The organism is Citrobacter sp. ABFQG (assembly GCF_004322975.1).
Classification (GTDB): domain Bacteria; phylum Pseudomonadota; class Gammaproteobacteria; order Enterobacterales; family Enterobacteriaceae; genus Citrobacter; species Citrobacter freundii.
The window spans coordinates 173,014-284,168 of the sequence record NZ_CP036435.1 but is presented as its reverse complement, the minus strand read 5'-3'; the positions used below and the strand labels follow the sequence as shown (position 1 = coordinate 284,168).

General features: G+C 51.1%; 128 protein-coding genes, 3 tRNA genes and 4 rRNA genes (2 of these 135 only partly in view). 97 read left to right on the top strand and 38 right to left on the bottom strand.

Annotated elements, in window-relative coordinates:
- A protein-coding gene (locus tag WN16_RS01535) for an ABC transporter ATP-binding protein (protein ID WP_044701446.1) crosses the window boundary here: on the bottom strand, window positions 1-1,751 show its 5' portion. It extends 151 nt beyond the left edge of the window; 1,751 of the gene's 1,902 nt are visible here — the first part of the coding sequence; the start codon lies at window positions 1,749-1,751; its stop codon lies beyond the left edge, outside the window.
- 132 nt (window positions 1,752-1,883) lie between these two features.
- Here WN16_RS01535 and kefG point away from each other — a divergent pair, with 132 nt between their 5' ends.
- From kefG to slyD, 4 genes are all read left to right on the top strand, one after another.
- Window positions 1,884-2,435 carry a glutathione-regulated potassium-efflux system ancillary protein KefG gene (gene kefG, locus WN16_RS01530; RefSeq protein ID WP_003023629.1) on the top strand — a complete coding sequence of 184 codons (552 nt, stop codon included), beginning with the start codon at window positions 1,884-1,886 and terminating at the stop codon, window positions 2,433-2,435.
- On the top strand, window positions 2,435-4,240 hold the full coding sequence (gene kefB, locus WN16_RS01525) for a glutathione-regulated potassium-efflux system protein KefB (RefSeq protein ID WP_003023630.1): 1,806 nt from the start codon (window positions 2,435-2,437) through the stop codon (window positions 4,238-4,240). Before kefG ends, kefB begins: the two co-directional genes overlap by 1 nt.
- Window positions 4,241-4,249: 9 nt before the next feature.
- The gene (locus tag WN16_RS01520; RefSeq protein ID WP_003023632.1) at window positions 4,250-4,450 is read left to right on the top strand and encodes a YheV family putative zinc ribbon protein; all 201 of its coding nucleotides are present in this window, start codon (window positions 4,250-4,252) and stop codon (window positions 4,448-4,450) included.
- A gap of 94 nt (window positions 4,451-4,544) precedes the next feature.
- Window positions 4,545-5,156: a peptidylprolyl isomerase gene (slyD, locus tag WN16_RS01515; RefSeq protein ID WP_044701447.1), complete on the top strand. Its 612-nt coding sequence runs from the start codon at window positions 4,545-4,547 to the stop codon at window positions 5,154-5,156.
- Window positions 5,157-5,354: 198 nt separating this feature from the next.
- On the opposite strand, the gene WN16_RS01510 is transcribed toward slyD, so the two are convergent.
- The gene (locus tag WN16_RS01510; RefSeq protein WP_003023639.1) at window positions 5,355-5,573 is read right to left on the bottom strand and encodes a protein SlyX; all 219 of its coding nucleotides are present in this window, start codon (window positions 5,571-5,573) and stop codon (window positions 5,355-5,357) included.
- A gap of 232 nt (window positions 5,574-5,805) precedes the next feature.
- On the opposite strand from WN16_RS01510, the gene fkpA reads away from it, so the two are divergent.
- From fkpA to bfr, 11 genes are all read left to right on the top strand, one after another.
- Window positions 5,806-6,624: an FKBP-type peptidyl-prolyl cis-trans isomerase gene (fkpA, locus tag WN16_RS01505; RefSeq protein ID WP_003023641.1), complete on the top strand. Its 819-nt coding sequence runs from the start codon at window positions 5,806-5,808 to the stop codon at window positions 6,622-6,624.
- A 167-nt stretch (window positions 6,625-6,791) separates the two neighbouring features.
- Complete coding sequence (locus WN16_RS01500) at window positions 6,792-7,514, top strand: transcriptional regulator (RefSeq protein ID WP_003023643.1); 723 nt, start codon at window positions 6,792-6,794, stop codon at window positions 7,512-7,514.
- On the top strand, window positions 7,514-7,900 hold the full coding sequence (tusD, locus tag WN16_RS01495; protein WP_003023646.1) for a sulfurtransferase complex subunit TusD: 387 nt from the start codon (window positions 7,514-7,516) through the stop codon (window positions 7,898-7,900). The genes WN16_RS01500 and tusD overlap by 1 nt, the downstream gene beginning before the upstream one ends.
- Complete coding sequence (gene tusC / locus WN16_RS01490; RefSeq protein ID WP_003837966.1) at window positions 7,900-8,259, top strand: sulfurtransferase complex subunit TusC; 360 nt, start codon at window positions 7,900-7,902, stop codon at window positions 8,257-8,259. Before tusD ends, tusC begins: the two co-directional genes overlap by 1 nt.
- A gap of 7 nt (window positions 8,260-8,266) precedes the next feature.
- Window positions 8,267-8,554 (top strand): sulfurtransferase complex subunit TusB, encoded by a 288-nt coding sequence (gene tusB, locus WN16_RS01485; protein ID WP_003023651.1) that lies wholly within the window; start codon window positions 8,267-8,269, stop codon window positions 8,552-8,554.
- Window positions 8,555-8,679: 125 nt separating this feature from the next.
- Window positions 8,680-9,054, top strand: a complete 375-nt coding sequence (rpsL, locus tag WN16_RS01480; RefSeq protein ID WP_003023654.1) for a 30S ribosomal protein S12 — start codon at window positions 8,680-8,682, stop codon at window positions 9,052-9,054.
- A gap of 95 nt (window positions 9,055-9,149) precedes the next feature.
- A complete protein-coding gene (gene rpsG, locus WN16_RS01475) occupies window positions 9,150-9,620 on the top strand; it encodes a 30S ribosomal protein S7 (protein ID WP_003023657.1) in 471 nt (156 codons plus the stop codon).
- A 96-nt stretch (window positions 9,621-9,716) separates the two neighbouring features.
- A complete protein-coding gene (gene fusA, locus WN16_RS01470; protein ID WP_003023659.1) occupies window positions 9,717-11,831 on the top strand; it encodes an elongation factor G in 2,115 nt (704 codons plus the stop codon).
- Between the two features lie 69 nt (window positions 11,832-11,900).
- Window positions 11,901-13,085 carry an elongation factor Tu gene (gene tuf, locus WN16_RS01465; protein ID WP_003031109.1) on the top strand — a complete coding sequence of 395 codons (1,185 nt, stop codon included), beginning with the start codon at window positions 11,901-11,903 and terminating at the stop codon, window positions 13,083-13,085.
- A 185-nt stretch (window positions 13,086-13,270) separates the two neighbouring features.
- On the top strand, window positions 13,271-13,465 hold the full coding sequence (gene bfd / locus WN16_RS01460; protein WP_003031111.1) for a bacterioferritin-associated ferredoxin: 195 nt from the start codon (window positions 13,271-13,273) through the stop codon (window positions 13,463-13,465).
- A 71-nt stretch (window positions 13,466-13,536) separates the two neighbouring features.
- A complete protein-coding gene (gene bfr, locus WN16_RS01455) occupies window positions 13,537-14,013 on the top strand; it encodes a bacterioferritin (protein ID WP_003031113.1) in 477 nt (158 codons plus the stop codon).
- On the opposite strand, the gene WN16_RS01450 is transcribed toward bfr, so the two are convergent.
- Entirely contained in the window at window positions 14,010-14,477 is a 468-nt protein-coding gene (locus WN16_RS01450; protein WP_003845247.1) for an A24 family peptidase, read from the bottom strand. The genes bfr and WN16_RS01450 overlap by 4 nt on opposite strands.
- Before the next feature lie 379 nt (window positions 14,478-14,856).
- Between WN16_RS01450 and rpsJ the strand changes: the two genes are divergently transcribed.
- From rpsJ to arfA, 31 genes are all read left to right on the top strand, one after another.
- Entirely contained in the window at window positions 14,857-15,168 is a 312-nt protein-coding gene (gene rpsJ / locus WN16_RS01445) for a 30S ribosomal protein S10 (RefSeq protein WP_001181005.1), read from the top strand.
- A gap of 32 nt (window positions 15,169-15,200) precedes the next feature.
- Window positions 15,201-15,830, top strand: a complete 630-nt coding sequence (gene rplC, locus WN16_RS01440; protein WP_003031117.1) for a 50S ribosomal protein L3 — start codon at window positions 15,201-15,203, stop codon at window positions 15,828-15,830.
- Window positions 15,831-15,840: 10 nt separating this feature from the next.
- Complete coding sequence (rplD, locus tag WN16_RS01435) at window positions 15,841-16,446, top strand: 50S ribosomal protein L4 (protein WP_003031119.1); 606 nt, start codon at window positions 15,841-15,843, stop codon at window positions 16,444-16,446.
- Complete coding sequence (rplW, locus tag WN16_RS01430) at window positions 16,443-16,745, top strand: 50S ribosomal protein L23 (protein ID WP_000617546.1); 303 nt, start codon at window positions 16,443-16,445, stop codon at window positions 16,743-16,745. The genes rplD and rplW overlap by 4 nt, the downstream gene beginning before the upstream one ends.
- A 17-nt stretch (window positions 16,746-16,762) precedes the next feature.
- Window positions 16,763-17,584 carry a 50S ribosomal protein L2 gene (gene rplB, locus WN16_RS01425; RefSeq protein WP_000301869.1) on the top strand — a complete coding sequence of 274 codons (822 nt, stop codon included), beginning with the start codon at window positions 16,763-16,765 and terminating at the stop codon, window positions 17,582-17,584.
- A 16-nt stretch (window positions 17,585-17,600) separates the two neighbouring features.
- Window positions 17,601-17,879, top strand: coding sequence for a 30S ribosomal protein S19 (gene rpsS / locus WN16_RS01420; protein ID WP_001138115.1), 279 nt, complete (start codon window positions 17,601-17,603; stop codon window positions 17,877-17,879).
- 14 nt (window positions 17,880-17,893) lie between these two features.
- Complete coding sequence (gene rplV / locus WN16_RS01415) at window positions 17,894-18,226, top strand: 50S ribosomal protein L22 (protein WP_000448832.1); 333 nt, start codon at window positions 17,894-17,896, stop codon at window positions 18,224-18,226.
- Between the two features lie 17 nt (window positions 18,227-18,243).
- Window positions 18,244-18,945 carry a 30S ribosomal protein S3 gene (rpsC, locus tag WN16_RS01410; protein ID WP_000529945.1) on the top strand — a complete coding sequence of 234 codons (702 nt, stop codon included), beginning with the start codon at window positions 18,244-18,246 and terminating at the stop codon, window positions 18,943-18,945.
- A 12-nt stretch (window positions 18,946-18,957) separates the two neighbouring features.
- Entirely contained in the window at window positions 18,958-19,368 is a 411-nt protein-coding gene (gene rplP, locus WN16_RS01405; RefSeq protein ID WP_000941208.1) for a 50S ribosomal protein L16, read from the top strand.
- The gene (rpmC, locus tag WN16_RS01400; protein ID WP_000644742.1) at window positions 19,368-19,559 is read left to right on the top strand and encodes a 50S ribosomal protein L29; all 192 of its coding nucleotides are present in this window, start codon (window positions 19,368-19,370) and stop codon (window positions 19,557-19,559) included. Before rplP ends, rpmC begins: the two co-directional genes overlap by 1 nt.
- Window positions 19,559-19,813: a 30S ribosomal protein S17 gene (gene rpsQ, locus WN16_RS01395; RefSeq protein WP_003031120.1), complete on the top strand. Its 255-nt coding sequence runs from the start codon at window positions 19,559-19,561 to the stop codon at window positions 19,811-19,813. Before rpmC ends, rpsQ begins: the two co-directional genes overlap by 1 nt.
- 163 nt (window positions 19,814-19,976) lie before the next feature.
- Entirely contained in the window at window positions 19,977-20,348 is a 372-nt protein-coding gene (gene rplN / locus WN16_RS01390) for a 50S ribosomal protein L14 (RefSeq protein WP_000613954.1), read from the top strand.
- Between the two features lie 10 nt (window positions 20,349-20,358).
- Complete coding sequence (gene rplX / locus WN16_RS01385) at window positions 20,359-20,673, top strand: 50S ribosomal protein L24 (RefSeq protein ID WP_003031122.1); 315 nt, start codon at window positions 20,359-20,361, stop codon at window positions 20,671-20,673.
- A gap of 14 nt (window positions 20,674-20,687) precedes the next feature.
- On the top strand, window positions 20,688-21,227 hold the full coding sequence (gene rplE / locus WN16_RS01380; RefSeq protein WP_003031123.1) for a 50S ribosomal protein L5: 540 nt from the start codon (window positions 20,688-20,690) through the stop codon (window positions 21,225-21,227).
- 14 nt (window positions 21,228-21,241) lie between these two features.
- A complete protein-coding gene (rpsN, locus tag WN16_RS01375) occupies window positions 21,242-21,547 on the top strand; it encodes a 30S ribosomal protein S14 (RefSeq protein WP_003031125.1) in 306 nt (101 codons plus the stop codon).
- Window positions 21,548-21,577: 30 nt separating this feature from the next.
- A complete protein-coding gene (rpsH, locus tag WN16_RS01370) occupies window positions 21,578-21,970 on the top strand; it encodes a 30S ribosomal protein S8 (RefSeq protein WP_003031127.1) in 393 nt (130 codons plus the stop codon).
- Window positions 21,971-21,982: 12 nt separating this feature from the next.
- Window positions 21,983-22,516, top strand: a complete 534-nt coding sequence (rplF, locus tag WN16_RS01365) for a 50S ribosomal protein L6 (RefSeq protein WP_003031129.1) — start codon at window positions 21,983-21,985, stop codon at window positions 22,514-22,516.
- Between the two features lie 9 nt (window positions 22,517-22,525).
- Complete coding sequence (gene rplR, locus WN16_RS01360; protein ID WP_000358960.1) at window positions 22,526-22,879, top strand: 50S ribosomal protein L18; 354 nt, start codon at window positions 22,526-22,528, stop codon at window positions 22,877-22,879.
- 14 nt (window positions 22,880-22,893) lie between these two features.
- A complete protein-coding gene (gene rpsE / locus WN16_RS01355) occupies window positions 22,894-23,397 on the top strand; it encodes a 30S ribosomal protein S5 (protein ID WP_003031131.1) in 504 nt (167 codons plus the stop codon).
- 3 nt (window positions 23,398-23,400) lie between these two features.
- Entirely contained in the window at window positions 23,401-23,580 is a 180-nt protein-coding gene (gene rpmD, locus WN16_RS01350) for a 50S ribosomal protein L30 (RefSeq protein WP_001140434.1), read from the top strand.
- A 3-nt stretch (window positions 23,581-23,583) separates the two neighbouring features.
- Entirely contained in the window at window positions 23,584-24,018 is a 435-nt protein-coding gene (rplO, locus tag WN16_RS01345) for a 50S ribosomal protein L15 (protein WP_003031132.1), read from the top strand.
- 7 nt (window positions 24,019-24,025) lie between these two features.
- Window positions 24,026-25,357: a preprotein translocase subunit SecY gene (gene secY / locus WN16_RS01340; protein ID WP_001118864.1), complete on the top strand. Its 1,332-nt coding sequence runs from the start codon at window positions 24,026-24,028 to the stop codon at window positions 25,355-25,357.
- A 30-nt stretch (window positions 25,358-25,387) separates the two neighbouring features.
- Window positions 25,388-25,504, top strand: a complete 117-nt coding sequence (rpmJ, locus tag WN16_RS01335) for a 50S ribosomal protein L36 (RefSeq protein WP_000868187.1) — start codon at window positions 25,388-25,390, stop codon at window positions 25,502-25,504.
- Between the two features lie 146 nt (window positions 25,505-25,650).
- Complete coding sequence (gene rpsM / locus WN16_RS01330; RefSeq protein WP_003031135.1) at window positions 25,651-26,007, top strand: 30S ribosomal protein S13; 357 nt, start codon at window positions 25,651-25,653, stop codon at window positions 26,005-26,007.
- Window positions 26,008-26,023: 16 nt separating this feature from the next.
- The gene (rpsK, locus tag WN16_RS01325; RefSeq protein ID WP_003031137.1) at window positions 26,024-26,413 is read left to right on the top strand and encodes a 30S ribosomal protein S11; all 390 of its coding nucleotides are present in this window, start codon (window positions 26,024-26,026) and stop codon (window positions 26,411-26,413) included.
- A 33-nt stretch (window positions 26,414-26,446) separates the two neighbouring features.
- A complete protein-coding gene (gene rpsD / locus WN16_RS01320; protein ID WP_003031138.1) occupies window positions 26,447-27,067 on the top strand; it encodes a 30S ribosomal protein S4 in 621 nt (206 codons plus the stop codon).
- Window positions 27,068-27,092: 25 nt separating this feature from the next.
- Window positions 27,093-28,082 (top strand): DNA-directed RNA polymerase subunit alpha, encoded by a 990-nt coding sequence (gene rpoA / locus WN16_RS01315; protein WP_003031139.1) that lies wholly within the window; start codon window positions 27,093-27,095, stop codon window positions 28,080-28,082.
- A gap of 40 nt (window positions 28,083-28,122) precedes the next feature.
- Complete coding sequence (rplQ, locus tag WN16_RS01310) at window positions 28,123-28,506, top strand: 50S ribosomal protein L17 (protein ID WP_001216370.1); 384 nt, start codon at window positions 28,123-28,125, stop codon at window positions 28,504-28,506.
- Between the two features lie 107 nt (window positions 28,507-28,613).
- Window positions 28,614-28,982, top strand: a complete 369-nt coding sequence (locus WN16_RS01305) for a DUF1992 domain-containing protein (RefSeq protein WP_003845236.1) — start codon at window positions 28,614-28,616, stop codon at window positions 28,980-28,982.
- 10 nt (window positions 28,983-28,992) lie between these two features.
- Entirely contained in the window at window positions 28,993-29,418 is a 426-nt protein-coding gene (gene zntR, locus WN16_RS01300; protein ID WP_003031145.1) for a Zn(2+)-responsive transcriptional regulator, read from the top strand.
- Window positions 29,419-29,475: 57 nt separating this feature from the next.
- On the top strand, window positions 29,476-29,694 hold the full coding sequence (gene arfA / locus WN16_RS01295) for an alternative ribosome-rescue factor ArfA (protein WP_003031148.1): 219 nt from the start codon (window positions 29,476-29,478) through the stop codon (window positions 29,692-29,694).
- Here arfA and mscL read toward each other — a convergent pair.
- The 5 genes from mscL to def all read right to left on the bottom strand — a co-directional run bounded on the left by mscL (window position 29,691) and on the right by def (window position 34,456).
- A complete protein-coding gene (gene mscL / locus WN16_RS01290; protein ID WP_003031152.1) occupies window positions 29,691-30,104 on the bottom strand; it encodes a large-conductance mechanosensitive channel protein MscL in 414 nt (137 codons plus the stop codon). The two genes, arfA and mscL, sit on opposite strands and share 4 nt — an antisense overlap.
- A 141-nt stretch (window positions 30,105-30,245) precedes the next feature.
- Entirely contained in the window at window positions 30,246-31,622 is a 1,377-nt protein-coding gene (gene trkA, locus WN16_RS01285; protein ID WP_003031153.1) for a Trk system potassium transporter TrkA, read from the bottom strand.
- Window positions 31,623-31,643: 21 nt separating this feature from the next.
- Window positions 31,644-32,933: a 16S rRNA (cytosine(967)-C(5))-methyltransferase RsmB gene (rsmB, locus tag WN16_RS01280; RefSeq protein WP_044702716.1), complete on the bottom strand. Its 1,290-nt coding sequence runs from the start codon at window positions 32,931-32,933 to the stop codon at window positions 31,644-31,646.
- 51 nt (window positions 32,934-32,984) lie between these two features.
- The gene (gene fmt / locus WN16_RS01275; RefSeq protein ID WP_003845229.1) at window positions 32,985-33,932 is read right to left on the bottom strand and encodes a methionyl-tRNA formyltransferase; all 948 of its coding nucleotides are present in this window, start codon (window positions 33,930-33,932) and stop codon (window positions 32,985-32,987) included.
- A gap of 14 nt (window positions 33,933-33,946) precedes the next feature.
- Complete coding sequence (gene def, locus WN16_RS01270) at window positions 33,947-34,456, bottom strand: peptide deformylase (RefSeq protein WP_003031159.1); 510 nt, start codon at window positions 34,454-34,456, stop codon at window positions 33,947-33,949.
- A gap of 129 nt (window positions 34,457-34,585) precedes the next feature.
- Between def and dprA the strand changes: the two genes are divergently transcribed.
- From dprA to WN16_RS01240, 6 genes are read left to right on the top strand one after another with little or no spacing between them, the layout of a single operon-like run.
- Window positions 34,586-35,710 carry a DNA-protecting protein DprA gene (gene dprA / locus WN16_RS01265; protein WP_003842154.1) on the top strand — a complete coding sequence of 375 codons (1,125 nt, stop codon included), beginning with the start codon at window positions 34,586-34,588 and terminating at the stop codon, window positions 35,708-35,710.
- Window positions 35,682-36,155, top strand: a complete 474-nt coding sequence (gene smg / locus WN16_RS01260; RefSeq protein WP_003031162.1) for a DUF494 family protein Smg — start codon at window positions 35,682-35,684, stop codon at window positions 36,153-36,155. Before dprA ends, smg begins: the two co-directional genes overlap by 29 nt.
- Before the next feature lie 26 nt (window positions 36,156-36,181).
- A complete protein-coding gene (locus WN16_RS01255) occupies window positions 36,182-36,724 on the top strand; it encodes a type I DNA topoisomerase (RefSeq protein WP_003842156.1) in 543 nt (180 codons plus the stop codon).
- Between the two features lie 4 nt (window positions 36,725-36,728).
- Window positions 36,729-37,301, top strand: a complete 573-nt coding sequence (gene tsaC, locus WN16_RS01250) for an L-threonylcarbamoyladenylate synthase type 1 TsaC (RefSeq protein WP_003031166.1) — start codon at window positions 36,729-36,731, stop codon at window positions 37,299-37,301.
- A 1-nt stretch (window position 37,302) separates the two neighbouring features.
- Window positions 37,303-38,124, top strand: coding sequence for a shikimate dehydrogenase (gene aroE / locus WN16_RS01245; RefSeq protein WP_003842160.1), 822 nt, complete (start codon window positions 37,303-37,305; stop codon window positions 38,122-38,124).
- Window positions 38,121-38,378, top strand: a complete 258-nt coding sequence (locus tag WN16_RS01240) for a DUF1488 domain-containing protein (RefSeq protein ID WP_044702712.1) — start codon at window positions 38,121-38,123, stop codon at window positions 38,376-38,378. The genes aroE and WN16_RS01240 overlap by 4 nt, the downstream gene beginning before the upstream one ends.
- Here WN16_RS01240 and WN16_RS01235 read toward each other — a convergent pair.
- The gene (locus tag WN16_RS01235) at window positions 38,354-38,908 is read right to left on the bottom strand and encodes a gamma carbonic anhydrase family protein (protein WP_003031171.1); all 555 of its coding nucleotides are present in this window, start codon (window positions 38,906-38,908) and stop codon (window positions 38,354-38,356) included. The genes WN16_RS01240 and WN16_RS01235 overlap by 25 nt on opposite strands.
- A 471-nt stretch (window positions 38,909-39,379) precedes the next feature.
- Here WN16_RS01235 and WN16_RS01225 point away from each other — a divergent pair.
- The 7 genes from WN16_RS01225 (at window position 39,380) to rrf (WN16_RS01195) (ending at window position 44,819) form a co-directional block, all read left to right on the top strand.
- Window positions 39,380-40,921, top strand: a 16S ribosomal RNA gene (locus WN16_RS01225).
- Between the two features lie 71 nt (window positions 40,922-40,992).
- Window positions 40,993-41,069 (top strand) — tRNA-Ile (locus WN16_RS01220).
- A 108-nt stretch (window positions 41,070-41,177) separates the two neighbouring features.
- Window positions 41,178-41,253: transfer RNA gene (locus WN16_RS01215), tRNA-Ala, on the top strand.
- A gap of 208 nt (window positions 41,254-41,461) precedes the next feature.
- Window positions 41,462-44,369: ribosomal RNA gene (locus tag WN16_RS01210) — 23S ribosomal RNA — on the top strand.
- Window positions 44,370-44,459: 90 nt separating this feature from the next.
- Window positions 44,460-44,575: ribosomal RNA gene (gene rrf, locus WN16_RS01205) — 5S ribosomal RNA — on the top strand.
- 14 nt (window positions 44,576-44,589) lie between these two features.
- A tRNA-Thr gene (locus WN16_RS01200) sits at window positions 44,590-44,665 on the top strand.
- 38 nt (window positions 44,666-44,703) lie between these two features.
- Window positions 44,704-44,819 (top strand): 5S ribosomal RNA (gene rrf / locus WN16_RS01195).
- The 16S, 23S and 5S rRNA genes sit together here with 3 tRNA genes alongside, the layout of an rRNA operon.
- Before the next feature lie 88 nt (window positions 44,820-44,907).
- Here rrf (WN16_RS01195) and WN16_RS01190 read toward each other — a convergent pair.
- From WN16_RS01190 to WN16_RS01160, 7 genes are all read right to left on the bottom strand, one after another.
- Complete coding sequence (locus WN16_RS01190) at window positions 44,908-45,666, bottom strand: amino acid ABC transporter ATP-binding protein (RefSeq protein WP_003025300.1); 759 nt, start codon at window positions 45,664-45,666, stop codon at window positions 44,908-44,910.
- A gap of 7 nt (window positions 45,667-45,673) precedes the next feature.
- Window positions 45,674-46,777 carry an amino acid ABC transporter permease gene (locus WN16_RS01185; protein ID WP_044701358.1) on the bottom strand — a complete coding sequence of 368 codons (1,104 nt, stop codon included), beginning with the start codon at window positions 46,775-46,777 and terminating at the stop codon, window positions 45,674-45,676.
- Between the two features lie 9 nt (window positions 46,778-46,786).
- Window positions 46,787-47,968, bottom strand: coding sequence for an amino acid ABC transporter permease (locus tag WN16_RS01180; protein ID WP_044701356.1), 1,182 nt, complete (start codon window positions 47,966-47,968; stop codon window positions 46,787-46,789).
- A gap of 69 nt (window positions 47,969-48,037) precedes the next feature.
- On the bottom strand, window positions 48,038-49,063 hold the full coding sequence (locus WN16_RS01175) for an amino acid ABC transporter substrate-binding protein (RefSeq protein ID WP_044701355.1): 1,026 nt from the start codon (window positions 49,061-49,063) through the stop codon (window positions 48,038-48,040).
- A 460-nt stretch (window positions 49,064-49,523) separates the two neighbouring features.
- Window positions 49,524-49,745 carry a lipoprotein gene (locus WN16_RS01170; RefSeq protein ID WP_003025292.1) on the bottom strand — a complete coding sequence of 74 codons (222 nt, stop codon included), beginning with the start codon at window positions 49,743-49,745 and terminating at the stop codon, window positions 49,524-49,526.
- A gap of 270 nt (window positions 49,746-50,015) precedes the next feature.
- The gene (locus WN16_RS01165) at window positions 50,016-53,129 is read right to left on the bottom strand and encodes an efflux RND transporter permease subunit (protein ID WP_044701353.1); all 3,114 of its coding nucleotides are present in this window, start codon (window positions 53,127-53,129) and stop codon (window positions 50,016-50,018) included.
- An 11-nt stretch (window positions 53,130-53,140) separates the two neighbouring features.
- Entirely contained in the window at window positions 53,141-54,301 is a 1,161-nt protein-coding gene (locus WN16_RS01160) for an efflux RND transporter periplasmic adaptor subunit (RefSeq protein WP_044701352.1), read from the bottom strand.
- 419 nt (window positions 54,302-54,720) lie between these two features.
- Between WN16_RS01160 and envR the strand changes: the two genes are divergently transcribed.
- The gene (envR, locus tag WN16_RS01155) at window positions 54,721-55,377 is read left to right on the top strand and encodes an acrEF/envCD operon transcriptional regulator (protein WP_003025283.1); all 657 of its coding nucleotides are present in this window, start codon (window positions 54,721-54,723) and stop codon (window positions 55,375-55,377) included.
- Window positions 55,378-55,422: 45 nt separating this feature from the next.
- On the opposite strand, the gene WN16_RS01150 is transcribed toward envR, so the two are convergent.
- Window positions 55,423-55,587: a DUF2556 family protein gene (locus WN16_RS01150; protein WP_003025279.1), complete on the bottom strand. Its 165-nt coding sequence runs from the start codon at window positions 55,585-55,587 to the stop codon at window positions 55,423-55,425.
- An 82-nt stretch (window positions 55,588-55,669) separates the two neighbouring features.
- Window positions 55,670-56,554, bottom strand: coding sequence for an adenine-specific DNA-methyltransferase (gene yhdJ, locus WN16_RS01145; RefSeq protein WP_016151075.1), 885 nt, complete (start codon window positions 56,552-56,554; stop codon window positions 55,670-55,672).
- A gap of 273 nt (window positions 56,555-56,827) precedes the next feature.
- Here yhdJ and WN16_RS01140 point away from each other — a divergent pair, with 273 nt between their 5' ends.
- From WN16_RS01140 to WN16_RS24465, 4 genes are all read left to right on the top strand, one after another.
- Window positions 56,828-58,048 carry a site-specific integrase gene (locus WN16_RS01140; RefSeq protein WP_045325326.1) on the top strand — a complete coding sequence of 407 codons (1,221 nt, stop codon included), beginning with the start codon at window positions 56,828-56,830 and terminating at the stop codon, window positions 58,046-58,048.
- Window positions 58,048-58,698 (top strand): hypothetical protein, encoded by a 651-nt coding sequence (locus tag WN16_RS01135; RefSeq protein ID WP_019077825.1) that lies wholly within the window; start codon window positions 58,048-58,050, stop codon window positions 58,696-58,698. The genes WN16_RS01140 and WN16_RS01135 overlap by 1 nt, the downstream gene beginning before the upstream one ends.
- Before the next feature lie 620 nt (window positions 58,699-59,318).
- Window positions 59,319-59,603 carry an AlpA family phage regulatory protein gene (locus WN16_RS01130; protein ID WP_019077824.1) on the top strand — a complete coding sequence of 95 codons (285 nt, stop codon included), beginning with the start codon at window positions 59,319-59,321 and terminating at the stop codon, window positions 59,601-59,603.
- 20 nt (window positions 59,604-59,623) lie between these two features.
- Window positions 59,624-60,316 (top strand): hypothetical protein, encoded by a 693-nt coding sequence (locus WN16_RS24465; protein WP_019077823.1) that lies wholly within the window; start codon window positions 59,624-59,626, stop codon window positions 60,314-60,316.
- 826 nt (window positions 60,317-61,142) lie between these two features.
- Here WN16_RS24465 and WN16_RS01110 read toward each other — a convergent pair.
- A complete protein-coding gene (locus WN16_RS01110) occupies window positions 61,143-61,346 on the bottom strand; it encodes a hypothetical protein (RefSeq protein ID WP_019077822.1) in 204 nt (67 codons plus the stop codon).
- Window positions 61,347-61,488: 142 nt separating this feature from the next.
- On the opposite strand from WN16_RS01110, the gene WN16_RS01105 reads away from it, so the two are divergent.
- The 15 genes from WN16_RS01105 to WN16_RS01035 all read left to right on the top strand — a co-directional run bounded on the left by WN16_RS01105 (window position 61,489) and on the right by WN16_RS01035 (window position 72,710).
- Entirely contained in the window at window positions 61,489-61,680 is a 192-nt protein-coding gene (locus WN16_RS01105) for a host cell division inhibitor Icd-like protein (RefSeq protein ID WP_019077821.1), read from the top strand.
- On the top strand, window positions 61,673-61,867 hold the full coding sequence (locus WN16_RS01100; RefSeq protein WP_019077820.1) for a hypothetical protein: 195 nt from the start codon (window positions 61,673-61,675) through the stop codon (window positions 61,865-61,867). Before WN16_RS01105 ends, WN16_RS01100 begins: the two co-directional genes overlap by 8 nt.
- On the top strand, window positions 61,864-62,070 hold the full coding sequence (locus WN16_RS01095) for a hypothetical protein (RefSeq protein WP_019077819.1): 207 nt from the start codon (window positions 61,864-61,866) through the stop codon (window positions 62,068-62,070). The genes WN16_RS01100 and WN16_RS01095 overlap by 4 nt, the downstream gene beginning before the upstream one ends.
- A gap of 240 nt (window positions 62,071-62,310) precedes the next feature.
- Window positions 62,311-65,001: a TOPRIM and DUF927 domain-containing protein gene (locus WN16_RS01090; RefSeq protein WP_045325322.1), complete on the top strand. Its 2,691-nt coding sequence runs from the start codon at window positions 62,311-62,313 to the stop codon at window positions 64,999-65,001.
- Between the two features lie 354 nt (window positions 65,002-65,355).
- Window positions 65,356-65,658: a hypothetical protein gene (locus tag WN16_RS01085; protein WP_045325320.1), complete on the top strand. Its 303-nt coding sequence runs from the start codon at window positions 65,356-65,358 to the stop codon at window positions 65,656-65,658.
- Between the two features lie 232 nt (window positions 65,659-65,890).
- Window positions 65,891-67,057 carry a phage major capsid protein gene (locus WN16_RS01080; protein ID WP_045338307.1) on the top strand — a complete coding sequence of 389 codons (1,167 nt, stop codon included), beginning with the start codon at window positions 65,891-65,893 and terminating at the stop codon, window positions 67,055-67,057.
- Between the two features lie 51 nt (window positions 67,058-67,108).
- Window positions 67,109-67,669, top strand: a complete 561-nt coding sequence (locus tag WN16_RS01075; protein ID WP_045338306.1) for an HK97 family phage prohead protease — start codon at window positions 67,109-67,111, stop codon at window positions 67,667-67,669.
- A 1-nt stretch (window position 67,670) separates the two neighbouring features.
- Window positions 67,671-68,906, top strand: a complete 1,236-nt coding sequence (locus WN16_RS01070) for a phage portal protein (RefSeq protein ID WP_045338305.1) — start codon at window positions 67,671-67,673, stop codon at window positions 68,904-68,906.
- Complete coding sequence (locus tag WN16_RS01065; RefSeq protein ID WP_001201224.1) at window positions 68,903-69,241, top strand: phage head closure protein; 339 nt, start codon at window positions 68,903-68,905, stop codon at window positions 69,239-69,241. The genes WN16_RS01070 and WN16_RS01065 overlap by 4 nt, the downstream gene beginning before the upstream one ends.
- Window positions 69,238-69,531, top strand: a complete 294-nt coding sequence (locus tag WN16_RS01060; RefSeq protein WP_045325314.1) for a head-tail connector protein — start codon at window positions 69,238-69,240, stop codon at window positions 69,529-69,531. Before WN16_RS01065 ends, WN16_RS01060 begins: the two co-directional genes overlap by 4 nt.
- Window positions 69,531-69,974, top strand: a complete 444-nt coding sequence (locus WN16_RS01055; protein WP_001145894.1) for an HNH endonuclease — start codon at window positions 69,531-69,533, stop codon at window positions 69,972-69,974. Before WN16_RS01060 ends, WN16_RS01055 begins: the two co-directional genes overlap by 1 nt.
- Window positions 69,967-70,119 carry a hypothetical protein gene (locus WN16_RS24460; RefSeq protein ID WP_061351399.1) on the top strand — a complete coding sequence of 51 codons (153 nt, stop codon included), beginning with the start codon at window positions 69,967-69,969 and terminating at the stop codon, window positions 70,117-70,119. Before WN16_RS01055 ends, WN16_RS24460 begins: the two co-directional genes overlap by 8 nt.
- A 130-nt stretch (window positions 70,120-70,249) precedes the next feature.
- Complete coding sequence (locus tag WN16_RS01045) at window positions 70,250-70,606, top strand: phage terminase small subunit P27 family (RefSeq protein ID WP_000113647.1); 357 nt, start codon at window positions 70,250-70,252, stop codon at window positions 70,604-70,606.
- A complete protein-coding gene (locus WN16_RS01040) occupies window positions 70,590-72,251 on the top strand; it encodes a terminase large subunit (RefSeq protein ID WP_045325290.1) in 1,662 nt (553 codons plus the stop codon). Before WN16_RS01045 ends, WN16_RS01040 begins: the two co-directional genes overlap by 17 nt.
- Window positions 72,252-72,401: 150 nt before the next feature.
- A complete protein-coding gene (locus WN16_RS01035) occupies window positions 72,402-72,710 on the top strand; it encodes a DUF3892 domain-containing protein (protein WP_001547818.1) in 309 nt (102 codons plus the stop codon).
- Window positions 72,711-72,867: 157 nt separating this feature from the next.
- Here WN16_RS01035 and fis read toward each other — a convergent pair whose 3' ends face one another.
- From fis to WN16_RS00980, 11 genes are all read right to left on the bottom strand, one after another.
- Window positions 72,868-73,164 (bottom strand): DNA-binding transcriptional regulator Fis, encoded by a 297-nt coding sequence (gene fis, locus WN16_RS01030; RefSeq protein WP_000462905.1) that lies wholly within the window; start codon window positions 73,162-73,164, stop codon window positions 72,868-72,870.
- Window positions 73,165-73,189: 25 nt separating this feature from the next.
- Window positions 73,190-74,155, bottom strand: coding sequence for a tRNA dihydrouridine synthase DusB (dusB, locus tag WN16_RS01025; protein ID WP_003025224.1), 966 nt, complete (start codon window positions 74,153-74,155; stop codon window positions 73,190-73,192).
- 298 nt (window positions 74,156-74,453) lie between these two features.
- The gene (locus WN16_RS01020) at window positions 74,454-75,230 is read right to left on the bottom strand and encodes a carbonic anhydrase family protein (protein WP_016151074.1); all 777 of its coding nucleotides are present in this window, start codon (window positions 75,228-75,230) and stop codon (window positions 74,454-74,456) included.
- Window positions 75,231-75,357: 127 nt separating this feature from the next.
- Complete coding sequence (prmA, locus tag WN16_RS01015; protein WP_016151073.1) at window positions 75,358-76,239, bottom strand: 50S ribosomal protein L11 methyltransferase; 882 nt, start codon at window positions 76,237-76,239, stop codon at window positions 75,358-75,360.
- Between the two features lie 11 nt (window positions 76,240-76,250).
- Complete coding sequence (panF, locus tag WN16_RS01010) at window positions 76,251-77,702, bottom strand: sodium/pantothenate symporter (protein WP_016151072.1); 1,452 nt, start codon at window positions 77,700-77,702, stop codon at window positions 76,251-76,253.
- Window positions 77,692-77,934, bottom strand: a complete 243-nt coding sequence (locus tag WN16_RS01005; RefSeq protein WP_003025216.1) for a YhdT family protein — start codon at window positions 77,932-77,934, stop codon at window positions 77,692-77,694. Before WN16_RS01005 ends, panF begins: the two co-directional genes overlap by 11 nt.
- A 107-nt stretch (window positions 77,935-78,041) precedes the next feature.
- The gene (gene accC, locus WN16_RS01000; protein WP_003025213.1) at window positions 78,042-79,391 is read right to left on the bottom strand and encodes an acetyl-CoA carboxylase biotin carboxylase subunit; all 1,350 of its coding nucleotides are present in this window, start codon (window positions 79,389-79,391) and stop codon (window positions 78,042-78,044) included.
- A 10-nt stretch (window positions 79,392-79,401) separates the two neighbouring features.
- Window positions 79,402-79,872: an acetyl-CoA carboxylase biotin carboxyl carrier protein gene (gene accB, locus WN16_RS00995; protein WP_003025210.1), complete on the bottom strand. Its 471-nt coding sequence runs from the start codon at window positions 79,870-79,872 to the stop codon at window positions 79,402-79,404.
- A gap of 392 nt (window positions 79,873-80,264) precedes the next feature.
- Complete coding sequence (msrQ, locus tag WN16_RS00990; protein WP_003839882.1) at window positions 80,265-80,864, bottom strand: protein-methionine-sulfoxide reductase heme-binding subunit MsrQ; 600 nt, start codon at window positions 80,862-80,864, stop codon at window positions 80,265-80,267.
- Window positions 80,865-81,869, bottom strand: a complete 1,005-nt coding sequence (gene msrP / locus WN16_RS00985; RefSeq protein WP_044701347.1) for a protein-methionine-sulfoxide reductase catalytic subunit MsrP — start codon at window positions 81,867-81,869, stop codon at window positions 80,865-80,867. It lies immediately after the preceding gene.
- A 119-nt stretch (window positions 81,870-81,988) separates the two neighbouring features.
- Window positions 81,989-82,963: an MDR family oxidoreductase gene (locus WN16_RS00980; protein ID WP_016151069.1), complete on the bottom strand. Its 975-nt coding sequence runs from the start codon at window positions 82,961-82,963 to the stop codon at window positions 81,989-81,991.
- A 225-nt stretch (window positions 82,964-83,188) separates the two neighbouring features.
- On the opposite strand from WN16_RS00980, the gene csrD reads away from it, so the two are divergent.
- Entirely contained in the window at window positions 83,189-85,129 is a 1,941-nt protein-coding gene (gene csrD, locus WN16_RS00975; protein ID WP_044701343.1) for an RNase E specificity factor CsrD, read from the top strand.
- Between the two features lie 8 nt (window positions 85,130-85,137).
- On the opposite strand, the gene WN16_RS24410 is transcribed toward csrD, so the two are convergent.
- Window positions 85,138-85,458, bottom strand: a complete 321-nt coding sequence (locus WN16_RS24410; protein ID WP_153752135.1) for a hypothetical protein — start codon at window positions 85,456-85,458, stop codon at window positions 85,138-85,140.
- Between WN16_RS24410 and mreB the strand changes: the two genes are divergently transcribed.
- The 7 genes from mreB (at window position 85,436) to tldD (ending at window position 95,651) form a co-directional block, all read left to right on the top strand.
- A complete protein-coding gene (gene mreB, locus WN16_RS00965) occupies window positions 85,436-86,479 on the top strand; it encodes a rod shape-determining protein MreB (protein ID WP_000913396.1) in 1,044 nt (347 codons plus the stop codon). The genes WN16_RS24410 and mreB overlap by 23 nt on opposite strands.
- 66 nt (window positions 86,480-86,545) lie before the next feature.
- A complete protein-coding gene (gene mreC / locus WN16_RS00960) occupies window positions 86,546-87,568 on the top strand; it encodes a rod shape-determining protein MreC (RefSeq protein ID WP_003844819.1) in 1,023 nt (340 codons plus the stop codon).
- A complete protein-coding gene (gene mreD / locus WN16_RS00955) occupies window positions 87,569-88,057 on the top strand; it encodes a rod shape-determining protein MreD (protein WP_003025196.1) in 489 nt (162 codons plus the stop codon).
- 7 nt (window positions 88,058-88,064) lie between these two features.
- Window positions 88,065-88,658 (top strand): Maf family protein, encoded by a 594-nt coding sequence (locus tag WN16_RS00950; protein ID WP_003839891.1) that lies wholly within the window; start codon window positions 88,065-88,067, stop codon window positions 88,656-88,658.
- Window positions 88,648-90,117 (top strand): ribonuclease G, encoded by a 1,470-nt coding sequence (gene rng, locus WN16_RS00945; protein WP_003025190.1) that lies wholly within the window; start codon window positions 88,648-88,650, stop codon window positions 90,115-90,117. Before WN16_RS00950 ends, rng begins: the two co-directional genes overlap by 11 nt.
- A 111-nt stretch (window positions 90,118-90,228) precedes the next feature.
- Window positions 90,229-94,044 carry an AsmA2 domain-containing protein YhdP gene (gene yhdP / locus WN16_RS00940; RefSeq protein ID WP_044701342.1) on the top strand — a complete coding sequence of 1,272 codons (3,816 nt, stop codon included), beginning with the start codon at window positions 90,229-90,231 and terminating at the stop codon, window positions 94,042-94,044.
- A gap of 161 nt (window positions 94,045-94,205) precedes the next feature.
- Window positions 94,206-95,651: a metalloprotease TldD gene (gene tldD / locus WN16_RS00935; protein WP_044701339.1), complete on the top strand. Its 1,446-nt coding sequence runs from the start codon at window positions 94,206-94,208 to the stop codon at window positions 95,649-95,651.
- An 86-nt stretch (window positions 95,652-95,737) separates the two neighbouring features.
- On the opposite strand, the gene aaeR is transcribed toward tldD, so the two are convergent.
- Window positions 95,738-96,667, bottom strand: a complete 930-nt coding sequence (aaeR, locus tag WN16_RS00930; RefSeq protein ID WP_003839896.1) for an HTH-type transcriptional activator AaeR — start codon at window positions 96,665-96,667, stop codon at window positions 95,738-95,740.
- A 184-nt stretch (window positions 96,668-96,851) separates the two neighbouring features.
- Here aaeR and aaeX point away from each other — a divergent pair, with 184 nt between their 5' ends.
- The 4 genes from aaeX to WN16_RS00910 all read left to right on the top strand — a co-directional run bounded on the left by aaeX (window position 96,852) and on the right by WN16_RS00910 (window position 100,366).
- The gene (gene aaeX, locus WN16_RS00925; protein WP_003025177.1) at window positions 96,852-97,055 is read left to right on the top strand and encodes a p-hydroxybenzoic acid efflux pump operon protein AaeX; all 204 of its coding nucleotides are present in this window, start codon (window positions 96,852-96,854) and stop codon (window positions 97,053-97,055) included.
- A 7-nt stretch (window positions 97,056-97,062) separates the two neighbouring features.
- Complete coding sequence (gene aaeA / locus WN16_RS00920) at window positions 97,063-97,995, top strand: p-hydroxybenzoic acid efflux pump subunit AaeA (RefSeq protein WP_003025174.1); 933 nt, start codon at window positions 97,063-97,065, stop codon at window positions 97,993-97,995.
- Between the two features lie 5 nt (window positions 97,996-98,000).
- Window positions 98,001-99,968 carry a p-hydroxybenzoic acid efflux pump subunit AaeB gene (gene aaeB, locus WN16_RS00915; protein ID WP_003025171.1) on the top strand — a complete coding sequence of 656 codons (1,968 nt, stop codon included), beginning with the start codon at window positions 98,001-98,003 and terminating at the stop codon, window positions 99,966-99,968.
- A 119-nt stretch (window positions 99,969-100,087) separates the two neighbouring features.
- Window positions 100,088-100,366, top strand: a complete 279-nt coding sequence (locus tag WN16_RS00910) for a hypothetical protein (protein ID WP_003025168.1) — start codon at window positions 100,088-100,090, stop codon at window positions 100,364-100,366.
- A 57-nt stretch (window positions 100,367-100,423) separates the two neighbouring features.
- Here WN16_RS00910 and yhcN read toward each other — a convergent pair whose 3' ends face one another.
- On the bottom strand, window positions 100,424-100,690 hold the full coding sequence (gene yhcN / locus WN16_RS00905; protein ID WP_003025165.1) for a peroxide/acid stress response protein YhcN: 267 nt from the start codon (window positions 100,688-100,690) through the stop codon (window positions 100,424-100,426).
- Window positions 100,691-101,066: 376 nt separating this feature from the next.
- A complete protein-coding gene (argR, locus tag WN16_RS00900) occupies window positions 101,067-101,537 on the bottom strand; it encodes a transcriptional regulator ArgR (RefSeq protein WP_003025162.1) in 471 nt (156 codons plus the stop codon).
- 436 nt (window positions 101,538-101,973) lie between these two features.
- Between argR and mdh the strand changes: the two genes are divergently transcribed.
- Window positions 101,974-102,909: a malate dehydrogenase gene (gene mdh, locus WN16_RS00890; protein WP_003025158.1), complete on the top strand. Its 936-nt coding sequence runs from the start codon at window positions 101,974-101,976 to the stop codon at window positions 102,907-102,909.
- A gap of 56 nt (window positions 102,910-102,965) precedes the next feature.
- Here the strand turns inward: mdh and degS are convergent, their stop codons facing one another.
- The 3 genes from degS to zapG form a co-directional block, all read right to left on the bottom strand.
- Window positions 102,966-104,033 carry an outer membrane-stress sensor serine endopeptidase DegS gene (gene degS, locus WN16_RS00885; protein WP_003025154.1) on the bottom strand — a complete coding sequence of 356 codons (1,068 nt, stop codon included), beginning with the start codon at window positions 104,031-104,033 and terminating at the stop codon, window positions 102,966-102,968.
- Window positions 104,034-104,122: 89 nt separating this feature from the next.
- Window positions 104,123-105,490, bottom strand: coding sequence for a serine endoprotease DegQ (degQ, locus tag WN16_RS00880; protein WP_088169137.1), 1,368 nt, complete (start codon window positions 105,488-105,490; stop codon window positions 104,123-104,125).
- 168 nt (window positions 105,491-105,658) lie between these two features.
- Window positions 105,659-106,057: a Z-ring associated protein ZapG gene (gene zapG, locus WN16_RS00875; protein WP_003025147.1), complete on the bottom strand. Its 399-nt coding sequence runs from the start codon at window positions 106,055-106,057 to the stop codon at window positions 105,659-105,661.
- A gap of 192 nt (window positions 106,058-106,249) precedes the next feature.
- Here zapG and zapE point away from each other — a divergent pair, with 192 nt between their 5' ends.
- From zapE to sspB, 5 genes are all read left to right on the top strand, one after another.
- Window positions 106,250-107,377: a cell division protein ZapE gene (gene zapE / locus WN16_RS00870; RefSeq protein WP_044701335.1), complete on the top strand. Its 1,128-nt coding sequence runs from the start codon at window positions 106,250-106,252 to the stop codon at window positions 107,375-107,377.
- A 218-nt stretch (window positions 107,378-107,595) separates the two neighbouring features.
- On the top strand, window positions 107,596-108,024 hold the full coding sequence (gene rplM, locus WN16_RS00865; RefSeq protein ID WP_003025141.1) for a 50S ribosomal protein L13: 429 nt from the start codon (window positions 107,596-107,598) through the stop codon (window positions 108,022-108,024).
- 15 nt (window positions 108,025-108,039) lie between these two features.
- Window positions 108,040-108,432 carry a 30S ribosomal protein S9 gene (gene rpsI / locus WN16_RS00860; protein WP_003025138.1) on the top strand — a complete coding sequence of 131 codons (393 nt, stop codon included), beginning with the start codon at window positions 108,040-108,042 and terminating at the stop codon, window positions 108,430-108,432.
- A gap of 316 nt (window positions 108,433-108,748) precedes the next feature.
- Window positions 108,749-109,387, top strand: coding sequence for a stringent starvation protein SspA (sspA, locus tag WN16_RS00850; RefSeq protein WP_003025132.1), 639 nt, complete (start codon window positions 108,749-108,751; stop codon window positions 109,385-109,387).
- A 5-nt stretch (window positions 109,388-109,392) separates the two neighbouring features.
- Window positions 109,393-109,896 carry a ClpXP protease specificity-enhancing factor gene (gene sspB / locus WN16_RS00845; RefSeq protein WP_003025130.1) on the top strand — a complete coding sequence of 168 codons (504 nt, stop codon included), beginning with the start codon at window positions 109,393-109,395 and terminating at the stop codon, window positions 109,894-109,896.
- A 56-nt stretch (window positions 109,897-109,952) separates the two neighbouring features.
- Here sspB and dcuC read toward each other — a convergent pair whose 3' ends face one another.
- Window positions 109,953-111,155 carry the 3' portion of an anaerobic C4-dicarboxylate transporter DcuC gene (gene dcuC / locus WN16_RS00840; protein WP_003839905.1) on the bottom strand. Its footprint extends 165 nt past the window's final position, so 1,203 of the gene's 1,368 nt are visible here — the last part of the coding sequence; the start codon falls outside the window, past its right edge — the gene reads right to left on this strand; it ends in the stop codon at window positions 109,953-109,955.

Genomic DNA, 111,155 nt, shown 5'->3' with positions numbered 1-111,155 from the left:
TTCTCTTCCGCCTGAGCTAACTGCGCGTGCAGTTTCTCCATCTCTTTTTCCAGACGGATGATCTCTTTGCGCAGCGGTTGCGTCAGAGTGCGCAGTTCCGCTTCACGACGCTTCTGGTCTTTACGTGCCTGGGCGCTGTTAACGCTCTCTTTCGCTGGTTCGTCGCTCTGATTTTCCTGTTTCTGGACATCGCTCAGCCACTGCTGATAATCCTCCAGATCGCCATCAAACGGCTCGACTTTCTTGTCGTGTACCAGATAGAGGTCGTCGGTGGTGGAGCGGATCAGGTGACGGTCGTGCGAGACGACAACCAGCGCGCCTTCAAAATCGATCAGCGCTTCGGTCAGCGCCTGACGCATATCTAAGTCCAGGTGGTTGGTCGGTTCATCGAGCAGCAGCAGGTTCGGGCGCTGCCAGACGATCAATGCAAGCACCAGACGCGCTTTTTCGCCACCGGAGAAGCGGCGAGTCTCTTCGCTGACTTTATCGCCCTGGAAGCCGAATCCACCCAGGTAGTCTCGCAGTTTCTGCTCCAGCTCCTGCGGCGCCATGCGCGCCAGATGTTGAATTGGTGATTCATCAGCGCGTAAAAACTCCAGCTGGTGCTGCGCGAAGTAGCCCAGCTTGATGCCTTTCGCCAGGCCAATCTCGCCGCTGATGGGGGCCAGTTCGCCGGCCAGCAGCTTAATCAGCGTCGATTTACCCGCGCCGTTGCGACCGAGCAGACCGATGCGGGAACCCGGCACCAGGTTCAGTTTGATCGAATCGAGAATGACGCGATCGCCGTAGCCAGCGCTGACCTTTTCCATCTTCAGCAGCGGGTTTGGCAGGCTTTCCGGTTCACGGAAGCTGAAGTGGAACGGGTTGTCCACGTGCGCTGGGGCAATCAGCTCCATGCGTTCCAGCATTTTGATACGACTCTGCGCCTGTTTTGCTTTCGTTGCTTTAGCGCGGAAACGATCGATATAGCTTTGCAGATGTGCCACGCGCTCCTGCTGGCTTTCGTACATGGCCTGTTGCTGCGCGAGGCGGGTCGCACGCTGGATTTCAAACGCGCTGTAGTTGCCGGTGTACTCGAACATGGTTTGCTGTTCGATATGAATAATTTTATCCACCACCGGATCGAGGAAGTCGCGGTCGTGGGAGATCAAGATCAGCGTGCCCTGATAGCTTTTCAGCCATCTTTCCAGCCAGATCACCGCGTCGAGATCGAGGTGGTTGGTAGGTTCATCGAGCAGTAGTAGGTCTGAACGGCAAATCAGCGCCTGGGCCAGGTTGAGGCGCATACGCCAGCCACCGGAGAAGTCGCTGACCGGCCGTTCAAGCTGTTCGTTGGAGAAACCGAGGCCATGCAGCAGGCTGGCGGCGCGTGAACGCACGGTCCAGGCATCGATGGCATCCAGCTTGCCATGGACAGTGGCAATGGCATGTCCATCGTTACGTTCGTTGGCGTCGTTCAACTGCGCTTCCAGTTGACGATATTCGCGGTCGCCGTCAATGACGTACTCCAGCGCGGGCTGTGGCAACGCAGGCGTTTCCTGATTCACCCACGCGAGCTGCCAGTTTCCCGGATAGGTAAATCCTCCAGCGTCGGCGCTGAGTTCATTTTTCAGCAATGCCAGCAGGGTAGATTTACCACAGCCATTTTTACCCACCAGGCCAACCTTCTGCCCTGGATTAATGGTGGCCGTGGCATTGTCCAGCAAGACGCGCACGCCGCGACGAATTTGTAACGATGAGAAAACAATCATAAGGCGCCGTATGTTCAGACTATGTTAATTTATCATTATGATAATGTAATGTGCGGGCCGTTTGCCGCACCGAGGCGCAATGGTAGCCCAAAACGTCGAAAATAGACAAAAGACAAAACCGGGAGGGGGATGATGTTCCAGCCAGCGAAAGTCTTGCTGCTGTATGCCCATCCGGAATCTCAGGACTCGGTCGCGAACCGTGTTCTGCTTAAACCGGCCATGCAGCTCAGCAATGTTACCGTGCACGACCTTTACGCGCACTATCCTGATTTTTTTATCGATATTCCGCATGAGCAGGCGCTGCTGCGTGAGCATGATGTGATTGTTTTTCAGCACCCACTCTATACCTATAGCTGTCCGGCGCTGTTAAAGGAGTGGCTTGACCGCGTACTGAGCCGTGGATTTGCCAGCGGTCCCGGGGGGAATCAACTGGCGGGAAAGTACTGGCGTAGCGTTATCACTACCGGAGAACCGGAAAGTGCCTACCGCTATGACGCGCTAAACCGTTATCCAATGAGCGATGTGCTGCGCCCTTTCGAGCTGACGGCCGGTATGTGCCGCATGCACTGGATGAGCCCTATTATCGTTTACTGGGCCAGAAGGCAAACGAAGCAGGAGCTGGACAGCCATGCGAAAGCGTATGGTGACTGGCTGGCGAATCCGATCCCTGTGGGAGGCCGCTGATGGAAGGTTCAGATTTGTTGACAGCCGGAGTGTTGTTCCTCTTCGCAGCGGTGGCGGCGGTACCGTTGGCATCGCGGTTGGGTATCGGCCCGGTGTTGGGATACTTGCTGGCGGGTATTGCCATCGGCCCGTGGGGATTAGGGTTCATCAGCGATGTGGATGAAATCCTGCACTTTTCCGAGCTGGGCGTGGTTTTTCTGATGTTCATCATTGGGTTGGAACTTAATCCGGCCAAGCTGTGGCAACTGCGGCGTTCAATTTTTGGCGTCGGCGCCGCGCAGGTGATGCTGAGCGCGGTGGTGTTGGCCGGATTATTGATGCTCACTGCGTTCTCCTGGCAGGCGGCAGTGGTTGGCGGCATTGGTCTGGCGATGTCATCGACTGCGATGGCGCTGCAGTTGATGCGTGAGAAAGGCATGAACCGCAGTGAATCCGGGCAGTTGGGTTTTTCGGTGCTGCTGTTTCAGGATCTGGCGGTGATCCCTGCGCTGGCGCTGGTTCCGCTGCTGGCGGGGTCTGCTGACGAACATTTTGACTGGATTAAAGTGGGAATGAAGGTGCTGGCCTTTGCCGGCATGCTGATTGGCGGGCGCTATTTGCTGCGTCCGGTTTTCCGCTTTATTGCGGATTCTGGCGTGCGGGAAGTGTTCACCGCTGCCACGCTGCTGTTGGTGCTGGGTTCTGCTTTATTTATGGATGCGCTGGGGCTGTCAATGGCGCTGGGAACGTTTATCGCGGGTGTGCTGCTGGCGGAAAGTGAATACCGACATGAGCTGGAAACGGCAATCGATCCTTTTAAAGGACTGTTGCTCGGGCTGTTTTTTATCTCCGTTGGCATGTCGCTCAATCTCGGCGTGCTCTACACCCATATTCTGTGGGTGGCAGCGAGTGTGATCGTGCTGGTAGTCGTAAAAATGCTGGTGCTGTATGTACTGGCGCGTCTTAACGGCATGAGAAGCTCTGAACGGATGCAATTTGCCGGGGTTTTAAGTCAGGGCGGTGAATTCGCTTTCGTGCTGTTTTCAACGGCATCCTCGCAACGGCTGTTTCAGGGCGACCAAATGGCGTTGCTGCTGGTGACCGTCACGCTGTCGATGATGACCACGCCGCTGGTGATGAAGTTGATTGATAAATGGCTCTCCCGCCAGTTTAACGGCACGGATGAGGAAGACGAAAAACCCTGGGTGGAAGATGATAAACCGCAGGTGATTGTAGTGGGGTTTGGGCGTTTTGGTCAGGTTATTGGTCGCCTGTTGATGGCCAATAAAATGCGTATTACCGTCCTGGAGCGAGATATCAGCGCAGTGAATCTGATGCGCAAATATGGCTATAAGGTCTACTACGGTGACGCCACTCAGGTGGAACTGTTGCGCTCCGCAGGGGCAGAGGCGGCACAGTCTATTGTTATTACCTGTAATGAGCCTGAAGACACAATGAAACTGGTGGAACTGTGCCAACAGTATTTTCCGCATTTGCATATTCTTGCGCGAGCGCGCGGACGTGTAGAGGCGCATGAGTTATTACAGGCCGGTGTGACGCAGTTTTCGCGCGAAACGTTCTCCAGTGCGCTGGAGTTGGGGCGTAAAACGCTGGTTACACTGGGGATGCATCCGCACCAGGCCCAGCGTGCTCAGCTGCATTTTCGTCGGCTGGATATGCGCATGCTGCGGGAACTGATCCCCATGCATACAGATACGGTACAAATCTCTCGAGCCAGGGAAGCACGGCGCGAGCTGGAGGAAATTTTCCAACGAGAGATGCAGCAAGAGCGACGTCAGCTGGATGGCTGGGATGAATTTGAGTAGAGGATAATCATGGCAATTCGTAAACGTTTTATCGCAGGCGCAAAATGTCCGTCCTGCCAGTCGCAGGATACGCTGGCGATGTGGCGTGAAAATAATATCGATATTGTTGAGTGTGTTAAGTGCGGTCATCAGATGCGGGAAGCCGATAAAGAGGCGCGCGAGCACGTTCGCAAAGAAGAGCAAGTGATCGGGATTTTTCATCCGGACTAGCGATATGGCGCAGCTTTTTTTAAGCTAGAGGGTACACGGGTGCAGAATTCCGCTACAATCTGCGCCACTATTCTTTCCATGCTCAGGAGATATCATGAAAGTAGCAAAGGACCTGGTGGTCAGCCTGGCCTATCAGGTACGTACAGAAGACGGTGTGTTGGTTGATGAGTCTCCGGTGAGTGCACCGCTGGACTACCTGCATGGTCACGGTTCCCTGATTTCTGGCCTGGAAACAGCGCTGGACGGTCATGAAGTTGGCGACAAATTCGATGTTGCTGTTGGCGCAAACGACGCATACGGTCAGTACGACGAAAACCTGGTGCAGCGCGTTCCTAAAGACGTCTTCATGGGCGTTGACGAACTGCAGGTTGGCATGCGTTTCCTGGCTGAAACTGACCAGGGTCCAGTACCGGTAGAAATTACCGAAGTGGAAGACGACCACGTTGTGGTTGACGGTAACCACATGCTGGCTGGCCAGAATCTGAAATTCAACGTAGAAGTTGTTGCTATCCGCGAAGCGACCGAAGAAGAACTGGCTCACGGCCACGTTCACGGTGCGCACGGTCACGACCACGATCATGACCACGGTCATGACGGTTGCTGCGGTGGTCACGGCCACGACCATGGTCACGAGCACGGCGGCGAAGGCTGCTGCGGCGGTGGCGGTAAAGGTAACGGTAACGGCGGCGGCTGCGGTTGCCACTAATACCCTTCGTCTTTCAACCCACAGCGGTGTTGGCTGCGCTTTCGAATCCTGGTCACATAGTTATCTATGCTCCCAGGACTTCCTCAAGCTTGCCGCCTTGCTGTGATTTGAAATCCTTTGGGTATATGTGAGTAGATCCGATAAGCGTTAGCGCTTTCGGACACAAAAAAAGCGGGGATATCCCCGCTTTTTTACGTCTCAATAATGTGGCGGAGGGGTCTCTTCAGACTGCGACGCGATGTGGGACGGTTGCGTTGCTTTGAGCTTTTCCGTCAGCAGACGCAGATGGTCGCGCAGTTTGGCCATTTCCAGTTCATGCGCGGTCACCGTCACGTTGAGCTCTTCAATGGTTATCTCCTGAAATGCCAGGCGACTTTCCAGTTCAGCCAGGCGAGTTTCCATTGTTGTATCCTGCATGATTCACCTCTTTCTTTTTTCTCCGGCAGATCGCGGACTGCGGCGAATTCTACTTAACTTTGCCTGTTTGCACAGCACTCAATCTTCGGTAACGAAACTAATTTAAACAAAAAGAGTCTGAAAAGTGGTGATAATAGGGCGTGCCTGTATGTTGATTTGTTCTGCAACGCTTTATAGTACATTTTTATGTTAGTTAACCCTGGGGTGAGATGCCCCGGCCCTGGAGATATGGATGAAATCACTGTTTAAAGTAACGCTGCTGGCGACCACAATGGCTGTTGCTCTGCATGCCCCGATCACCTTCGCTGCTGATGCTGCGAAACCAGCCGCTACTGCTGACAGCAAAGCAGCATTCAAGAATGACGACCAAAAAGCCGCTTACGCGCTGGGCGCGTCCCTGGGTCGTTATATGGAAAACTCTCTGAAAGAGCAGGAAAAGCTGGGCATCAAACTGGATAAAGATCAGCTGATCGCTGGTGTTCAGGATGCGTTTGCAGACAAGAGCAAACTGTCTGACCAGGAAATCGAACAAACTCTGCAGGCGTTTGAAGCGCGCGTGAAGAGCTCCGCCCAGGCAAAAATGGAAAAAGACGCGGCTGACAACGAAGCCAAAGGTAAAGTTTACCGCGAGAAATTTGCTAAAGAGAAAGGCGTTAAAACCTCGGCTACTGGCCTGGTCTACAAAGTAGAAAAAGAAGGTACCGGCGCTGCACCGAAAGACAGCGATACCGTGGTTGTTAACTACAAAGGTACGCTGATCGATGGTAAAGAGTTTGATAACTCTTATACCCGTGGTGAGCCGCTCTCTTTCCGTCTTGACGGCGTGATCCCGGGCTGGACTGAAGGCCTGAAAAACATCAAGAAAGGCGGCAAAATCCAGCTGGTTATCCCACCGGATCTGGCTTACGGCAAAACGGGCGTTCCGGGCATTCCGGCCAACTCTACGCTGGTCTTTGATGTTGAACTGTTAGACATCAAACCGGCACCGAAAGCTGACGCGCAGCCAGATGCTGCACCGGCAGATAAAGCTGCAGACAGCAGCAAAAAATAAGCTAACAGAAACCGCCGCCCACAGGGCGGCGGTTTTTTATTATCGACAGGATATAATTAATACTGGAAAGCGCCTTGTGCGCTGTATTACTTTAGATGCCCCTATAATAGTGATGAGCCTGCCCTGACAACATAACGACAGGCTCCTGAAAAGGAGTGCTTTTTTTCATGTCCAGGTCGCTTTTAACCAACGAAACCAGTGAGCTAGATTTGCTGGATCAACGTCCTTTCGATCAAACCGACTTCGATATCCTCAAATCCTACGAAGCGGTAGTGGACGGGTTGGCGATGCTCATTGGTTCCCATTGTGAAATCGTATTGCACTCTTTGCAGGATTTGAAATGCTCGGCCATCCGCATTGCTAACGGTGAACATACGGGCCGTAAAATTGGCTCACCGATTACTGACCTTGCGTTGCGTATGCTGCATGATATGACGGGTGCGGATAGCAGCGTGTCGAAGTGTTACTTCACACGTGCGAAAAGCGGTGTCTTGATGAAGTCGGTGACGATTGCCATTCGCAACCGTGAGCATCGCGTGATTGGTCTGCTGTGCATCAACATGAACCTTGATGTCCCTTTCTCGCAGATAATGAATACCTTTATCCCACCGGAAACCCCGGAAGTGGGCTCTGCCGTCAACTTCGCTTCTTCGGTGGAAGATCTGGTTACCCAGACGCTGGAATTCACAATCGAAGAAGTGAATGCCGATCGCAATGTTTCCAACAACGCGAAGAACCGCCAGATCGTCCTGAATTTGTATGAGAAAGGCATCTTCGATATTAAAGATGCCATCAACCAGGTCGCCGATCGGCTGAACATCTCCAAACATACGGTCTACCTCTATATTCGTCAGTTCAAAAGTGGCGATTTCCAGGGGCAAGATAAGTAATGCGTTTTGCCATCATGGTGACGGGGCCAGCGTACGGCACGCAGCAGGCGAGCAGCGCGTTGCAATTTGCTCATGCGCTACTCAAAGAAGGGCATGAGCTAAGCAGCGTTTTTTTCTATCGTGAAGGTGTGTATAACGCCAACCTACTCACTTCGCCTGCCAGTGATGAATACGATCTGGTACGGGCCTGGCAACAGCTGAACCAACAGCATGGTGTAACACTGAATATTTGCGTGGCTGCGGCGTTGCGACGCGGCGTGGTTGATGAGACTGAGGCAAAGCGGCTGGGGCTGGCAGGAGCTAATTTACAATCAGGTTTTAACCTCAGCGGGCTTGGATCGCTGGCTGAGGCTTCCCTGACCTGCGATCGCGTGGTGCAATTCTGATGAAACGTGTTGCTTTTGTCTTTTCTACCGTGCCGCACGGCAGCGCATCTGGCCGTGAAGGGTTAGATGCATTGCTGGCGACCTCTGCATTAACGGAAGACCTCGGCGTGTTTTTTATCGGTGATGGCGTCTTTCAAATCCTTCAGGGACAGCAACCGGATGCCGTGCTGGCGCGAGACTATATCGCGACCTTCAAACTGTTAGGGTTGTACGATATCGATCAATGTTGGCTCTGCGCTGCCTCATTACGCGAGCGGGGCCTTCAGCAGGGGAGTAATTTTGTGATCGATGCGACAGCGCTTGAACCGGAAGATTTACGCCGTGAGTTAGGCAACTATGACGTCATTTTAAGGTTTTGAGACTCTCATGCTGCACACACTACATCGCTCCGCGTGGCTTACCGATTTCTCCTCTCTTCTTCGTCTGATTGATAAAGACGATGAACTTTTATTGCTCCAGGATGGCGTGACGGCAGCAATCGAAGGAAGCCGTTTCCTTGAAAGTCTGCAAAATGCCTCCATTAAGGTCTATGTACTGGAAGAAGACATTAAGGCTCGCGGGTTGAGCGGTCAAATTTCAGACAGTGTCGTCAGGGTTAGCTATACTGACTTCGTCAGACTTACGGTGAAGCATCCCAGCCAGATGTCCTGGTAATTGTGGGATCGTTGTATATTTCTTGACACCTTTTCGACACCGACCTAAAATTCTGCGTCCTCATATTGTATGAGGTCGTTTTATTACGTGTTTACGAAGCAAAAGCTAAAACCAGGAGCTATTTAATGGCAACAGTTAACCAGCTGGTACGCAAACCACGTGCACGCAAAGTTGCAAAAAGCAACGTGCCTGCGCTGGAAGCATGCCCGCAGAAACGTGGCGTATGTACTCGTGTATATACTACCACTCCTAAAAAACCGAACTCCGCACTGCGTAAAGTTTGCCGTGTTCGTCTGACTAACGGTTTTGAAGTGACTTCCTACATCGGTGGTGAAGGTCACAACCTGCAGGAGCACTCCGTGATCCTGATCCGTGGCGGTCGTGTAAAAGACCTCCCGGGTGTTCGTTACCACACCGTTCGTGGTGCGCTTGACTGCTCCGGCGTTAAAGACCGTAAGCAATCACGCTCCAAGTATGGCGTGAAACGTCCTAAGGCTTAATGGTTCTCCGTTAAGTAAGGCCAAACGTTTTATATTAATGTCAAACTAAACTCTTAGAGTTTTGGACAATCCTGAATTAACAACGGAGTATTTCCATGCCACGTCGTCGCGTCATTGGTCAGCGTAAAATTCTGCCGGATCCGAAGTTCGGATCAGAACTGCTGGCTAAATTTGTAAATATCCTGATGGTAGATGGTAAAAAATCTACTGCCGAAACTATCGTATACAGCGCGCTGGAGACCCTGGCTCAGCGTTCTGGTAAAAACGAACTGGAAGCTTTCGAAGTAGCTCTCGAAAACGTGCGCCCGACTGTCGAAGTTAAGTCTCGCCGCGTTGGTGGTTCTACTTATCAGGTACCAGTTGAAGTCCGTCCGGTCCGTCGTAATGCTCTGGCAATGCGTTGGATCGTTGAAGCTGCTCGTAAACGCGGTGATAAATCCATGGCTCTGCGCCTGGCGAACGAACTTTCTGATGCTGCAGAAAACAAAGGTACTGCAGTTAAGAAACGTGAAGACGTTCACCGTATGGCAGAAGCCAACAAGGCGTTCGCACACTACCGTTGGTAATCCCTTCGGAGTTTTAGTCACCAGGCGGGCGCTTCTAGTAAGCAGCCCGCTTTGGGCTACTTAAATTGAACGCCTAAAAGATAAACGAGGAATCAAATGGCTCGTACAACACCCATCGCGCGCTACCGTAACATCGGTATCAGTGCGCACATCGACGCCGGTAAAACCACTACTACCGAACGTATTCTGTTCTACACCGGTGTAAACCATAAAATCGGTGAAGTTCATGACGGCGCAGCCACCATGGACTGGATGGAGCAGGAGCAGGAACGTGGTATTACTATCACCTCCGCAGCGACTACTGCATTCTGGTCTGGTATGGCTAAGCAGTATGAACCGCATCGCGTAAACATCATCGACACCCCGGGGCACGTTGACTTCACTATCGAAGTAGAACGTTCCATGCGTGTGCTTGATGGTGCAGTAATGGTTTACTGCGCAGTTGGTGGTGTTCAGCCTCAGTCTGAAACCGTATGGCGTCAGGCAAACAAATATAAAGTTCCGCGCATTGCGTTCGTTAACAAAATGGACCGTATGGGTGCGAACTTCCTGAAAGTTGTTGGTCAGATCAAAACCCGTCTGGGCGCGAACCCTGTTCCGCTGCAGCTGGCAATTGGCGCTGAAGAAGCGTTCACCGGTGTTGTTGACCTGGTGAAAATGAAAGCCATCAACTGGAACGAAGAAGATGCAGGCGTAACCTTCACTTATGAAGATATCCCGGCTGACATGCAGGAACTGGCTGAAGAATGGCACCAGAACCTGATCGAGTCCGCTGCAGAAGCTTCAGAAGAGCTGATGGAGAAATACCTGGGTGGTGAAGAACTGACTGAAGAAGAGATCAAAAAAGCTCTGCGTCAGCGTGTTCTGAACAACGAAATCATCCTGGTAACCTGTGGTTCTGCGTTCAAGAACAAAGGTGTTCAGGCGATGCTGGATGCGGTAATTGATTACCTGCCATCCCCAGTAGACGTACCTGCGATCAACGGTATTCTGGACGACGGTAAAGATACTCCTGCTGAGCGTCATGCTAGCGATGACGAGCCGTTTGCTGCTCTGGCATTCAAAATCGCTACCGACCCGTTCGTGGGTAACCTGACCTTCTTCCGCGTGTACTCTGGTGTGGTTAACTCCGGTGACACCATCCTGAACTCCGTGAAAACTGCACGTGAACGTTTCGGCCGTATCGTACAGATGCACGCTAACAAACGTGAAGAGATCAAAGAAGTTCGCGCGGGCGATATCGCTGCTGCTATCGGTCTGAAAGACGTGACCACTGGTGACACTCTGTGTGACCCGGATCACCCGATCATTCTGGAACGTATGGAATTCCCTGAGCCGGTAATTTCCATCGCGGTAGAACCGAAAACCAAAGCTGACCAGGAAAAAATGGGTCTGGCTCTGGGCCGTCTGGCTAAAGAAGACCCGTCATTCCGCGTATGGACTGACGAAGAATCTAACCAGACCATTATCGCTGGTATGGGTGAGCTGCACCTCGACATCATCGTTGACCGTATGAAGCGTGAATTCAACGTTGAAGCGAACGTCGGTAAACCTCAGGTTGCTTACCGTGAAGCGATTCGCGCGAAAGTTACCGATATCGAAGGTAAACACGCTAAGCAGTCTGGTGGTCGCGGTCAGTACGGTCATGTTGTTATCGACATGTACCCGCTGGAGCCGGGTTCAAACCCGAAAGGCTACGAGTTCATCAACGACATCAAAGGTGGTGTAATTCCTGGCGAATACATCCCGGCCGTTGATAAAGGCATCCAGGAACAGCTGAAATCTGGCCCGCTGGCTGGTTACCCGGTTGTTGATCTGGGCGTGCGTCTGCACTTCGGTTCTTACCATGACGTTGACTCCTCTGAGCTGGCGTTTAAACTGGCCGCTTCTATCGCCTTCAAAGATGGCTTTAAGAAAGCGAAACCAGTTCTGCTTGAGCCTATCATGAAGGTTGAAGTAGAGACTCCGGAAGAGAACACCGGTGACGTAATCGGTGACTTGAGCCGCCGTCGTGGTATGCTTCGTGGTCAGGAATCCAACGTCACTGGCGTTGTTATCCATGCTGAAGTTCCGCTGTCTGAAATGTTCGGATATGCAACCCAGCTGCGTTCTCTGACCAAAGGCCGTGCTTCTTACTCCATGGAGTTCCTGAAGTACGACGATGCGCCGAACAACGTTGCTCAGGCCGTTATTGAAGCCCGTGGTAAATAATCCACAGGATTAAAACCTAAGTCCCGTGCTCTCTCCATAGGGGAGAGCACTATAGTAAGGAATATAGCCGTGTCTAAAGAAAAATTTGAACGTACAAAACCGCACGTTAACGTCGGCACCATCGGCCACGTTGACCACGGTAAAACTACCCTGACCGCTGCAATCACTACCGTACTGGCTAAAACCTACGGCGGTGCTGCTCGTGCATTCGACCAGATCGATAACGCGCCGGAAGAAAAAGCTCGTGGTATCACCATCAACACTTCTCACGTTGAATATGACACCCCGACTCGCCACTACGCACACGTAGACTGCCCGGGCCACGCCGACTATGTTAAAAACATGATCACCGGTGCTGCGCAGATGGACGGCGCGATCCTGGTTGTTGCTGCGACTGACGGCCCGATGCCGCAGACTCGTGAGCACATCCTGCTGGGTCGTCAGGTAGGCGTTCCGTACATCATAGTGTTCCTGAACAAATGCGACATGGTTGATGACGAAGAGCTGCTGGAACTGGTAGAAATGGAAGTTCGTGAACTTCTGTCTCAGTACGATTTCCCGGGCGACGACACTCCGATCGTTCGTGGTTCTGCTCTGAAAGCGCTGGAAGGCGAAGCAGAGTGGGAAGCGAAAATCATCGAACTGGCTGGCTTCCTGGATTCTTACATCCCAGAACCAGAGCGTGCGATTGACAAGCCGTTCCTGCTGCCTATCGAAGACGTATTCTCCATCTCCGGTCGTGGTACCGTTGTTACCGGTCGTGTAGAGCGCGGTATCATCAAAGTTGGTGAAGAAGTTGAAATCGTTGGTATCAAAGAGACTGCTAAGTCTACCTGTACTGGCGTTGAAATGTTCCGCAAACTGCTGGACGAAGGCCGTGCTGGTGAGAACGTTGGTGTTCTGCTGCGTGGTATCAAACGTGAAGAAATCGAACGTGGCCAGGTACTGGCTAAGCCGGGCTCTATCAAGCCGCACACCAAGTTCGAATCTGAAGTGTACATTCTGTCCAAAGACGAAGGCGGCCGTCATACTCCGTTCTTCAAAGGCTACCGTCCGCAGTTCTACTTCCGTACTACTGACGTGACTGGTACCATCGAACTGCCGGAAGGCGTAGAGATGGTAATGCCGGGCGACAACATCAAAATGGTTGTTACCCTGATCCACCCGATCGCGATGGACGACGGTCTGCGTTTCGCAATCCGTGAAGGCGGCCGTACTGTTGGTGCGGGCGTTGTTGCTAAAGTAATGAGCTAATTATTGATTAATTAGCTTTGAGCTTAAAAAGGGCGCTTCGGCGCCCTTTTTGCTGCCTGCAATTTAGTAGCTGTCATATTTATTCGCATTTTTTATTCATTCTCCCGCCGCGTAAATAGCGTTGTGCTATTGTAATCATAACTATTCTCATTTACACTTTGCGCAGAAATTGAACGGGAGCGATCATGTACGTTTGTTTGTGTAATGCGATAAGTGATAAAAAAATACGTCAGGCTGTTCGCCAGTTTCACCCTCAGTCCTTTCAGCAATTACGTAAATTTATTCCTGTAGGAAATCAATGCGGTAAGTGCATTCGTGCTGCCCGTGAAGTCATGCAGGATGAATTAACGCAAATGCCAGAATTTAAAGAGATCGCCTAAGTCACACTCTTTTTTTTGACATCCCTGTAGCCCCATCTACGCTCTAAGAGTGGAAGCGGAGGGACTATAAAATGAAAGGTGATGTTAAAATCATAAATTATCTCAATAAACTATTGGGAAATGAGCTTGTCGCGATCAACCAGTATTTTCTCCATGCTCGTATGTTTAAAAACTGGGGACTGACTCGCCTCAATGATGTTGAGTACCATGAATCTATCGATGAGATGAAACACGCTGATAAATATATCGAGCGTATTTTATTCTTAGAAGGGCTCCCGAACTTGCAGGATCTTGGCAAGTTGGGTATTGGCGAAGACGTTGAAGAGATGCTGCAATCCGATCTTCGACTCGAGTTGGATGGGGCGAAAGATCTGCGTGAAGCCATTGCCTATGCCGATAGCGTTCATGATTATGTCAGCCGGGACATGATGATCGAGATCCTGACTGAAGAAGAAGGGCATATTGACTGGCTCGAAACTGAGCTGGACCTGATTGCAAAACTTGGCTTGCAAAATTATCTGCAATCGCAAATTAAAGTCAGTGACTAACCGCCCTGTATCAGATTTACCCAGCCAATAACGAAACCCGCAGCCGCCAGATATGGCCCAAAAGGCAGCGGGTTTTTTAGCATCTGTCTCCCGTAACGGACGCAAGAAATCCCGGTGAGACAACATGCCATGCCCGCGGCAAGTAAAACCAACAGTGGCAATGATTCCCAGCGATGCCATGCGCCCAGTGCGGCAAGAAATTTGACATCACCAAAGCCTAATCCTTCCTGTCGGCATATCAAACGATACCCCCAGTAGAACAAAGCAAATACCCCATAGCCCGCTATGGCACCCCAAAGTGCGTCGGATAACTGTGCAGGTCTGCAGCACTGATGATAAATAAGACCGCCCCACAAAAGAGGGCAGGTAAATTTGTCGGGCAGCAACCCGGTACGCAGGTCATGGACTAAGAGCAACCCTGATAGCGAAACATAAATCAGCAGAAAGGGGAGGTCGATGTACATGGGCAAATCTCATTTGGTAAAGAGTTTACCTTCGGGTAAGCACGCCGGCCCTACAAGTCCGGGATGTGAGTTATGGATGCTCTCTTCCACGGAAAACGCTTTGCATCACAGGACATACAATCAGAGTGGAAGGAGGCCCGCATTTATGAACGAGTGATTAATTTCTACGCGGCACTTGCTTAAGACTGAGATTTACGTATAATGCGCGGGCTTGTCTAATATTGACAGCGGTTCGATATGAGCCACCGGTACTGCGAAAGCAATACCAGACAATGTTCCCAATCGGGGAACTCTGTAAGAACGGTTACACTCTCCCATCAATCGTAATGGGTTTGAGGAGTAGCTATTTCGTCTATAAAATAATTGGAGCTCTGGTCTCATGCAGAACCAAAGAATCCGTATCCGTTTGAAAGCGTTTGATCATCGTCTGATCGATCAATCAACCGCGGAAATCGTCGAGACTGCCAAGCGCACTGGTGCGCAGGTTCGTGGTCCGATCCCGCTGCCGACCCGCAAAGAGCGTTTCACCGTTCTGATCTCCCCGCACGTCAACAAAGACGCGCGTGATCAGTACGAGATCCGTACTCACAAGCGTCTGGTTGACATCGTTGAGCCAACTGAAAAAACCGTTGATGCTCTGATGCGTCTGGACCTGGCTGCCGGTGTAGACGTGCAGATCAGCCTGGGTTAATCAGGTCATCGAGCGATTGAGAGGTTGATACAATGATTGGTTTAGTCGGTAAAAAAGTGGGTATGACCCGCATCTTCACTGAAGATGGCGTATCTATCCCAGTAACCGTTATCGAAGTTGAAGCAAACCGCGTTACTCAGGTTAAAGATCTGGCTAACGATGGCTATCGCGCTGTTCAGGTTACCACCGGTGCTAAAAAAGCTAACCGCGTAACTAAGCCGGAAGCTGGCCACTTTGCTAAAGCTGGCGTAGAAGCTGGCCGCGGCCTGTGGGAGTTCCGTCTGGCAGATGGTGAAGAATACACCGTTGGTCAGAACATTAGCGTTGAACTGTTTGCTGACGTTAAAAAAGTTGACGTAACCGGTACCTCTAAAGGTAAAGGTTTCGCTGGTACCGTTAAGCGCTGGAACTTCCGTACCCAGGACGCTACTCACGGTAACTCCTTGTCTCACCGCGTTCCGGGTTCTATCGGTCAGAACCAGACTCCGGGCAAAGTGTTCAAAGGCAAGAAAATGGCAGGTCAGCTGGGCAACGAACGTGTAACCGTTCAGAGCCTGGACGTAGTACGTGTTGACGCTGAGCGCAACCTGCTGCTGGTTAAAGGTGGTGTTCCGGGTGCGACCGGTTGCGACCTGATCGTTAAACCAGCTGTGAAGGCGTAAGGGGATAGCAATGGAATTAGTATTGAAAGACGCGCAGAGCGCGCTGACTGTTTCCGAAACTACCTTCGGTCGTGATTTCAACGAAGCGCTGGTTCACCAGGTTGTTGTTGCTTATGCAGCTGGTGCTCGTCAGGGTACTCGTGCTCAGAAGACTCGTGCTGAAGTAACTGGTTCAGGCAAAAAGCCGTGGCGCCAGAAAGGTACCGGCCGTGCGCGTTCAGGTTCTATCAAGAGCCCGATCTGGCGTTCAGGTGGTGTGACCTTCGCTGCTCGTCCACAGGACCACAGTCAAAAAGTTAACAAAAAGATGTACCGCGGCGCGCTGAAAAGCATTCTGTCCGAACTGGTACGTCAGGATCGTCTGATCGTTGTCGAATCATTCTCTGTAGAAGCGCCTAAAACTAAGCTGCTGGCACAGAAATTGAAAGACATGGCTCTGGAAGATGTGCTGATCATCACCGGTGAGCTGGACGAAAACCTGTTCCTGGCTGCGCGCAACCTGCACAAGGTTGACGTACGCGATGCAACTGGTATCGACCCGGTTAGCCTGATCGCCTTCGACAAAGTCGTAATGACTGCTGATGCTGTTAAGCAAGTTGAGGAGATGCTGGCATGATTCGTGAAGAACGTCTGCTGAAAGTGCTGCGCGCACCGCACGTTTCTGAAAAAGCGTCTACTGCGATGGAAAAAACTAACACCATCGTTCTCAAAGTTGCTAAAGACGCGACCAAAGCAGAAATCAAAGCTGCTGTGCAGAAACTGTTTGAAGTCGAAGTCGAAGTCGTTAACACCCTGGTAGTTAAAGGGAAAGTTAAACGTCACGGACAGCGTATCGGTCGTCGTAGCGACTGGAAAAAAGCTTACGTCACCCTGAAGGAAGGCCAGAATCTGGACTTCGTCGGCGGCGCTGAGTAAGTCGGAGGAGTAATACAATGGCAGTTGTTAAATGTAAACCGACATCTCCGGGTCGTCGCCACGTTGTTAAAGTGGTCAACCCAGAGCTGCACAAGGGCAAACCTTTTGCTCCGCTGGTTGAAAAAAACAGCAAATCCGGTGGTCGTAACAACAATGGCCGTATCACCACTCGTCACATCGGTGGTGGTCACAAGCAGGCTTATCGTATTGTTGACTTCAAACGCAACAAAGACGGTATCCCGGCAGTTGTTGAACGTCTTGAGTACGATCCGAACCGCTCCGCGAACATCGCGCTGGTTCTGTACAAAGACGGTGAACGCCGTTACATCCTGGCCCCTAAAGGCCTGAAAGCTGGCGACCAGATTCAGTCTGGCGTTGATGCTGCAATCAAAGCAGGTAACACCCTGCCGATGCGCAATATCCCGGTTGGTTCTACCGTTCATAACGTAGAAATGAAACCAGGTAAAGGCGGTCAGCTGGCACGTTCCGCTGGTACTTACGTTCAGATCGTTGCTCGTGATGGTGCTTATGTCACCCTGCGTCTGCGTTCTGGTGAAATGCGTAAAGTCGAAGCAGACTGCCGTGCAACTCTGGGCGAAGTTGGCAATGCTGAGCATATGCTGCGCGTTCTGGGTAAAGCAGGTGCTGCACGCTGGCGTGGTGTTCGTCCTACCGTTCGCGGTACTGCGATGAACCCAGTCGACCACCCACATGGTGGTGGTGAAGGTCGTAACTTTGGTAAGCACCCGGTAACTCCGTGGGGCGTTCAGACCAAAGGTAAGAAGACCCGCAGCAACAAGCGTACTGATAAATTCATCGTACGTCGCCGTAGCAAATAATTTTAGAGGATAAGCCATGCCACGTTCTCTCAAGAAAGGTCCTTTTATTGACCTGCACTTGCTGAAGAAGGTAGAGAAAGCGGTGGAAAGCGGAGACAAGAAGCCCCTGCGCACTTGGTCCCGTCGTTCAACGATCTTTCCTAACATGATCGGTTTGACCATCGCTGTCCATAATGGTCGTCAGCACGTTCCGGTATTTGTTTCCGACGAAATGGTCGGTCACAAACTGGGTGAATTCGCACCGACTCGTACTTATCGCGGCCATGCTGCTGATAAAAAAGCGAAGAAGAAATAAGGTAGGAGGAAGAGATGGAAACTTTAGCTCAACATCGCCATGCTCGTTCTTCTGCTCAGAAGGTTCGCCTTGTTGCAGACCTGATTCGCGGTAAGAAAGTGTCGCAGGCTCTGGATATTCTGACCTACACCAATAAGAAAGCGGCTGTACTGGTTAAGAAAGTCCTGGAATCTGCCATTGCTAACGCTGAACACAACGATGGCGCTGACATTGACGATCTGAAAGTTACGAAAATTTTCGTAGACGAAGGCCCGAGCATGAAGCGCATTATGCCGCGTGCAAAAGGTCGTGCAGATCGCATCCTGAAGCGCACCAGCCACATTACTGTGGTTGTGTCCGATCGCTGAGACTCTGGAGACTAGCAATGGGTCAGAAAGTACATCCTAATGGTATTCGCCTGGGTATTGTAAAACCATGGAACTCAACCTGGTTTGCGAACACCAAAGAATTCGCTGACAACCTGGACAGCGATTTTAAAGTACGTCAGTACCTGACTAAGGAACTGGCTAAAGCGTCTGTATCTCGTATCGTAATCGAGCGTCCGGCTAAGAGCATCCGTGTGACCATTCACACCGCTCGCCCGGGTATCGTTATCGGTAAGAAAGGCGAAGACGTAGAAAAACTGCGCAAAGTCGTAGCGGATATTGCTGGCGTTCCTGCTCAGATCAATATCGCCGAAGTGCGTAAGCCTGAACTGGACGCAAAATTGGTTGCTGACAGCATCACTTCTCAGCTGGAACGTCGTGTTATGTTCCGTCGTGCTATGAAGCGTGCTGTACAGAACGCAATGCGTCTGGGCGCTAAAGGTATCAAAGTTGAAGTTAGCGGCCGTCTGGGCGGCGCGGAAATCGCACGTACCGAATGGTACCGTGAAGGTCGCGTACCTCTGCACACTCTGCGTGCTGACATCGACTACAACACCTCTGAAGCGCACACCACTTACGGTGTAATCGGCGTTAAAGTGTGGATCTTCAAAGGCGAGATCCTGGGTGGTATGGCTGCTGTTGAACAACCGGAAAAACCGGCTGCTCAACCTAAAAAGCAGCAGCGTAAAGGCCGTAAATAAGGAGCGTCGCTGATGTTACAACCAAAGCGTACAAAATTCCGTAAAATGCACAAAGGCCGTAACCGCGGTCTGGCTGCTGGCGCGGATGTTAGCTTCGGCAGCTTCGGTCTGAAAGCTGTTGGCCGTGGTCGTCTGACTGCCCGTCAGATCGAAGCAGCACGTCGTGCTATGACCCGTGCAGTTAAGCGTCAAGGTAAGATCTGGATCCGTGTATTCCCGGACAAACCGATCACTGAAAAGCCGCTGGCAGTGCGTATGGGTAAAGGTAAAGGTAACGTGGAGTATTGGGTTGCCTTGATTCAGCCGGGTAAAGTCCTGTATGAAATGGACGGCGTACCGGAAGAGCTGGCCCGTGAAGCATTCAAGCTGGCAGCAGCGAAACTGCCGATTAAAACCACCTTTGTAACTAAGACGGTGATGTAATGAAAGCAAAAGAGCTGCGTGAGAAGAGTGTTGAAGAGCTGAACACCGAGCTGCTGAATCTGCTGCGTGAGCAGTTCAACCTGCGTATGCAGGCTGCAAGTGGCCAGCTGCAACAGTCTCACCTGTTGAAGCAAGTGCGTCGTGACGTCGCACGCGTTAAGACTTTACTGACTGAGAAGGCGGGTGCGTAATGACCGATAAAATCCGTACTCTGCAAGGTCGCGTTGTTAGCGATAAAATGGAGAAATCCATCGTTGTTGCTATCGAACGTTTTGTGAAACACCCGATCTACGGTAAATTCATTAAGCGTACGACCAAACTGCACGTACATGACGAGAACAACGAATGCGGTACTGGTGACGTGGTTGAAATCCGCGAATGCCGTCCGCTGTCCAAGACTAAGTCCTGGACGCTGGTTCGCGTTGTAGAGAAAGCTGTTCTGTAATACAGTAGGCATTCTCAACGAATAAACGGCTCAGCGATGAGCCGTTTATTTTTTCTACCCATATCGTTGAAGCGGTGTTATAATGCCGCGCCCCCGATATGGGGCTTTTTTAACGACCTGATTTTCGGGTCTCAGTAGTAGTTGACATTAGCGGAGCACTAAAATGATCCAAGAACAGACTATGCTGAACGTCGCCGACAACTCCGGTGCACGTCGCGTAATGTGTATCAAGGTTCTGGGTGGCTCGCACCGTCGCTACGCAGGCGTCGGCGATATCATCAAGATCACCATCAAGGAAGCAATTCCGCGTGGTAAGGTCAAAAAAGGTGATGTGCTGAAGGCGGTAGTGGTGCGCACCAAGAAGGGTGTTCGTCGCCCGGACGGTTCTGTCATTCGCTTCGATGGTAATGCATGCGTTATTTTAAACAATAACAGCGAGCAACCTATCGGTACGCGTATTTTTGGGCCGGTAACTCGTGAACTTCGTAACGAGAAGTTCATGAAAATTATCTCTCTGGCACCAGAAGTACTCTAAGGAGCGAATCATGGCAGCGAAGATCCGTCGTGATGACGAAGTTATCGTGTTAACCGGTAAAGATAAAGGTAAACGCGGTAAAGTTAAGAATGTCCTGTCTTCCGGCAAGGTCATTGTTGAAGGTATCAACCTGGTTAAAAAACATCAGAAGCCGGTTCCGGCCCTGAACCAACCAGGCGGCATCGTAGAGAAAGAAGCAGCTATTCAGATCTCTAACCTTGCTATCTTCAACGCGGCAACCGGCAAGGCTGACCGTGTAGGCTTTAGATTCGAAGACGGCAAAAAAGTCCGTTTCTTCAAATCTAACAGCGAAACTATCAAGTAATTTGGAGTAGTACGATGGCGAAACTGCATGATTACTACAAAGACGAAGTAGTCGCTAAACTCATGACTGAGTTTAACTACAATTCTGTCATGCAAGTCCCTCGGGTCGAGAAGATCACCCTGAACATGGGTGTTGGTGAAGCGATCGCTGACAAGAAACTGCTGGATAACGCAGCAGCTGACCTGACAGCAATCTCCGGTCAAAAACCGCTGATCACCAAAGCACGCAAATCAGTTGCAGGCTTCAAAATCCGTCAGGGCTATCCGATCGGCTGTAAAGTAACTCTGCGTGGCGAACGCATGTGGGAGTTCTTTGAGCGCCTGATCACTATTGCTGTTCCACGTATCCGTGACTTCCGTGGCTTGTCCGCTAAGTCTTTCGACGGTCGTGGTAACTACAGCATGGGTGTCCGTGAGCAGATCATCTTCCCAGAAATCGACTACGATAAAGTCGACCGCGTGCGTGGTTTGGATATTACCATTACCACTACTGCGAAATCTGACGAAGAAGGCCGTGCTCTGCTGGCTGCCTTTGACTTCCCGTTCCGCAAGTAAGGTAGGGTTACTGAATGGCTAAGCAATCAATGAAAGCACGCGAAGTAAAGCGCGTAGCTTTAGCTGATAAGTACTTCGCAAAACGCGCTGAACTGAAAGCTATTATCTCTGATGTGAACGCGACCGACGAAGATCGTTGGAACGCAGTTCTCAAGCTGCAGTCTCTGCCGCGTGATTCCAGCCCGTCCCGTCAGCGTAACCGCTGCCGTCAAACAGGTCGTCCGCATGGCTATGTGGGCAAGTTCGGGTTGAGCCGTATCAAACTGCGTGAAGCCGCCATGCGCGGTGAAGTACCAGGCTTGAAAAAGGCTAGCTGGTAATTACCAATTGAATCACGGGAGTAAAGACAGATGAGCATGCAAGATCCGATCGCGGATATGCTGACCCGTATCCGTAACGGTCAGGCCGCGAATAAAGCTGCGGTCACCATGCCTTCCTCCAAGCTGAAAGTGGCAATTGCCAACGTGCTGAAGGAAGAAGGTTTTATTGAAGATTTTAAAGTTGAAGGCGACACCAAGCCGGAACTGGAACTTACTCTCAAGTATTTCCAGGGTAAAGCTGTTGTAGAAAGCATTCAGCGTGTCAGTCGCCCAGGTCTGCGCATTTATAAGCGTAAAGACGAGCTGCCGAAAGTTATGGCTGGCATGGGTATCGCAGTTGTTTCTACCTCTAAAGGTGTTATGACTGATCGTGCAGCGCGCCAGGCTGGTCTTGGTGGCGAAATTATCTGCTACGTAGCCTAATCGGAGGAAAAAATGTCTCGTGTTGCTAAAGCACCGGTCGTTATTCCTGCCGGCGTTGATGTAAAAATCAACGGTCAGGTTATTACGATCAAAGGTAAAAACGGCGAGCTGACTCGTACTCTCAACGATGCTGTTGCAGTAAATCATGCAGATAATGCACTGACCTTCGGTCCGCGTGATGGTTACGCAGATGGATGGGCTCAGGCTGGTACCGCGCGTGCCCTGCTGAATGCAATGGTTGTCGGTGTTACCGAAGGCTTCACTAAGAAGCTTCAGCTGGTTGGTGTAGGTTATCGTGCAGCGGTTAAAGGGAATGTAGTAAACCTGGCTTTAGGTTTCTCTCACCCAGTTGACCATCAGCTGCCTGCGGGAATCACTGCAGAATGTCCGTCTCAGACTGAAATCGTGCTGAAAGGCGCTGATAAACAGCTGATCGGTCAGGTTGCAGCAGATCTGCGCGCCTACCGTCGTCCTGAGCCTTATAAAGGCAAGGGTGTTCGTTACGCCGACGAAGTCGTGCGTACCAAAGAGGCTAAGAAGAAGTAAGGTAACACTATGGATAAGAAATCTGCTCGTATCCGTCGTGCGACCCGCGCACGCCGCAAGCTCCAGGAGCTGGGTGCAACTCGCCTGGTGGTACATCGTACCCCGCGTCATATTTACGCACAGGTAATTGCACCGAACGGTTCTGAAGTTCTGGTAGCTGCTTCTACTGTAGAAAAAGCTATCGCTGAACAATTGAAGTACACCGGTAACAAAGACGCTGCTGCAGCTGTAGGTAAAGCTGTTGCTGAACGCGCTCTGGAAAAAGGCATCAAAGATGTTTCTTTTGACCGTTCCGGGTTCCAATATCATGGTCGTGTCCAGGCACTGGCAGATGCTGCCCGTGAAGCTGGCCTTCAGTTCTAAGGTAGAGGTGTAAGATGGCTCACATCGAAAAACAAGCTGGCGAACTGCAGGAAAAGCTGATCGCGGTTAACCGCGTATCTAAAACCGTTAAAGGTGGTCGTATTTTCTCCTTCACAGCTCTGACTGTAGTTGGTGATGGTAACGGTCGCGTTGGTTTTGGTTACGGTAAAGCGCGTGAAGTTCCAGCAGCGATCCAGAAAGCGATGGAAAAAGCCCGTCGCAATATGATTAACGTCGCGCTGAACCACGGCACCCTGCAGCACCCGGTTAAGGGTACTCACACGGGTTCTCGTGTATTCATGCAGCCGGCTTCCGAAGGTACCGGTATCATCGCCGGTGGTGCAATGCGCGCCGTTCTGGAAGTCGCTGGAGTTCGTAACGTTCTGGCTAAAGCGTATGGTTCTACTAACCCGATTAACGTGGTTCGTGCAACTATCGATGGCCTGGAAAATATGAAATCTCCGGAAATGGTCGCTGCCAAGCGTGGTAAATCCGTTGAAGAAATTCTGGGGAAATAAACCATGGCAAAGACTATTAAAATTACTCAAACCCGCAGTGCAATCGGTCGTCTGCCGAAACACAAGGCAACGCTGCTTGGCCTGGGTCTGCGTCGTATTGGTCACACCGTAGAGCGCGAGGATACTCCTGCTGTTCGTGGTATGGTCAACGCGGTTTCCTTCATGGTTAAAGTTGAGGAGTAAGAGATGCGTTTAAATACTCTGTCTCCGGCCGAAGGCTCTAAAAAAGCGGCTCGCCGCCTGGGTCGTGGTATCGGTTCTGGCCTCGGTAAAACCGGTGGTCGTGGTCACAAAGGTCAGAAGTCTCGTTCTGGCGGTGGCGTACGTCGCGGTTTCGAGGGTGGTCAGATGCCTCTGTACCGTCGTCTGCCGAAATTCGGCTTCACTTCACGTAAAGCAGCGATTACAGCCGAAGTTCGTCTGTCTGACCTGGCTAAAGTTGAAGGCGGTGTTGTAGACCTGAACACGCTGAAAGCAGCTAACATTATCGGTATCCAGATCGAGTTCGCGAAAGTGATCCTGGCTGGTGAAGTCACTACTCCGGTAACTGTTCGTGGCCTGCGTGTTACTAAAGGCGCTCGTGCTGCTATCGAAGCTGCTGGCGGTAAAATCGAGGAATAAGTAGCAGATGGCTAAACAACCGGGATTAGATTTTCAAAGTGCCAAAGGTGGCTTAGGCGAGCTGAAACGCAGACTGCTGTTTGTAATCGGCGCGCTGATTGTGTTCCGTATTGGCTCTTTCATTCCGATCCCTGGTATTGATGCCGCTGTACTTGCCAAACTGCTTGAGCAACAGCGAGGCACCATCATTGAAATGTTTAACATGTTCTCTGGTGGTGCTCTCAGCCGTGCTTCTATCTTTGCTCTGGGGATCATGCCGTATATTTCGGCGTCGATCATTATCCAGCTGCTGACGGTGGTTCATCCAACGCTGGCAGAAATTAAGAAAGAAGGGGAGTCTGGTCGTCGTAAGATCAGCCAGTACACCCGCTACGGTACTCTGGTGCTGGCAATATTCCAGTCGATCGGTATTGCTACCGGTCTGCCGAATATGCCTGGTATGCAGGGCCTGGTGATGAACCCAGGCTTTGCATTCTATTTCACCGCTGTTGTAAGTCTGGTTACAGGGACGATGTTCCTGATGTGGTTGGGTGAACAGATTACTGAACGTGGTATCGGCAACGGTATCTCAATCATTATCTTCGCCGGTATTGTAGCGGGACTCCCGCCAGCCATTGCCCATACTATCGAGCAAGCGCGTCAAGGCGACCTGCACTTCCTCGTGTTGCTGTTGGTTGCAGTATTAGTATTCGCAGTGACGTTCTTTGTTGTATTTGTTGAGCGTGGTCAACGCCGCATTGTGGTAAACTACGCTAAACGTCAGCAAGGTCGTCGTGTCTATGCTGCACAGAGCACACATTTACCGCTGAAAGTGAATATGGCGGGGGTAATCCCGGCAATCTTCGCTTCCAGTATTATTCTGTTCCCGGCGACCATCGCGTCATGGTTCGGGGGCGGGACTGGTTGGAACTGGCTGACAACAATTTCGCTGTATTTGCAGCCTGGGCAACCGCTTTATGTGTTACTCTATGCGTCTGCAATCATATTCTTCTGTTTCTTCTACACGGCGTTGGTTTTCAACCCGCGTGAAACAGCAGATAACCTGAAGAAGTCCGGTGCATTTGTACCAGGAATTCGTCCGGGAGAGCAAACGGCGAAGTATATCGATAAAGTAATGACCCGCCTGACTTTGGTTGGTGCGCTCTACATTACCTTTATCTGCCTGATCCCGGAGTTCATGCGTGATGCAATGAAAGTACCGTTCTACTTCGGTGGGACCTCACTGCTTATCGTTGTTGTCGTGATTATGGACTTTATGGCTCAAGTGCAAACTCTGATGATGTCAAGTCAGTACGAGTCTGCATTGAAGAAGGCGAATCTGAAAGGCTACGGCCGTTAACAGTCGCCCGAGAAGTTACGGAGAGTAAAAATGAAAGTTCGTGCTTCCGTCAAGAAATTATGCCGTAACTGCAAAATCGTTAAGCGTGATGGTGTCATCCGTGTGATTTGCAGTGCCGAGCCGAAGCATAAACAGCGCCAAGGCTGATTTATTCGCATATTTTTCTTGCAAAGTTGGGTTGAGCTGGCTAGATTAGCCAGCCAATCTTTTGTATGTCTGTGCGTTTCCATTTGAGTATCCTGAAAACGGGCTTTTCAGCATGGTGCGTACATATTAAATAGTAGGAGTGCATAGTGGCCCGTATAGCAGGCATTAACATTCCTGATCAGAAACATGCTGTGATCGCATTAACTTCGATCTACGGCGTCGGCAAGACCCGTTCTAAAGCCATTCTGGCTGCCGCGGGTATCGCTGAAGATGTTAAGATCAGTGAGCTGTCTGAAGAACAAATCGACACGCTGCGTGACGAAGTTGCCAAATTTGTCGTTGAAGGTGATCTGCGCCGTGAAGTTAGCATGAGCATCAAGCGCCTTATGGACCTTGGTTGCTATCGCGGTTTGCGTCATCGTCGTGGTCTCCCGGTTCGCGGTCAGCGTACCAAGACCAACGCACGTACCCGTAAGGGTCCGCGCAAACCGATCAAGAAATAATCGGGGTGATTGAATAATGGCAAAGGCACCAATTCGTGCACGTAAACGTGTAAGAAAACAAGTCTCTGACGGCGTGGCTCATATCCATGCTTCTTTTAACAACACCATCGTTACCATTACTGATCGTCAGGGTAACGCACTGGGTTGGGCAACAGCCGGTGGTTCCGGTTTCCGTGGTTCTCGCAAATCCACTCCGTTTGCAGCTCAGGTTGCAGCAGAGCGTTGCGCTGAAGCCGTAAAAGAATACGGTATCAAGAATCTGGAAGTTATGGTCAAAGGACCGGGTCCAGGTCGCGAATCTACTGTTCGTGCTCTGAACGCCGCTGGTTTCCGCATCACTAATATTACTGATGTGACTCCGATCCCTCATAACGGTTGTCGTCCGCCGAAAAAACGTCGCGTATAACGCTGTCGTTTCTAGGATTGTTGGAGAAAGAAAATGGCAAGATATTTGGGTCCTAAGCTCAAGCTGAGCCGTCGTGAGGGCACTGACTTATTCCTTAAGTCTGGCGTTCGCGCGATCGATACCAAGTGTAAAATTGAACAAGCTCCTGGCCAGCACGGTGCGCGTAAACCGCGTCTGTCTGACTATGGTGTGCAGTTGCGTGAAAAGCAAAAAGTTCGCCGTATCTACGGTGTGCTGGAGCGTCAGTTCCGTAACTACTACAAAGAAGCAGCACGTCTGAAAGGCAACACCGGTGAAAACCTGTTGGGTCTGCTGGAAGGTCGTCTGGACAACGTTGTATACCGTATGGGCTTCGGTGCCACTCGTGCAGAAGCACGTCAGCTGGTCAGCCATAAAGCAATTATGGTAAACGGTCGTGTTGTTAACATCGCTTCTTATCAGGTTAGTCCGAATGACGTTGTTAGCATTCGTGAGAAAGCGAAGAAGCAGTCTCGCGTGAAAGCCGCTCTGGAGCTGGCTGAGCAGCGTGAAAAGCCAACCTGGCTGGAAGTTGATGCTGGCAAGATGGAAGGTACGTTCAAGCGTAAGCCGGAGCGTTCTGATCTGTCTGCGGACATTAACGAACACCTGATCGTCGAGCTTTACTCCAAGTAAAGCTTAGTACCAAAGAGAGGACACAATGCAGGGTTCTGTGACAGAGTTTCTAAAACCGCGCCTGGTAGATATCGAGCAAGTGAGTTCGACGCACGCCAAGGTGACCCTTGAGCCTTTAGAGCGTGGCTTTGGCCATACTTTGGGTAACGCACTGCGCCGTATTCTGCTCTCATCGATGCCGGGTTGCGCGGTGACCGAGGTTGAGATTGATGGTGTACTACATGAGTACAGCACCAAAGAAGGCGTTCAGGAAGATATCCTGGAAATCCTGCTCAACCTGAAAGGGCTGGCGGTGAGAGTTCAGGGTAAAGATGATGTTATTCTTACCTTGAATAAATCTGGCATTGGCCCTGTGACTGCAGCCGACATTACCCATGATGGTGATGTCGAAATCGTCAAGCCACAGCACGTGATCTGCCACCTGACCGATGAGAATGCATCTATTAGCATGCGTATCAAAGTTCAGCGCGGTCGTGGTTATGTGCCGGCTTCTACCCGAATTCATTCGGAAGAAGATGAGCGCCCAATCGGCCGTCTGCTGGTCGACGCATGCTACAGCCCTGTAGAGCGTATTGCCTACAATGTTGAAGCAGCGCGTGTAGAACAGCGTACCGACCTGGACAAGCTGGTCATCGAAATGGAAACCAACGGCACAATCGATCCTGAAGAGGCGATTCGTCGTGCGGCTACCATTCTGGCTGAACAACTGGAAGCTTTCGTTGATTTACGTGATGTACGTCAGCCGGAAGTTAAAGAAGAGAAACCAGAATTCGATCCGATCCTGCTGCGCCCTGTTGACGATCTGGAATTGACTGTCCGCTCTGCTAACTGCCTCAAAGCAGAAGCTATCCACTATATCGGTGATCTGGTACAGCGTACTGAGGTTGAGCTTCTTAAGACGCCTAACCTTGGTAAAAAATCTCTTACCGAGATTAAAGACGTGCTGGCTTCCCGTGGACTGTCTCTGGGCATGCGCCTGGAAAACTGGCCACCGGCAAGCATCGCTGACGAGTAACCGGATCACAGGTTAAGGTTTTACTGAGAAGGATAAGGTCATGCGCCATCGTAAGAGTGGTCGTCAACTGAACCGCAACAGCAGCCATCGCCAGGCTATGTTCCGCAATATGGCAGGTTCACTGGTTCGTCATGAAATCATCAAGACGACTCTGCCGAAAGCGAAAGAGCTGCGTCGCGTAGTTGAGCCGCTGATTACTCTTGCCAAGACTGATAGCGTAGCTAATCGTCGTCTGGCATTCGCCCGTACTCGTGATAACGAGATCGTGGCAAAACTGTTTAACGAACTGGGCCCGCGTTTCGCGAGCCGCGCCGGTGGTTACACTCGCATTCTGAAGTGTGGTTTCCGTGCAGGCGACAACGCGCCGATGGCATACATCGAGCTGGTTGATCGTTCAGAGAAAACAGAAGCTGCTGCAGAGTAATCTGTAGTAACGTAAAAAAACCCGCCTCGGCGGGTTTTTTTATATCCGTCATATCCCCACTTATCTACAATATCTGTACTCTTTTTGTTCATCCCCTGGAGTGTTGTATGTGGTTACTGGACCAGTGGGCAGAGCGCCATATTATTGATGCACAATCTAAAGGTGAGTTTGATGATTTACCGGGAACGGGCGAACCGCTGACTCTTGACGATGACTCCCATGTCCCGCCTGAACTCCGAGCCGGATACCGTTTATTAAAAAATGCAGGTTGCCTTCCTCCTGAGCTCGAGCAACGCAGAGAAGCAATACAACTGCTTGAAATACTCGCGGGGATTCGCAAAGATGATCCAAGTTATCCGGAGGTGAGCCGAAGACTGTCGCTGCTGGAACTTAAACTTCGGCAGGCTGGACTCAGTACCGAGTTTTTGCGCGGTGACTACGCAGATAAGCTGCTAAAAAAGATCAACGATGAATAGCGGAGAGAGCATGTACCGAATTGGTGAAATAGCGAAACTGGCTGACGTGACGCCAGATACTATCCGCTACTATGAAAAGCAGCAGATGATGGAGCATGAAGTGCGTACTGAAGGCGGATTTCGCCTCTATACAGAAAGCGATCTTCAGCGCCTGAAGTTTATTCGTTATGCCCGCCAGCTTGGTTTCACTCTGGAGTCGATCCGCGAATTGCTTTCGATCCGTGTTGATCCCGAACACCATACCTGTCAGGAATCAAAAGGGATCGTCCAGGAAAGACTGCAAGAAGTCGAAGCACGTATTGCCGAACTTCAGACGATGCAGCGGTCTCTGCAGCGATTGAATGATGCATGCTGCGGCAAGGCACACAGCAGCGTGTACTGCTCTATTCTTGAAGCTCTTGAGCAAGGCGCCAGTGGAACAACATCAGGCTGTTGATTTCTTGAACTGCCAGGTCTACACTCGCGGCGTAAATTACTACAAACTGGAGATATTATGAGTCGTTATCAGCACACCAAAGGGCAGATAAAGGACAACGCAATTGAGGCGCTCCTGCATGACCCACTGTTCAGACAGCGCGTTGAGAAAAATAAGAAAGGGAAAGGAAGTTATCTACGTAAAGGCAAACATGGCAATCGGGGTAACTGGGAGGCCAGTGGCAAGAAAGTAATTAACTTTTTTACCACTGGCCTTCTTGTTTCAGTGAGTGTTTAAGAGCGGTTATTCTGTTCTTTCAGCAGGTCACGAATTTCACTCAGTAATACTTCTTCTTTCGATGGAGCTGGCGGTGCTGCCGGCTCCTCCGCTTTTTTACGGTTCAGTTTGTTGATCAGTTTGATTGCCATAAAGATAGCAAACGCAACAATAATGAAATCGAAGACATTCTGAATAAATACACCGTAATGCATGACAACGGCAGGGATGTCTCCCTGTGCATCACGTAGCGTTAAAGCAAACTGTTTAAAATCAATCCCACCAATTAACAACCCCAGTGGCGGCATGATGATATCGGCAACCAGTGATGAAACAATCTTACCGAATGCCGCACCAATAATGACACCCACTGCCAAATCGACAACATTCCCGCGCATCGCGAATTCGCGAAACTCTTTAATAATGCTCATTTTATTCTCCCTATGCAGCTGACGTTTATAAGTTTAACAAATGTTTAGGCAATTTCCATTTATGTATTGCCGAAAGGAAAATTTATTAGACCATGAAATATAAAGGGAAATAAAAAGGGCGCTGTATTAGCACCCTTTTTATTACAGGAAGAAAGGACTTGGCTGGAATAGTCGCTCGACGTCGGTAATAAACTTTTTATCTGTCAGGAACATAATTACGTGATCGCCCTGCTCAATGCGCAGGTTATCGTTGGCAATCATCACATCGTTACCACGCACAACGGCGCCAATAATGGTTCCAGGGGGAAGTTTAATTTCATCAATTGAGCGTCCCACCACCCGAGATGTTGTTTCATCCCCGTGTGCGACGGCTTCAATGGCTTCCGCGACGCCACGGCGTAGTGAAGAAACGCCGACAATGTCAGCTTTACGTACGTGACTGAGCAGCGCGGAGATGGTCGCCTGCTGCGGTGAAATAGCAATATCGATCACGCTACCTTGCACCAGATCGACGTATGCTCTGCGTTGGATTAACACCATCACTTTCTTGGCACCCATCCGTTTGGCAAGCATCGCCGACATGATATTCGCTTCATCATCGTTGGTCACTGCGATGAACAGATCTACCTGATCGATATGTTCTTCGGCCAGCAACTCTTGATCCGAAGCATCACCAAAAAAGACGATCGTATTTTGCAGTTTCTCTGCAAGTTCGGATGCTCGCTGTTGATTACGTTCGATCAGTTTGACGCTGTAATCTTTTTCCAGACGACGAGCAAGACCCGCTCCGATATTACCGCCGCCTACTAACATAATGCGTTTGTACGGTTTTTCCAGACGTTGCAGTTCACTCATTACGGCGCGAATATGCTGCGATGCCGCAATAAAGAAGACTTCATCACCCGCTTCAACGATCGTAGAACCTTGTGGACGGATTGGTCGATCATGACGGAAAATCGCCGCAACACGGGTATCGATGTGCGGCATATGTTCACGCATTGTTGACAGCGCATTACCGATAAGCGGCCCGCCGTAATAGGCTTTTACTACTGCCAGACTGACTTTACCTTCGGCAAAATTCACCACCTGCAATGCACCCGGATATTCAATCAGTCGATAAATGCTATCGATAACCAGTTGCTCCGGCGCAATCAGGTGATCGATAGGTACCGCATCGGATTGGAATAGCTTGTCCGCATCACGAACATAATCCGGTGAACGAATACGGGCGATGCGATTAGGCGTATTAAACAGTGAATAAGCTACCTGGCAGGCAACCATATTTGTTTCATCTGAGCTGGTTACGGCAACCAGCATATCGGCATCGTCGGCCCCAGCTTCACGCAGTACGCGAGGATGTGAACCGTGCCCTTGCACGACGCGGAGATCAAACTTGTCCTGCAGGCTGCGCAGACGTTCACCATTGGTATCGACTACCGTGATATCGTTGTTCTCTCCGACCAGGTTTTCAGCCAGCGTACCGCCAACTTGCCCTGCGCCCAGAATGATAATTTTCATCAGTCGCGACCCGTTATCTCATCACTTTTTGATTAGCTTAGCGTAAAAGAAGCCATCGCCATCTTCCGCACCCGGTAAATTCTGACGTCCGGGTTTTTCCGGCGTACCGGTTTCGCTTAATACCGCATCCGGCGTGCGTGCCAGGAAGGCGGTAATTTGCTGCTGGTTTTCTTCTGGCAGGATAGAGCACGTTGCATAAACCAGCGTGCCGCCAGGTTTAAGATGTAACCAGGTTGCATTCAGGATCTCGGCCTGCAGCTGCGCAAGTTCGGCAATATCCCGGTCGCGGCGCAGCCATTTGATGTCTGGATGGCGACGAATAACGCCGGTGGCAGAACACGGAGCATCCAGCAAAATACGGTCAAACTGTTGTTCGCCACACCATTGTTGTGGATATCGACCATCACCCTGTTTTACGGTTGCCTTCATGCCCAGACGTTTCAGATTGTCGTAAACGCGCGATAAGCGTTTTTCATCCACATCGACGGCCATGACGTTAGCTTGCGGAGCAACTTCCAGAATGTGCGTCGTTTTACCGCCCGGCGCGCAGCATAGGTCGAGAATCTGCTCGCCATCTTTCGGCAGTAGATATTTAACGCACCCCTGAGCAGAAGCATCCTGAACGGTGACCCAACCTTCGTCAAAACCAGGGAGGGCGTGAACTGGAGCCGGTGTTTCCAGACGCACTGCATCCGGGTAGTCTGGATGCGGGAAACCGGTTAATCCCGCTGCGGTAAGCAGGTCTATCCAGGCGTCGCGAGTATGGTGATTACGATTGACGCGTAGCCACATCGGCGGTCGCTGGTTATTGGCTTCAAGAATAGCTTCCCACTGCTGCGGATACGCACTTTTAATACGTTTCACCAGCCAGGAGGGGTGTAAGAAGCGCAAATCGCTTTGCGCAAACTCGGCCAGCAGTTCATCCTGACGGCGTTGAAACTGGCGCAACACGCCGTTGATCAGCCCTTTCAGTTGCGGACGCTTAATGACAACCGCGCCTTCTACTGTCTCAGCCAGCGCGGCGTGTGCTGGAATACGAGTATGCAGAAGTTGGTAGAAGCCCACCATGATCAGGTAGTGAACGGTGCGCTGTTTGCCCGTCATTGGACGTTCCATGAGTTGCTGGATCATCCATTCCAGTTGAGAGAGTGTACGCAATACGCCGAAGCAAAGTTCCTGCAACAGCGCTTTGTCTTTATCTGCAACTTTTTGCTGCATGGCGGGCAGCACGTTGCTTAATGACTGTCCTTTTTCGACAACCTGTTCGACGGCTTGGGCCGCCATACTGCGTAAATTAAGATGTTTTTTCATAAGCGCAAAAATAAAAATGCCCGGAAACACCGGGCTTAAAGAGATGAACCGTCAGACCAGACGGTTACCGGGTACAAACCATTCCCGGCGTGAATTAAGCAGATCCTGCGCGCTCATGGCTTTTTTACCGGCAGGCTGCAAAGAGACGAGATTCAGGATGCCGTCACCCGTGGCGACCTGAATACCCTGCTTTGTTGCCTCCAGAATGGTGCCTGGCGCAGCCTGGGTGTTTTCCGCAATAACCGAAGCTTGCCAGACTTTCACTGGTTGACCGTCGATTTCAAGCCAGCTCATTGGCCATGGGTTAAAGGCGCGGATGCAGCGTTCCAATTGAACAGCTGAAAGCGACCAGTCGATACGGGCCTCTTCTTTGCTGAGTTTTTCTGCATGCGTAACCAGTGATTCATCTTGTACCACCGGGTTTATTGTGCCGGCAGCCAGCTGTTTTAGCGTTTCAATCAGCCCCTGCGGCCCCAAATCTGCCAGCTTATCGTATAACGAACCGCTGGTATCTTCTGCCGTAATCGGGCAAGACAGCTTAAGCAGCATATCTCCGGTGTCGAGGCCAACATCCATCTGCATGATGGTTACACCTGTTTCGGTGTCACCTGCCCACAGTGAGCGCTGGATCGGTGCTGCACCACGCCAGCGTGGAAGCAGGGAGCCGTGAACGTTGATACAACCCAGACGCGGCATTTCCAGTACGGCTTTTGGCAGAATCAGGCCATATGCCACCACCACCATCACGTCTGCGCGTAAATCAGCAACCAGCTGCTGGTTTTCCTGAGGGCGAAGAGAGACAGGTTGGAAAACCGGAATCCCTTTTTCTTCCGCCAGCACTTTGACCGGGCTGGGCATCAGCTTTTTACCGCGTCCCGCCGGGCGGTCCGGTTGGGTAAACACGCCAACGACGTTGTGTCCAGAAGACAACAGCGCGTCGAGATGACGCGCTGCAAAGTCAGGTGTACCCGCAAAAATAATACGTAGTGAGTCTGACACGTTGATTCTTGTCCTTAAGCTCGGGCGTTCAGGCGGTCGAGTTTTTCAACTTTCTGACGAATACGTTGTTGCTTCAACGGAGACAGATAATCGATAAACAGTTTACCGACCAGGTGATCCATTTCATGTTGAATGCAGATAGCCAGTAGGCCATCGGCTTCCAGTTCAAAAGATTTGCCGTTGCGATCGAGCGCACGAATTTTTACTTTCTCTGCGCGTGGTACTAACGCACGCTGTTCAGGAATCGACAGACAGCCTTCTTCAATGCCGGTTTCGCCGTCTTTTTCCAGCAGCTCTGGGTTAATGAGTACCAACTGCTCGTCGCGGTTTTCAGAGACATCAATAACGATGATGCGCTGATGAATATCGACCTGTGTTGCTGCCAGGCCGATACCTTCTTCGGCATACATCGTTTCGAACATATCATCAACGATGCGCTGAATTTCTGCATTCACTTCTTCGACCGGTTTTGCGACTTTGCGAAGGCGCTCGTCCGGAATATGTAACACTTGCAAAACTGACATAGTTATCCAGAGTTGTGTTCAGGAGTTGAAAAGATTATTACCTCTATTCTAGACAAAACCCCCTCTGATTGACAGCATCAGTGACCAATCGCAAAGATTGCCAGGACTGCTTGTGGCAGGGGGACAAGGATGACCCAAATCGAAATTTGGCTACGTTTAGCGCAAGTGAATGAACTGTATGGTGATGAGATGGTGCGCATTGCCCACTGGCTCAATACTCAACCGTCGATTAGCAACGCGGTACTCCTGCAGGCAGGATTCTCTCCCCGCCAGGCAAGGCGCTTTTTAACCTTTTCGGATCTGACGCTGGAAAAAACGTTGCGTTGGCTTGAACAGCCTAACCACCATTTTGTGGTTGCCGACAGCGAGCATTACCCGCCACAGCTCCGTGCGATTGAGGATTATCCTGGGGTGCTTTTTGTCGCAGGAAATCCCGCATGTCTTCGCTCGTTCCAGGTGGCCGTTGTCGGCAGCAGACAGCACTCCTGGTATGGCGAACGCTGGGGGCGATTGTTTTGTGAAAAGCTTGCAGCATGTGGTGTGACGATCACCAGCGGTCTGGCCCGAGGAATTGATGGCGTGGCACACAGTGCTGCGATAAACCGACAAGGCACAAGTATTGCGGTGCTGGGAAATGGACTTGAGACCATTCACCCACGACAGCATATCCGTCTTGCTCAGCGACTGATTGAGGCAGGTGGTGCACTGGTGTCTGAGTTCCCATTAGATACGCTCCCTTTGCCACGCAATTTTCCCCGACGAAATCGCATTATCAGTGGTCTAAGTAAAGGTGTACTGGTCGTCGAAGCTGCACAGCGTAGCGGGTCACTGGTTACTGCTCGCTGTGCACTGGAACAAGGGCGGGAGGTGTTTGCTTTACCAGGGCCGATTGGGAGCCCGGGAAGTGAAGGCCCGCATTGGCTAATTCAGCAGGGAGCTATGCTTGTGACGACACCAGAGGAAATTCTTGAAAATTTGCAATATGGGCTGCAATGGTTGCCAGATGAACCTGAAAAATCAATTTATTCGCCAGATCACGAAGAGGTGGCATTGCCATTTCCGGAGCTCCTGGCTAACGTAGGAGATGAGGTAACACCTGTTGACGTCGTCGCTGAACGTGCCGGCCAACCTGTGCCAGAGGTAGTGGCTCAACTGCTCGAACTGGAGTTAGCAGGGTGGATCGCAGCTGTACCCGGCGGCTATGTCCGATTGAGGAGGGCATGCCATGTTCGACGTACTAATGTATTTGTTTGAGACATATATCCATAACGAAGCTGAGCTGCGTGTGGATCAGGACAAACTGGAACGGGATCTTACCGACGCTGGTTTTGATCGTGAAGACATTTACAACGCGTTACTTTGGCTGGAAAAGCTTGCTGACTATCAGGATGGCCTTGCTGAACCTATGCAACTGGCATCTGACCCTCTTTCTATACGTATTTATACTGCGGAAGAGTGCGATCGACTGGATGCAAGCTGTAGAGGATTCCTGCTATTCCTGGAGCAGATTCAGGTGCTAAACCTCGAAACGCGAGAAATGGTCATTGAGCGTGTACTCGCGCTGGATACGGCAGAGTTCGATCTGGAAGACCTGAAGTGGGTAATCCTGATGGTGCTATTCAACATTCCAGGTTGTGAAAATGCCTATCAGCAAATGGAAGAATTACTCTTTGAAGTGAATGAAGGTATGCTGCATTAATCAATCTTCATTCAGTATGAGTTGTTATGGCTAAATCAGCACTGTTCACGGTGCGTAAAAATGAGCCCTGCCCACAATGCGGGGCTGAATTGGTTATTCGTTCCGGGAAACACGGTCCGTTTCTCGGTTGTTCACACTATCCAGAATGCGATTACATCCGTCCGCTGAAATCTTCCGCGGACGGACATATTGTCAAAGTTCTGGAGGGTAAGCTTTGTCCTGCATGTGGCGCTGAGCTGGTGCTGAGACAGGGACGATTCGGTATGTTCATTGGATGCAGTGACTATCCTGCGTGCGATCACACCGAGCTCATCGACAAGCCTGATGAAACAGCAATAGTCTGTCCTCAATGCCAGACTGGTCATCTTGTCCAGCGGCGTTCCCGTTATGGCAAAACCTTCTACTCCTGCGATCGCTATCCGGAGTGCCAGTTTGTCATTAACTTCAAACCGTTATCCGGAGAATGTCCTGAGTGTCATTATCCGCTTCTCATCGAAAAGAAAACCGCACAGGGTGTGAAGCATTTCTGTGCCAGTAAACAATGTGGAAAGCCGATTTCGGCGGAATAAAAAAGTGAATAATAACCTGCCCACAGACGCTATCGCTGCGGCGATAGCGGTTCTGAAACAAGAAAAAGTCATCGCCTATCCAACTGAAGCTGTTTTCGGTGTCGGTTGCGATCCCGACAGCGAAACGGCTGTTACCCGTCTGTTAGAGTTAAAACAACGCCCAGTCGATAAAGGTTTAATTTTGATTGCGGCAAGCTTTGACCAGCTTAAACCCTATATCGACGATAGCATGCTCACCGAGGCCCAACGTGAGGCTGTGTTCGCCCGTTGGCCTGGGCCTGTTACTTTCGTTTTCCCGGCGCCCGCGACTACGCCTCGTTGGTTGACCGGTCGTTTTGACTCGCTGGCCGTGCGTGTCACCGATCATCCGCTGGTGGTTGCATTGTGCCAGGCTTATGGCAAACCATTAGTCTCTACCAGTGCTAATCTGAGTGGCTTACCGCCTTGCAGAACGGTTGAGGAAGTCCGTGCGCAGTTTGGTACAGACTTTCCTGTGGTTGAGGGGGAGACCGGAGGCCGTTTGAATCCTTCGGAGATCCGTGATGCTCTGACGGGTGAACAGTTTCGACAGGGGTAATATGAAAGAAGCCTATGCTGTTTTTGGTAATCCGATAGCGCACAGTAAATCGCCCTTTATTCATCAGCAATTTGCAGAGCAGTTGAAGATTGATCATTCCTATGGGCGTGTACTGGCGCCCATCAATGATTTTGTGAATACACTGAACGCTTTTTTTGCTGAGGGCGGGAAGGGGGCAAATGTCACTGTGCCTTTTAAAGAAGAGGCGTTTGCACGTGCTGATGAACTAACGGAGCGGGCATCGCTTGCTGGAGCGGTCAACACCCTTAAACGGCTGGAGGATGGGCGTTTACTGGGAGACAACACGGATGGTATCGGCTTATTAAGCGATCTTGAGCGTTTATCTTTCATTCATCCCGGATCGCGAGTTCTGCTGATTGGTGCGGGTGGTGCATCCCGTGGAGTTTTATTACCTCTTCTTTCTATGGATTGTGCGGTGACTATTGTTAACCGTACCGCTTCGCGTGCTGAAGAACTGGCACAAATCTTCTCCCACACCGGCAGCGTGCAGGCGGTGGGAATGGACGATCTTGAAAATTGCAGTTTTGATTTGATCATCAATGCCACATCCAGCGGAATGAGCGGTGAGATACCAGCTATTCCAGCATCTCTTATCCACCCTTCGGTCTATTGTTATGACATGTTTTATCAGAAAGGGAACACACCGTTTCTTTCCTGGTGTGTTTCGCATGGGGCGAAACATTATGCCGATGGCCTGGGGATGCTGGTGGGGCAGGCTGCGCATGCAGTTTTACTTTGGCATGGCGTTTTGCCACAGGTGGAGCCTGTCATAAAAAGCATGCAACAGGAATTGTCGGCATGAATCAGGCGATCCAGTTTCCCGATCGGGAAGAATGGTGCACGGATGTTAACGCCGTTGTGTTTCCAGCGATGGTTCATGGTATGCAGTTAACATGTGCCATATCTGGAGAGATTATGGCGTCCCGCTTTGGCGGCGACACGCCTGAGCAGTGGTTGGAAATATTTCAACAGCATCGCTGGGATCTGGAAGAAGAAGCTGAAGCATTGATCCAGGCCCAGCAGGAAGATGCTCAAGGTTGGGTGTGGTTACTCTGACTTAAATACTCGTCTTTCCACTTAACATAGTTGTTAGCTGAATATTGTAAGCCTGCTTTCTCTTCATCGCTTAATGGACGGATTTGCTTAACCGGGCTTCCCAGGTACAGATATCCGCTTTCCAGGCGTTTGTTTTGTGGAACCAGGCTACCAGCCCCAATCATAACGTCGTCTTCTACGACTACGCCATCCAGCAGAATCGATCCCATGCCGACTAATACACGGTTGCCAATGATACAGCCGTGTAGCATGACTTTATGACCAACCGTAACGTCCTCACCCACGATCAGTGGATTACCCTGCGGATTAGACGTGGATTTATGCGTGACATGGAGAACGCTGCCGTCCTGGATGTTTGTACGGGCACCAATTTGTACATAGTTAACGTCGCCACGAATGGCAACCAGTGGCCAGATTCCGACATCATCAGCTAAACGAGCATCACCAATGACGACACTACTGGTGTCGATCATCACGCGATTTCCGATCTGTGGGAAAAGATCCTTATAAGGACGCAGTACATCAGACATGTTTACCTCAACGAAAATAGAGCAGTAATGAAGACTTTGGTTGGATTATTGAGACTGTGCAAGTGGTTTAGCTATCAAAAATCAGTCAAATTGCGCAGGAATGTAGCGAAAGGGGTGAAAAACAAGCATTCAGCAAAAAAGATCCAAAAAACACTTGTGCTAAAAAATGGGATCCCTATAATGCGCCTCCATCGACACGGCGGATGTGAATCACTTCACGCAAACAGCTGGTTCGGTTGAAGAGAAAAACCTGAAAATGAGGGTTGACTCTGAAAGAGGAAAGCGTAATATACGCCACCTCGCGACAGAGCGCTAAAGCGCGTCGCAACTGCTCTTTAACAATTTATCAGACAATCTGTGTGGGCACTCGAAGATACGGATTCTTAACGTCGCAAGACGAAAAATGAATACCAAGTCTCTGAGTGAACATACGTAATTCATTACGAAGTTTAATTCACGAGCATCAAACTTAAATTGAAGAGTTTGATCATGGCTCAGATTGAACGCTGGCGGCAGGCCTAACACATGCAAGTCGAACGGTAGCACAGAGGAGCTTGCTCCTTGGGTGACGAGTGGCGGACGGGTGAGTAATGTCTGGGAAACTGCCCGATGGAGGGGGATAACTACTGGAAACGGTAGCTAATACCGCATAACGTCGCAAGACCAAAGAGGGGGACCTTCGGGCCTCTTGCCATCGGATGTGCCCAGATGGGATTAGCTAGTAGGTGGGGTAACGGCTCACCTAGGCGACGATCCCTAGCTGGTCTGAGAGGATGACCAGCCACACTGGAACTGAGACACGGTCCAGACTCCTACGGGAGGCAGCAGTGGGGAATATTGCACAATGGGCGCAAGCCTGATGCAGCCATGCCGCGTGTATGAAGAAGGCCTTCGGGTTGTAAAGTACTTTCAGCGAGGAGGAAGGCATTAAGGTTAATAACCTTAGTGATTGACGTTACTCGCAGAAGAAGCACCGGCTAACTCCGTGCCAGCAGCCGCGGTAATACGGAGGGTGCAAGCGTTAATCGGAATTACTGGGCGTAAAGCGCACGCAGGCGGTCTGTCAAGTCGGATGTGAAATCCCCGGGCTCAACCTGGGAACTGCATCCGAAACTGGCAGGCTAGAGTCTTGTAGAGGGGGGTAGAATTCCAGGTGTAGCGGTGAAATGCGTAGAGATCTGGAGGAATACCGGTGGCGAAGGCGGCCCCCTGGACAAAGACTGACGCTCAGGTGCGAAAGCGTGGGGAGCAAACAGGATTAGATACCCTGGTAGTCCACGCCGTAAACGATGTCGACTTGGAGGTTGTGCCCTTGAGGCGTGGCTTCCGGAGCTAACGCGTTAAGTCGACCGCCTGGGGAGTACGGCCGCAAGGTTAAAACTCAAATGAATTGACGGGGGCCCGCACAAGCGGTGGAGCATGTGGTTTAATTCGATGCAACGCGAAGAACCTTACCTACTCTTGACATCCAGAGAACTTAGCAGAGATGCTTTGGTGCCTTCGGGAACTCTGAGACAGGTGCTGCATGGCTGTCGTCAGCTCGTGTTGTGAAATGTTGGGTTAAGTCCCGCAACGAGCGCAACCCTTATCCTTTGTTGCCAGCGGTCCGGCCGGGAACTCAAAGGAGACTGCCAGTGATAAACTGGAGGAAGGTGGGGATGACGTCAAGTCATCATGGCCCTTACGAGTAGGGCTACACACGTGCTACAATGGCATATACAAAGAGAAGCGACCTCGCGAGAGCAAGCGGACCTCATAAAGTATGTCGTAGTCCGGATTGGAGTCTGCAACTCGACTCCATGAAGTCGGAATCGCTAGTAATCGTGGATCAGAATGCCACGGTGAATACGTTCCCGGGCCTTGTACACACCGCCCGTCACACCATGGGAGTGGGTTGCAAAAGAAGTAGGTAGCTTAACCTTCGGGAGGGCGCTTACCACTTTGTGATTCATGACTGGGGTGAAGTCGTAACAAGGTAACCGTAGGGGAACCTGCGGTTGGATCACCTCCTTACCTTAAAGAACCTGCCTTTGTAGTGCTCACACAGATTGTCTGATGAAAATTAGCAGTAAGAAAATCTCTGCAGGCTTGTAGCTCAGGTGGTTAGAGCGCACCCCTGATAAGGGTGAGGTCGGTGGTTCAAGTCCACTCAGGCCTACCAAATTCGCTTCCGTGCTGTGTTACGGCGATGCTCGCATACTTTAGTATGCTTCGCACCACCGCGCCTTGCCCGGAAACGAATTAGGGTACAGAGATTAGCATTTACGATGGGGTTATAGCTCAGCTGGGAGAGCGCCTGCCTTGCACGCAGGAGGTCTGCGGTTCGATCCCGCATAGCTCCACCATCTTTACTGCAAAAACACAAGAAAACTTCAGAGTGTACCTGAAAAGGTTCACTGCGAAGTTTTGCTCTTTAAAAATCTGGATCAAGCTGAAAATTGAAACGACACACTGTTTCATTTCTCCGTAATAAGAAATGAAAAATGGTGTGTTCGAGTCTCTCAAATTTTCGCAACACGATGATGAATCGAAAGAAACATCTTCGGGTTGTGAGGTTAAGCGACTAAGCGTACACGGTGGATGCCCTGGCAGTCAGAGGCGATGAAGGACGTGCTAATCTGCGATAAGCGTCGGTAAGGTGATATGAACCGTTATAACCGGCGATTTCCGAATGGGGAAACCCAGTGTGATTCGTCACACTATCATTACGTGAATACATAGCGTAATGAAGCGAACCGGGGGAACTGAAACATCTAAGTACCCCGAGGAAAAGAAATCAACCGAGATTCCCCCAGTAGCGGCGAGCGAACGGGGAGCAGCCCAGAGTCTGAATCAGCTTGTGTGTTAGTGGAACGGTCTGGAAAGTCCGACGGTACAGGGTGATAGTCCCGTACACCAAAATGCACAGGTTGTGAACTCGAAGAGTAGGGCGGGACACGTGGTATCCTGTCTGAATATGGGGGGACCATCCTCCAAGGCTAAATACTCCTGACTGACCGATAGTGAACCAGTACCGTGAGGGAAAGGCGAAAAGAACCCCGGCGAGGGGAGTGAAAAAGAACCTGAAACCGTGTACGTACAAGCAGTGGGAGCATCCTTTTGGGTGTGACTGCGTACCTTTTGTATAATGGGTCAGCGACTTATATTCTGTAGCAAGGTTAACCGTATAGGGGAGCCGAAGGGAAACCGAGTCTTAACTGGGCGTTAAGTTGCAGGGTATAGACCCGAAACCCGGTGATCTAGCCATGGGCAGGTTGAAGGTTGGGTAACACTAACTGGAGGACCGAACCGACTAATGTTGAAAAATTAGCGGATGACTTGTGGCTGGGGGTGAAAGGCCAATCAAACCGGGAGATAGCTGGTTCTCCCCGAAAGCTATTTAGGTAGCGCCTCGTGAATTCATCTTCGGGGGTAGAGCACTGTTTCGGCTAGGGGGTCATCCCGACTTACCAACCCGATGCAAACTGCGAATACCGAAGAATGTTATCACGGGAGACACACGGCGGGTGCTAACGTCCGTCGTGAAGAGGGAAACAACCCAGACCGCCAGCTAAGGTCCCAAAGTCATGGTTAAGTGGGAAACGATGTGGGAAGGCACAGACAGCCAGGATGTTGGCTTAGAAGCAGCCATCATTTAAAGAAAGCGTAATAGCTCACTGGTCGAGTCGGCCTGCGCGGAAGATGTAACGGGGCTAAACCATGCACCGAAGCTGCGGCAGCGACACTATGTGTTGTTGGGTAGGGGAGCGTTCTGTAAGCCGTTGAAGGTGTGCTGTGAGGCATGCTGGAGGTATCAGAAGTGCGAATGCTGACATAAGTAACGATAATGCGGGTGAAAAACCCGCACGCCGGAAGACCAAGGGTTCCTGTCCAACGTTAATCGGGGCAGGGTGAGTCGACCCCTAAGGCGAGGCCGAAAGGCGTAGTCGATGGGAAACAGGTTAATATTCCTGTACTTGGTGTTACTGCGAAGGGGGGACGGAGAAGGCTATGTTAGCCGGGCGACGGTTGTCCCGGTTTAAGCATGTAGGCGGAGGTTCCAGGTAAATCCGGTACCTTTTTAACGCTGAGGTGTGATGACGAGGCACTACGGTGCTGAAGTAACAAATGCCCTGCTTCCAGGAAAAGCCTCTAAGCATCAGGTAACACGAAATCGTACCCCAAACCGACACAGGTGGTCAGGTAGAGAATACCAAGGCGCTTGAGAGAACTCGGGTGAAGGAACTAGGCAAAATGGTGCCGTAACTTCGGGAGAAGGCACGCTGATATGTAGGTGAAGTGATTTACTCATGGAGCTGAAATCAGTCGAAGATACCAGCTGGCTGCAACTGTTTATTAAAAACACAGCACTGTGCAAACACGAAAGTGGACGTATACGGTGTGACGCCTGCCCGGTGCCGGAAGGTTAATTGATGGGGTTATCCGTAAGGAGAAGCTCTTGATCGAAGCCCCGGTAAACGGCGGCCGTAACTATAACGGTCCTAAGGTAGCGAAATTCCTTGTCGGGTAAGTTCCGACCTGCACGAATGGCGTAATGATGGCCAGGCTGTCTCCACCCGAGACTCAGTGAAATTGAACTCGCTGTGAAGATGCAGTGTACCCGCGGCAAGACGGAAAGACCCCGTGAACCTTTACTATAGCTTGACACTGAACACTGGTCCTTGATGTGTAGGATAGGTGGGAGGCTTTGAAGTGTGGACGCCAGTCTGCATGGAGCCATCCTTGAAATACCACCCTTTAATGGCTGGTGTTCTAACGTGGACCCGTAATCCGGGTTGCGGACAGTGTCTGGTGGGTAGTTTGACTGGGGCGGTCTCCTCCTAAAGAGTAACGGAGGAGCACGAAGGTTAGCTAATCCTGGTCGGACATCAGGAGGTTAGTGCAAAGGCATAAGCTAGCTTGACTGCGAGAGTGACGGCTCGAGCAGGTGCGAAAGCAGGTCTTAGTGATCCGGTGGTTCTGAATGGAAGGGCCATCGCTCAACGGATAAAAGGTACTCCGGGGATAACAGGCTGATACCGCCCAAGAGTTCATATCGACGGCGGTGTTTGGCACCTCGATGTCGGCTCATCACATCCTGGGGCTGAAGTAGGTCCCAAGGGTATGGCTGTTCGCCATTTAAAGTGGTACGCGAGCTGGGTTTAGAACGTCGTGAGACAGTTCGGTCCCTATCTGCCGTGGGCGCTGGAGAATTGAGGGGGGCTGCTCCTAGTACGAGAGGACCGGAGTGGACGCATCACTGGTGTTCGGGTTGTCATGCCAATGGCATTGCCCGGTAGCTAAATGCGGAAGAGATAAGTGCTGAAAGCATCTAAGCACGAAACTTGCCCCGAGATGAGTTCTCCCTGAGACTTTAAGTCTCCTGAAGGAACGTTGAAGACGACGACGTTGATAGGTCGGGTGTGTAAGCGTAGCGATACGTTGAGCTAACCGATACTAATGAACCGTGAGGCTTAACCTTACAACGCCGAAGATGTTTTGGCGAAGAGACGACATTCAGCTTGATACAGATTACATTAACCGGCGAAAAGCGGGTTAATAACAGAATTTGCCTGGCGGCTGTAGCGCGGTGGTCCCACCTGACCCCATGCCGAACTCAGAAGTGAAACGCCGTAGCGCCGATGGTAGTGTGGGGTCTCCCCATGCGAGAGTAGGGAACTGCCAGGCATCAAATTTAGTGTGCTGATATGGCTCAGTTGGTAGAGCGCACCCTTGGTAAGGGTGAGGTCCCCAGTTCGACTCTGGGTATCAGCACCAGTTTTTCGGTTAAAGTTCGGCACTTAGAAAAGAATTTGTCTGGCGGCTGTAGCGCGGTGGTCCCACCTGACCCCATGCCGAACTCAGAAGTGAAACGCCGTAGCGCCGATGGTAGTGTGGGGTCTCCCCATGCGAGAGTAGGGAACTGCCAGACATCAAATAAAAGCGAAAGGCCATCCGAAAGGATGGCCTTTTTGCGTTTATACGCGGAAATAAGCCGGAACTGTATCCGGCATATGGCTTTAATGAATAACCTGCGATAAAAACGCACGAGTGCGTTCAGATTTGGGGTGAGCAAAAAACTCATCCGGTGGTGCCTGTTCCACAATCTCGCCAAGATCCATAAAGATCACCCGGTCAGCTACTGTGCGGGCAAAGCCCATTTCATGGGTTACACATAGCATGGTCATGCCCGATTGTGCCAGACCTATCATGGTATCCAGCACTTCTTTTACCATTTCAGGATCCAACGCTGATGTGGGTTCATCAAATAACATGATTTTGGGTTTCATACACAGCGAGCGTGCAATGGCCACGCGCTGTTGTTGTCCACCAGAGATTTGCCCGGGATATTTATGCGCATGTTCGGCAATGCGGACCCGCTCGAGGTAGTGCATTGCCAGTACTTCAGCCTCTTTTTTCGGCATCTTTTGCACCCAGATAGGCGCCAGTGTGCAGTTTTGTAGGACAGTTAAATGAGGAAAGAGATTAAAGTGCTGAAAGACCATGCCAACTTCTTGTCGGACGCGCTCAATATTGCGTATGTCTTCATTGAGTTCAATCCCATCCACCACAATGCGTCCTTGTTGATGCTCTTCCAGATGGTTAATACAGCGGATAGTTGTCGATTTACCCGAACCGGAAGGCCCGCATAATACGATGCGCTCTCCCTGTTTTACCTTCAGGTTGATGTTTTTCAGGACGTGAAACTGTCCGTACCATTTGTTGACGTTTTCCAGCGTAATCATCGCGTCGGTAGACGGCATTAATAATTGGCTCATAAATTCCTCAGTGCGGTGTACGCCCGGTGTTAAAACGTTTTTCCAGATGTTGGCTGTAACGCGACATACTGAAACAGAAGATCCAGTAAATCAGTGCAGCGAAAACATATCCTTCTGTCGACATACCCAGCCACGCAGGGTCCACAGTTGCTTGCTGCACGCTACTGAAGAGATCAAACAGACCGATGATAATGACCAGACTGGTATCCTTGAACAGGGCGATAATCGTGTTAACCAGGCCAGGGATAACCAGCTTGAGGGCTTGCGGAAGAATGACCAGCCCCTGAGTTTTCCAGTATCCTAACGCAAGTGATTCAGCGGCTTCATACTGACCTTTTGGTAGGGCTTGTAACCCTCCGCGAACCACTTCTGCGACATAGGCCGACTGGAAAAGAATAACGCCGACCAGGGCCCGGATAAGCTTGTCGATACTGGTTCCTTCGGACATAAACAGAGGAAGCATGACCGAGGACATAAACAGAACGGTAATCAACGGCACACCGCGCCAGAACTCAATGAAAATGACGGATAAAACCCGCACGACTGGCATATGGGAACGACGTCCCAGCGCCAGTAAAATGCCCCATGGAAGCGCGCCTGCAATCCCCACGGATGCGATAATTAGCGTCAGTGTTAATCCACCCCACTGCCGGGTTTCTACGCGCTCCAGCCCGAAAAAAACCCCGTACATCAGCCACCAAACCACCACTGGATAAACGACGGCCCAGACGGCGATATAGCGGCCACGATGCGGGATTGTTTTCAAGAACATGGGAACGATAGACAGCAAACCAATTATCAGGGCCAGATTTACACGCCAGCGCTGATCGTGGGGATAAAGTCCATACATGAATTGCCCGAAGCGTTCATGAATGAACACCCAGCAGGCTCCGGCTTTGGTGCAGTCTGCTCGGGTTGAACCTACCCAGTTGGCTTGAAAGAATACCCAGTTCAACAGTGGCGGAAGAAATGACCAAATCAGCCATATGCATAGTAGGGTGAGCAGGCTATTTGACCAACTGGAGAACAGGTTTTTACGTACCCAGAGTAGGCTGCGGCTTGCCGGATTACTGCGCTGGCGTGAGGGGTGAGACAGCAGGGTTTTTGTCATCATGGCTCCTTAGCGCTCAATCAGTGCAATACGGCGGTTATAAATATTCATCAGCAAAGAAATACTCAGACTAATGATCAGGTATACCGACATAGTGATGGCGATCGTTTCAATGGCTTGCCCTGTTTGATTGAGTACCGTGCCGGCAAACAGTGAAACCATGTCCGGATAGCCAATGGCGGCCGCAAGAGAAGAGTTCTTGACGATATTCAGGTACTGGCTGGTCAGAGGGGGAATGATGACGCGTAGCGCCTGTGGGATGATTACCTGGCGTAGTGTCACCGGATTTGGCAGACCCAGCGAGCGTGCCGCTTCATGTTGGCCATAAGGAACGGCCTGAATTCCCGCCCGAATAATTTCTGCAATAAATGCCGAGGTGTACACCGAAAGCGCCAGAGTCAGTGCCGCCAGTTCGGGAATAAGCACCATACCGCCACGGAAGTTAAAACCACGAAGCGCGGGAATGTCCCAGTGAAGCGCAGCGCCAAACATCCACTGTGAAATCACCGGTAAAAGTACGATCAACGCCAGAGCCATGGGCCAGGTCCGACGTAGTTGGCCGGTTTTGGTTTGATGCATTCTGTTGAAGCGAAATAATCCGATGGTGACGACAATAGCGATAACGACAGTGGTGCAAAAGGCAAAAAAACCTTCTCCCATTTGCGGGGCTGGTATATAGAGCCCCCGGTTACTCAGGAACATCAAATCCAGTGCGTTAACAGCCTGGCGTGGGCCGGGCAGGTTACGTAATACAGCGAAATACCAGAAGAAGATCTGCAGCAACGGCGGTATATTGCGGAACGTTTCGATGTAGATCGTCGAGAGTTTTCGCAATAACCAGTTATCTGACAGGCGTGCCAGTCCGAGAAAGAAACCGAGAATTGATGCGAAAACAATACACAATGCAGAAACTAATAGTGTATTGAGCAGGCCGACCACAAAGACACGACCATACGTATCGCCTTGCTCGTAATCAATCAGATGCTGGACAATACCAAATCCGGCACTGCGATCGAGAAAAGAAAACCCCGAGGTAATACCGCTATTGTTCAGGTTATTTATCGTGTTATGAATGAGATAGACCGCAATGCTGATAACCGCAATGACGGCGAGTATTTGAAATAACCAGGCGCGGACCGCAGGGTTAGAAAAGGATAACGATCCTTTTACGGTTGAGCGGCGATGGAACATAAGAAAACCTCAGTAACTATGACTCTGGGCTGAGCGCCGCAGTTGCGGCGCCCGTTACATCACTACGCATTAGCGCACCGGTGGCGCATATTGGATGCCACCGTTATTCCAGAGGTTGTTCTGTCCACGTTTGATCTTCAGCGGACTTTCCGATCCAACGTTACGTTCAAAGATCTCCGAATAGTTACCAACCTGCTTGATAATGTTGTAGGCCCATTTGTTATCAAGCTTCAGATCCTTGCCATAATCCCCTTCTTTACCCAACAGGTGAGCCATATCCGGAGTTGCCGGATTAGCCGCTTTTTCATCGACGTTTTTCGAGTTAACACCCATTTCTTCCGCATTCAGCATGGCGAACAGCGTCCAGCGAACAATGGAGAACCACTCATCGTCCCCACGACGTACGACAGGTCCCAGCGGTTCTTTAGAAATAACTTCTGGCAGGACGATCCACTCCGCAGGATTGCTCAGCTTGATGCGTAGGGCATACAGCTGAGACTGGTCGGAAGCCAGCGAATCGCAACGTCCAGATTCCAGAGCTTTGGCTGATTCATCCGAGCGGTCAAAGGTGACGGGGGTGTACTTCATATTGTTGGCTTTAAAGTAGTCGGCCACGTTCAGTTCGGTATCGGTTCCCGCCTGAATACAGACCGTTGCGCCATCCAGCTCTTTAGCGCTCTTCAGACCTGCTTTATTGTGGGTAAGAAAACCAATGCCGTCATAATACGTTACGCCAGTGAAGGACATACCCATACCGGCATCACGAGAGGAGGTCCACGTGGTATTACGAGAGAGCATGTCGACTTCACCAGACTGTAATGCAGTAAAGCGTTCCTTGGCGGTGAGCGGGGTATATTTTACTTTGCTATCATCGCCAAATACGGCGGAGGCAATGCCACGACATATATCAACATCAATACCCGAGAACTTGCCGCTTGCATCGGCATAAGAAAAGCCAGGCAAGCCGTCGCTGATCCCACATTGCACAAACCCTTTTTTCTTTACGGCATCAAGTGTTGCGCCGGCATGCGCCTGATTTGCAACAGCAAGCAGCACGCCGGCCGCAGCCAGGCTGGCGATTATCATCTTTTTCATAGAGCATCCTGTGTGGAGGAATTATTGTTATGGAAACGTTCTGAAAACGTCTTTTACCTGTCTGTGGCTTTGGCCATACTCTTTTAAGCAAAGGTAGTGCCAGTTTTTTGCGCCTGATTATTTGACGCAATATGCAGAGTGTAGACAGGAAAAAATAAATGCAGCGCCCTGAAGTGGTGCAAAATTGAAACGTAAGCCACATTTCGGCGCAAAAAATTTAAAAATCAGACAGGACGCGTGATAACGATTTCTGGCGTTAATATTAATGGCGTGAGAATAATGAAAAGAAACTGTGGTGTAACGAAAAACAGAAAAAATGCTAATTTTAAATCGTGGATGTGTGAGGGAAATCTATAATAATTTTATTATATGTCAGTCGCTATTAAGCAACATTTTGTCTTATATGTAGATTTTATGCTTAGTGCTCAAAGCGCGGTAATAACCGCGCTTTTGAGATGATTTATTTGGTCAGGGCGACAATCCCAAGTGTTAGTCCGGCAACGGCTGCAGCACCACCGGCGATGGCTCCGGCTGTTTCCCAGTTATCCTGGGTAGTGCCTTTCATACAGGTATTGGTATGAACCAGGCGCCCCTGATCGTCGTATACAGGTACGCAAGGAGAATCGTGTGCACAGCCAGCCAGGAATGCGGTAAGCAATGCAACGGATATTAATCTTTTCATGGTGTTACCTCAAAATAAGCGTTTCGCTAATTAAGCAAAGACAAACGCTAAGCCATCTGCGAACTCGGTGATTATTTTACCACTTCTTAAAAAAGGACTGACATGAGGAATAATCTCAATTCATGTGGATTGTAAAAATAATGGATAAAAAGAAAGGTCGTAGGCGAGTTTAGAGGGATAGTTTAAATGAAATACATGGCTATCTTACTAATAAATAAAGAGGAGCATCGTAGGTAAAAAAGGCGTCCGTAGACGCCTTTATTTTACAAATTAATCGTTGTGCCGACTAAAACGCCGTCTCACGACAACAAAGAAGACGGGGACGAAGAAGATAGCCAACAATGTTGCGGTCAGCATTCCTCCCATAACACCTGTACCGACCGCATTCTGTGCACCACTACCTGCTCCGTGACTGATAACCAGAGGCATAACCCCCAGAATAAAGGCCAGGGATGTCATCAGGATAGGACGAAGACGCATACGCGATGCCTCCAGCGTCGCTTCAATCAACCCCTTGCCTTCTTTATCCATCAGGTCTTTGGCAAACTCGACGATCAGGATGGCGTTCTTAGCCGAGAGGCCGATAGTGGTTAGTAAGCCAACCTGGAAATACACATCGTTATTCATCCCGCGCAGTGATGCGGCTAACAATGCGCCTACAACACCGAGCGGTACAACCAGCATCACCGAGAAAGGAATAGACCAGCTTTCATACAATGCGGCAAGGCAAAGGAATACTACGATTAACGAGATGGCATACAGCGCAGGCGCCTGGTTACCCGACAGCCTTTCCTGATAAGACATACCCGTCCAGTCATGACCAATACCATTCGGCAGTTTTTCCGCCAGACTTTCCATCAGCGCCATTGCTTCACCAGTGCTTCGCCCTGGTGCCGCTTCGCCCAGTATTTCCATGGATGGCATACCGTTGTAACGTTCCAGTCGCGGTGAACCATAAATCCAATGTGATGCACTGAACGCAGAGAACGGAACCATTTCGCCATTGGAGCTGCGGATATACAGATTATTGATGTCCGCTGGCAGCATGCGGTATTTTGCATCCCCCTGAACGTACACTTTTTTCACACGACCGCGGTCAATAAAGTCATTGACGTAATAGCCGCCCAGTGATGCGGAGATAGTTTCGTTGATATCCGACAGCGATACCCCCAGTGCCTGTGCTTTCTCCTGATCAACATCCAGCTTAAACTGCGGAGTATCTTCCAGTCCGTTAGGACGAACGCGAACCAACAGATCGGGGTGTTTAGCCACCATTCCCAGTAGTTGGTTACGCGCTTGCGTCAACGCAGTATGCCCCAGACCGCCCTGATCGATCAGCTCAAAATCGAAGCCGGTTGCGGTACCCAGTTCAACAATAGCGGGCATATTGAAGGGGAAGACTAACCCATCGCGGATCTGGCTGAACGCGCGTGTGGCGCGTGCAATGACCGCTTCAACACTATTTTCCTCGCCGCTACGTTCATCCCAGGGCTTGAGGCTAACGAATGCCAGACCTGAGTTTTGCCCCTGACCGCTGAAGCTAAAACCGTTAACCGTGAAGACGCTTTCGACGTTAGCTTTCTCATTGGTCAGGTAGTACTGAGTAACTTGATCCAGTACTTTCTGGGTGCGCTCTTGCGTAGCTCCTGCCGGAAGTTGAATCATTGTCATAAACACACCCTGATCCTCCTCTGGCAGGAAAGAGGTCGGCAGGCGCATAAACAGAACCGCCATTCCGATCACGATGATCAGATAGACGACAAGGTAACGCCCTGTTTTACGCACAATACCGCTGACGCTATTGGTATAGTGATTGACGCTGTGATCGAATTTGGCATTAAACCAGCCAAAGAAACCGCTTTTTTTCTCGTGATGCTCAGCCGATACCGACTTCAACAATGTTGCACAAAGCGCAGGAGTCAGGATCAGCGCTACCAGTACAGAAAGCGCCATGGCGGAAACGATGGTAATGGAGAACTGCCGATAGATAGCCCCAGTTGAACCGCCAAAGAAGGCCATCGGGATAAATACCGCAGACAGCACCATGGCAATACCAACCAGTGCTCCCTGTATTTGTGACATGGACTTTTCCGTCGCCTCTTTAGGCGGCAGATTATCTTCCATCATCACGCGTTCCACGTTTTCCACCACCACTATCGCATCATCGACCAATAGACCGATGGCGAGCACCATGCCGAACATCGTCAGGGTGTTTATCGAGTAGCCAAACGCGGCAAGTACGGCGAATGTGCCCAACAATACGACGGGGACAGCGATGGTTGGAATGAGCGTTGCCCGGATGTTTTGCAGGAACAAATACATGACCAGGAACACCAGCACGATCGCTTCAAACAGCGTTTTTACCACTTCATGAATGGAGATGGTCACAAACGGCGTCGTGTCGTATGGGTAGACCACCTTCATTCCCTGCGGGAAGAATGGTTGCAGTTCAACCAGCTTGGCTTTGATAGCGTTCGCGGTATCCAGCGCGTTTGCCCCGGTTGCCAGCTTGATCCCAAGGCCGGATGCAGGCTTACCGTTAATACGCGCCACGACGTTGTAGTTTTCCCCACCCAACTCGATACGCGCGACGTCTTTCAGGTGAACAACCGAACCATCGCTGTTCACGCGTAAAGTCACTTTCCCGAACTCTTCAGGGTCTTTCAGTCGCGTTTGCGCAATGATAGAGGCGTTCAACTGCTGGTTAGGTAATGCAGGCGTCCCCCCTAACTGACCTGCGGCAATCTGATCGTTCTGTACCTTCAACTGATTGATCACATCAACCGGCGTGAGCTGATATTTGTTCAATAAGTTTGCATCCAGCCAGATGCGCATGGCGTACTGTGCACCAAACAGCTGCACGTCACCCACGCCATTCAGACGGCTGATTGAGTCTTTAACGTTCGAAGCGACGTAGTCGGAAATGTCATCCTGTGTGGTTTGGGGGTTGTCAGAAACAAAACCCGCGACCATCAAAAAGCTGCTACTCGATTTCTCGACGCTGATCCCTTGCTGCTGAACTTCTTGCGGCAGTAACGGAGTGGCGAGCTGCAGTTTATTTTGCACCTGTACTTGCGCGATATCGGGATCGGTACCGGACTGGAAAGTCAGCGTAATAGTCACACTCCCGGCCGAGTCGCTGGTGGAGGACATATACATCAGGTTATCGATACCATTCATATTCTGTTCGATAACCTGCGTGACTGTATCCTGAACCGTCTGCGCATCTGCACCAGGATAGGTGGCAGAAATGGCGACCGCAGGAGGCGCAATGGTCGGGTACTGTGCCACGGGCAGTTGTATGATTGCCAGAGCACCCGCCATCATCAGAATGATAGCCAGTACCCAGGCAAAGATAGGACGCCTGATAAAAAAGTTAGCCATGTCCGGTTACCTTATTGGGCTTTCGCGGCAGGAGTTTCGGTATCGGCGGTTGCTTTAACCTGAACGCCTGGACGTGCTTTCTGTAAGCCGCTCACGATAACTTTGTCACCCGGTTGCAGGCCTTCGCTGATAAGCCATTTGTCGCCAATGGCTTGTGCAGCAACGACTGCGCGAGACTCAACCTGACTCTTGTCATTGACGACCATTACGGTGGCATCGCCGCGAGGCGTACGTGTTACCCCCTGCTGCGGAACGAGAATGGCATTTGGCTGAACACCTTCATCAATGCGTGCGCGCACAAACATGCCCGGCAACAGCGTATGCTGTGGGTTAGGGAACACGGCTCTGAGGGTGATTGATCCGGTGCTTTCATCAACCGTCACATCAGAAAACTGCAAAGAGCCTTTTAGCGGGTATGACTGACCATTTTCCATCACCAGTTCGACCGTACTGCTGGTGCTGTCTTTATGCAGACTCCCTTGTTCAACAGACTGTTTGAGGCGCATAAAGTCGTTACTGGACTGTGTTACGTCGACGTAAATGGGATCGAGTTGTTGAACGGTAGCAAGCTCTGTAGCCTGGCCATTCGTGACTAATGCGCCTTCGGTGACGTTAGATTTACCGATGCGTCCGCTAATCGGCGATGTCACTTTTGTGTAGGCCAGATTGATACGCGCGCCTTCGACCGCCGCTTTTGCCGCGATCACGGAGGCATCGGCCTGGCGAGCATCAGCAATTGCCTGATCGTACTCTTGCTGACTGATGTACTTGGTGCCAACCAATGGCACATAGCGTTTTACCGTTAAATGCGCGATTGCAGCCGCCGCTTCACTCTTCGCCAGTTCACCTTTGGCGCTGTCATAGTCGGCCTGGTAAGTCGCGGGATCGATCTGATAAAGCGACTGTCCGGCTTCAATATCGCTTCCCTCAGTGAAATTCCGTTTAAGCACTATCCCGCTGACCTGGGGACGGACTTCTGCAATTCGGAATGCCGTTGTGCGCCCGGGTAATTCGGTCGTTACGGCTAAAGGAGCCTTTTCGACGACATGGACAGTCACCTGCGGTTCTGCGGGATGAGCTTGTGCTTCTCCCTGATCGTTACAACCGGCGAGTAATGCAGCGGAGACGATGATGAATGAGGGCAGGAGTGAAAACCTGGCATTTTTCGTCATTTCAATTCCTTAAAAAACCGAACGCTCGTTATTAACCGGGTAACGCAGGGGCAATAACGTGCACAAGAGAAAATAATAGTTGGCTATCCTACAAATTATTAGCTAGCGATGTAAGTAATACTTATTTATGGGTGCGATTCACGGCACGTAAAAGCAAAAAGAGATTAATCGACTGTTGTTTCATTGAGGTGTTAATAGCAATACTATGATGCGTATAAACACAAATTGAAATAAGCATTTGGTTTATGAATGTATTTATTGTTGGTATTTGTTTTGTTTATTTGTGTGCAAAGTCAGTAATAATATTTTTTAGGGCTCGTTTAAATAAATGCTAAGTGATACATTTATTGCGTTTAGCAAATATTAGATAAGAAAGTTAATCATTCTCTACCTTACCCTTACCTCAAACAGCTGAAACCATGGCCAGAAAAACGAAAGCTGATGCCCTCAAAACGCGGCAGCACCTGATAGAAACAGCGATTGTACAGTTTGCCGCACGTGGCGTAAGCAATACGACGCTAAACGACATTGCAGATGCCGCCAGCGTGACGCGGGGGGCGCTGTATTGGCATTTTGAAAACAAGACGCAATTGTTTAATGAACTATGGTTACAACAACCGCCATTGCGCGATCTTATTCAGGACCAGCTTATTGGCCGTTGGGGAGATAATCCTTTACAGCGACTGCGTGAAAAGTTAGTTGTGGGGTTGCAATATATTGCGCAGAATCCTCGCCAGCAGGCATTAATGCAAATTTTATATCATAAATGTGAATTCCATAACGATATGATATCGGAACAGGCTATTCGTGAAAAAATTGGTATCAATCATCTGGGTATGCGCATTGCCTTGCAAAAATGTATGGACGACGGACTTATCGCAACCAGCCTTGATTTAGACGTTATAATAATTATTCTTCATGGGAGTTTTAGTGGCATTGTTAAAAACTGGCTCATTAATCCAATGAGTTATGATCTTTATAAACAAGCGCCAGTATTAGTTGATAATGTATTAAAAATGTTAAGCCCAGATGGTAGCGTAAGGCAATTAGCGCAGAGTGAGAGTCAGGTGGGGTAGTTTTAGCCGCCAGGCCTGACGGCTGCTGAAGTGGGGTTGGTGGCGCTATTCGAGGTCGACGCAGTTGACCAGCTTAAGGGGATTCACTGAGTTCATATTCCGGCACTTATCGTGCTCTGTTGTCATCAGCTCTATCCATTGGATGAGCAGCGCATCAAAAAGAAAAACGAATACTGCAAAAACAACCAGCCACCAATACTTGCGAATCATTACCAAACCCTGTGTATTCATGCCCAAGCGTGCAGGGAATATACACGAAATCTGTAACCTGAAAAGCAGACTTACAATGCCTTTACTTTGTTGAAAGATCGCCGCTCTTTGCCGTCAATCGACTCTTTTTAGACAGGTTTTTTGTCTTACGTTTTTTCACCTTGGCAAGCTCAATTTCTGAAAAATGAGAACCGATACTCAGTCTTCTGAGCCCCATTTTTACGTATTCAACATTGATCTCAATCCCGACAAACTTGCGACCCAATTCCACGGCGGTGGCACCGGTGGTGAAGCTGCCGGCAAACGGATCCAGTACCCTGTCATCTGGGTTCGAGGATGCCAGAATTATACGCTCCAGGAGGGCTTTGGGTTTCTGGGTGGGGTGGTTTTCGTATTCGTCCATCAGATAGCGAACGCGTGGGAACTCCCAGACATTTCCCGGCACTTTTTTCTGATTGTATGGCTGCGGTGGGTTTTTTCTGTAGTCTATTAGCGCGCGTTGAGCCCCGGTTTTGGCTTCAACCAGAATATCGTCACGATTAAATGTGTAGTTTTTCTGATCTTTTACCATCATCAGGATCGGTTCATACATCGAACCAAAGTAATTTTTGGCCTGTACCCCTGAGCTATCGTATGACCACACGATACGGCTCTTGATAGTAAAGAGCTGGCGGCATTTGAGGTCAATATACGGCATGTTCTCCGTACTGTTCATGATGTACATGGTGCCGTGCGGTTTGAGAATGCGATGGCACTCGTCAATGCACTCAAACAGCCACGCCAGAAAAGCCTCTTCATCCCAGGACTCCACCATCCCGTCAAAATCTTTACCGATGTTATAAGGTGGATCGGCAAAAATGAGATCGATGCTTTCAGAAGACAGCTTTTTCAGTTCGGTCAGTGCATCACCCAGGATTATCTTTTTAGATTCATCGCCAAAATAGACAGGTTCACATCTTGCGTTCATCGCCAAAGCCTCCCGTGTGAAGTTAATAAAAAAGGCGCTTCCCCATGCCGAGTAGCGCCTTTTAAAACAAACATTTAACTGATTAGTATCAGTTCATGCCGTACTGTCATATTAGCTGTTTTCATGCTTTTAGATGATTTTAATATTCATATAATAATCAATGTGTTGTATAAATTCATGCCTGTATATTGTTCCAGTGTTTTTCTTTGTTTATGCTATTATGCAAGCAATTCTGTATAAACATTTGTATAAACACTTTGGGCTGGGTGGTCTATGGCTGGCGAACTTAACAAACTGAGCGACAGGAAGTTAAAGGGATTACATGGTATCCCGGCCAGTAAGATTGAGTTCTATGCTGATGGTGCCGGGCTGAGCGCCAAGGTAACGAAAGCTGGTGGTATTAGCTGGGTGTTTACTTACCGACTCGACGGGCAGAAGCTGCATCGTCTTACTCTGGGACGATACCCGGATATGAGCCTCAAAGAAGCCCGTTCTTCGCGTGATAAATGCCGCCAATGGCTGGCCTCAGGTAAAGATCCAAAGCACCAGTTGGCGCTGGCCACTCAGGAAACGCTTAAACCGGTCACTGTTAAGGAAGCTATAGAATACTGGATACGCGAATATGCAGAAGAGAACCGCGCGAATGTTGAACGGCACAAAGCGGAGCTGCGAAAACACATTTATCCTTATATAGGGAAAATGGCGCTCGCTGACTGTGAAACACGATACTGGCTTGACTGCTTTGACAGGATGAAAAAGAAAACTCCAGTCGCCGCAGGTTATGTGTTCCAGATGTGCAAACAAGCCCTGAAATTCTGCCGGGTTCGTCGCTATGCTGTGAGTACCGCGCTTGAAGATTTAACAATTCCAGATGTCGGTAAAAAACAGGCAAAAAAAGACCGGGTATTAAACGATAAAGAGGCTGGCGATTTATGGGCTGCCATTTCCTCTGGCACTTGCTTCATGCCTTACTACACCAGGCTACTGACAATCCTAATGGTGTTTGGGTGCCGAACGCAGGAGGCCAGGCTATCAGAGTGGAGTGAATGGGATATGGATGCCTGGGTCTGGACAGTTCCCAAAGAGCACAGCAAGGGCGGCGAGAAGATTGTAAGACCTGTGCCGGATGCCATGCGCAAATTCATTGAAATACTGCATGATGAAACGAAACGATCCGGCCTTTTGCTTGGGTCGGTTAAAGGCAGTGAAGCGGTAAGTCAGTGGGGCCGCGGCGTTTATAAAAAGCTGGGGCATTCTGAACCATGGACACTGCACGATCTAAGACGAACTTTAGCAACGCATATGAATAATATGGGTATAGCACCACACGTTGTCGAACAGTTGTTGGGGCACTCAATGCCGGGAGTCATGGCGATTTATAACCGTAGTCTGTATTTGCCTGAGAAACTGGATGCGCTGAATAAATGGTATGACAGACTTGATATTTTATCAGGTGGATTCACTAACATTGTTTTGTTGAATAAGGCTGAATAATGACTAGTTTTCTAAAATTGGGTATTTTCGAGCGAGAAGCCAAAGCCCCGGAGCTAAATATTAAACAACTTGCACTACTTATGTGTGGGGTAGATCCGACAGTTAAAACTGCTGATATCCCTGAAGCGAAAGTTGAAGCTTACAATATATACTATCGACAACTGAGTAGATGGTTATCAGCATCTAAATTATTTCGAGGTGGAAACTCAACAGCCTATCCCGCAGACTATATGTTTGCTCTGGCATATCCTCTTATTGATGAAGATATTACACCACAACCCATAAAGGACAGATGCCTTGCGGCGGTGGCTATAATTGCTAATCAAAACAAAGGAAAAGAGCATCTTTATGCTATGGGAGGGGATGAGCTTTTACAGGTCGGAATTGCATTGAAAAGCAGCAAACGCGGCTTGCATCGTAAAGAAGATGAAAAGGAATATAATGATAAATTAATGGGGATGCTGGTCAAGCTTATAGCACATAAGATAGGCCATTCGTTTGGCACCTCTAAAAAACCAAGCATCTCGGCTATTTTAAACGAACTATATAAATTAGCTGATGAGGAAGGTATATCTAAAACTGGATTATCTAAATCAGCAATATATGAGAAAATTCGAAAGGCATTAAATTCGATTTATTATACGGAATGAATATTGTTTTGCAGTGTTAGTAGGTATTATTTATATTTCATGTGAAAATACTAATTAATTATATTTGTTGGAGCTTTTGGCGATTCTATGATCGCCAAGGAGATTCAATTGTTATATTTGATGTGTATTACCGTTACATTCAACAGCATTCAACAGCATTCAACAGCATTCAACAGCATTCAACAGCATTCAACAGCATTCAACGACACGTAATGACACGTTATGACACGTAACGGCACCCGACAGCACCTAACAATACCTAGCTCCATCCACGGTCCCTACTAGGTCATTACTTGCTAACTTTTTCCATCTTTGTTCATGGTTATTCATCACTGTTCATCAGCGTTCATCATTGTTCATCTTTGTTATGAACAATCCAAGGTGAATCAAATCGTTAAAGAACGGTGATCTTCGGCGAGTTATTGAAATTCATGATTTTTTCTCTCGAGACAGCCGTTGAAATTACTGTGGAAACTGTTTTAAACAGGGGAGCGTTATCTTGATGGAATTTCTATCTTTCAATGGAATTGCGTGTTCTTTTAAAGGATTCCAGAATCAATGGAAATGCTGGTCGTTTATCCACTAATCTCTTCGCATAACATTGAAACAGTGGAGGCAGCATGCAAAATATAACCTTTACCCCGCCAAATCCTGAACAGCGCCGCACCCTTTTAGAAGAGTACGGCTTTAAGTTTGATCGCCGAATCCGTGAAGATGAATGCAGCGAGATCACCAGTCTTTCCCGTTCCAGCCGCTGGAAGATGGAGCAGCAGGGGCGCTTCCCTCCGCGCTGTCACTTTGGCCGCAATAGCTGTGCTTGGCTTCTTTCGGATGTGCTCTGGTGGGTTCGTAATCCGCCAGCAGTAGAGAACGTCAATAACCCATACAGCCGTAAATCTGCTTAATTAACCACAGGTAATCTGAGATGAAAAAGATTAATGCCCTCCACGGGCAGGGATTCGCTCACCCTGTAGCCAGCCAGCACGATATTTCAGCGAACCGTAAACAGGTTATTTCCGGTGACTGGTCGCCCATTAATCGCGGTGAATTTACGCTTGCCGATCTGGGGTTGCGCCACAACGGTAACGGGCTGGTGTGGCTGCGTTCCGGCGTGTCCGTGCATGAGGCAGACCATGATGTAGGGATAAGCGGCAAGGACAAGACCAAAGGAAGGGTTAATGGTCTTCCTTTTGAATTTGTCGGCCAGTGGCAGGAATACCCGACTAAACGCAGCTTTGCCGTTTCAGTATCTACGGAACTACGCCGCCAGTATTACCCGGACGATGCCACTTTTGGTAAGGCGATGCGTGAGGCGGGTTATATCCCCGTGCGCACCCGTAAATTGACCGGGAAGCTGGCAAGTTACTGGCTGTATAGAGTAACGGGTAACGATAAGGGGGTATGCACAGCAGAACCCGCGCCCTGCAAGGCTTCCGCGCCAGTTGTCCAGATCATATCTAAGCCTCATCCGTGGTTTAAACGTGTGGCACTCGATGGTAAATGGCAGTACGTCTACGCAGATCACATCCGCTTTCTGACGAAAAAGCGTCATCGCGTCGATGGTGTTCGGGTTCAGGGGTATACCGCTGGCGGGCTGAAAGTGGAGGCTATTGTATGACCGGCAAAACAAAGGCGGCCATGCCGGGCCGCCAGTGCAATACCGCTTTACTGAAACATCGCCAGATTACCAGGCTTGCCGCTGGTGGTCAAACTTTGCACTCGCCCGTTTTGGCGAGGTCAAATTATCACCAGGGATTCAAAATCCGAGCTGGAGTTCAAAATCTGCGCTCCCCCGTTTGGGGGTGCTCAAATCATGATGAGGCAGCCGCAAGCGATTTGCATAACTCAATCAGGGTTGCGCAGAATTTGAGCCGACGAAATTCGCACGCGCAAACCAAACTCGGTGATATGCCGAGTTTAAACAACCGCGTACGTTTAACGTACGGACATTGCAACCCATTGAAGGAACTTGATTATAACGAATCGTTAGAATCGGCTGGCAACAAACACGAAAAGTATTCGGGTTCGCCTGAACATCAACACTGCTTAGGTTCGGCAATCATCTTTAGAGGATGTATCAAGGAAAATCAACAATATGCAGTTGAGGTTTCGACGAATTTCTTCGGTAGCTGCAATGGCAGCGCATTTTTGCTCTACGAGGTAAATCAACAACGTACAGTTTTGCACCGTAATCCAGATTTGGCTTACGAGAGGGTAGTAACTCAAAATTACGAGGTTAACCAGCTGTCTCTGAGCGAGTCGGATAACAAACCCTCTTTAAGAGGGGAGGCTCTGATTTCGGCAGTGCCTCACAGCGCTAACGAAATTAGCCCTGTTCAGGAAAAGAGAAAGGGTGGGATTTCAAATCCTACCCTTTGGCTGGTGGTCTACCGACAAACTACCGAGAACCCGGCAGTAAACAGCATTACGGGGAGTAATCCTGTTCAGCCTTTTGGCTCGATGCCTCTTGTGATGAGCTCACGGCGGGCAAGTTCTTTCAACCAATTAGCAAGGCTGGTGCCATCTCGATCCGCTTCTGCTTCAAGCTGCGCTTTTAGTTCAGGGCTAATGCGCATATGGAAAGGTGGAGATTTACCCGCACCGCGAGGCTGGCTATCACGGACAATAATCTCTTTTTCTGTTGACATGTGTACACCTATAGATCTATCGTTAATCTCGTTAGGTGTACACACTAACATGTGCATCTCTAAAAATACAACGCCCCCGAACGGTATTACCAGTACCGAACGAGGGCTAACCACCACCGTTAGCTTAGATAACGAGGCAGCTATGAAAGATCATATCACACACCCGCAAGGGCGGAAGTCCTACATCTGGCGTTTTCTCGCACTGAGCGCTATCGGTCGCAACGTCATTCACATCACAGCTACCACCGAACGCGAAGCCCGTGAGCAATCACCGGCTGGCTGCGTGATGGTATTCGCTGGCCGTCTACCAGTTCAGGAGGTTCGCTATGCGTGAGCCAATCTGTCTGGAGCAGGCCGAATATAAATCAGCGCTGGCTTCATCACTTTACGAAACCATTCTGGAGAAGGCCTCTGCTGAATGTTCAGAAACGCTGCTGAATCTGATTTCTATTGCGTGTGATTTTAACCAGGAAATTCACCGGGCATTAATCGCCGAGCTGCGCATGGGAGAGACAAAATGAGACAGGTTCCTTTTGAAGTCCTGATGCACGCCGAAGACGCACTGGCATACAGCAATCAGGCTCTGGCTATGCTGGAAATCTGGATGGACTCCCTCGGCGAAGGTGATGAACACGAATCTAACTGTGTGGCCGCCATTTTCAGCCTGGTGCATGAGTCCAAAGATCGTCTACAGAAAGCGCGGGAGGCTTCCAGTGCAAAATGACTTTGTAAGCGATGCGCGGCACGGGAAGCGCGGAGAGTTCAAATTGCCGCTGTTTTGTGAACTGACTGCAGAAGGGCAGAGTCACATCACCTTTGCCCTAAAGTTTGCCCCCGAGTCTGTGGCTGTGTTCCATCCCGATTCGGGAGAAATATCTCACTGGCTCAGCCGCGGAAACGAGATTATCGACATTTACGGTTGCTATACCGTCTTTCCTCGCAATGGCATTAGGGAGGAACAGCAATGAGCCGCGCAATTGAGATTATCCGTGAAGTTAAGCGCCAAGCTGCCGGAAGCTGGGAAAGCCTACTTCCTCAGTGCGGGGTGACTGTTCCGCCGAAAGGCCGTCACGGCCCATGCGCCATCTGTGGTGGATCTGACCGATTTCACTACATTGACGACCACGGCGGCGGCGAGTGGCATTGTCGCCAGTGTGACGAGCCAAATCACGGCGACGGTCTGGATCTCATTGCCAGATCTCAGGGCATTACCATAACCGCTGCGGCGCAGAAAGTATCCTCTGTGCTGGGTGGTGATACCCGGACACCGGAACCGAAGCCAGCCAGAGAGAAGCCTCAGACGGATATCGCCGGGAAAGTTGCGGCGCTGACCGCTAAAGCCTCTCCGGGGCAGTCTGCTTACCTTACATCAAAGGGGCTTCAATGCCCCTTCCCGATGCTGTCCGATGGGTCGCTGCTGCTGGTGCTGAAAAACGGTGCTGGCGCGACGACAGGCGCACAGGTGATTAAGCCAGATGGCAGTAAGCGGCTGGTGGCCGGAACGGTAAAGAAAGGCTCTTTTTGCGTGGTTAATTCCGGTGAAACGCCGGAGACGGTGATTATCGCCGAAGGACTGGCAACGGCGCTTTCGGTTCAGCAGTTTCGCCCAGATGCGACAATTATCACAGCGATTGACGCCGGGAATTTGCTGTCAGTTGCGCAGGTGATGCGACAGCGTTACCCGGATGCGCAGATCATCATCGCCGCAGATAACGATATTAAGCCTGGCGAACCAAACACGGGTAAATCAGCCGCAGAAAAAACCGCTAAAGCTGTCTCTGGCTGGGTAGCTTTACCTCAGTCTGAGGAAAAGGCCGACTGGAATGATTTTCACCAGCAACACGGGCTGGAAGCAGCCGCAGCAGCATTTAATGATTCGATGTACCAGCCGGAGGGCGAAAAGGTGGTGGTAAAACTTAAGTCTATTGACGGCGGTAAAAAAGAGCAAAAATCAGCTCTGCAAGGTGACGAACTGAAACCACGCGTGGAGAGCCGTAACGATGGCTTGTACTGGATTACGCCAAAGGTGGACAAGGACAGCGGAGAAATCATCAATAACGAAGCGTGGCTTTGTTCGCCTCTTGAGGTAGTTGGTTCAGGTAGTGACGGGGCAGAACGCTATCTTGTTTTGCGCTGGCGTTCGCCGCGTGGCCACGAAGATATTACCAGGGCGATCCCTTGCGCTGATGTTGGAGAGCGTGAGGGATGGCGCTCACTTAAAGCTGGAGGGGTTAACGTGACCACTAAAAACACCTTTCGTGCCATTCTGGCCGATTGGCTGCAGCAGTGTGGATCTGGTCAGGAATGGATTATCACTCATACCACTGGCTGGCATAATGGGGCATATATCATGCCTGATGGCGAAGTTATTGGTGATCCAGAGACACCCATTCTCTTTAATGGTCGCAGCGCTGCATCTTCCGGTTATGCCGTTTCTGGTACGGCTGAGGGCTGGCGGGATTCAGTGGCTTATCTGGCCGGTGGCAACCCATCAATGATGCTGGGAGTGGCGGCGGCATTATCCGCGCCGCTTATTGGGCTGGTGGGTGCTGATGGTTTCGGTGTCCACTTGTTCGAGCAGTCGAGCGCCGGTAAGACCACTACAGCTAATATTGCGAGCAGTCTGTGGGGAGAGCCGGATGCTCTGCGCCTAACGTGGTACGGTACTGCGCTTGGTATCGCTAACGAAGCGGAGGCGCATAACGACAGTCTGTTACCGCTGGATGAAGTGGGGCAGGGGAGCAGCGCCAAAGACGTTGCCACTTCGGCATACACCTTGTTTAACGGTGCTGGAAAGCTGCAGGGAGCCAAAGAGGGCGGCAATCGGGAGTTGAAACGTTGGCGCACTGTAGCAATCAGTACCGGGGAAATGGATATCGAGACGTTTCTTTCTGCTGGTGGGCTAAAAGTTAAGGCAGGCCAGTTGGTTCGCCTGCTGAATATCCCTATGGAGAAATCGACGGCCTTTCATGGCCTGCAGAACGGCAAGGCTCATGCTGATGCACTGAAGCAGGCATGGATTGAAAATCACGGTGCAGCGGGCCGAGAGTGGGTTAAATGGTTGGCGGCTCACCAGAAGGAAGCTAAACAGGCCGTACATGACGCCCAGACGCGCTGGCGCGGACTCATTCCGGCTGATTATGGCGAGCAGGTGCACCGCGTGGCAGAACGCTTTGCAATCCTTGAAGCTGCGCTGGTGACTGGTGCATCAATCACCGGATGGGATGAACAGGCCAGCCGTGATGCTATCCAGCATAGCTTTAATGCCTGGGTGAAAGAGTTCGGAACGGGAAATAAAGAGCACCAGCAGATCATCGAGCAGTGCGAGGCGTTTCTTAATGCTTATGGTCTGAGCCGGTTCGCCCCTTTGCCTTATGATCCTGCAAGCCTGCCAATCAGTAATCTTGCCGGGTATCGTAAGCGTAAGAGCAACCATGATGATGCGCCCATGGTGTTCTATACATTCCCTGCAACGTTTGAGAAGGAGATAGCGCAGGGATTTAATGCTAGGCAGTTTGCCCGTGCGCTTGCCGCTGCCGGTTTGCTCTCTGAGCCATCAAGTGGGAGAGGATATCAACAGAAATCACCGCGAATTGATGGGCGCCAAATCAACGTTTATGTACTTCAACAAGTTGCAGAAGAAGGGGCGGAATAAAATACACATGTGAGGATTGTTATTGTTGGTTCAGTTGGTTCAATGATTGTTAATTACATTCATGTTACTGTTTTACATAGGGTTTATGTCTAATAATTGAACCAACACTGAACCAACAAACGGCTATTTTGAACCAACATGTTCCGCTATTGAACCAACCCCCTTTTCTGGCTGGCCTGTAAATATTTGCCACTGAACCAACATAAAAATAGCATTTGTTGGTTCAAAAAGGGGCTTTGTTAGTTCACTTAATGAAAATAATGCCTTTAAAAACAATAATCTTTACAAATTGAACCAACTGAACTGACTGAACCAACATAGTTTTGCATCTATACACAAAAAATAGAGGATGTTATGGACAAAAAAAACAGTGATGACCTGGTATATTCGAAGGTGCTGATCCAGAAAGTGGTTGAGCACAAAGATATGTTTGGGGTTCCAGACAGCAAAACGGATTTGCAGCTTATGCCGCTTAGCGAATACCGGGAACTGGTGAAGCGAGAAGCTTTCTTTTTTGTGGATCACAATGGTTTCCTGCGCCATCAATTTTCTGGTGATGTTATGGCTGCCAGCAAAGAACAACTGGATATCCTTATCGGCGAATTGAAAGCGAAGCGTGAGCTGCTTGATGATGCTCTGGATTGCGCTAAGGAATAATTTTGTAAATTATTTGTACTCATGTTTACCCGTGATTACCCCTGTCTCTGATGGGGGTTTTCTTTATATTTTTCATGTATATCTTGAAGAGTGGCACTCAGACGTGAGCCGCCACTGGCCGTTAAGTCAAGCTGTAGCGAGTACAGCCTGCGAGAGGCAGAAAAAGATTTAACGGCCTCCCCTCCAAGCGCTGGTTTCACGTCTCTACGTTAATTGATACGGAAACCACTCCATGAAGAAACTACTCGAATTACGCCAGCAGAAAGCCGCACTCAAAACACAGATGCGTTCCATGCTGGACAAAGCCGACACCGAAAAGCGCAGCCTGAACGAAGAAGAGGGCAAAAAGTTCGACGAACTCCGCGCCCAGGCTGATGCGCTTGAAGTTGAAATCACCCGCCTTGAAGCCGTCGCCGACGATCAGCGCAATCTGCCTGGTACTTCCGTCGAAGGTGAGCCAGTAAGCAACGACGAGCTGCGCCACTACATCATGACAGGTGATACCCGTTCTCTCTCCACGCTGGTGCAGGCTGACGGCGGTTATACCGTTATCCCTGAGCTGGACAAAGAGATTATGCGCCAGTTGCAGGATGATAGCGTGATGCGTTCCATCGCAACGGTGAAGACCACCAAAACCAACGAATACCAGAAGCTGGTATCTGTGGGCGGCACTACTGTTAATCGTGGTACCGAAGGTGAGGCACGTACCGAAACCAGTACGCCGAAGATGGAGCGCGTTGATATCAAACTCAACCCGATCTACGCCTACCCGAAAACCACTCAGGAGATTCTCGACTTCTCTGAGGTGGACATTCTGGGCTGGCTGTCTTCTGAAATCGCCGACACCTTCACCGCTACCGAAGAGAGCGACTTTGTGAACGGCGACGGTGATAAAAAATCCAAAGGGTTCCTGTCTTACCCTCGCGCTGTCACTGCCGACAAAACCCGTCCGTTCGGTACGCTGGAGAAGATGGAGGCGGCTGACGTTTCCTCTGATGGCCTGATCGACCTGCTGTATAAGCTGAAAGCCAAATACCGCAAAAACGCCGTATGGGTGATGAACTCCAACACCGCCGCCAAACTGCAAAAGCTGAAAAACGGCAACGGAGATTACATCTGGCGCGATCGTCTGGTTGCCGGTTCTCCCGATACGCTGCTGGGCCGTCCTGTTCAGTATCTGGAAACCATGCCGGATGCGGATGCAGGTAAAGCGTTCCTCGCGGTAGGCGACTTCAAGCGCGGCTATTTCATCGTGGATCACACCACTGGCGTGCGTACCCGTCCTGACAACATCACCGAACCGGGTTTCTACAAGGTGCATACCGATAAGTACCTGGGCGGCGGTGTGGTGGACTCCAACGCCATCAAGGTGCTTGAGCTTTCAGGCTCCGGTTCCTGATTTGACGTTTAAGGGGCTGCGGCCCCTTTTTGCCCTCTGTGGAGTCCAGTAATGAAAACAATTGATTTTGAAATCCGTACTTCCGAAGTGAGCGCCAGCAACAAAAAGCTGGTGGGCTATGCCGTGCGCTGGAACAGCCTGTCAGAAGTTATCTGGGATGAGTTCCGCGAACAGTTTGCGCCGGGAGCGTTTAAAGACAGCCTGGCATCCGGTAGCGATGTGCGTGCGCTGTATGAGCATAACTATACCCAGCTGCTGGGCCGCACTAAATCCGGCACGCTGGTGCTGTCCGAAGACGATACCGGGCTGCGCTTCGAGCTGACTCCGCCGAATACCCAGCTTGGCAACGATGTGCTGGAGCTGGTGGAGCGCGGGGATATCTCCGGCATGAGCTTTGGTTTCCGGGCGCTGAAAGAGGCGTGGGATATTGCTCAGTCTCCATATCTGCGCACTGTTACCGCTGCCGAACTGCGGGAGATTACCGTTACCTCTATGCCTGCTTATCCTGAGTCTGGCGTGGAAATCGCGCACCGTTCGCTTTTCTCCCAACATCCTGAACTGCGCCGCGCTGGCGATAACCGTCGCCGCTGGGCTGATTTAGCGGGGCTCTGATATGTGGAATATCTGGCCGTTTGGCCGTAAGTCTGAACCCTCAGAGCAGCGCAGCATGACCATTGATGAATTTCTGGCGATGGCAGGGATTCCAAATACCGGATCAGGCGAGTATGTGTCTGCGGGTACTGCGGAATCTCTGCCGGCGGTCATGAACGCCGTATCAGTTATCAGTGAGGCGGTGGCAACAATGCCCTGCTATCTCTACCGCGTCCGTAATGATAATGGTCGTGAGGCGCGAGAATGGCTGAGTAATCACCCGGTGGATTTTCTCCTGAACGAGCAGCCGAACGACTGCCAGACGCCTTATCAGTTTAAACGCACGATGATGCGCCATTGTCTGCTGAATGGTAACGCCTATGCGGTGATCCAGTGGGGCCGCGACGGCCAGCCGCAATCCCTGCACCCGTATGCGCCGGGGGCGGTTGTTCCTGAGCGTATCGGCCAGCATAAGTACAAATACACCGTTACAGAGCCGTTTACCGGGGCTGTGCGCACCTATCTACAGGAAGAGATTCTGCACCTGCGTTACTCCACCGATGATGGCTTTCTGGGGCGTTCGCCTATTACTACGTGCCGTGAGGCGCTGGGGTTAGGTCTGGCCCAACAGCGCCACGGTGCCAGCATTATGAAAGATGGCATGATGGCGGCGGGCGTCGTCACTACTGCTGAATGGCTCGACAGCGTGAAGGGTAAGCAGGCTCTGGACGCACTGGAGCGCTACAAAGGTGCCAGAAATGCCGGGAAAACGCCGATCCTTGAAGGTGGCATGGACTACAAGCAGCTTGGCATGAGCAATCAGGATGCCGAATGGCTGGCGTCGCGCCGGTTCTCCATTGAAGACATTGCCCGCATGTTCAACGTGTCGCCCATCTTCCTGCAGGAATACAGCAACAGCACCTACAGCAATTTCAGCGAAGCGAGCCGCGCCTTTCTCACCATGACCATGCGCCCGTGGCTGGCGAACTTCGAGCAACAAATCAAATCTGCTTTGCTGGTGGCCTCTCCGGTTCCGGGAACCCGTTATCAGGTGGAGTTTGACTCTGCTGACCTTCTCCGTGCCACACCTACCGAGCGTTACGCCACTTATGAGCGAGGCATTAAGAACGGGATCATGAACCCGAACGAAGCCCGTGAGCGCGAGGGGATGCCGCCGCGTGAAGGTGGTGACGAATTCAGCCAGGCATGGAAGCAGGAAGTGAAGATCAGCAAAGACGGCAAGGAAGGTGACGCATGAGAGCCGGGGGGCTGAGAAGCCGCGTCACTATTCGGGTATTCACTACCCACAGGGAGCCGTCCGGTCAGGTTGTTCAGGTCTGGGAAGACGGGGAAACCATATGGGCTGAGGTTAAGGGGATCAGTGGCCGAGAGTTAATGGCGTCAGGTGCCGAGGTTGCCGAAGCGACGATCCGCGTTTGGGTGCGTTTCCGCCGTGATATTACCGCAGCCAACCGTCTGAAAGTGCTTACTGGCCCGTTTGCTGGCAGCACTCTCAATATTATCGGGCCTCCTATTCCTGATTCGGAAGGTACCCGGCTGGAAATTCTCTGCAAGACAGGAACGGAAAAATGACAGCAGAAATCACCCTGGAAGAAGCAAAGCTGCATTGCCGTATTGATGATGATTATGAAGACACGCTGATACAGGCGTACATCGATGCGGCGCTGGAGGTTTGCCAGAAGCATATCGGCAAGCGGTTTGATAACGGGCTGGAGTTTACGCCAGCTATCAAGATTGGCTGTCTGATGTACGTATCTCAGCTGTACGAGTACCGCACGATGATTGGTGATACCGACGCCAAAGAGATACCGATGGCTGTCTCTGCGTTGTGGTCTGTCTATCGTGATGTGGGGGTGTACTGATGCCGTGGCAACCACTACGCCGGTGCAATGAGCCGGGATGTAATAAACGGGTGAAGTCTGGCAAGTGTGACGAGCATAAGCGGGATGCCCGCCGACAAAGCGACAGCCGAAGAGGTACGCGAACAGAGCGTGGTTACTCCAACCGCTGGGGCGAATACCGTCGTCATTTTCTAAAAGCTAATCCGCTGTGTGTCCATTGTCTCAAGGCTGGCGTCTATGCATCGGCAACTATCGTCGATCACATCATCCCTATCGAGGGTGAAGCTGATGTGCTGTTCTGGCCCGCCAGTAATCACCAGTCGTTATGCGCTGCCTGTCATGGACGGAAGACAACCACAACAGACCCGGTGACGAAGCAGCAGCGTAAAGCCGGTAAGTTCCGCGAGCAGGAAGAAGCAGCACGTCATCGCACCGACTGGATCTATGAGGCAAACAATGACTGAGCAGGAACAGCAGCGGCTGATTAGTGGGCTGATAAAGCAGCGCGAGGCATGGCAACCAGCCAGACAGAGAGCGCATAAGAAGCCCGTAGCAAAGCGCATGAGCCAGCGTGACCGGGAGCTTATGGAATGCTTTCGCAACCGCTGACAGGCCGAATGGACGGGGTGGGGGAGGTTTTCAGGACAAACCCCTCTCAGCGAGGAACCACCCGCCCCCTCAAATTTTTACGCACGGTGATTTTTTTGAAAATAAAACGCGATGGAAACGAGAAATTTTTATGGCAAGACCACCAAAACCGCCAGCTTACCTTGATGAGTTAGCCGCGCAGCAGTGGAAAGCGAAAGCGAAGCAACTGGCCGAGCGTGGCGATCTGACACCCGCCGACTGGAACAACCTTGAGCTTTTTTGCGTCAACTATTCGATGTACCGCAAAGCAGTGGAAGACCTTGCCAGCCGTGGGTTCAGCATTGTTAACAGCCAGGGGGGCGAGAGCCGAAATCCTGCACTGAGTGCAAAGGCTGATGCTGAAAAAATCATGATTAAAATGTCGTCGCTGCTGGGCTTTGATCCGGTAAGCCGCCGCCGTAACCCGGTAGAAACGGAAGAGGAGGACGAGCTTGACCGTCTGGAATGAGTACGCAAATGCGATAAAAACGGGCGAAATTCCGGCCTGTAAGCGCGTAAAACAGGCCGTGGAAAGGTACTTTTCAGACCTGAATGACCCCCGATATGAGTTCGATACGGCGACCGTAGAGCGGTTTATTGCGTTCTCGCGGCTCTGTCCTCACGTCAAAGGCCCGCTTCGGGGCCAGCCAATCGATCTGGAACCGTGGCAGCAGTTCGCCTTTGCTAACCTGCTGGGCTTTAAAGTTAGAGAGACAGGCCGCCGTAAGTACAGCAGCGCCTTTATTGAGGTGCCGCGCAAGAATGCCAAATCAACCGTGGCCGCCATGCTGGCTAACTGGTTTCTGGTAATGGAGAAGGGCCAGCAGGATATCTACACGGCGGCGGTAAGCCGGGATCAGGCCCGAATCGTGTTCGACGATGCCCGCCAGATGTGCCTGCTGTCAAAACCGCTGAAAAAGCGCGTCAATATCCAGGCGCATAAGGTCATTTTTCCGAAGAGCAACAGCCTGTTAAAGCCGCTGGCGGCGAAAGCGGCCACCATTGAAGGGACTAACCCCAGCCTGGCGATTGTCGATGAATACCACCTTCACCCGGATAACGGCGTTTATTCCGCCCTCGAGCTGGGTATGGGCGCACGTCCGGAGGCGATTTTGTTCGCTATCACTACCGCCGGGAGTAACGTTGTCTCTGCCTGTAAGCAGCATTATGACTACTGCTGTCAGATTCTGGCCGGGGAGGAGGGCAACGATTCGCTGTTTGTACTGATCTACGAGCTGGACGACGAAAGCGAGGTTGAGCAGCCTGAAATGTGGATCAAGGCTAACCCTAACCTGCATGTGTCCGTTGACGCAGCGAAACTAGAATCCACTATCCAGAAAGCCCGGGGTATACCGTCGCAGTGGGTGGAAATGCTGACCAAGCGTTTCAATATCTGGTGTCAGGGCTCCACTCCGTGGATGGGAGCCGGCGCATGGGATGCCTGTGCGCTCGAATATACCGAAGAAGATCTGTCCGGGATGGAGTGTTACGCCGGATTTGACCTGTCCTCAACCAGCGATATTACCAGTGTGAGTTACGCTTTCCCGTTTGAACGCGAGATCAGGCTTCTTACCCGGCACTATCTGCCCGAAGCACAACTACTTAACGTTGCTAACAAAAACCGCGCCATCTATCGGCAGTGGGTAAAAGCGGGCTGGATACGCACCACCCCCGGCGACTGTATTGACTATGATCGCATCCGTGACGATATCCTGCGCGACGCTGAAATATTCAATATCCGGCTGGTGGGCTTTGATACGTGGAACGCGACACACTTGCGAACCCAGTTACAGGGGGCTGGCCTCGATGTGGAGCCGTTCCCGCAAACCTATCTGAAATTCAGTCCGGTAGCGAAATCTTTTGAGGTTTTTGTTAACCGCAAGGTGGTGCGCCATCGTGGCGATCCGGTTCTGGCCTGGGCGATTGGTAACGTGGTGATGGAGTCCGATGCCAACGCCAATATCAAACCTAACAAAAAGAAATCCTCCAACAAGATAGACCCGGCGGTTTCTGCACTCATGGCGTTCGGCACATTCCAGGCAGAACACGAAGATTTTGCTTTCGATATGAGCGACAGTCACAAAGAGCGACTGGCTTTATTTAATGGGATTTGAGCATAAAGCGTAAAGGCAGAATTATCTTGAGGTTATCAGGAATATAAAATTGCTCTAGATCACTACATTGCTGTCGTGGAATAGGAAGAGTCTGTTTTGTTGTTTATAAATGTATTGCAGGGCTTTTCCTGTTCAAACTTCTGGTGAAATATGACTGATAAATGGGCTGATTACCTTATTTCTAAAGTCCGATATAACGATAAACACACTCACATTACCCATGTGTATGTGCATGTCGATAATGGCGATACTGTTGGAGAAGGGACATCAGAAACACGGCAGTGGGTAGTGAATAAAATCGATAGCGGCTATACCTTTTACACCATTTTCAAAGGTGATGACGGTAAGTGGAAGAAAGGTCAAAAAGTGGTTAAGGACCGTGTCAACGGTACTGATTACATTACTACTAGACCTAATGGTACATCCAAGGATAACTTAGAAAACCTTCCTGAGTACTAAACACTTTGGTTACTAAAGGCATAAAGCATCAGAATTGTTCTGGTGCTTTTTTGTTTGTTCAGCCAAAGCTGTATAAACATCTGTATAAACAATAATAAAAAAGGCGCATCCCCATGCCGAGTAGCGCCTTTTTATTCAATAACATAGCTGAAATGTATCAGTTCATGCCGTATTTTTTCAGTTTTTTACGCAGCGTACCACGGTTGATGCCCATCATCAGGGCAGCACGGGTCTGGTTACCGCGGGTGTATTGCATCACCATGTCCAACAGGGGCTGTTCTACTTCAGCCAGTACCAGCTCATAGAGATCGTTAACATCCTGACCATTCAATTGAGCAAAATAGTTCTTCAGTGCCTGTTTAACCGAGTCACGCAGGGGCTTTTGAGTTACCTGGTCCTGAGAGTTAACGGTAGAAACGGTCAGTACGTCAGAATTTACGCGTTGTTCGAACATAGTTCTGTCAGCTCTTTATTTCTGTTTACGCAAAATTTTCGAAGTATGCCTCCAACGCCGCCAGCTGTTCGCTGGAATCTTCAATGGCGTTGAATGTGCGCCGAAACTGGTCATCCGGAGCGTGTTCCTGGAGATACCAGGATACGTGTTTACGCGCAATTCGGTACCCTTTTGCCTGACCATAAAAGTCGTGCAGTTCCCGAACGTGCGCACAAAGCAAGCGCTTCACCTCTGCCAGAGGCAGCGGGGGCAGCAGCTCCCCAGTGTCCAGATAATGCTGGATTTCCCGAAAGATCCAGGGTCTTCCCTGAGCTGCACGTCCTATCATCAGGGCATCTGCCCCCGTATAGTCGAGTACAGCTCTGGCTTTATGCGGGTCAGTAATGTCGCCATTCGCGATAATCGGAATGGAAACTTTCTGCTTAACTGCCCGAATACTGTCGTACTCAGCATCTCCATTGAACAAACAGGCGCGGGTGCGTCCATGAATGGTCAGAGCCTGAATGCCACAATCTTCAGCCAGTTGGGCAATCTCTACGCAGTTACGGTGTTCCGGAGCCCAGCCGGTGCGAATCTTGAGTGTGACAGGAACGTCCACTGCATTGACGACCTCGGTTAGTATCGACTTCACTAAATCCGGGTACTGCAAGAGGGCTGAACCTGCGAGCTTACGATTCACTTTTTTAGCCGGACACCCCATATTGATATCAATAATCTGGGCGCCGCTTTCCACGTTAATACGTGCGGCATCGGCCATCTCAACAGGGTCGCTACCGGCAATTTGCACCGTGCGAATTCCTGGCTCATCAACGTGCACCATCCGTAAACGAGACTTGTCACTTTCCCAAACCTGAGGGTTAGAAGACATCATCTCGGATACCGTCAATCCTGCTCCCATCTCATAGCACAGCGTCCTGAATGGTCTGTCAGTGATGCCAGCCATAGGTGCTGCGATCAGGCGATTTCTGAGCTGGTATTGTCCGATGCGCATGAGTTAAGAAATGACCATACTGTGACTGCAAGGCGGCGTATATTACGCATTTTTCGCACGAGATGAAAGGCCAAACTTTGACCAATCCACTGAGGTGGATCAATGAATTGCCGTAAATGTGAACGCATGAAAATATTTAATCATATAAATCATTGTATTATAAAAATGTGTCGATTTTATATACACATATAATTTTGCGTAACTTCTCATTTTTTCTTCAGCAGCAGAAGGTACTGACAAGATATTCTGCTGAATTAATCAGCAAATCACCTCGCCATTGTGTGATCGCTACCTCATTTTAGTACAGGATCTCGGTATCCCCAGAATAGCTGTCCGTAATCTTGCGTTCATTCAACGGCTGCAGCGGGCGATTGTTTGCAGGCCCAACAATGTAGTGAAATTTATCCAACTGTTCGGCTGAAAGAGCAACAGGCGTTTTCAGGACAGCCCAGGTGACGCCTTCGGTGCAGGGAGGTGTAGTTAGCGAACCGCTATAGCGCCAGTATGTTTTATCGTCGGGTAAAAGCTGGTTGATATTGACTGGCGAAAAAATGGGCATGCTATTGTCCGTCATGGTTGGAAAGGACTCCCACAGATTTTGAATCGCCTGGTTAGGTTCGTCGATATCAAACATGACCGCTACGATGGCGATGTCTCCGTGTTGGTTTTTGTGGACTAACTGCAGCTCCAGAGGATAGGTTCTACCGTTGAGGGTATGTTCGCTCGGCGCGTGAAAATCTAATTGTTTCAGGTAATAAATCTTGTCATCAATATTAATATAGTTTGCGGTATAGCGACTCATTGTTGCCTGCAGCGTATGGTTGATGCTACGAAATCTTGTTGGGCCGTCGACGTATTGTATGCTGAGCGCAGGAAGGCCGAGTTTATTGGTGGTGGCGGTCTGGATATCAATGGGTGATTGATTTATTCCGGTCTGGCACGTTGCATACGCTTTGCTGATTTCTCCCCACTGCGCAGGGCCGTTCTCTCCGGTATATCCCCATGATGTGGCCAGCGTTGTCAGAGGCATCAAGCATGCTGTTAGTAAAGTTGTTGTAAAACGATAGAAATGCATACGTACACTCAACGAAAACAATATAAAAATTAACAAAATCAATTAAATATTGTATCCCGAGGAGAGGTATCGCTGTGCTGGTCTATTGTCTGAAAATGGCGTGGTCAGATAACCACGCCGGAAGGGATTATTTTTTATGACCGGTAATGCGGCACCATTCTTCTTTCTCGATAACCGGATCGAGCGTAAAGAGATCGGCATAGGCTTCACAGACACTTTCCGCCTGGCTGGCAAGAATACCAGAAAGCCCCAGCAAACCGCCTTCTACGGGCAGTACGCTGATTAACGGAGCCAGTTCACGTAATGGGCCAGCAAGGATGTTGGCGACCACCACGTCGGCTTTCATCGCCTCTGGCTGGTCTTTCGGCAGATAAAGCTCCAGACGCTCAGAAACACCATTACGCTGGGCGTTATCACGGCTGGCCTGAATCGCTTGCGGATCGATATCCACGCCAATGGCTTTCGCCGCACCCAGTTTCAGTGCCGCAATGGCAAGAATGCCGGAGCCGCAGCCAAAGTCGATAACCGTTTTACCGTTAAGATCAAGACCGTCCAGCCATTGCAGGCACAGAGAGGTGGTGGGGTGCGTGCCTGTACCAAACGCCAGACCCGGGTCCAGCATCACGTTGACAGCATTCTCATCCGGGACATCGCGCCAGCTCGGGCAAATCCACAGACGTTCGCCAAAGCGCATTGGGTGGAAGTTATCCATCCATTCGCGTTCCCAGTCTTTGTCTTCGAGCTGTTCGATTTTATGCACGAAGCCTTCACCCAGCAGCGGATGCTGTTCCAGGATGGCAACAACTTCTTTCATGTCGGTTTCTGCATCGAACAAGCCGATAACGTCGGTATCACCCCACAGGCGAGTCTCGCCCGGCAGAGGTTCAAATACCGGCGTATCATGCGTATCCTGGAAAGTAATGGAAACGGAGCCCGCTTCCATCAGCGCATCGCTCAACTCTTCAGCGTTGGCACCGGTCGTGTTCAGTTTCAGTTGGATCCATGGCATGGCAAAACTCTTTATTTATCAGTAGTCAATATGGCGACTTGCGGGACGGCGGAACCGAAACGGTTGCCGATCAGGAAAGCCAGCAAGCTTATCAGTAACGAGGGCACGATCGGATGGAAGCCCTGGAACTGAACGTTAAAGGTGGCGAGTAAAGCATAAAGCACGCCGCCGACAATCATCGCGCTCAATGCGCCAGCCGCGTTTGCTCGCTCCCAGTACAGGCCCAGCACCAGCGGCCACAGGAAGACGGCTTCCAGCCCGCCAAACGCCAGCAGATTCAGCCAGATAATCATCTCTGGTGGTTTCCAGGCGGCCAGCAACAGTAACGCGCCCAGCAATAGGGTAATCACTGCTGACATGCGCTTCAGCCGGGTTTCATTTTTAAGCTGTTCCGGACGAAGGTTCAGGTACAGATCCTTAATGATCGTAGCGGAACTTTGCAGCAATTGGGCATTGATCGTCGACATGATCGCGGCCATGGGAGCCGCAAGGAAGATCCCGGCAGCGATCGGCGGCAAGACTTTGACCATCAGCGTAGGGATAACCAGGTCTGGTACCGTCAGGTCAGGGATTACCGCCCGTCCCAGAGCACCCGCCAGATGCATACCAAACATCAGGATCGCCACCACTATGGTGCCGATGATAATGCCGCGGTGTACCGCTTTACTGTCTTTATAAGAGATGCAGCGTACCGCCGTATGCGGCAGGCCAATTACGCCAAAACACACCAATACCCAAAATGAGGTCATAAACGTGGGTGACAAAATGTCATCAGCGCCCTGCGGCGAGACCAGTTTAGGATCGATAGTCTGCAGGGTTACCACCGCATTGCTAAGGCCACCGGCAGCATGGACGACGCCGACCAGCAAAACGATAGTTCCAATAAGCATCACCATACCCTGCATGGTATCGTTCAGTACACTGGCGCGAAATCCGCCGAACGCCGTATACAATGCGATACTGACGCCAAAAATCAGCAATCCAGTTTCGTAAGGAATGCCCGCTGCGGTTTCAAGCAGACGTGCGCCGCCAATAAACTGTACGGTCATTGCTCCGACAAACGCGACCAGCAGGCTGAGACTCGCCAGCCACACCAGCAGGCGGCTCTGGTAGCGCGCAAACAGCATATCGTTGAGGGTAACAGCATTATAACGACGCGCCAGAATCGCGAATTTCTTACCAAGAATCCCCAATGAGAGCCAGACGGCAGGCAACTGGATCATCGCCAGCAGCACCCATCCCAGTCCGTATTTGTAAGCAGCGCCAGGACCGCCAATAAACGAGCTGGCGCTAATGTAGGTTGCCGTTAGCGTCATCGCTAACACGACCCCGCCCATGGAACGGCTGCCAAGGAAATATTCATTCAGGAAGGTACCGGTCACTCTCTTACGCATGGCGTAAACAGAAAGACCGAAGACCACCAGAAGATAGGCGACCAGCGGTAAAATAACTTCAAGCTGCATCGTCATCCTCCAACGAAATGTCGCGATAGATAAACTTCACCATCGCCCAGCACAGCACGATGAAAACCAGCGGCGTTAGCAGGCAGGCCATTTCGAACCAGTGCGGTAAGCCGGTAAAACCCAGCGTTGAATCAGGTAAGTAAGCGGTCACTAACCATGTAACCAGATATAAAAGGGTTAGCCACAGCGCCCAGCGCGCCTCTTTATGGGCCTGAACAAAACGAGCGTCCATTTTTTGTCCCTTGTGGATAAAGAAAGCGGGGATTGTACCTTATGGCACGTGCGGGAGGGGAGAAAAACAAAAGGCCGGAATTTCCGGCCTTTTTGGTTAACGCACGCTTACTTTTCCTGAAGTCCGAGTTTTTTCTCCAGATAGTGGATATTGGTTCCACCGTGCTGGAAGTGCTCGTCATTCATGATACGGATCTGCAGGTCAACGTTGGTTTTGATACCGTCGATGATCAGTTCCTGCAAGGCGTTTTTCATACGGGCGATAGCGACGTCGCGGTTTTCGCCATAGCAGATCAGCTTACCGATCATTGAGTCATAGTACGGAGGTACGGTGTAGCCTGCGTAAATATGAGACTCCCAACGCACACCAAAACCACCCGGCGCGTGGAAACGCGTGATTTTACCCGGGCTTGGCAGGAAGGTGTTCGGGTCTTCGGCATTGATACGGCATTCTACCGCATGGCCTTTAACCACAACTTCGTCCTGCTTGATGGACAGCGGTTGACCCGCTGCGATGCGCAGTTGCTCTTTGATCAGGTCAACGCCGGTGATCATTTCGGTTACCGGGTGTTCAACCTGAATACGGGTGTTCATCTCAATGAAGTAGAACTCGCCGTTTTCGAACAGGAACTCGAAAGTACCCGCCCCGCGATAGCCGATATCAACACAGGCTTTGGCGCAACGCTCGCCGATGTAGCGACGCAGTTCCGGAGTAATGCCCGGTGCTGGTGCTTCTTCGACAACTTTCTGGTGACGACGCTGCATGGAGCAGTCACGCTCTGCCAGATAAATTGCGTTACCCTGACCGTCTGCCAGCACCTGAATCTCAATGTGGCGTGGGTTTTCCAGGTACTTCTCCATGTAAACCATGTCGTTGTTGAAAGCCGCTTTCGCTTCCGCTTTGGTCATGGAGATGGATTGTGCCAGTTCGGCATCGCTGCGCACGACGCGCATACCGCGACCGCCGCCGCCGCCGGAGGCTTTGATGATAACCGGATAACCGATGCGTTTAGCATGAGCGCGGTTAGCGTCCATGTCATCACCCAGCGGGCCGTCAGAGCCTGGGACTGTTGGCACACCTGCTTTCTTCATCGCGGTGATTGCGGACACTTTGTCACCCATCAGGCGGATGGTGTCGGCTTTCGGGCCGATGAAGATAAAGCCGGAACGTTCTACCTGTTCAGCAAAGTTGGCGTTCTCAGAGAGGAAGCCATAACCCGGGTGAATTGCCACCGCGCCGGTGATTTCAGCAGCGCTAATGATAGCCGGGATGTTCAGATAGCTTTTTACGGATGCTGCCGGGCCAATACAGACCGTCTCATCCGCCAGCAATACGTGTTTTAAATCGCGATCCGCGCTTGAATGCACCGCGACAGTCTTGATGCCCAGTTCTTTACAGGCACGAAGAATACGCAAGGCAATCTCGCCGCGGTTGGCGATAACAATTTTATCCAACATGTTCGCCTCGTTATTCGATGACGACCAGCGGCTCGTCAAATTCTACCGGTTGACCGCTTTCTACCAGAATCGCTTTAACTACGCCGGATTTGTCGGCTTCGATCTGGTTCATCATTTTCATGGCTTCAACGATGCACAGGGTATCGCCCGCATTCACTTTCTGGCCGATTTCGATGAACGCTTTCGCATCCGGGCTCGGGGTGCGGTAGAACGTACCAACCATTGGGGAGCGTACGATGTGACCACTGATTTCCGCTGCTGCCGGAGCTTCCATACTTGGAGAGGCAGTTTGTGCGACAGCGTTAGACAGAGCTGGCTGCTGCATCACTGGTGCAGCATAAGCCTGTTGCATCATCGGAAAACTTGCAGCTGGCGCTGCACGGCTGATGCGTACAGATTCTTCGCCTTCAGAAATTTCCAGTTCGGAGATGCCTGATTCTTCAACCAGCTCGATCAGTTTTTTAATCTTACGAATATCCATGAGTGGGTTCCGTACTCTTTGTTTAGTGAGATTGTGACAAGCGTTTTACCGCCGTCTGTATAGCATTTTTATAACAGTGAGTGACAAGATGCCACGCATCTCAGGCGCTGCACTGGGTGCTGCTGCCATTAAATGAGATTGCCAGACTTGTTAGTCATTGTGCGGCTATCTTCTGCCATTTTCGGGTAAAAGACAAAATATACCTTCAATATGCGATTGTCACCCTTTCAGCGCTTTAAAAACGCTACCGGGGATAGCAAAGTCGCACATTATAACTATTTCGTAGCAATTGGCAGCTAAATACTGGTCTTATCAGGGAAGATAATCAACCGTTAACATGTAAAGAAAATCGGATCGTCCGTGTTTTGCAACGCACTGCACATAACGTGAAACTACCGCCACCACTGGCGAAACTTCTTGTAACGGCACGCTAACAGCACCGCCGCGAGCGCTGCATAAATAATCGGTTGAGGGGAGATAATTTTTACCGACCACAAATAATGTATGGGTGCCAGGATCGCCACAAGATAGACGAAGTTGTGCAGATACTGCCATTTTTTACCCAGCATTCTCTGTGCAGCTTGCGTAGACGTTAAGGTGAGGGCGAATAATATGACCCAGCTAGCAACGCCCAATGTTAAATAAGGTCGCGTAAGTAATTCGCGCCCTAATAACGCCAGATTATTAATGCCCAGCTCCAGTAGTGCGTAGCTGGTTAAATGCAGCGTTGCCCAGGCGAAACACCATAGCCCTAACAGACGACGTGTGCGTATCAATAATGGCTGTTTAGCGTAGCGCGTGAGTGGAGAGACCAGCAAGGTCGCCAGCAAGAATTTCAGAGCTGTCCTACCGGTAAAGTGCTGGATATCTTTGACCGGATCGGCGCTCAGGCCGCCGTGATTTACCGCCCAAAATAGCCAGACAAACGGCAATAAACCGGCAAGATGCAGGCAAACTTTCAGCCCGATAATGTGCTTTGCGGTCAGACGCACTTAAAAATTCTCCTGCAAATTGAGTCCGCGATACAGTGATGCAACCTCTTCGGCATAGCCGTTAAACATCAGCGTGGGCTGACGCTGTACGTCCAGGATACCGCCTGCGCCAATAAAACGCTCAGTGGCCTGGGACCAGCGGGGGTGATCGACATGCGGATTCACGTTGGCATAAAATCCGTATTCATTGGGCGCGGCCAGATTCCAGGTTGTCGGAGGGCGTTCGCGCGTGAGTTTGATACTCACGATCGACTTAATGCCTTTAAATCCATATTTCCACGGCACAATTAAGCGAATGGGCGCGCCATTTTGTGGCGGAAGGGCCTTACCATAAACCCCCACAGTAAGCAGTGTGAGTGGGTGCATTGCTTCATCCAGACGCAGTCCTTCAACATAGGGATATTTTAGCCCGCCGCCAATAAAGCGATCTTTCTGTCCCGGCATATCATCCGGTGCGTACAGCGTTTCGAACGCGACATACTTTGCGTTGCTGGTGGGTTCAACCTGCGCCAGCAGTTTATGTAACGGAAAGCCGATCCACGGCACGACCATTGACCAGGCTTCCACGCAGCGCATCCGATAAATCCGTTCTTCCAGCGGGAAACGGGCGGTCAGCGAATCGTGATCGAGGGTGAGTGGTTTTGCCACCTCGCCACTGATTTGCAACGTCCACGGATCGGTTTTCAGGCTGCCTGCATTGGCTGCCGGATCCGCTTTATCGAGACCGAACTCGTAGAAGTTGTTGTAGCCAGAAACCTTATCCGCAGGCGTTAAAGGAAGTGAATTTTGCCAGGCGGAGGGCTTACTGAAATCAAGCGGCTTACCTGCAGGTGCGGGCGGGCGATCGTTGCCCTTAAACCAGCTCAGAAGATCGGCCTGTGCAGAGAGGGGCAAAGACAAGGCGGCAGCGCTGATCCCTAATGCTTTTAGTACCTGGCGGCGCTGCATAAAAAAAGCCGACTCATCAGTGACGTCGGCTTCTGTAAATGGACGTAATTTCTTCATAACAGACTCCCGGCTTACGCGTCATAACTGACAGGGGACGCGTAGTTAATATGGCAGGGAGTCTGTAGATGTGCCGCGAAATTTGGTTAATTAAGTGTAAATTTCTGCGCCAGGGCCTGTTACTTCACCTTTACTAGCGTACGGCCTTGCACCTGGTTATTGATGATGGCATCGGCGAACTTCGGCGCATCAGCCAGCGTAATTTCCGTTGCCGCCTGGGCATAGAAAGATTCCGGCAGATCCTTAACCAGACGTGCCCAGGCCTCTGCACGGCGTGCCGGCGGGGTCATCACCGAGTCCACTCCTTGCAAACGAACGTTACGCAGAATGAATGGCATCACCGTGGTCGGCAGAGCGAAACCACCCGCCAGGCCGCAGGCGGCAACGCAGCCACCGTAGTTCATCTGCGCCAGAACTTTTGCCAGAACTTTGTCGCCAACGGTATCCACCGCGCCAGCCCACAGCTGTTTTTCCAGCGGACGAGACTCGGCAAACTCATCGCGGCCAAGAATACGGTTAGCGCCCAGGCTTTTCAGGTAGTCGTGGGTGCTTTCACGGCCCGAAACCGCCGCAACCTGATAACCCAGCTTATGCAGTAACGCAACGGCTGTGCTGCCCACGCCGCCGCTGGCGCCGGTGACGACAATTTCACCGTCTTGCGGGCGAATACCTGCATCTTCAAGCGCCATTACGCACAGCATAGCGGTAAAGCCGGCGGTACCGATGACCATGGCTTTACGTCCATCCAGTCCTTTTGGCAGCGCAACCAGCCAGTCGCCTTTCACGCGTGCACGCTCAGCCAGTCCACCCCAATGATTTTCACCCACGCCCCAGCCGGTCAGCAACACTTCCTGACCCGCATGAAAACGGGGATCTTCGCTTGCACGTACGGTACCGGCGAAATCGATACCAGGAATCATCGGAAAATTACGAATGATTTTACCCTTGCCAGTGATAGCCAGAGCATCTTTATAGTTCAGGCTTGACCAGTGGATATCCACCGTAACATCGCCTTCAGGTAGCTGATTTTCGTCGAGGGGTTGAACGGATGCGAGGGTTTTTCCGTCCTGCTGTTCTAAGATCAAAGCCTGCATAACCTGTCCTCAATTCGTATAGTGGATTGGAAAATTATTAATGAAGACTATACTCGCTAATCAAAACATGATGCCGATTCTGCGCAATAAATTGCCAGATATACCTGATTTGGTAGTATGCCCACACTGTATGTATAAATGGACGGATTTTGCGTTCAGTTTTGCATTTTTGGGTCGCTTTATCACTTTCAGGCCTGTTTCATAACTGTCGGAGTTAACACAAGGATGCGATTAACGACGAAATTTTCAGCTTTTGTCACGCTGCTTACTGGGTTAACGATCTTCGTGACTCTGATCGGCTGTTCGCTGAGTTTCTATAACGCTATTCAATATAAGTTCACCACGCGCGTGCAGGCGGTCGCGACGGTGATTGATACGCATCTGGTCTCCAGAGATGTCGTTGCGTTAACCCCGCAAATCGATGAGCTGATGGTTTCTGTTGATATCGTGCGCATCGAACTGTTGCAGGGCGAACACGTGGTGTATGACCATTCGCGCACCAGTAGCTACCGACCGGCAGGGACGAACAATCTCTACCGCGAGATCACCGTACCGTTGGTCAAGCATCCGGGCATGTCATTGCGTCTGGTTTATCAGGATCCGATGGGTAACTATTTCCATTCGCTACTGACCACCGCACCGCTCACGATAGCCATTGCTTTCATTATTCTGATGCTCTTTTTGTCTGTGCGCTGGCTTCAGCGCCAGCTTTCGGGTCAGGAGCTGCTGGAGATTCGTTCCACACGTATTCTGAACGGCGAACGTGGACCGAACGTGCGGGGAACGGTCTATGAATGGCCTGCGCGCACCAGCAGTGCGCTCGATATGCTGCTGACTGAAATTCAAAATGCTCGCGAGCAACGCAGCCGCCTGGATACGCTGATTCGTTCCTATGTCGCGCAGGATACAAAAACTGGGCTAAGTAACCGCCTGTTCTTTGATAACCAACTGGCCACGCTGCTGGAAGATCAGGAAAAAGTAGGCTCGCATGGCGTCGTGATGATGGTACGCCTGCCGGACTTTACGCTGCTGCGCGATAGCTGGGGAATCACCCTCGCGGAAGAACAAATCTCGACGCTGATCAATTTGTTGTCGACTTTTATGACGCGCTATCCGGGCGCGTTGCTGGCGCGCTACCACCGTAGCGATTTTGCCATCCTGCTGCCACACCGCACGTTGAAAGAGGCGGAAAGTATTGCCGGGCAATTATTAAAAGCGGTAGATGCACTTCCGGCTAATAAAATGATCGATCGTGCCGATATGGTTCATATTGGCATTTGCGTTTGCCGCAGCGGTCAGTCGCCGGAGCAAGTGATGGATCATGCTGAAGCAGCCACGCGGAATTCGGTATTGCAGGGCGGAAATAGCTGGTCGGTCTATGATGACTCGCTGCCGGAAAAAGGTCGGGGCAACGTACGCTGGCGAACGCTGATCGAACAGATGCTCAGCCGGGGCGGGCCGAGAATTTATCAAAAGCCTGCAGTAACCCGTGAAGGGCGGGTGCACCATCGGGAGCTGATGTGCCGTATTTTTGATGGTAACGAAGAGGTCATTTCGGCGGAATATATGCCGATGGTCCTTCAATTTGGCCTGGCTGAAGAGTATGACCGTTTGCAGATAAGCCGTCTGACCCTGCTTTTGGGTTACTGGCCGCAGGAAAATCTGGCGATGCAGATAACGGTTGAATCGCTTATTCGCCCACGTTTTCAGCGCTGGCTGCGTGATACGCTGATGCAGTGCGAAAAATCATTACGCAAACGCATAATTATTGAACTTGCTGAGGCAGATGTCTGTCAACATATCAGCCGGTTACAGCCCGTTATCAGATTGATGAATGCGCTGGGCGTGCGTATTGCCGTTACGCAGGCGGGGTTAACGCTGGTGAGCACCAGTTGGATTAAAGAGCTTAACGTTGAGTTATTGAAGCTGCATCCAAGTCTGGTGAGGAACATTGATAAGCGAACGGAAAATCAGCTTCTGGTTCAAAGCCTGGTGGAGGCCTGTTCGGGAACACCCACGCAGGTTTACGCTACGGGCGTACGTTCGCGTAGTGAGTGGCATACGCTGACAGAACGCGGAGTTGCGGGTGGGCAAGGGGATTTTTTTGCTGCATCACAACCACTTGACACTAACGTGAAAAAATATTCGCAAAGATACTCGGTTTAACCTGCCGTTTAATTTGTTTTCACGTAGAATAACGCGCGCTGTGCCTTCTGGGGGTGTGCTTGCCTGCTCGCCAGGTTGTAACAGCAAACATGCAGGTGAATGACCTTTGACAGGTTGCAAACAAAAGCGAGGAGTGCTGCTGATTTATTCAGCCCTGATGGACTCAGGCCGGTTTTGTAACAAAGGAAACGAACTGCACTAATTTTCACCGTAGCAGATGATTTTTGCGCCTTGTCGCTGCTGCGTGTGGTTGGTAAAGTAAGCGGATTTTGTTTTCCGCCCCAGCTTTCAGGATTATCCCTTAGTATGTTGAAAAAATTTCGTGGCATGTTTTCCAATGACCTGTCCATTGACCTGGGTACCGCGAATACCCTTATTTATGTAAAAGGACAAGGCATCGTATTGAATGAGCCTTCTGTTGTGGCCATTCGTCAGGATCGTGCCGGTTCGCCGAAAAGCGTGGCTGCAGTAGGTCATGATGCGAAGCAGATGCTGGGTCGTACGCCGGGCAATATCGCTGCAATTCGCCCAATGAAAGACGGCGTTATCGCTGACTTCTTCGTGACTGAAAAAATGCTCCAGCACTTTATCAAGCAAGTGCACAGCAATAGCTTCATGCGCCCAAGCCCGCGCGTACTGGTGTGTGTACCGGTTGGAGCAACTCAGGTTGAACGCCGTGCGATCCGTGAATCAGCTCAGGGCGCAGGTGCTCGTGAAGTCTTCCTGATCGAAGAGCCGATGGCGGCTGCGATCGGTGCGGGTCTGCCAGTTTCTGAAGCAACCGGTTCAATGGTTGTTGATATCGGTGGTGGTACCACTGAAGTTGCCGTTATCTCCCTGAACGGCGTGGTTTACTCCTCTTCTGTTCGTATTGGCGGCGACCGCTTTGATGAAGCCATCATTAATTATGTTCGTCGTAACTACGGTTCTCTGATCGGTGAAGCGACCGCAGAACGTATTAAACACGAGATCGGTTCCGCTTATCCGGGCGACGAAGTGCGCGAAATCGAAGTTCGCGGTCGTAACCTGGCTGAAGGCGTTCCGCGCGGCTTTACCCTGAACTCCAACGAGATTCTGGAAGCCCTGCAGGAACCGCTGACCGGTATCGTTAGCGCGGTAATGGTTGCACTGGAACAGTGCCCGCCGGAACTGGCGTCTGACATCTCCGAACGCGGTATGGTGCTGACCGGTGGCGGTGCGCTGCTGCGTAACCTTGACCGTCTGTTAATGGAAGAAACCGGTATTCCAGTTGTTGTTGCTGAAGATCCGCTGACCTGCGTGGCGCGCGGCGGCGGCAAGGCGCTGGAAATGATCGACATGCACGGCGGCGACCTGTTCAGCGAAGAGTAATCGGATGCAGGTTGGGTAGCCCCCGCGGGTTGCCCTTCCGCTCTGATACGAGAATACGCATAGACTATGAAGCCAATTTTTAGCCGTGGCCCTTCGCTACAGATTCGCCTTATTCTGGCGGTGCTGGTGGCGCTCGGCGTTATTATTGCCGACAGCCGCTTGGGTACGTTTAGTCAAATCCGAACGTACATGGATACCGCCGTCAGTCCTTTCTACTTTATCTCAAATGGTCCTCGTGAATTACTCGACGGCGTGTCGCAAACGCTGGCTTCGCGTGACCAACTCGAACTTGAAAACCGGGCATTGCGTCAGGAACTGCTGCTGAAAAATAGCGAACTGCTGATGCTGGGGCAATACAAACAGGAGAACGCGCGTTTGCGCGAGCTGCTGGGATCGCCATTGCGTCAGGACGAACAAAAGATGGTGACGCAAGTCATCTCAACGGTTAATGACCCTTACAGCGATCAGGTGGTGATCGACAAAGGGAGCGTTAACGGCGTCTACGAAGGTCAGCCGGTTATTAGTGACAAAGGCGTTGTGGGTCAGGTCGTGGCGGTGGCTAAACTGACGAGCCGCGTGCTGCTGATTTGCGATGCGACGCATGCGCTGCCCATTCAGGTTCTGCGTAACGATATTCGCGTGATCGCTGCGGGTAACGGCTGCACTGACGATCTTCAGCTCGAACACCTGCCGGCCAATACCGACATTCGCGTTGGCGATGTGCTGGTCACCTCGGGTCTGGGCGGACGTTTCCCTGAAGGTTATCCGGTTGCTGTTGTTTCTTCCGTTAAGCTGGACACTCAGCGCGCTTATACCGTGATTCAGGCTCGCCCGACCGCGGGTCTGCAGCGTTTGCGCTATCTGTTGCTGTTGTGGGGTGCCGATCGTAATGGCGCGAACCCGATGACGCCGGAAGAAGTACACCGCGTTGCCAATGAACGTCTGATGCAAATGATGCCGCAAGTTCTGCCAGCACCAGATGCCATGGGGCCGCCTGCGCCAGTGCCAACTCCTGCAACAGGTGTGACTTCTGCGCCTGTGGATACCACGCCGCCACAACCTGCTCCGCGTAAGCCGGGAGGACAGTAAGTGGCAAGCTATCGTAGCCAGGGACGTTGGGTTATTTGGCTCTCGTTCCTTATTGCACTGTTGCTGCAAGTCATGCCCTGGCCGGATGACATTCTGGTTTTCCGGCCAAACTGGGTACTGCTCATCTTGTTGTATTGGATCCTGGCGCTGCCGCATCGCGTAAATGTGGGCACGGGATTTGTGGTGGGTGCCATACTGGATCTCATCAGCGGCTCCACGCTTGGCGTGCGCGCATTGTCGATGAGTATCATTGCTTATCTGGTCGCGCTGAAATTCCAGCTATTCCGAAACCTCGCGCTCTGGCAACAGGCGCTGGTGGTCATGTTGTTATCACTGGTCGTGGATATTATTGTTTTCTGGGCCGAGTTTTTAGTGATCAACGTCTCTTTCAGACCTGAAGTGTTCTGGAGTAGTGTAGTGAATGGCGTGCTTTGGCCATGGCTATTCTTACTGATGCGTAAAGTCCGTCAGCAGTTTGCGGTGCAATAAGGTTGATATGAATACTCTGTATCTTGCTTCAGGTTCTCCACGTCGTCAGGAGTTGCTCGCTCAGCTTGGTGTTACGTTTGAACGACTGATCCCTGGGATTGAAGAACAGCGGCACCCGCAGGAAAGTGCGCAGCAGTACGTTTCCCGTCTGGCGCGCGAAAAAGCGCAGGCTGGTGTAGCGCTGGCACCGCGCGATTTGCCGGTATTGGGTGCGGATACCATCGTTATCCTTAATGGCGAAGTGCTGGAAAAACCGCACGACGCTGCCCACGCCGCAGCAATGCTGCGCAAACTGTCGGGCAAAACGCATCAAGTTATGACGGCCGTGGCACTGGCCGATTGCCAGCACAGTCTGGACTGCCTGGTAGTGACGGAAGTGACATTCAGAGCACTAACCGATGAGGACATCGCGGGTTATGTTGCCAGCGGTGAACCAATGGATAAAGCAGGTGCATACGGTATTCAAGGGTTGGGTGGCTGTTTTGTCAGGAAGATAAATGGCAGCTATCACGCCGTAGTCGGCTTACCGCTGGTAGAAACGTATGAGTTGCTGACCAATTTTAACGCACTGCGTGAGAAAAGGGATAAACATGACGGCTGAATTGTTGGTAAACGTAACGCCATCGGAAACTCGGGTGGCTTACATTGATGGCGGTATTCTGCAGGAAATTCATATTGAACGTGAGGCGCGACGCGGAATCGTAGGCAATATCTACAAAGGTCGTGTAAGTCGTGTACTTCCGGGTATGCAGGCGGCTTTTGTAGATATTGGACTGGATAAAGCCGCATTTCTTCACGCTTCTGACATCATGCCGCACACCGAATGCGTGGCGGGTGAAGAACAAAAACAGTTCACCGTACGCGACATTTCTGAACTGGTGCGCCAGGGTCAGGATCTGATGGTGCAGGTGGTAAAAGATCCTTTGGGAACGAAGGGCGCACGCCTGACGACGGACATCACGCTTCCTTCCCGTTATCTCGTTTTTATGCCGGGAGCCTCGCACGTTGGCGTATCCCAACGTATCGAAAGCGAAACGGAACGCGAACGTCTGAAAAAAGTGGTGGCGGATTACTGCGATGAGCAGGGTGGTTTCATCATTCGCACGGCGGCAGAAGGCGTATGCGAAGAGGATCTGGCCTCGGATGCTGCCTACCTGAAGCGCGTCTGGACAAAAGTCATGGAGCGTAAAAAGCGCCCGCAAACACGATACCAGATGTACGGTGAACTGGCACTGGCACAGCGCGTGTTGCGTGACTTTGCTGATGCGCAGCTTGACCGCATCCGCGTCGACTCCCGTCTGACCTATGAGGCGTTACTGGAATTTACGGCGGAATATATCCCCGAGATGACCAGCAAGCTGGAACATTACAGCGGGCGTCAGCCTATTTTTGATCTCTTTGATGTAGAGAATGAAATCCAGCGCGCGCTGGAACGCAAAGTTGAGCTGAAGTCCGGCGGTTATCTGATCATCGATCAAACTGAAGCGATGACCACCGTCGACATCAATACCGGCGCGTTTGTTGGGCATCGTAATCTCGACGACACTATCTTTAATACTAATATTGAAGCAACGCAGGCCATTGCTCGTCAGCTGCGTCTGCGTAACCTCGGCGGCATTATCATTATCGATTTTATCGACATGAATAATGAAGATCACCGTCGCCGGGTGCTGCACTCCCTGGAGCAGGCTCTGAGCAAGGATCGTGTAAAAACCAGCATTAACGGTTTTTCACAGCTGGGCCTGGTGGAGATGACGCGCAAACGCACACGTGAAAGCGTGGAACATGTATTGTGCAACGAGTGTCCAACCTGCCATGGGCGTGGTACGGTGAAAACGGTGGAAACCGTATGTTATGAAATCATGCGCGAAATCGTGCGGGTACACCATGCATATGACTCCGATCGTTTCCTGGTTTATGCCTCTCCGGCAGTGGCTGAAACCCTGAAAGGTGAAGAGTCACATGCGCTGGCGGAGGTTGAGATCTTTGTCGGCAAACAGGTCAAAGTACAAATCGAACCGCTGTATAACCAGGAGCAGTTCGACGTCGTCATGATGTAAATCGTGTAGTGGCACCCGCGCATGTAGGCCGGATAAGGCGCAAGCGCCGTCATCCGGCAATATTCACTCAAGGGGTGTGAGTCATATTTTTTGGTAGACAAGGAGAGGTGCGTGAGGCGATTGCCGGGGATATTACTGCTCACTGGAGCCGCATTCGTTGTCATCGCAGCGCTGCTGGTCAGTGGACTGCGCCTTGCGTTACCTCATCTTGATAGCTGGCGTCCAGCCATTCTTGGCAAGATTGAATCCGCTACAGGTCTACCTGTTTCCGCCAGTCAGCTTTCTGCCAGCTGGCAAAATTTCGGTCCTACGCTTGAAGCGCGTAATATCCAAGCGCAGCTAAAAGATGGGGGAGAATTTTCGGTAAAACGCGTCACGCTGGCACTGGATGTCTGGCAAAGTTTGCTGCACATGCGTTGGCAGTTTCGCGATCTCACCTTTTGGCAACTGCAGTTGCGCACCAATACTCCTATCCAGCGTAGTGAAGGCGGAGATGGAATTGAAACCGACCATCTCAGCAATCTCTTCCTGCGTCAGTTTGATCATTTCGATCTACGCGACAGTCATATCAGCTTTATAACCCTCTCAGGCCAACGTGCTGAACTGGCGATCCCACAGCTTACCTGGCTGAACAATAAAAATCGGCATCGCGCCGAGGGTCAGGTCAGCCTCTCCAGCCTGACCGGACAGCACGGCGTTATGCAGGTGAGGATGGATCTGCGCGACGATAATGGGCTATTGAATAATGGTCGGGTCTGGTTGCAGGCAGACGACATTGACGTCAAACCGTGGTTGGGCAAATGGATGCAGGACAATGTCGCCCTGCAAACTGCGCGTTTTAGCCTGGAAGCATGGATGACGATCAGCAAAGGCGTCGTTTCTGGTGGCGATGTCTGGCTGAAAAAAGGTGGAGCAAGTTGGCTGGGTGAAAATCGTACGCACACGCTCTCCGTCGATAATCTGACGGCGCACATCAGCCGTGAAGAGGCGGGCTGGCAATTCTCTATTCCCGATACCCGTATTACCATGGATGATAAACCCTGGCCGAGCGGTGCATTAACGCTGGCCTGGATCCCTGAGCAGGAAGTTGGTGGCGAGAATAACAAACGCAGCGACGAGCTACGCATTCGCGCCAGCAATCTGGAACTGGCCGGGTTAGAAGGGCTACGTCCGATGGCGTCCAGGTTATCACCAGCGTTGGGTGATATCTGGCGGGCCACGCAGCCGAGCGGCAAAATAGATGTGCTGGCGCTGGATATCCCGTTACAGGCGACAGAAAAAACCCGCTTCCTGTCCTCGTGGACCAATCTGGCCTGGAAACAGTGGAAGTTGTTACCGGGGGCTGAGCATTTCTCCGGTACGCTTGCGGGCAGCGTTGAAAATGGGGCGCTCACCGCCTCCATGAAGCAAGCCAAAATGCCGTATGAAACTGTCTTCCGCGCGCCGCTGGAAATAGAGAATGGCGTGGCTACGCTAAGCTGGCTGAAAAATGATAAAGGTTTTCAGTTAGATGGGCGCAACATCGATGTTAAAGCGAAAGCGGTACGCGCGCGCGGTGGTTTTCGCTATCTGCAGCCCACTGGAGATGAACCGTGGTTAGGCATTCTGGCTGGCATTAGCACCGACGACGGCTCTCAGGCCTGGCGCTATTTCCCGGAAAACTTGATGGGCAAAGAGCTGGTTGACTACCTCAGCGGCGCTATTCAGGGCGGCGAAGCGGATAACGCCACGCTGGTGTATGGCGGTAACCCGCATCTGTTCCCGTATCTGCACAACGAAGGACAATTTCAGGTTCTGGTGCCGCTACGTAACGCGAAATTTGCTTTCCAGCCCGACTGGCCTGCGCTAACCGATCTCAATATTGAACTGAACTTCATTAACGATGGTCTGTGGATGAAGACGGATAGCGTCAATTTAGGCGGCGTGAAGGCCAGTAACCTGACGGCTAATATTCCCGACTATGCTAAAGAAAAACTGCTGATTGACGCCGATATCAACGGGCCGGGCAAGGCGGTCGGACCTTATTTTGATGAGACGCCGTTGAAGGACTCCCTCGGCGCTACGCTTGAGCAGTTGCAGATTGACGGCGATGTGAATGCTCGCTTACATCTGGATATTCCGCTAGACGGCTCGCTGGTTACCGCCAAAGGCGATGTCAACCTGCGTAATAACAGCCTGTTTATTAAACCGCTCGACAGCACGCTGAAGAATTTGAATGGTAAATTCAGCTTTATCAACGGCGATCTGAAGAGCGAGCCGATGACGGCGAACTGGTTTAATCAGCCGCTGAACGTCGACTTCTCCACCACCGAAGGGGCGAAAGCCTATCAGGTAGCCGTGAACCTGCAAGGCGACTGGCAGCCAACCCGCATGGGGATTTTACCGGCGCAGGTCAACGATGCCTTAAGCGGCAGCATGGCGTGGAATGGCAAGGTGGGTATCGATCTTCCGTATCATGCCGGACCGACCTACGACATTGAGCTAAAAGGCGACCTGAAGAATGTAAGTAGTCACTTACCTGTTCCGCTGAATAAGGCAGCCGGTGAGGCGTTACCGGTGAACGTTAAGGCCAACGGCAATCTGCGCAGTTTTGAACTGACCGGCAACGCGGGCAGTAAGAACCACTTTAACAGCCGCTGGCTGCTGAATCAGAAACTGACGCTTGACCGCGCAATCTGGACGTCGGAAAGCCGCACCGTGCCCGCGTTACCCGATCAGCAAGGTATTGAGCTTAACCTTCCCCCTATGGATGGCGCGCAATGGCTGGCGTTGTTCCAGAAAGGCGCAGCAGATAACGTTGGCACCAACGCCAACTTCCCGCAGCGCATCACGGTGCGTACGCCATCGTTATCCCTGGGCGGTCAGCAGTGGAATAACTTGAGTATCGTGTCTGAGCCTGCGAGCAATGGCTCCATCGTGCAGGCGCAGGGACGTGAAATTAATGCCACGCTGGCTATGCGCAATAATGCGCCGTGGCTGGCCAATATTAAGTATCTTTATTACAACCCCAGCGCGGCGAAAGCATCGCCGACGAAAGCACCACTGAATAGTACTCCAGCCTCGCCGTTTTCCGCCGTGGACAACGTCAGCTTCCGCGGCTGGCCGGATGTTCAGTTACGCTGTGCCGAGTGCTGGATGTGGGGACAGAAATATGGGCGTATTGATGCCGATGTGGCGATTAAAGGCGACACGCTAACGCTGAGTAACGGTCTGTTGGATACAGGCTTTGCCAGACTGACCACCGATGGCGTGTGGGTGAACGCGCCGGGCAAAGAACGAACGTCACTGAAGGGTAAACTGAGCGGCAGTAAAATTGACTCCGCTGCCAGTTTTTTTGGCGTATCGACCCCGATTCGTAACTCTTCGTTCAACGTGGAGTATGACCTGCACTGGCGTAACCCGCCATGGGATCCAGATGAAGCTTCGCTGAATGGGATTTTGCGTACCCGGTTGGGCAAAGGTGAGCTTACTGAACTCAGCACCGGACATGCGGGGCAACTCTTGCGACTGCTGAGCTTTGATGCGTTGCTGCGTAAACTGCGTTTTGATTTTAGCGATACTTTCAGCGAAGGTTTCTATTTCGACTCGATTCGCAGCACGGCCTGGATCAAAGATGGCGTGATGCATACCGATGACACGCTGGTGGACGGTCTGGAGGCAGACATTGCGATGAAAGGCTCGGTGAACCTGGTGCGCCGGGAGCTGGATATGGAAGCCATTGTCGCGCCGGAAATTTCTGCCACCGTAGGCGTTGCCGCTGCGTTTGCTGTCAATCCAATTGTCGGCGCGGCGGTGTTTGCTGCCAGTAAGGTTCTGGGACCATTGTGGAGCAAAGTGTCGATTCTGCGTTATCGCATCACCGGTCCGGTCGATAAGCCGCAGATTAACGAAGTTCTGCGTCAGCCGCGCAAAGAAAGCCAGCAATAATTTGACGGGGGCGAGTAATTGCCCCAATCTCAACATAGATCCTCTACCGCAGTCCGTAGGCCGGATAAGGCGTTCACGCCGCCATCCGGCATTGAAGTGCCTGATGGCGACGCTGGCGCGTTTTATCAGGCCTACAACAGTAACTAATGAGTAGCAAAACGATGAGTCTGAACCTGGTAAGTGAACAATTGCTAGCGGCAAATGGCCTGAAACATCAGGATCTGTTTGCCATCCTGGGCCAACTGGCCGAACGCCGTCTTGATTACGGCGATCTCTATTTTCAGTCGAGCTATCACGAATCCTGGGTTTTAGAAGACCGCATCATTAAAGATGGTTCTTACAATATCGATCAGGGCGTTGGCGTGCGCGCCATCAGCGGCGAAAAAACAGGGTTTGCCTATGCAGACCAGATTAGCCTGCTGGCGCTGGAGCAGAGTGCTCATGCTGCCCGTACTATCGTGCGTGACAGCGGTGACGGCAAAGTAAAAACGCTGGGAGCTGTAGAGCATCAGGCGCTTTACACCTCGGTTGATCCCCTGCAGAGCATGAGCCGCGAAGAGAAACTGGATATTCTGCGCCGCGTAGACAGCGTGGCGCGTGCCGCCGACAAGCGCGTCCAGGAAGTAACCGCCAGCCTGACCGGTGTTTATGAACTGATCCTGGTAGCAGCGACCGACGGTACGCTGGCCGCTGACGTTCGCCCGCTGGTACGCCTGTCCGTAAGCGTACAGGTGGAAGAGGACGGTAAGCGCGAGCGCGGCGCCAGCGGTGGCGGCGGTCGTTTTGGCTATGACTATTTCCTGGGCGACCTTGATGGTGAAGTTCGTGCTGACGCATGGGCGAAAGAAGCCGTACGCATGGCGCTGGTTAATCTCTCTGCGGTAGCTGCGCCTGCTGGTACGCTGCCGGTAGTACTCGGCGCTGGCTGGCCTGGCGTTCTGCTGCATGAAGCGGTCGGTCATGGTCTGGAAGGTGACTTTAACCGCCGTGGTACCTCGGTATTCAGCGGTCACATGGGTGAGCTGGTAGCGTCAGAACTGTGCACCGTGGTGGATGACGGCACAATGGCGGACCGTCGTGGCTCTGTGGCTATTGATGATGAAGGCACACCGGGTCAGTACAACGTGCTGATCGAAAACGGTATTCTGAAAGGCTACATGCAGGACAAACTGAATGCGCGCCTGATGGGCGTCGCGCCAACGGGTAACGGTCGCCGCGAATCTTACGCGCACCTGCCGATGCCACGTATGACCAACACCTATATGCTGCCGGGGAAATCTACGCCGCAGGAAATCATCGAATCCGTTGAATACGGTATTTATGCGCCTAACTTCGGCGGCGGCCAGGTGGATATCACCTCCGGAAAATTTGTGTTCTCTACGTCTGAAGCATATCTGATTGAAAACGGTAGAGTCACCAAACCGGTGAAAGGCGCGACGCTGATTGGCTCTGGTATCGAAGCGATGCAGCAGATTTCGATGGTGGGTAACGACCTGAAACTGGATAACGGGGTTGGCGTGTGCGGTAAAGAAGGGCAGAGCCTGCCGGTGGGCGTGGGCCAGCCCACGCTGAAGGTGGATAACCTGACCGTGGGTGGCACCGCATAACATCATGATGTATGCCCGATAAGCACCAGTGCCATCGGGCATCTTTCCGGATGCGGCGTCAATGCCTTATCCGGCCTACACTTTTTTTATTTCTCTTTTCCCCGACCGTACATTCCCTGAAACAGCTGCGCTACATCGACAAAATAGTCTGTCAGATAGTTAATCACCACCTGCACCTTGAGCGGCAATTTGTCTTTTTCGGTATACAGCGCATAGACCGGACGCGGATCCGACTGGTAGCGGGGAAGCAGAATCTCCACTTCGCCACGATTGATCTCATTGATCACCCACATCAGCGGTACATAGGCAATGCCTGCGCCTGCGGCCAGCCAGCGCACCAATGTCATCGGATCGTTAGTCACAAAACGACCCTCTGGGATCAGGCGGGTGGAAATTCCTTCCGGAGCGATGAGCTCGAATTCATTATCCGGGCGCACGCTGTATTCCAGCCACGAGTGGTTGCTGAGATCGGCAGGTTTCTCTGGGGTGCCAAACTGTGCGAGATAGCTTTTCGCCGCGCAGACCACCATCGGCATAGCCCCCAAACGGCGTGAAAACAGGCTGGAGTCCTGCAACGCGCCGACGCGGATAACCACGTCCAGACCATCAGCGATTAAATCCGGGGCCGGGATGCCGGTCACCAGATTTACCGTCAATCCCGGATACTCTTTCAGCATCGTGGCGGTTAATCCGGCGAGGACATTTTGTGCCATAGTTGAAGAACAGCCAATGCGCAGAGTGCCGATGGGCGTGTTGTTAAAGGCATAGAGTTGCTCGTGAACATCCTGCGCTTCGTGCAGCATTCTCCGGCAGCCCTGATAATAAATTTTACCGGCTTCAGTTAGCCCAATGCTACGCGTGCTGCGGTTTAGCAGCTTGACCTGTAGCTCATCTTCCAGTTTTGAGACCGTCTGGCTTATCGATGAAACGCTCATTTGTAGCTGTCTTGCGGCGGCGGTGAAGGAGCCCATTTCGACAACTTTGGCGAACACCGACATACGTTTTAATCGTTCCATTGTTCACTCTGGCTTAAAAGTGATTTAGATCACATAATATAGATAACAGCATAACAGTTACGTTAATATATTATTATTCAAATAACGGCTATGTCGCTCTCGCCTGGCTCATCCTTGCCCTTCTCTGCGGTGACATACGCTAGAAAATCTATCATCTGCACTCTCTTACGTTACCAAGGTCAACATGAGTCTGTTTCCCGTTATCGTGGTGTTTGGTCTGTCCTTCCCACCGATTTTTTTCGAATTACTTTTGTCACTGGCGATTTTCTGGCTGGTGCGCCGGGTGCTTGTTCCGACTGGCATCTATGATTTTGTCTGGCATCCGGCTCTGTTTAACACCGCGCTGTATTGCTGTCTGTTCTATTTAATAACGCGCCTGTTCGTTTGAGGTTGAAGTGAAAACACTAACAAGAAAACTCTCCCGCACGGCCATTACCGTGATACTGGTCATTCTGGCTTTCATCGCTATTTTCCGCGCATGGGTGTTCTACACCGAGTCGCCGTGGACGCGTGATGCGCGTTTCAGCGCCGATGTCGTCGCGATTGCGCCGGATGTTGCGGGCCTTATTACCAACGTTAACATCCATGATAACCAATTGGTGAAAAAGGATCAGATCCTGTTCACTATCGACCAGCCACGCTATAAGAAAGCCCTTGAGCAGGCCGAAGCTGACGTGGCCTATTATCAGGTACTGGCGCAGGAAAAACGCCAGGAGGCCGGTCGTCGTAACCGACTGGGCGTGCAGGCTATGTCTCGTGAAGAGATTGACCAATCAAACAACGTCCTGCAAACCGTATTACACCAGCTTGCGAAGGCGCAAGCGACCCGCGATCTGGCGAAATTAGATCTGGAACGTACCGTTATCCGCGCGCCAGCAGACGGCTGGGTGACTAACCTGAACGTCTATAGCGGCGAATTTATCACGCGCGGTTCCACGGCGGTGGCATTGGTCAAACAGCATTCTTTCTATGTGCTGGCGTATATGGAAGAAACCAAACTGGAAGGCGTCCGCCCTGGGTATCGCGCTGAAATCACCCCGCTTGGCAGTAATAATGTGCTGAAGGGCACGGTTGATAGTGTGGCGGCTGGCGTAACGAATGCCAGCAGCACGCGGGACGCCAAGGGTATGGCGACCATTGATTCCAATCTTGAATGGGTGCGTCTGGCGCAGCGTGTGCCGGTGCGAATTCGTCTTGATGAGCAGCAGGGAACCTTGTGGCCTGCCGGGACGACGGCGACCGTCGTCATTACCGGCAAGCAGGATCGCGATGCCAGCCAGGAATCTTTCTTCCGTAAAATGGCGCACCGCCTGCGCGAGTTTGGTTAATCGCGATGGGTATTTTCTCCATTGCCAACCAGCATATCCGCTTTGCGGTAAAACTGGCCTGCGCGATTGTACTGGCGCTGTTCGTTGGCTTTCACTTCCAGCTTGAGACCCCGCGCTGGGCGGTGCTGACCGCGGCCATTGTGGCGGCAGGTCCGGCCTTTGCCGCTGGCGGAGAACCTTATTCAGGTGCTATCCGCTATCGCGGCATGTTGCGTATTGTCGGGACATTTATCGGCTGTATTGCCGCCCTGATCATTATCATCAGCATGATCCGCGCCCCACTATTGATGATCCTGGTGTGTTGTATCTGGGCCGGTTTTTGTACCTGGATCTCGTCGTTAGTGAAGATCGAAAACTCTTATGCCTGGGGGCTTTCAGGCTATACGGCGCTGATCATCGTCATTACTATCCAGGCTGAACCGCTGCTGACGCCACAATTTGCGCTCGAACGCTGTAGTGAAATTGTGATGGGTATTGTCTGTGCTATTGTTGCCGACCTGCTCTTTTCGCCCCGTTCGGTGAAACAGGAGATTGATGTCGAACTGGATAGCCTGCTGGTGGCGCAATATCAGCTTATGCAGCTGTGCATTAAGCATGGCGACAGTGAAGAAGTAGACAAAGCCTGGGGAGATTTAGTCCGGCGTACGGCGGCGCTGGAAGGGATGCGTAGTAACCTGAATATGGAGTCCTCGCGCTGGGTGCGGGCTAACCGCAGACTCAAGGCATTGAATACGCTGTCGCTTACGCTTATCACACAATCCTGCGAAACCTATCTTATTCAGAACACCCGACCAGAACTGATCACCGATACCTTCCGCGAGTTGTTCGATACGCCGGTTGAAACGGTACAGGATGTCCATAAACAGCTGAAGCGGATGCGTCGGGTGATTGCATGGACCGGTGAACGTGACACACCTGTCACAATTTACACCTGGGCCGGGGCGGCAACGCGCTATCTGTTACTTAAACGTGGAGTTGTCAGCAACACCAAAATTAGCGCTATCGAAGAAGAGATCCTGCAAGGTGAACCGGTGGTGAAAGTGGAATCTGCCGAGCGTCACCATGCGATGGTTAACTTTTGGCGCACCACGCTTTCTTGTGTGCTGGGAACCTTATTCTGGCTGTGGACCGGCTGGACATCCGGCAGCGGCGCAATGGTGATGATTGCGGTCGTCACCTCGCTGGCAATGCGTTTGCCCAACCCGCGCATGGTGGCGATAGACTTTATCTACGGTACGTTGGCGGCGTTACCGCTCGGGGCACTCTATTTCCTGGTGATTATCCCTAATACGCAGCAAAGCATGTTGTTGCTGTGCCTGAGCCTGGCAGTGCTGGGATTCTTTCTGGGGATTGAAGTACAGAAACGACGGCTGGGTTCGATGGGGGCGCTGGCCAGCACCATTAATATCATCGTGCTGGATAACCCGATGACCTTCCACTTTAGCCAGTTCCTTGACAGTGCGCTGGGGCAGATTGTTGGCTGCATGTTGGCGTTTATCGTCATTCTGCTGGTGCGTGATAACTCTCGTGACAGAACGGGTCGTGTGTTGCTCAACCAGTTTGTCTCGGCGGCGGTTTCAGCGATGACCACCAACGTGGTACGTCGTAAAGAAAACCACCTCCCGGCGCTTTATCAGCAGCTGTTTTTGCTGATGAACAAATTTCCGGGCGACCTGGCGAAGTTTCGCCTGGCGCTGACAATGATCATCGCACACCAGCGCCTGCGCGATGCGCCGGTACCGGTGAACGAGGATTTATCCGCATTCCACCGCCAGCTTCGCCGCACTGCCGATCGCGTGATTTCCGCAGGAAATGACGACAAGCGTCGACGCTATTTTAGCCAGTTGCTGGAAGAGCTTGAGATCTATCAGGAGAAATTAATCATCTGGCAAGCACCACCACAGGTGACCGAGCCGGTAAAACGACTCAGTGGGATGTTGCACAAATACCAGCATGCGCTGGTCAGTAATTAAGAGTTGAAAACCGACGCTAAAAGCGTCGGTTTTTTTATGGCTATACTTACCTGAAAATGCGAGAGACCCCTACATATTGGCGGTCTGTAGAGTGGCTGGCGTCGGGATGGTGGCTATAGATGAATATCTATACATTTGATTTTGACGAGATAGAAGACCAGGGTGATTTCTATCGTGAGTTTACGCGCACGTTCGGTCTCGCCAGGGAGAAGGTGGTTGATTTAGATTCTCTGTGGGAGGTGGTTATCGGGGAAGTTTTACCGTTGCCGCTGGAGATTGAATTTGTCCATTTACCGGACAAGCTGCGCAGGCGATACGGCGCGCTGATTTTACTGTTCGATGAAGCGGAAGAAGAGCTGGAAGGGCAGTTGCGTTTTAACGTTCGTCACTCAATGTAAGACATAAAAAAGCCCCCGGCAGGCGGGGGCAAGTCGTCGGACTTAGACGACGAGGGTTTATTTGTAGAGTTCTGCAGTAGCGTGCCAGTGAGCACCTTCACGGAGTTCGGTGACGCGATAGCTGCTGGCGCCTGCTTTTTCAGCCTTAGCGGCGATGGCCTGACGCATGTCCATTGGTGAACTACCGATCTGAGATACGGAGATGCTACCCATAGATTGCAGATTCTGTGCTTCTTGTGAGTTCACCTGAGTAACCGCGGCGCTTGCACCGAAGGAGAGAACAGAAAGAAGGCTTAAGGTTGCAATAGTAGTTTTGATTTTCATGATATTTACCTCGTCGAATTCTTTTATAGGGGTCTGTGTTTCGTGACCCTCATCACAAAATCAAGTATACACTAATAACCTTATAAATTAATACCACGCTAATTGTTTCCGTGGGTATTAAATGTTAAGAAAAATATTTTTTATAACCAAATGGAATTAAAAAGAGCGTTTCGAACATTTTAAAAGAAATAAATTAAATAAAATCAATTGGATATGGTTTTTTGCAAAATGTGCGTTTTTAATCCTTCATATTCACTACGTGAATGGTTTTTGACGGTTAAACGCACCATTTGTTAAATGCATAGCAGTTAAAAATAGACGGAAGGGGGTGGAAAGAGAGTGTTTTCCCCCGCCGCGAGGCGACGGGGAGGCGGTATTACAGTTCTTGTTCGAACAGTTCCAGAATGGCTTCGTACAGATCTTTTACCGTAAAACCCTTAGCTGGGGTGGTGAAGATGGTATCGTCACCGGCAATCGTACCCAGGATACCTTCCGCTTTCCCCAATGAGTCCAGCAGACGTGCAATCAACTGAGCAGCGCCAGGACTAGTATGAATAACCACGACCGCATCGTTATAGTCGATATCCAGCACCAGATTTTTCAGCGGACTGGAGGTCGTAGGCACGCCCAGTTCTGCCGGAAGGCAGTACACCATTTCCATTTTCGCATTGCGGGTACGCACGGCGCCAAATTTGGTCAGCATGCGTGAAACCTTGGACTGATTGATATTATCAAAGCCCTGATCCTGCAATGCGAGGACGATTTCGCCTTGAGAGCTGAACTTTTCTTCTTTAAGCAGCGCTTTAAACGCCTTTACTAATTCTTCTTGTTTTGCCGAGCTTCGCATAAGTCACCCGTAATATGGCGGTAGAAACAACATTATTGTGCATACAGATGAATTTTTATGCAAACAGTCTGCCTTGTTCAAGGCTGAAATAATGTTATGAAAGAGCGGAATTTTATCAAATTTCGTTATCAAGAAACATGCCTGTGTCACGGCTCGCAAATAAGGTTAAAAGTAAATTAAATGTTATCAAATTGATGTTGTTTTGAGAGGTGGGTAGGGTATATTGTCAGCACCTGTTGGAAAGTTGCTCTACTGTGCGGGTGGTTTTGAATTACGTAACTTAGGTTTTATTTTACGTAAGTTAAATGCATAAAAGCCAAATTTGCGTGACTACGCATTCTTGACGCGTGGTTGTTGTATTCGTTGGATTTGTGAATTAAGGTCGCCGCCGCGGAGCAATAGACACTTTGCTTATCAATATAATAAGGAGTTTAGGATGAAAGTTGCAGTCCTCGGCGCTGCTGGTGGTATCGGTCAGGCGCTAGCATTACTGTTAAAAACCCAACTGCCTTCAGGTTCAGAACTCTCCCTGTACGACATCGCTCCAGTAACGCCTGGTGTGGCCGTTGATTTGAGCCATATCCCTACTGCTGTGAAAATCAAAGGCTTCAGTGGCGAAGACGCTACCCCTGCACTGGAAGGTGCTGATGTAGTACTGATCTCCGCGGGCGTCGCACGTAAACCGGGTATGGATCGTTCCGACCTGTTCAACGTTAACGCCGGTATCGTGAAGAATCTGGTGCAGCAGGTTGCTAAAACCTGTCCGAAAGCATGTATCGGTATCATCACCAACCCGGTGAACACGACCGTTGCTATCGCTGCAGAAGTCCTGAAAAAAGCAGGCGTATACGATAAGAACAAACTGTTTGGCGTGACCACGCTGGACATCATCCGCTCCAACACCTTTGTTGCGGAACTGAAAGGCAAGCAGCCTGGCGACGTTGAAGTCCCGGTTATTGGCGGCCACTCTGGCGTGACCATTCTGCCGCTGCTGTCACAAATTCCTGGCGTAAGCTTCACCGAGCAAGAAGCAGCTGACCTGACCAAACGTATCCAGAATGCGGGTACTGAAGTTGTGGAAGCTAAAGCCGGTGGCGGATCTGCAACCCTGTCTATGGGTCAGGCCGCAGCGCGTTTCGGACTGTCACTGGTTCGCGCACTGAGCGGCGAAAAAGGTGTGGTTGAATGTGCTTACGTTGAAGGCGATGGCCAGTATGCTCGCTTCTTCTCTCAGCCGCTGCTGCTGGGCAAAAACGGCGTAGAAGAGCGTCAGTCTATCGGCAAGCTGAGCGCGTTTGAACAAGCTGCGCTGGAAGGTATGCTGGATACGCTGAAGAAAGATATCACTCTGGGCGAAGAGTTCGTTAAGTAACGAACTGCCCAAAAGTAAAAAACCGGAGCACTTGCTCCGGTTTTTTTATATCCGTATTAGTTGGTCGCCGGATATTCCTGAATCGTGACCTGTAGCGTCAACTGCTTGTCATCTCGCATCACGACCACGGAGATAACTGAACCTGGTCGAATCTCTGCCACCTGGTCCATCGTTTCCAGTGCAGATACCGCCGGTTTGTTATTGACCGAGATAATCAGATCGTTAACCTGAATACCTGCCTGCGCTGCCGGACCGTCCGGGGCTACTTCGTTAACCACAATCCCCTGAATTTGATCCATCCCGCCGCCCTGGGCGTGCAGTGGCGCAATTTCTCGGCCGCTGATGCCGATATAGCCGCGAATCACGCGCCCGTCACGAATCAGCTTATCCATGATTTTGGTTGCCAGTTGAAAAGGAATAGCAAAGCCGATCCCTTCCGGGGTTTCGCCATCGTTGCTCTTATCAAATGACAGGGTGTTAATACCCATCAACTCGCCCAGCGAGTTGACCAGCGCGCCGCCGGAGTTACCGTGGTTGATGGAGGCATCGGTTTGCAGGAAGTTTTGCCGTCCCGTCGGGTTCAGGCCAATACGACCGGTGGCACTGATAATCCCCTGGGTGATGGTTTGCCCGAGGTTGTACGGGTTACCGATGGCGAGAACCACATCGCCAATGTGCGGTACGCGTTTGTTATTAATCGGAATTGTCGGCAGTCCACCAGTGGCGTTGATTTTCAGCACCGCAAGGTCGGTTAACGTATCAGACCCCACAAGCAGCGCTTCAAATACGCGACCGTCCTGCAATGCGACGATGATTTGGTCGGCATCGTTAATGACGTGCTTATTGGTAATGATATAGCCGCGCTGATCCATGATAACGCCTGAGCCGAGCGTGCGGATCTCAAGCTGGTTATGCGCTGTGCTGTTCATACTGCGGTTATAAACGTTAACGACGGCAGGAGCTGCACGGCGAACCGCCGGGTTATAGCTGGCGGGCGTTTCATCTGCACTGTCGAACTGCGGTGCGGTAAGCGTATTAATTTTGCGCAGCGAGGGCATCGCGGCCAGCAGAATAGCGCCGACGATTAAACCAATCGCGACCGAACGTAAAAGCTTCACAAACATGATGGCGGCGTCATTAATAAAGGGAACGGCTGCAGCATATCACGAGTTTACCGGACATCACACGAGGGGCTGATGTCCGGTTGCATGCGTTAACGCAGGAGCAGGTAAATACTCTCGTTACCGCGCACCACCTGCAGGGCAATGATCGACGGTTTCGCTTCCAGCACTTTACGCATTTCAGCGATCGAGTTTATGCGATCGCGGTTAACGCCAATAATAACGTCATCTTTATGCAGTCCGGCCTGTGCGGCAGGGCTACTTTTTTCAACGTTATCAATTCTGATGCCTTTGGTACCGTCTTTTAACTGACCGTCGCTGAGCGTGGCCCCTTGCAACGCAGGCGCAATCATCTCTGCGCTGGCGGACGATGATGTGCTGGTATCGAGGGTGACTTCAACCTCCAGCGGTTTACCGTTACGTAGCAGGCCCAGTTTGACTTTGGTCCCTGGTTCGGTTGTCGCAATACGTGAACGAAGTTCGGCGAAGCTGTTAAGCGGTTTACCGTTGATACTGGTAATGACGTCACCTGATTTCACCCCCGCTTTTGCGGAGCCGGAGTTAGGCAGAACCTCACTGACAAACGCGCCACGCTGTACGTCCAGTTTGAACGCTTTGGCGATATCGGAAGTCATCTCGGTGCCTTTGATGCCCAACAGACCGCGTTTGATTTCACCAAACTGCATCAGCTGCTGTGCCAGCGTGCGCGCCATGTTGCTCGGAATTGCAAAACCAATACCGATGCTGCCGCCACCGGGGGCCAGAATCGCGGTGTTAATACCGATCAGCTCACCGTTGAGGTTAAGCAATGCGCCGCCGGAGTTACCGCGGTTGATAGAGGCGTCAGTCTGAATAAAGTTTTCCAGACCTTCCAGGTTCAACCCACTGCGACCCAAAGCCGATACAATGCCGGAGGTGGCTGTTTGACCCAAACCGAACGGGTTACCCACAGCCACCGCGAAATCACCCACGCGGAGTTTATCAGAGTCAGCAATGGCAATTTGCGTCAGGTTGCTGGGGTGTTGAATTTGTAGCAGTGCGATATCGCTCTGATCGTCGCTGCCAATAAGCTTTGCGTCGAACTCACGACCATCATTAAGCTGAACGCTGATTTTTTGCGCCTGATTAATAACGTGGTTATTGGTCAGGACGTAGCCTTTGGCGGCATCAATAATGACACCTGAACCCAGTCCTTCAAAAGGTTGGGAAGGTTGATCGGGAAGTTCATCACCAAAAAACTTTTTGAACTCTTCCGGGACTTTCTGCCCCTGAGTGGCGGTGCCTTCGACCCTTACACTCACCACGGCTGGCAACACTTTCTCCAGCATCGGGGCGAGGCTGGGGAGCGCAGCCTGACCGGGAACCTGGCCGGGAATCGACGCAACGGCCGGGAATGGCGCCGAGAGAGTTAACCCGACACTTAACGCTAATGCACTCAACAGCTGGGTTTGTTTTTTCATGGATCCTGCTCTCGTACCTTGAGTAAACGGAAGATGATTCAAAACAGTTTGATGTTATTGAATTTTCGGTTTGGTCACAATGAGGCTAACGACTAAATAATAGCTGGGACGGGAAGAGAAGCGGAGGGCGCAATTGCTGCGCCCAATAAATTTCTTAGCGATGTGCGGTTAGTCGCGCTTTGCGCCACTACGCAGCAGGCCAGATGCCCCTTCAGAATAGTCACGTGGCATCTGAACCGGCGCCTGATCGTTGCCTGCTTCAGACTCTGCCAGACGATTACGGAACGGGTTGTTTTCCGGCGACATACCCGGCAGCAGATTGCTGGAGCTTTTCGCCATGTGCTGGTAAATCTGACGATAATCGTCCGCCATGTTATCCAGCAATTCAGCGCTGCGGGCAAAGTGGCTCACCAGTTCTTCACGGTACTCTTCCAGCTCAGCTTTATTTTTTTCAAGTTCGTACTGCAATGCCTGCTGTTGGCGTAATTTCCGATTACCAAAACGCATGGCTACAGCACCAATAATGATACCGACGACTAACCCAATTAGCGCATATTCCCAGGTCATGAACATCTCCCGTTGTCTTGTGTTTCCGTAGGGTGTTGGCTTTAGGCTCCATGCCTGCGCCTGATTATGCCACTATAACCGCTAATCCCGTAGAAGTGGAATCCCGTGTTTATATCACGTAATGTAGAATGGCCTTTTTTTCGTCAACCGTGAGCGACGGCACATCGATTCTCAAGGAATAACAATAACATCATGCAAAGCCTTTCCCCGACATCGCGTTACCAGCAAGCCCTCAACGACGGCAGTCATCAGCCCGACAATGTACAACAAGAAGCCGTGAATCGACTGGAAACAATTTTCCAGGCGCTTACGACGCCAGCACATCCTGCGCCGCAGGAGAGCGGACTGATGGCGCGTTTTGGCAAATTGCTGGGCAAGCGTGAGTCGCCGATCAACACACCGGTGCGTGGTTTATATATGTGGGGCGGAGTTGGGCGCGGAAAAACCTGGCTGATGGATCTGTTCTACCATAGTCTGCCGGGCGAACGTAAACAGCGTTTGCACTTTCACCGTTTTATGCTGCGTGTGCATGAAGAGCTTACTGCCTTACAGGGGCAGAGCGATCCGCTGGAAATCATCGCCGACCGCTTTAAGGCAGAAACGGACGTGCTGTGCTTTGACGAATTTTTTGTTTCTGATATTACCGACGCCATGCTACTCGGCGGCCTGATGAAGGCACTGTTTGCCCGTGGCATTACGCTGGTGGCGACCTCCAATATTCCGCCAGACGAGCTGTATCGCAACGGTTTACAACGCGCGCGTTTTCTTCCTGCCATTGATGCTATCAAACAGCATTGCGACATCATGAATGTTGATGCTGGCGTTGATTATCGTCTGCGCACCTTAACGCAGGCGCATTTGTGGTTGTCGCCACTGAATGAGGAAACCCGCCAACAGATGGATAAACTCTGGCTGGCATTAGCGGGAACCAAAGGTGAACATGCGCCGACGCTGGAGATCAATCATCGTCCGATGCAGACGCTGGCCGTCGAAAACCAAACGCTGGCGGTGTCATTTACCACACTCTGTGTCGATGCGCGTAGCCAGCATGACTACATTGCGCTGTCGCGTTTGTTTCACACGGTACTGTTGTCTGATGTGCCGGTCATGACTCCGCTGATGGAGAGTGAAGCGCGGCGCTTTATCGCATTGGTGGATGAGTTCTACGAACGCCACGTCAAGCTGGTGGTCAGCGCGGCATCGCCACTCTATGAAATTTATCAGGGCGAGCGTCTGAAGTTTGAATTTCAGCGCTGTTTGTCGCGTTTGCAGGAGATGCAAAGCGAAGAGTATCTGAAGCGGGAACATTTAGCCGGTTAAACCTGCCGCAAATCACATAAAGGGGTCGATCTTTGACCCTGACTTCTCTATAATCTTGCGACCCCACGTTACGAGAGAGTTTTTTTCCCAAAACTTTCTATGCGCCGGCATAGGCTATTCGAAGGGGTAGGTTTGCTGGACAATGTCGTGTGAACCTCAACTGACAAAACGTTTGGGTGTTCACCAACGTGTAACTTATTTATTTGGGTAAGCTTTTAATGAAAACTTTTACAGCTAAACCAGAAACCGTAAAACGCGACTGGTATGTTGTTGACGCGACCGGTAAAACTCTGGGCCGTCTGGCTTCCGAACTGGCTCTGCGCCTGCGCGGTAAGCACAAAGCGGAATACACTCCGCACGTAGATACCGGTGATTACATCATCGTTCTGAACGCTGACAAAGTTGCTGTAACCGGCAACAAGCGTACTGACAAAGTGTACTATCACCACACCGGCCACATCGGTGGTATCAAACAAGCGACCTTTGAAGAGATGATTGCTCGCCGTCCTGAGCGTGTGCTTGAAATCGCGGTTAAAGGCATGCTGCCAAAAGGCCCGCTGGGTCGTGCTATGTTCCGTAAACTGAAAGTTTACGCTGGCAACGAGCACAACCACGCGGCACAGCAACCGCAAGTTCTTGACATCTAATCGGGATTATAGGCAATGGCTGAAAATCAATACTACGGCACTGGTCGCCGCAAAAGTTCCGCAGCTCGCGTTTTCATCAAACCGGGCAGTGGTAAAATCGTAATCAACCAACGTTCTCTGGAACAGTACTTCGGTCGTGAAACTGCCCGCATGGTAGTTCGTCAGCCGCTGGAACTGGTCGACATGGTTGAGAAACTGGATCTGTACATCACTGTTAAAGGTGGTGGTATCTCTGGTCAGGCTGGTGCGATCCGTCACGGTATCACCCGCGCTCTGATGGAGTACGACGAGTCCCTGCGTGGCGAACTGCGTAAAGCTGGCTTCGTTACCCGTGATGCTCGTCAGGTTGAACGTAAGAAAGTCGGTCTGCGTAAAGCACGTCGTCGTCCTCAGTTCTCCAAACGTTAATTGTACTCTGCTTCGGCAGACGACAATTTGCGAAAAAACCCGCTTTGGCGGGTTTTTTTATCGTTATTTCTCGCCTCAGATCCACGGTAATCCGCTGATTGCCACCTCTTTTTCCCCATTTCAAGAATCGACTCACCACAAAGGTCACAAAATCTGGTAAACTATCATCCAATTTTCTGCCCAAATGTCCGGTATCGTTCATTTTTCGTTTGTATTTTGAACAGCAATGACTTTCCCGAGTCTGGGTGACATCACTTCTGGCTGGCCACTGAGTGGCTGGTAGCAGTAAAAATTCTGAATATACCTGGAGGTTTTCATGGCTGTCGCTGCCAACAAACGTTCGGTAATGACGCTGTTTTCTGGTCCTACTGACATCTATAGCCATCAGGTCCGCATTGTGCTGGCTGAGAAAGGTGTTAGTTTCGAGATTGAGCACGTGGAGAAGGACAATCCACCTCAGGATCTGATCGACCTCAACCCGAATCAGAGCGTACCGACACTGGTGGATCGTGAGCTGACCCTGTGGGAATCTCGCATCATTATGGAATACCTGGATGAGCGTTTCCCGCATCCGCCGCTGATGCCGGTTTACCCGGTTGCGCGTGGTGAAAGCCGCCTGTACATGCAGCGTATTGAAAAAGACTGGTACACGCTGATGAATGTCATCGTGAACGGTTCTGCATCTGAAGCCGAAGTCGCGCGTAAGCGTCTGCGCGAAGAACTGCTGGCAATTGCACCAGTATTTGGCCAGAAACCTTACTTCCTGAGCGATGAGTTCAGCCTGGTAGACTGCTACCTGGCGCCGCTGCTGTGGCGTTTACCGCAGCTGGGTATTGAATTCAACGGTGCAGGTTCGAAAGAACTGAAAGGGTACATGACTCGCGTCTTCGAACGTGACTCTTTCCTGGCTTCTCTGACTGAGCCTGAACGTGAAATGCGTCTGGGCCGGGGTTAACCTGTATGGATTTGCCACAGCTAACACCACGCCGTCCGTATCTGCTGCGCGCATTCTATGAGTGGTTGCTAGACAACCAGCTCACGCCGCATCTGGTGGTGGATGTGACGCTCCAGGACGTGCAGGTTCCAATGGAATATGCGCGTGACGGGCAAATTGTTCTGAATATTGCACCGCGTGCGGTGGGCAACCTGGAACTGGCTAACGATGAAGTGCGCTTTAACGCGCGCTTCGGTGGTGTGCCGCGTCAGGTGTCTGTGCCGTTGGCTGCTGTTCTGGCAATTTATGCACGTGAAAATGGCGCTGGTACGATGTTCGAACCGGAAGCCGCCTACGATGAAGATGTCGCCAGCTTAAATGATGACGACAACGACGCGTCTGGTTTTGAGAGTGAAACAGTCATGTCGGTCATTGATGGCGATAAGCCTGACAATGGCGACGACAACGATCCTGATGACACTCCGCCGCCACCTCGCGGTGGGCGTCCAGCGCTGCGCGTAGTGAAATAAATAGTGAAATAAAAAAACAGGCCCTTTCGGGCCTGTTCTGTTTTCTGGCTTCGGGATCAGTAAAACAGCGCGATGGTGGCTACCATATTCACCACAAATCCTACTGCCATCGGGATTGCTGTACGTTTTACCACTTCAAAGGGCGATACGCCGGCAATACCTGATGTCACGACAATTACAGCGGTTATGGGTGACACCGCGCGGGCAAGCGTAGTGGCAAAATGCATCGGCATAATCATCACTACTGCAGGAATATGCAGCCCGGCTGCAATATCCGGAATGAGGCTGGCAAAAGACATAAACGGTGCGTTGCCTGACCCCATGACAATCGCACAGGCTGCGATGACCACCGCCATGATGATCATCACGCCGATGCCGCCAAGACCGGAATGCTCTGCGCCTTTTATTACGGCGTCGACAGTCCCGATAGTCGTCAACCCTTTCGCAAAGATTTCACCGGCGACCACCAGCGTGACAACGTTGGCAAACTGCGTCCCCATGCCGTCAAAAAAAGCCTGCACATCATCCATCGTTTCGCGCAGATTATGTTTATGCAGGAATTCAACAAACATAGTCAGCGTCATGCTCATCAACATCACCACCACCAGATTCAACTCTGCTTTCATTAGTCCCATTTGCGCAAGGGCAAGCGAGCCCAGCATCAGGATCAGCGGCATGACGGGTAGAATGGCGTAATAGAGCGGAGGTACGTTTTCCAGCATCTTTTGTTCAGCAAATCCGTTGCTTTCCGGTGCGGCTTTTTTATCAAACTGACGCTGAACGAAAAAATGCGCAATGGCGACGGCGACAATGACACACGATGCGACGGGCAACTGATATTGAAAGAAATAAGTGGCGATTTTCATACCCGCGACCTGCGCGGCAAAAATAGAGTTGGTTTCCAGAATGCCCCATTCAATCGACATCGAAGTGGCAATGACCGCCACTGCAGATAAACGGCTCACGCCAAGACTGACCAGCGTTGGGAATAGCGTCACCATCAGCAACATACCTAACCCGGATGCGCTGGTAATGAATTGCGCCATGATCTGACCAATAACATAGGTGGCGGCAAGCACAACATAGGGTGAGCGGATTAGCTTGAGCGGGCGGCTTAACAGGCTAACCATCGCTCTGCTGGCTCCCATTCTGTCCATATAACGGGCATAACCACCCACCGCCATGATTGATAACCCCAGTCCGGCCGCGCGGTTGGAGAGCATACGCAAAATTTCGTTGTAAATATCGACCAGTAGATA

Bases quoted from the DNA above. Each gene is read 5' to 3' on its own strand.
- zntR (WP_003031145.1), top strand. From the start codon at position 28,993: ATGTACCGAATTGGTGAAATAGCGAAACTGGCTGACGTGACGCCAGAT.
- WN16_RS01255 (WP_003842156.1), top strand. From the start codon at position 36,182: ATGGCTAAATCAGCACTGTTCACGGTGCGTAAAAATGAGCCCTGCCCA.
- WN16_RS24460 (WP_061351399.1), top strand. From the start codon at position 69,967: ATGACTGAGCAGGAACAGCAGCGGCTGATTAGTGGGCTGATAAAGCAG.
- rplX (WP_003031122.1), top strand. From the start codon at position 20,359: ATGGCAGCGAAGATCCGTCGTGATGACGAAGTTATCGTGTTAACCGGT.
- zapE (WP_044701335.1), top strand. From the start codon at position 106,250: ATGCAAAGCCTTTCCCCGACATCGCGTTACCAGCAAGCCCTCAACGAC.
- WN16_RS01510 (WP_003023639.1), bottom strand. From the start codon at position 5,573: ATGCAGGATACAACAATGGAAACTCGCCTGGCTGAACTGGAAAGTCGC.
- kefB (WP_003023630.1), top strand. From the start codon at position 2,435: ATGGAAGGTTCAGATTTGTTGACAGCCGGAGTGTTGTTCCTCTTCGCA.
- WN16_RS01520 (WP_003023632.1), top strand. From the start codon at position 4,250: ATGGCAATTCGTAAACGTTTTATCGCAGGCGCAAAATGTCCGTCCTGC.
- aaeR (WP_003839896.1), bottom strand. From the start codon at position 96,667: ATGGAACGATTAAAACGTATGTCGGTGTTCGCCAAAGTTGTCGAAATG.
- rplD (WP_003031119.1), top strand. From the start codon at position 15,841: ATGGAATTAGTATTGAAAGACGCGCAGAGCGCGCTGACTGTTTCCGAA.
- smg (WP_003031162.1), top strand. From the start codon at position 35,682: ATGTTCGACGTACTAATGTATTTGTTTGAGACATATATCCATAACGAA.
- envR (WP_003025283.1), top strand. From the start codon at position 54,721: ATGGCCAGAAAAACGAAAGCTGATGCCCTCAAAACGCGGCAGCACCTG.
- WN16_RS01075 (WP_045338306.1), top strand. From the start codon at position 67,109: ATGAAAACAATTGATTTTGAAATCCGTACTTCCGAAGTGAGCGCCAGC.
- rplN (WP_000613954.1), top strand. From the start codon at position 19,977: ATGATCCAAGAACAGACTATGCTGAACGTCGCCGACAACTCCGGTGCA.
- dusB (WP_003025224.1), bottom strand. From the start codon at position 74,155: ATGCGCATCGGACAATACCAGCTCAGAAATCGCCTGATCGCAGCACCT.
- WN16_RS01170 (WP_003025292.1), bottom strand. From the start codon at position 49,745: ATGAAAAGATTAATATCCGTTGCATTGCTTACCGCATTCCTGGCTGGC.
- WN16_RS01135 (WP_019077825.1), top strand. From the start codon at position 58,048: ATGACTAGTTTTCTAAAATTGGGTATTTTCGAGCGAGAAGCCAAAGCC.
- yhcN (WP_003025165.1), bottom strand. From the start codon at position 100,690: ATGAAAATCAAAACTACTATTGCAACCTTAAGCCTTCTTTCTGTTCTC.
- rplE (WP_003031123.1), top strand. From the start codon at position 20,688: ATGGCGAAACTGCATGATTACTACAAAGACGAAGTAGTCGCTAAACTC.
- yhdJ (WP_016151075.1), bottom strand. From the start codon at position 56,554: ATGAACGCAAGATGTGAACCTGTCTATTTTGGCGATGAATCTAAAAAG.
- WN16_RS01105 (WP_019077821.1), top strand. From the start codon at position 61,489: ATGAAAGATCATATCACACACCCGCAAGGGCGGAAGTCCTACATCTGG.
- rpsK (WP_003031137.1), top strand. From the start codon at position 26,024: ATGGCAAAGGCACCAATTCGTGCACGTAAACGTGTAAGAAAACAAGTC.
- WN16_RS01070 (WP_045338305.1), top strand. From the start codon at position 67,671: ATGTGGAATATCTGGCCGTTTGGCCGTAAGTCTGAACCCTCAGAGCAG.
- WN16_RS01020 (WP_016151074.1), bottom strand. From the start codon at position 75,230: ATGCATTTCTATCGTTTTACAACAACTTTACTAACAGCATGCTTGATG.
- WN16_RS01185 (WP_044701358.1), bottom strand. From the start codon at position 46,777: ATGACAAAAACCCTGCTGTCTCACCCCTCACGCCAGCGCAGTAATCCG.
- accB (WP_003025210.1), bottom strand. From the start codon at position 79,872: ATGGATATTCGTAAGATTAAAAAACTGATCGAGCTGGTTGAAGAATCA.
- fis (WP_000462905.1), bottom strand. From the start codon at position 73,164: ATGTTCGAACAACGCGTAAATTCTGACGTACTGACCGTTTCTACCGTT.
- WN16_RS01060 (WP_045325314.1), top strand. From the start codon at position 69,238: ATGACAGCAGAAATCACCCTGGAAGAAGCAAAGCTGCATTGCCGTATT.
- aroE (WP_003842160.1), top strand. From the start codon at position 37,303: ATGAAAGAAGCCTATGCTGTTTTTGGTAATCCGATAGCGCACAGTAAA.
- WN16_RS01140 (WP_045325326.1), top strand. From the start codon at position 56,828: ATGGCTGGCGAACTTAACAAACTGAGCGACAGGAAGTTAAAGGGATTA.
- degQ (WP_088169137.1), bottom strand. From the start codon at position 105,490: ATGAAAAAACAAACCCAGCTGTTGAGTGCATTAGCGTTAAGTGTCGGG.
- mdh (WP_003025158.1), top strand. From the start codon at position 101,974: ATGAAAGTTGCAGTCCTCGGCGCTGCTGGTGGTATCGGTCAGGCGCTA.
- WN16_RS00950 (WP_003839891.1), top strand. From the start codon at position 88,065: ATGAATACTCTGTATCTTGCTTCAGGTTCTCCACGTCGTCAGGAGTTG.
- tusB (WP_003023651.1), top strand. From the start codon at position 8,267: ATGCTGCACACACTACATCGCTCCGCGTGGCTTACCGATTTCTCCTCT.
- rplQ (WP_001216370.1), top strand. From the start codon at position 28,123: ATGCGCCATCGTAAGAGTGGTCGTCAACTGAACCGCAACAGCAGCCAT.
- dprA (WP_003842154.1), top strand. From the start codon at position 34,586: ATGACCCAAATCGAAATTTGGCTACGTTTAGCGCAAGTGAATGAACTG.
- secY (WP_001118864.1), top strand. From the start codon at position 24,026: ATGGCTAAACAACCGGGATTAGATTTTCAAAGTGCCAAAGGTGGCTTA.
- WN16_RS01130 (WP_019077824.1), top strand. From the start codon at position 59,319: ATGCAAAATATAACCTTTACCCCGCCAAATCCTGAACAGCGCCGCACC.
- kefG (WP_003023629.1), top strand. From the start codon at position 1,884: ATGTTCCAGCCAGCGAAAGTCTTGCTGCTGTATGCCCATCCGGAATCT.
- rpsC (WP_000529945.1), top strand. From the start codon at position 18,244: ATGGGTCAGAAAGTACATCCTAATGGTATTCGCCTGGGTATTGTAAAA.
- bfd (WP_003031111.1), top strand. From the start codon at position 13,271: ATGTACGTTTGTTTGTGTAATGCGATAAGTGATAAAAAAATACGTCAG.
- WN16_RS24465 (WP_019077823.1), top strand. From the start codon at position 59,624: ATGAAAAAGATTAATGCCCTCCACGGGCAGGGATTCGCTCACCCTGTA.
- WN16_RS01095 (WP_019077819.1), top strand. From the start codon at position 61,864: ATGAGACAGGTTCCTTTTGAAGTCCTGATGCACGCCGAAGACGCACTG.
- WN16_RS01085 (WP_045325320.1), top strand. From the start codon at position 65,356: ATGGACAAAAAAAACAGTGATGACCTGGTATATTCGAAGGTGCTGATC.
- aaeB (WP_003025171.1), top strand. From the start codon at position 98,001: ATGGGTATTTTCTCCATTGCCAACCAGCATATCCGCTTTGCGGTAAAA.
- WN16_RS01500 (WP_003023643.1), top strand. From the start codon at position 6,792: ATGTCCAGGTCGCTTTTAACCAACGAAACCAGTGAGCTAGATTTGCTG.
- WN16_RS01045 (WP_000113647.1), top strand. From the start codon at position 70,250: ATGGCAAGACCACCAAAACCGCCAGCTTACCTTGATGAGTTAGCCGCG.
- WN16_RS01100 (WP_019077820.1), top strand. From the start codon at position 61,673: ATGCGTGAGCCAATCTGTCTGGAGCAGGCCGAATATAAATCAGCGCTG.
- rplB (WP_000301869.1), top strand. From the start codon at position 16,763: ATGGCAGTTGTTAAATGTAAACCGACATCTCCGGGTCGTCGCCACGTT.
- prmA (WP_016151073.1), bottom strand. From the start codon at position 76,239: ATGCCATGGATCCAACTGAAACTGAACACGACCGGTGCCAACGCTGAA.
- rpsJ (WP_001181005.1), top strand. From the start codon at position 14,857: ATGCAGAACCAAAGAATCCGTATCCGTTTGAAAGCGTTTGATCATCGT.
- rplC (WP_003031117.1), top strand. From the start codon at position 15,201: ATGATTGGTTTAGTCGGTAAAAAAGTGGGTATGACCCGCATCTTCACT.
- rplP (WP_000941208.1), top strand. From the start codon at position 18,958: ATGTTACAACCAAAGCGTACAAAATTCCGTAAAATGCACAAAGGCCGT.
- rplF (WP_003031129.1), top strand. From the start codon at position 21,983: ATGTCTCGTGTTGCTAAAGCACCGGTCGTTATTCCTGCCGGCGTTGAT.
- csrD (WP_044701343.1), top strand. From the start codon at position 83,189: ATGCGATTAACGACGAAATTTTCAGCTTTTGTCACGCTGCTTACTGGG.
- rplW (WP_000617546.1), top strand. From the start codon at position 16,443: ATGATTCGTGAAGAACGTCTGCTGAAAGTGCTGCGCGCACCGCACGTT.
- rpmC (WP_000644742.1), top strand. From the start codon at position 19,368: ATGAAAGCAAAAGAGCTGCGTGAGAAGAGTGTTGAAGAGCTGAACACC.
- rpsN (WP_003031125.1), top strand. From the start codon at position 21,242: ATGGCTAAGCAATCAATGAAAGCACGCGAAGTAAAGCGCGTAGCTTTA.
- rpsE (WP_003031131.1), top strand. From the start codon at position 22,894: ATGGCTCACATCGAAAAACAAGCTGGCGAACTGCAGGAAAAGCTGATC.
- WN16_RS01235 (WP_003031171.1), bottom strand. From the start codon at position 38,908: ATGTCTGATGTACTGCGTCCTTATAAGGATCTTTTCCCACAGATCGGA.
- tusD (WP_003023646.1), top strand. From the start codon at position 7,514: ATGCGTTTTGCCATCATGGTGACGGGGCCAGCGTACGGCACGCAGCAG.
- rplO (WP_003031132.1), top strand. From the start codon at position 23,584: ATGCGTTTAAATACTCTGTCTCCGGCCGAAGGCTCTAAAAAAGCGGCT.
- msrP (WP_044701347.1), bottom strand. From the start codon at position 81,869: ATGAAGAAATTACGTCCATTTACAGAAGCCGACGTCACTGATGAGTCG.
- slyD (WP_044701447.1), top strand. From the start codon at position 4,545: ATGAAAGTAGCAAAGGACCTGGTGGTCAGCCTGGCCTATCAGGTACGT.
- mreC (WP_003844819.1), top strand. From the start codon at position 86,546: ATGAAGCCAATTTTTAGCCGTGGCCCTTCGCTACAGATTCGCCTTATT.
- WN16_RS01005 (WP_003025216.1), bottom strand. From the start codon at position 77,934: ATGGACGCTCGTTTTGTTCAGGCCCATAAAGAGGCGCGCTGGGCGCTG.
- def (WP_003031159.1), bottom strand. From the start codon at position 34,456: ATGTCAGTTTTGCAAGTGTTACATATTCCGGACGAGCGCCTTCGCAAA.
- sspB (WP_003025130.1), top strand. From the start codon at position 109,393: ATGGATTTGCCACAGCTAACACCACGCCGTCCGTATCTGCTGCGCGCA.
- WN16_RS00980 (WP_016151069.1), bottom strand. From the start codon at position 82,963: ATGCAGGCTTTGATCTTAGAACAGCAGGACGGAAAAACCCTCGCATCC.
- arfA (WP_003031148.1), top strand. From the start codon at position 29,476: ATGAGTCGTTATCAGCACACCAAAGGGCAGATAAAGGACAACGCAATT.
- rplM (WP_003025141.1), top strand. From the start codon at position 107,596: ATGAAAACTTTTACAGCTAAACCAGAAACCGTAAAACGCGACTGGTAT.
- panF (WP_016151072.1), bottom strand. From the start codon at position 77,702: ATGCAGCTTGAAGTTATTTTACCGCTGGTCGCCTATCTTCTGGTGGTC.
- rpsL (WP_003023654.1), top strand. From the start codon at position 8,680: ATGGCAACAGTTAACCAGCTGGTACGCAAACCACGTGCACGCAAAGTT.
- aaeX (WP_003025177.1), top strand. From the start codon at position 96,852: ATGAGTCTGTTTCCCGTTATCGTGGTGTTTGGTCTGTCCTTCCCACCG.
- WN16_RS01240 (WP_044702712.1), top strand. From the start codon at position 38,121: ATGAATCAGGCGATCCAGTTTCCCGATCGGGAAGAATGGTGCACGGAT.
- WN16_RS01160 (WP_044701352.1), bottom strand. From the start codon at position 54,301: ATGACGAAAAATGCCAGGTTTTCACTCCTGCCCTCATTCATCATCGTC.
- WN16_RS00910 (WP_003025168.1), top strand. From the start codon at position 100,088: ATGAATATCTATACATTTGATTTTGACGAGATAGAAGACCAGGGTGAT.
- WN16_RS01110 (WP_019077822.1), bottom strand. From the start codon at position 61,346: ATGTCAACAGAAAAAGAGATTATTGTCCGTGATAGCCAGCCTCGCGGT.
- WN16_RS01165 (WP_044701353.1), bottom strand. From the start codon at position 53,129: ATGGCTAACTTTTTTATCAGGCGTCCTATCTTTGCCTGGGTACTGGCT.
- WN16_RS01450 (WP_003845247.1), bottom strand. From the start codon at position 14,477: ATGTACATCGACCTCCCCTTTCTGCTGATTTATGTTTCGCTATCAGGG.
- rpmD (WP_001140434.1), top strand. From the start codon at position 23,401: ATGGCAAAGACTATTAAAATTACTCAAACCCGCAGTGCAATCGGTCGT.
- trkA (WP_003031153.1), bottom strand. From the start codon at position 31,622: ATGAAAATTATCATTCTGGGCGCAGGGCAAGTTGGCGGTACGCTGGCT.
- WN16_RS01055 (WP_001145894.1), top strand. From the start codon at position 69,531: ATGCCGTGGCAACCACTACGCCGGTGCAATGAGCCGGGATGTAATAAA.
- fkpA (WP_003023641.1), top strand. From the start codon at position 5,806: ATGAAATCACTGTTTAAAGTAACGCTGCTGGCGACCACAATGGCTGTT.
- WN16_RS01065 (WP_001201224.1), top strand. From the start codon at position 68,903: ATGAGAGCCGGGGGGCTGAGAAGCCGCGTCACTATTCGGGTATTCACT.
- argR (WP_003025162.1), bottom strand. From the start codon at position 101,537: ATGCGAAGCTCGGCAAAACAAGAAGAATTAGTAAAGGCGTTTAAAGCG.
- WN16_RS01150 (WP_003025279.1), bottom strand. From the start codon at position 55,587: ATGATTCGCAAGTATTGGTGGCTGGTTGTTTTTGCAGTATTCGTTTTT.
- fusA (WP_003023659.1), top strand. From the start codon at position 9,717: ATGGCTCGTACAACACCCATCGCGCGCTACCGTAACATCGGTATCAGT.
- mreB (WP_000913396.1), top strand. From the start codon at position 85,436: ATGTTGAAAAAATTTCGTGGCATGTTTTCCAATGACCTGTCCATTGAC.
- WN16_RS01190 (WP_003025300.1), bottom strand. From the start codon at position 45,666: ATGAGCCAATTATTAATGCCGTCTACCGACGCGATGATTACGCTGGAA.
- tldD (WP_044701339.1), top strand. From the start codon at position 94,206: ATGAGTCTGAACCTGGTAAGTGAACAATTGCTAGCGGCAAATGGCCTG.
- sspA (WP_003025132.1), top strand. From the start codon at position 108,749: ATGGCTGTCGCTGCCAACAAACGTTCGGTAATGACGCTGTTTTCTGGT.
- rng (WP_003025190.1), top strand. From the start codon at position 88,648: ATGACGGCTGAATTGTTGGTAAACGTAACGCCATCGGAAACTCGGGTG.
- rpmJ (WP_000868187.1), top strand. From the start codon at position 25,388: ATGAAAGTTCGTGCTTCCGTCAAGAAATTATGCCGTAACTGCAAAATC.
- rpsH (WP_003031127.1), top strand. From the start codon at position 21,578: ATGAGCATGCAAGATCCGATCGCGGATATGCTGACCCGTATCCGTAAC.
- rplR (WP_000358960.1), top strand. From the start codon at position 22,526: ATGGATAAGAAATCTGCTCGTATCCGTCGTGCGACCCGCGCACGCCGC.
- degS (WP_003025154.1), bottom strand. From the start codon at position 104,033: ATGTTTGTGAAGCTTTTACGTTCGGTCGCGATTGGTTTAATCGTCGGC.
- WN16_RS01180 (WP_044701356.1), bottom strand. From the start codon at position 47,968: ATGTTCCATCGCCGCTCAACCGTAAAAGGATCGTTATCCTTTTCTAAC.
- zapG (WP_003025147.1), bottom strand. From the start codon at position 106,057: ATGACCTGGGAATATGCGCTAATTGGGTTAGTCGTCGGTATCATTATT.
- rpsG (WP_003023657.1), top strand. From the start codon at position 9,150: ATGCCACGTCGTCGCGTCATTGGTCAGCGTAAAATTCTGCCGGATCCG.
- WN16_RS01090 (WP_045325322.1), top strand. From the start codon at position 62,311: ATGAGCCGCGCAATTGAGATTATCCGTGAAGTTAAGCGCCAAGCTGCC.
- rpsS (WP_001138115.1), top strand. From the start codon at position 17,601: ATGCCACGTTCTCTCAAGAAAGGTCCTTTTATTGACCTGCACTTGCTG.
- WN16_RS01035 (WP_001547818.1), top strand. From the start codon at position 72,402: ATGACTGATAAATGGGCTGATTACCTTATTTCTAAAGTCCGATATAAC.
- rpsD (WP_003031138.1), top strand. From the start codon at position 26,447: ATGGCAAGATATTTGGGTCCTAAGCTCAAGCTGAGCCGTCGTGAGGGC.
- WN16_RS24410 (WP_153752135.1), bottom strand. From the start codon at position 85,458: ATGCCACGAAATTTTTTCAACATACTAAGGGATAATCCTGAAAGCTGG.
- rpsQ (WP_003031120.1), top strand. From the start codon at position 19,559: ATGACCGATAAAATCCGTACTCTGCAAGGTCGCGTTGTTAGCGATAAA.
- WN16_RS01175 (WP_044701355.1), bottom strand. From the start codon at position 49,063: ATGAAAAAGATGATAATCGCCAGCCTGGCTGCGGCCGGCGTGCTGCTT.
- accC (WP_003025213.1), bottom strand. From the start codon at position 79,391: ATGTTGGATAAAATTGTTATCGCCAACCGCGGCGAGATTGCCTTGCGT.
- rplV (WP_000448832.1), top strand. From the start codon at position 17,894: ATGGAAACTTTAGCTCAACATCGCCATGCTCGTTCTTCTGCTCAGAAG.
- tusC (WP_003837966.1), top strand. From the start codon at position 7,900: ATGAAACGTGTTGCTTTTGTCTTTTCTACCGTGCCGCACGGCAGCGCA.
- mscL (WP_003031152.1), bottom strand. From the start codon at position 30,104: ATGAGCATTATTAAAGAGTTTCGCGAATTCGCGATGCGCGGGAATGTT.
- rpoA (WP_003031139.1), top strand. From the start codon at position 27,093: ATGCAGGGTTCTGTGACAGAGTTTCTAAAACCGCGCCTGGTAGATATC.
- WN16_RS01305 (WP_003845236.1), top strand. From the start codon at position 28,614: ATGTGGTTACTGGACCAGTGGGCAGAGCGCCATATTATTGATGCACAA.
- rpsI (WP_003025138.1), top strand. From the start codon at position 108,040: ATGGCTGAAAATCAATACTACGGCACTGGTCGCCGCAAAAGTTCCGCA.
- rsmB (WP_044702716.1), bottom strand. From the start codon at position 32,933: ATGAAAAAACATCTTAATTTACGCAGTATGGCGGCCCAAGCCGTCGAA.
- WN16_RS01080 (WP_045338307.1), top strand. From the start codon at position 65,891: ATGAAGAAACTACTCGAATTACGCCAGCAGAAAGCCGCACTCAAAACA.
- bfr (WP_003031113.1), top strand. From the start codon at position 13,537: ATGAAAGGTGATGTTAAAATCATAAATTATCTCAATAAACTATTGGGA.